We start from the raw sequence: 81,872 nt of genomic DNA on the forward strand, positions 1-81,872 counted from the left end.
GGGGGGGGGGGGGGGGGGGGGGGGGGCGGGCTGCGGGAATTGTGCGGCCGGGGTGGTGGCCGGCTGGACGACGGTGGGCGGTGCCACCGGGCCGGTGGGCTGGGGCATGGTCGGGATCTTCGGCCGGAACATGAGCGGGTCTCCTTCCTGGACTACTTGACGAGGGAGTCGATGACGGGGGTCAGCAGGCTGTCGGCGAGGAGGTAGCCGCCGAGGAGCAGGGCGGCGATGAGCCACCAGGGCGGGCGGATGAGCTTGACGCCCAGGACCCCGACGCAGAGCAGGGCGAGCCAGAGTGGAACGTCCATGGCGGTGGTCTCCCTGTCAGGCGGAGCAGCGGTGGGTTCGGGCGGCGAGTTCGGCGGCGGCGCGGCTGTCGTATTCGGCGGAGAAGTCGCAGCGGGGTGCGGTGCAGGCGGCCAGGTGCCGGTCTTTGCCGCGGTCGGTGTAGGTGGCGACGTTCACGGGGCCGGTACGGCGGACGTTGCGGAAGCGGCGGGGCATGGTGGTGCTCCTCTCAGAGGTGCGCGGCGATGGAGGGAGTCATGGACGGGGGCAGGCCGAGCCGGGCGCGTACGGCGTCGGGGTCGGCGGGTTGGCCGGTGGTCGAGCGGTGGTCGGCGGCCAGGGCTCGGACGCGTTCGACAAGGGCGGGCGGGAGCGCGACGGCCGGAACAGGCACCGGGGACGGGGCCGAGCCTGGAACCGCTTGCGGTTGCGGTTGCGCGGTGGGTTCGGGACCGGGATCAGGGGTGGCGTCGAGGGCGGGAGACGGTGTCGGGGGCGCGTCCCGTTCGGGCAGGTCACCGGGGGCCAGGGCGGAGTGCGATTCCGTGTCCTGACCCGTATCGCTCACCGTTGAGGCCGGCGCTTGCGTGCCACGCGGTGCGTGGGCGAGCAGAGTTCCGCCGAAGAAGGCGATGGCAGGCCAGCCCGCGACCACGACGCGGAGCGAGGCGGGGACGTGGTCCAAGTCGAGGAGCCCGGCGGTGGCGACGTTCGCGCCGAGGGACGCGGCCAGGGCGACCAGGAACCACAGTCGCGGTCCCCCAGCCGGTACTCCGGCGCGTTGCTGATCACGCATCCGGCGCCAGGCGGCGACCAGCAGCAGGTCGACGCTGACGGGGTAGGCCCACGCCTTCCATCCGCCCTGTCCGGCCGCTTCGGCGAGGTCGTGCAGGTGGGAGAAGGACAGGGCCCCGGCGATGACCGCCTGTACGAGTACGGCGTCGACGCGGACCAGGTGGGCACGCATGGGCACGGCGTTCCTTCCGGCGTGGTCGGTTGTGGGTTCTGGGCGTGGTCAGTTGCCGGGCTTGAGGGAGTCGGCGCGTTCACGGGCGAGGCGGGCCACCTCGGCGGCCTCGGCGTCGCCCGGAGCGTGGGCGGCGATGCGCTCCATCAGGTCGGCTTTGCGGTGCATGAGCGCGGTGTACTCGGCGGAGCAGGCGCCCCTCTCACGGAACGTCTGCAGGTCGGCGAGGAACGCGTTGACCTCGGAGATGGTGGGGCGTGACATGGGCTTCCTTCCGGTTTCAGGCATGGGGGGCTGGTTTCAGGCATGGGAGGGGTAGGGACGCGGCGCGAGGCGGTCACGCCGACCGTGGGAGGACAGAGCGCAGTTACTCGGTCACCGGGCGGGCGGCGGGCGCGGCGATGGGCGCGGCCGACCCGGCGGACTTCATGGCGACGGCGGGCCGGAAGGCGTCGAGGCGGGGCAGGTCGGGCACGAGGGCGGAGGTGTCTCGGCAGACGGCCGCCGCGTCGTCGAGGGTGAGGTGTGGCGAGCGGACACGGGACCAGCCGCCGGAGGAGTCGCCGACGACCGCGACGCCGGGCCGCTCCGCGGGAATGGAGGTGGCGGCCAGGGCCGCCTCAGGGGCGATGTCGGCGAGCGCCATGTTCGCCGAGGCTTCGTCGTTGACGCGGTGACAGATACGGCCGGTCAGCTGAGCGCGGAGCATGGTGGCGCCCTTGCCGAGTTCGGAGCCGAAGCGCTGTCCGCAGACCTCCAGGTGGATGCCGGCCGCGCGGCCGAGCTGGGCGAGGCGGATGAGTTTGGTGACCATGGCGTCCCGCCGCTTCTCGTCGTCCTTGTTCGCGGCAAGGAAGAGTTCCGCCACCTCGTCCACGACGACCACGACCGGCACCGGCCGCACCGCTTCGGGCAGCCCCCACACGTCCGAGGTGAGTACGGCGTCCGGACCGGCCCCGCTGCGGAGCCCGATGAGCCGGAACCGCGCCTCCATCTCTTCCAGCAGCGCGTCGAGGAGCTGGTCAGCCCGGTCCGGGTGGTCGGCGAGCGCGGACAGCCGGGGCGCGAACGGCGCCAGTTCGACGCCCCATTTGCAGTCGATGCCGACGAGCACAACCGGTTGCCGGGCCAGGCCGCACAGCAGGTTGCGCAGGTAGACGGACTTGCCGGACTGCGTGGCGCCGAGGATGAGTTCGTGCGGCACGGTCCTGAAGTCCCGTACGTGCCACTGCCCGTCTTCCCGCAGCGCCAGCGGCAGGCGGAGCGGACCGGCCGCCAGCTGCCGCCGGGCGGGGCGGACCTCGGCGAGCACGTCCCAGCCGACCAGCCGCAGTTCGAGCCGCCCCGGCCTGGTGGGGCGGACATGCACGGCGTGAGCGCCCCAGGCGTGCCGTAGCCGGTCGGCCGAGGCGGTGAAGTCCTCGGGCGCCTGTCCGGCCGCCATACGCAGCCGCATCGTGAGGCCGGACCCGTTCGGCCGGGGGAACGAGTGACGGGGCGGGACGGGGGCTGCCTGCCGCCCCACCATCCGGGCCGTGGCCCGGCGGATGGCCGAGGCCGGAACCGTCAGGCCGCAGGCGTCCATCGTCGCCCGGTACGAGACGAGCACGCGCAGTGTGACGGCCGGATAGCCGACCAGCCACCAGAACAGGACCGGTACCCGACGGCGCATCACCATCAGCACGACCAGGACCAGCAGGACGGGCAGCAGCACCCGTACGGTGTCCGCCACGGCGATCAGCCCCGCACCGGCGCGGGTGCGTTGACCATGACCGCGTCCGCCCGGTAGGCGATGCCGTGCCGGGCACGCCCGTTGAACTCGCTCTCCCACGGCCGGGCGATGAGGCCGGACAGGACGACCGGGGCACCCATCACCAGGCCCTCGCCGATGCCCTGTTCGGGCACGGTGACCTTGACCATGTCCGAACCGCCGGCCGCGATGAACACCAACTCCAGCACCATGAGCCGCTGATTGGTCACCGGGTCCACCGCGACCTCACCGGTCTGCCGGTCCCGCACCTTGACCTCGGGCAGCTTGGTGACCAGGAGCGTCGCGGCCGAGGTGTCCACAGGGATGACACGCATTTTCTGAACCTCACAGGGTCGGCGGCGTCCGTTGAACAGCACCGCGCCGGTTGAATACCCCCCTAGACAGCAGGGGAGTGACCCGCCCTATCTGTCTAGGGGGGTTGACGACAACCGTAACCCGACGCCCCGTCAACTGTCTAGGGGGGTATACGAGCGTGTCTCGGCGTCCGCGAGACGAACTACGGCAGGACCCAGTGAAGGACGGTCGCGTCGTCGTGCGCCTTGCCCCGTGGCCACCGCTTACCGTCCGGGTCGCCATCCTCCGCTTCCCGCACACGGCGAATCAGCTCATCGGGCCCGGAGTGATTGAGGACGGTCACCGTCTCCTGCCAGTCGGCGAGTTCGAAGCGGTCGACCAGGCGCGTCGCTCCGTCACTCAGCAGCGTCACGGATACCAACGAGTCCAGCGGCACAGTTCCCGCAAGGGCGTGTTCGGCCGCCCGCGGGTCAGGACCGGCGATCCAGAAGCCGCCCGACCGATTGCGCAGCCCCGTCAGAGCGTCGCGGTACTCAGCCAGCGCGGCAGCGTGCTCGGGTGAGCCGGTGGGCAGGACATCGACCGGCCCGCGCAGCCGTTTGCCGACCTCGTCCAGACGCCGGTCGGTGACGGCGGCGATTTTCCCGTCCTCATCGGTCAGGAGGAGAGTCGAGTCACCGAGTACGAGATACTCCAGACCTCCCGCACCGACCCGGACCGCGACCACCGTACTGGTCGGACTCGCCCGATAGGCCAGGTCGCAACTGTCCTCGTGCAAGGACCGGACGACCTGGGTCGCGTCGGCCAGGCAGTCGGCGAGCGGCCAGCCGGGATGCGTCGCGATGCGGCTCAGCAGCAGGCTGCCCAGCGTCGAGGAGAACCACGCGACGCCGTGTACGCATCCGGTCTCCGCTCCGGCCACGCCGGCACCGTCGAGGAGGACGGCCACACCAGGAGCGGCGGCCGCGAAATCCTCGTTCTCCTGCCCCCGCTCCGGGTCGGCAGGCAGAGAGCCGAGGGCGACCTTCACGCCGCCGTCTCCTCGTCGTGCAGGTAGAGAGGGCAGAGGAGTTCGACGGATTGCGGTTCGTCGGTCTCGGGGTCGTACTCCACGCTCACCAGAGTGGAGAAGTGGCGTTCCCCCACCTGCCCCCAGAGCGCGTTGAGGTCGGAGGCGAGCAGGTGCACGACGCCGAGGGAGCCCGCGGTGTGAATTCCGGCGATGGCGAGCACCGAGCCGTTGCCATCCGGCCGGGGCAGCCGGCCGAGGTAGCCGACGTCATGCGGACGGTACGGCTCGATGTCCGCTCCCGCGTGGTGAGCCGTGCCCGTGCGCCGGTCAACCAACGCCCACGGCTCACCCTCCGGGTGCTCCCAACTGAGTACCGGGTCCTGGGCATACAGGTCCCTCATGGCCTGGGACATGCCCGGTCCGCAGACGACGACCAGGCCGTCACGGTTGAGGTCGACGTCTCCGTTCACGAGTACATGACCTGAGCCGGCTGCGAGCCCGTACGACTTCGCCAGCTCTTCCAGACGCTTGCCGGAGTTCACGTCGTCCATGGCGACGACCGGGCGCTTCTTCTCGCCGTCCCATCGCAGCGGAGTCACGATGGTGACCCCGCCCGCACCGAGGAAGGCCCCCTCGGGCGCCGGGCCGGTGTGCCGGATCTGATGGATCCGCCCGCGACTCAGGCCGGCCTTCGTTGCGATCTGCGCATACGACAGCCCTTGCGCGTGGAGGTCCTGGACCACGCGACGACGAAGCCGGGCGAGTTCGGTCACTTCTTGCTGCGCGTCGGCCAACCGGTTCGTGACCTCCCGCAGAAGCAGGTACGGGTCATCGATCGCCGTGATCCGCCGCAACTCGTCCGACATTGCCTGGCCTCCCATCCTCGCCCGTAAGTCTAGGCCCCTAGACGATTCGGGCGGGATGCGGAGGCCCGTACACGCTCCGACGACATAGAAACCCGACCTTCGCCGGGGGACGCCACGAGGGCTCACCCGCGCTCTCCCGGCCTAGATATCCCACGGGCTTCCCCCGCCGCGCGACAGGGAGTCACACGTCCACCCGCGCGACATCGGCCCACACGGCGCAGCCCTTTTCCGCCTGCCGGGTGCCCCACGCCTGGGCGTATGCCGCTACCAGCAGCAGCCCGCGGCCACCCTCCGCCTGACTCATGGCGTTGTGCAGGCGCGGCATGTCGTCGCCGCCCTGGTCGGCCACCTCGATGCGCACGACATCACCGCCGAAGTCGACGCTCACCATGAACCAGCCACCGAGCGCACCGCTGCGGCTGTGCCGTACGGCGTTGGCAGCCAGCTCCCCCACCACCAGGACCGCGTCGTCGACACCGCCCCAGCCGTCGAGGATGGCGGCGACGAAGTGACGGGCACCCGCCACCTCTTGCGGCACGCCGGGGAAAGCCCGGCACCATTTCGTGAACACAGGAACACTCCTCGTCTAGAGGGCTAGACAGCACGAGAAGCAGAGTATTCCCAGACATCACAGCAACCTAGGCATACTAAGGAATTATTCCTCTATGGAGTGACGGCGTCCGCCAGTCCCCGGAACTCCTCCATGACCTGCAACAGCAGCTCGCGCACCTCACCACCGAAGACAGCGGCTGCTTCGAACCGGCTGAACTCCCCCTCGTACGCAGCGACTTCGCCCGCCTCCGCCAGGACCCGCTCCTCACGGAACGCCTCGACCACCACGGCCCGCCGGTCGCACAGGGTAAATCCGTGACGCGGCAGAACCGGCACAGGCCGCCGCCACGGAATGACACCCAGCCGCACGGTACTCAGGCTCTCGACCGCCAACAGCCGGTCCAACTGGGCCAGCATCAGAGACGGGGTCCCCGGCCAGGTCCGCAACACACCCTCCGTCAACACGAACACCGACTCACGCCCCGGCTCGTAGAGGACGCTCTGCCGCTCCACACGAGCAGCAACGGCCCTACCGATGTCGACGGGATCGGCATCCGGCGCACTACCGAAGACATGCCGGGCATACTCGGCGCTCTGCAACATGGCCGGCAGCACCACACACTGAAACGACCGAACCAGCCGGGCACCGCGGACCGCCTCATCCAGAGCCACACCGCCGAGGCCGTGGACAAGACCAGGGTCCGGACCGGTATCGGAGTCCGCAGCGACCTCCACCGCGGCGAGCAGATCACGCACTTCACGGGTGGCCGACTCATCCAGGCCCAGAGCACGGCTCAGCCGGTCCAGCACATCGCGACTGGGCACCATGCGCCCGTTCTCCACCTTGGACACCGTCGGCTGTCCGACACCGGCCCGCTCAGCCAACACCGCACCGGTTACGCCGACATCCGCCCGCAGAGCCCGAAGACGCACCCCGAGCGCCCTCATCCGCTCCTGCCGCTCACTCCCCATGCCCACGGTTCTACACCACACCGGACCAAGCCCAAGGAGTACGAGTTCCCAGCACCCCGAACCAAAGCCAGAGCCCGACCATGATTCAAACTTTCTCTACTGGTTCAAGGCGGCTCGCTCCGCTCCCCGCGCGCGGCCCGGCCCCCGGCCGGGCCTGCGCTCCTGTCTCCGCCCCGCTCCAGCCCGGCCGGCGCCCGTACCGCGCGCACAGCAATCAGCTTCCGGGCAGGACACCGGCCAAACCCTCTCCGCCGACCTTGCACGAGACGATTACAGGCCACCTGGCGGAAAAGCATCTTTATAGCAATGAGGTCATCAACCCACGTATGATCTGCATGCCAGAAAATGTGGTGCACCGCAAGGGGGCGGCGAGGACTATGAGTGACATGAAACAAGCAAGCATGCATGTGACGTCTCTGACCTTGGACGAGCTGAACCCTCGGCACGCACAGCCAACTAGCAGTCTCGAAGAATCGATCGCCGCCATCCTCGATAAGGATACGGACAAGATCCTGCGGCTGGCCAGGAGCATCGTCGAAAGAGGCCTCAACCCGACTGAACTGATCGTAGTCATGCCCGATGGTGACCTGAATATTGTCCTTGAGGGCAACCGCAGGATCGCAACGCTCAAGCTGCTCCACAAACCTAGCCTGGCTCCGACCGTTCAGCTGCAGCGGAAATTTTCCGCCATCGCCGCAAAGGCAGAAATCCCTCGGCGGGTTCAGTGTGTTATCGCAGAAAACCGGCAGCAAGCCGCGCCGTGGATCAAGCTCAGGCACACCGGAGAGAACAAGGGCGTCGGTGTCGTAAAGTGGGACTCCGCAGAGGTAAGCAGGTTTAGCGGCCGCTCGAATTCCACGGAGAAAGCTAGACTCCTCATGGAAGCCATGAATGCATGGTTCACAGACGACATCGACCTCATCGCCAATGTTGCAACCGTCCGGGAAAACAGGATCACCAACCTGGGTCGAATGATCGGAGACCCGGACATCCGGAAGAGACTGGGCATCTCGTTTAATGGAGATTCAGTCATTACCGAATTCCCCAAAGAGCGGATGCATCGAATCCTCTCTCGCCTGTTCCGTGATCTGGCCGGTTCCTATTCGGTGGATAAGATCAAAACGAAGGATCAGCGGACTAACTACCTGCAGAAAGTCGAGGAGGACTTGCCGCGGCTGGCAGATCGACTCGATAAACCAGAGAGGTTTTCAACCACCAACCCCGCTGGCAGCGCAGAGGCAGTCGAGGCCAACGAAACGCCGGAGCCGAAAACCCCGAAGCCTCCTAGGCGCAGACGGCCAGACTTCGAGAAGCGGCTATTTCAAAGCGTTTCGTTGCATAATGTAAGCATTCGCACTTCGGAGGTATTCCAGGAGGCGAAGCGGCTCAGTATCGACGAGATGCCAAACATCGCAGCTATCATGGTACGGATCGTAGTGGACATCGTAGTTCTCGACGCCGCGCATCAACTCGGCTGGAGCCGGGGCCAAGGCGACCTTAAGAGCCGGATCGGTGCCGCGCTCCATCAGGTTGATCCGGCACAGAACAACCCGGCGCTCAAGGATGCTTGGCGTTTCTCGCAGAAGGACGAAGGAGCACTTGTGCTGAGGACCCTCCACCAGTTTGTGCACAACTGGCAGTCCAGCCCACTCACATCCGAAGTCCGGAAACTTAGCTTGGCTTACGGCCCCCTGCTGACGCAGATTGATGAACTTATCGAGAAGAAGCGATGAGGTATATCAGTCCTCTGCGATATCCAGGAGGAAAGGCGCGCCTAGCGCCTTATATCGCGCACCTCCTTTCGCGACAACGCCCGCGTCCCCGATCGTACGCTGAAGCCTTTGCCGGGGGCGCGGGCGCCGCATTGCGTCTTCTTGTTGACAACGAAGTAGACCACATTCACATCAATGACCTAGATCCAGGCGTCGCAGCCCTGTGGCGCTGCATTTTTTTTGACTCCGACAGTCTTACCGAAGCAGTCGCCTCAGCAAAAGTAACCATCGACGAATGGCATCGCCACGCAGATATCTACAATAACCCTTCCGGTCGATCTGACATCGAACTCGGTTTCTCAACATTCTTTCTGAATAGGTGCAATCGATCCGGGATCCTGCGAGCGCGCCCGATCGGTGGGCTCGACCAAACCGGAAATTGGAAGATCGATGCCAGATTTAATCGAGACTCACTCATTGAGAGGATCAATCATCTGGCAAAATTGCGCGAACGCGTTACTATCTCACAAATGGATGCACGCTCCTTCATTCGACACCTTGAGCCGCAGAGCGACGAAACTTTGATGTATGTGGATCCGCCCTACATCATTCAGGGAGACAGACTCTACCTCGATTCACTAACAGGAGAAGACCACCAAGAGCTGGCGGAATTGCTGCGCCAAACTCCTCTGAGGTGGCTTCTCACTTACGACGCCAATAAACGCATCACCGAAGAATTGTATAAGGGTTTCCGGTGCGTGGAGTTTGACATTCTACACACAGCGCAGATACAGCGGACAGGCGTAGAGTATGCAATTTTTGGAAATAAATTGATTCTGCCAGAGGTCACCGGAATAATCGGCGATGGTAATTTTAGATGGATGACGTCCAAAAGGAAGCGCGAAACCTCACGGAGTGTAACGGAGAATCGCAGCACGCAGCTTAATAGCTAGGATCCGGAAGCGACGCAGGTCGTGCCAGATGCATGCCAGGGGCGTCGGCAAGGAGCGGTCAACCGCGGCGCCTTCCCAGGGGGCATAAGCCTCATCTCGCGATTAAGAGCTGATCAGAGCAGTACCAACGGGGAGGGTGCTTATGCTTCTCAAGCTAAGGGCTGCTTATGCTTCTCAAGCTAAGGGCTCCGGCCGTCGTCTCGAAGTCTGGCCGTCTGCGCCTAGGAGGCTTCGGGGTCTTCGGCTCCGGCGTTACGGGCTGGCCGTGACCGCTTGCTCTGGTTGACGACACACCCCTATAGCGTGGCTGAGGCTGGTGGGGGTGCAGCGAGGCACACGCGCGCGTGGTCGGTCGGCGCACCCGCCGTCGTGGCTGGCTGTCGTCGGCTGAGCTTCGTGCCACTGCCGTGCCAGATGCAGCGGTCAGCCACGGTTAACAAGGGTGCCTGGAGGTCGAGTTGCTGGGCAATTCGTCAGGCATCGAAGCTGCAGGTCACCGGCTCGACGCCCCAGCCTCTCTCCTAAAGCGGGTGTCGCAGGTTCGAATCCTGCCGGGGGCACAGTGCATTACGTCGCTGACCTGGGGCTTTCTCTCCAGGGAGGCGCCCTATTCGGCCTCGGACTCCTCGTCCGGGGCCGTTTGTGTGAGCGGTGCGTGAGCGGACGGAGAGTTGATCTCCCGAATGTCGCCCAACGGATCAGCATCATCCGGCACGGACTCCGGGCCGGGATCCTCCGTGTCGTCGGGCTCACCCTCCGCTTCGGAGGCGGCGTTTTCGGAGGTGGCGCGGGCGCGAGGTACGAACCGGGCTGCGGCCTCGGCGATCGCCAGATCCGCCTCGGGGAGCAGGCTCGTGTACGTGTCGGCCGTGATGGTGATCGAGGAGTGGCCACCGTCACCAGCATCTGGGCCCACGCCCTCCATGCCGTCCGCCTCAACCAGCAGACCCGCCACGTCGACAGCCTGCGCCTCGACGACGTCACCGTCGGTGTCTGTCGGCCATCGCTCCCCTCACCCTGGCCGGAGCCGTCCACCTCTATCTCGTGATCCAGCGCCACCCCACGCCGCCCGCGCGGCCAGCGGAAGCCACGCCGAGCCACAACCACGACGCCATCGCGCAGAAGCCACCCCAGCCTCTCGACAAGGTCGCCACCCCGGCGAACGCGGCTTCCGCTCACGCCGATGTGGCGGAGTCCTCTCGGACCGATGCCGCGCAAGCCGGAGCAGCTCCTCCAGCAGGCCGTCGACCAGCGTGCCCTGGCCAACGCCCGCCGTTCGCACGGGTACTGACCTGGCGTGTCGAGCGCCTCAGCGCAAGGCCGTTACCAAGCACACGAGCACGCACAGCACAGACCCGCAGCGCAGCACAGCGTTCCAACGCTCCGGTCCACACAGCAGCAGCCGCCCCAACCGTGCAACCGTCGCACACACGGCGGCGCTGCCCACGACCCTGCGGAAAGCCTGGGACTCCTGGCGGTCTGACCCCGTAGGCCACTCTCCATCCCCGCACCAGCGGACCCGGTCTCCCCTCCTCCAAAGACCCGGGGCCGCTGCCTTGTGCAAGGGCCCCGAACATCCGCCATGGGGAGAGCGGGCAACCGGGATCCGAGCGACAGGCGACGTCACTAGGGGTGGAGAAGGCGGCCGATCTACTGCCAGCCGTGTTTTGTGAGAGGGCCGCTGTCGTCGAGGTAGCCGCGCAGGCCGGCCTCCGGGTACTCGATGATGTCGTCGGGCAGGTCGTGCACGGTGAACCACTCAAGGGCGAGGCACTTCTCGGGCTCCTTGTTGACCGGCTGTCCTTCCCATGCGGTGGCCTCGAAGAAGAAACCGATCCGCTCCACATGCGCGTCCTGCCGGTGATGCACGGTCTGGACCAGGCGAAGGTGAACCGGGTCGACGGTGATGCCGGTCTCCTCGTACAACTCCCGGGCGGCGCCGTGGGGAAGGGGCTCGCCTTGGTCAAGCTTGCCCGACGGCATGTGCCATCGGCCGTGACCGTACGGGCCGCCACGCTGCGAGAAAAGGATTTTGTCGCCGTCGCGGAGGATGACGTGAGTGTCGATGACGGGCTGTGCCGGTTGTCCGCTCATGTTCCTTGGGGGGTCGGATGGATGGGTGGGGTGACCGACGCTATCGGCAGAGCCAGGATGGCGTCGGCGATTCGGCGTGCTACGTCCGATGGGGTGGCATTGCTGGTGTCGAGAAGCAGCACCTTCACCTCCTGCCTCATCAGCTGGGATGCGGCATCGGCGTAGAGCTCGACTTCTCTGCCGGGCGCCGAGGGGTCGAGATGGAAGCGATGGGTGACGCCGCGCGTTGCGATGCGTTCGGCGATGAGTCCCGGTTCCGCGGTGAGGATCACGGCGAGGTCCGGCAGCAGCGCGTGACGGTTGATGCCGAGCAGGAATTCCAAGGGCACACCGTCGAGCCGTTGCAGGACCAGCGTCGAGGGCAGGTAACGGTCACTGATGATCAGCTCGCCGGCCTGCAGCGCAGGTTGTATTTCGCTCTCGATGTGCTCGTAGCGGTTGGCCGCCACCAGGCAGGCGAGGGCCAGGCCGCGGATCTGGTTGGCGTGGCTGCGGATGAACTGGCCCAGGTCGCTGGTGGTCGGCTCGGCCGTCCGCCGTGCGGGACGCCCCTGGGTGGTGAGATGGTCGTGGAGCGCCTTCACCGTCGTGGACTTGCCAACCCCGCTGGGGCCGTCGATCGTCACGAACCATCCTGTGCGCTTGCCCGTCATACGGCGACCTCCTCGCCCCCCTGGTTTCGGTCGTGCTGCTCGCGCGTGAGCATCGCCAGCGTCGTCCGGATCCGCTGGAGCGGCACGTCACCGAACTGGATGCCGACGGAGAAGTTGAACTCGTCGCGCTGTCGCATCGACTCGTCGGCGCCGTCACCCGTGAGATCGACGTCGCCGTATGCGAGCAGGGCGTCCGGGTCGTGGCCGGTCTGGATGAGGGTCCGCCAGATGGGCGTGCCCGGATAGGGGCGGAACTCGAAGACACTGGCGCGCATGTCGCCCGGGTGCTGGTCGGAAATTTGCCACAGGTTGCGGATGTGGCGGACGGTTTCGTCGAGGTCTTCCTGGCTTTCACCGGGAAAGCCAAGGATAAAGTAGCCCTTGACGCCGATGCCGTGTTCGACCAGGCGGCGGGCGACGCGCTCGGTCATCTCGGCGTTGATCCGCTTGTCCATCGCCTTGAGGATGCGGTCGCTGCCTGATTCGATACCGAGGGCCACTTCGCGCAGCCCATTGGAGACGAGCCGTTCGAGCTCGCTGTCGGAGACCCGGTCAAGGACGTTGATACGGCCGGTGGCGTCCCACACGTACCGCTCGCCGATCCGGTGCTGGGCGAACGCTTTCATCTGCTCCTCGATGACGTTGCGCACGCCCAGGAACAGGTCGTCGACAAACCGGAATGCGGTCACACCGTACTTGTCGTGCAACTGGTCGAGCTCGCCGATGATGTTCTCCGGGCTGCGGACCCGGATCGTGACGTCGGAGTTGGCGCTCCAGGCGGCACCGCAGAAGGTGCAGTTGTAGGGGCAGCCACGGCTGCCGACGATGTTGGCCTCCATGTGCCCGCTGTCGGCGGCGGCCTGGATCCAGTCGGTGGGGCGGCGGGCAGCGAGGCGCCGGTCGGTTGCATTGGGCGCGGCCTGGTAGGGGTCCTGAGGGAGGAAGACGCGGTTGACGTACGGCAGGGCGTTGATGTCCGGGCCGAGCATCTGGGCGCTCGTATTCGAGTCGGCGATACCCGCGGCCCGGGTGCCGAGCAGCGGGTCACGCCAGAGCACGCCGGGCAGTTCCCGCCGACGCGTTCCGTCCTCCAGGAGCGCGGCGACGCGTAGCTCCCCTTCGCCGAGGACGAGCGCCCGCAGGTTGGCCAGGCGTGGGTCGGCCAGGACACGGTCCGGCATGGCCTTGGCGTGGTGCCCGCCGACCATGAGGGCGATGGCGGGGTCGAGTTGGGTGGCGATCCGGGCGGACATCTCGTAGGTGGGTGCGAGGAGGTTCATCGCGGCCCACCGGGGCTTGGCCCCGTTCACGATCTGCGCGGTCGCGTCGATGCCCAGACCGTGCGCCTCAGCGTCGAGGACGCCGACGTTGAAGCCAGCCTGCTGGGCGTAGGTGGCGATATAGGCCATGCCCAGCACGGGAAGCGTGTAGTCGTTGGTGCGCGGCCGCAGGGTGTAGTCGCGCAGCGGCGCGTTCACGAACAGCGCGTCGAGCTCGCGGTTGGTGTCGGCGCCCGTGACCAGCTCTAACTGCCGCATGGATCCTCCAGGTCATGGGGCATGTGAGCCCCAGGTGAGGGTGGAGAGAGTCAGGGTGTGCAGGGCAGTGCGGTCGGTTCCGGCCCATCCGGTCCACAGCGGGCCGAATGCCTTGTCTTTCTTGTCGGGCCACGGGTGATCGGGGGCGATCTGAGCAGCCCAGGTGCGCACGGCGAGGTCGTCGTGCGGGTAGATGCTGAAGTCGCCGGTGAAGTCGGCGCTGGCCGCCGCGGCGGTCCACGGACCGATGCGGGGGATACTCGTCAGCGCGGTGACCAGGTCGGCGGCGTCCAGGTGTTCCCACTCAGTGTGGTGCTGCTGGTAGTCGGCAGCCGCGGCCTGCAGGGCGGTGCGGTGGAACTTTGCTCCGACGCCGGCGAACTCTTCGTCGGCCAAGTTCAGGACGTCGGTGGGCGTGGGTGCCACGGCGAACTCACCGGACAAGCTCTGGACAGTCGTACCAAACGTGCGGCACCAGGCGCGGTACAGCTTGCGGGCCTGGTCGGCGCGTACCACCTGCCGCAGGATCGCGGTGCTGATCGCATCCCACAGCCATGGGTTCGCCACACGCTGGGTGATGCCGAGTTCGTCGAGTCCGGCCCGCAGGACAGCGGGGACTGTGGCCGGCAGGCAGGCGGGGTCCGTTGGGACAAACGTGGGCTTCACGTCTTCGGTGCCCTGCACACACTGCATGTGCAGGCCCTCCCTGTCGTGGGCCAAAACCCAGATACCGGAGGCCGTACGGACGGCACGCGCGAATGTGCCGTTCTCCTGTGAGTACCAGGCCGGGTGATCGCTCGTCAGGACACCGGTCATCGATTGCTCCTCGTGTTGTGCTTTGTTTCGCCGTAGCCTCTCGCGTTACGGGGCTCCGGGTGCCACAACCAGCACAGCCCTGGCTCTGCTGCTCGCCGGATCCGTTCTCGTCTGCCATGTGGCGTTCCCTTCGTCAGAGGAGGTCGGCTGCCGCCCCCTGAAGTAAGCGAGCGCCTGCAGCTTGAGGCGGTTGAGGCTCTGCTTGCACGAGTAGGGCGAGACGTGTTGCCCACCCCACTGCACCGGGCCAAGCCAGATCACCAAAACACCGGTACGCCCGCAGCCGAGCCAGCAATCACCGGTGATCCACGGCCACTCCGTGGAAGGCCGTCCCCTTTCTCAGCTGGTCGGGATAGTCGATCTGGTGGCCTGGCAGTTGGGAGCGCAGGCCCAGAGGTGGAACGGCAGGCCCGGGTGGCGTATCTCGCCCAGCCGTCGACCGCTCGCTCCCAGCGGCCGGGCGCAGAGGGCGCAATCGATGGCCATCTGCTGGCGAGGCCGGAGTCGGGCCAGATCCGGAAGGGGCGAGGGTGCTGTGGCCGAGATGCTCACTTGCCGCCCTCCGTGCGGAGTTCCGCCCAGACCTCTTTGCCCCAAGGACGTCTTTCCGAGCCGTGCAGGTCGTAGCCCCAGCGGTCGGCGACAGCATCGACAAGGAGCAGTCCGCGCCCCGACTCGTCGTCGTCGGTCACCTGACTGAGTACGGGCAGACGCGACGGTTCCCGGTCCACGACCCCGACACGCAGTCGAGTCGCGCTCGGCCGTCCAACCGTGAGGCGGATCTCGGGACACGGGGTGTGTCTGGAGGCATTCGCGATGAGCTCCGTGATGATCAGCGCGGCGAGGCCGTCGAGGCGCCACACCCCGAGGACGTCTCGGACGAGATCGCGGCCGAGCTCGGCCGTGGACGGCTCGCACGGGAAGGTCTGGCTGTACGTGGGGTGGCCGGCGGAGAGGGCCTCAACTGGGGTTCTCAGACTCGTCATCAGGGTGGAGCCTTCGTGTCGTCTCGGCGCCCGGCCCTCCCCCGCGGGGGAACCTCAGGGGAGGGCCGGGCCGTCAACAGCCGCTCGCACGGTGGGGCGCGGCGGGCGACCAGCACCCAGACAACTCCCTTTCACAGCGAGTTGGTTAGGACGTTCAGGCGTTCAGCCGACGCAGCCACCTAGGGTGTTTTGACCTTTCCTTTACCTGACGAGTGGGGATCGCGCGGACTACCGTGCCCGTATGGACACCACCCGCAACACCGTTCTTGAGGCGTGGATGACCGAACACGGCTACAGCTCCAACAGCCTAGCCGAGGCCGTGAACAGGGCCATTGAACGGTTGACCGGGCGCCCCGGAGGACTCGACGGCTCATCGGTCCGCGCGTGGAAAGCGGGCCGGGTCACCTGGCCAAAATCAGCTGCACGCAAGGCACTTGAGGACGTCACCGGATTACCCGCCGTCGCTTTAGGGTTCGTGCCACGGAGCCGGCCTTCGTCCACCCCGGCCCCACCGCAGCAGGAGGACCCCGACATGAAGCGCCGCACCCTCGTCGGCAGCATCGCGGCGGCTGCCGCAGCCGCCGCCGCACCCGGCACCACATCGCCGCGCCGTATCGGCATGAGCGACGTCAACCGCCTGAACAAGCGCTTCGCCGAGATCATCGCCAGCGACCACCGCCACGGCGGACAACTAGGCATCGAGCAGCGGGCCGCCGCCCTCGCCGACGAGGCGCTCAACCTCCAGAACGCAGGCAGCGCCACCCAGCGCGTACGCAGCAACCTCTACGCCTCCGCAGCCGCCTTCCGCTCCTCCGCAATGTGGGCCGCCATCGACGGCCGGCGCTACAACGTCGCCAAGGCGCACATGCGCGAAGCCCAGGCCCTCGCCGAGATGTCCGGCGATCAGACGATCAAGTTCCGCATCTGGAGCCACGCGGGCACCATGTACCGGCACATGGGCCGCCCGGCGGACGCGTTCGCCGCCAACGACGTCGCCCGCAACCTGCACCTCACACGCCGCGACCCCCTGTTCGCGTCCCTCGGCCTGGCCCGCCAGGGCGCCATCCACGGCGCAGCACAAGACCGCACCGGCACCCACCGAGCCTTCGAGCAGGCCCAGGACGCCATGCTCCGCGCCGACCCCGCCGACTACCGGCCGGTGTGGATGCTCGCCTTCTACGACCAGGCCGAACTGGACTCCCTGGCCCTCTCCGCGCACTTGGCGCTCGGCGACTACTCGACCGCCGAGTACCACGCCCATCGCTGCATGTCCACGCTCCGGCCCCACATGATCCGTTCCCGGGCCATCACCACCACCCGGCTCGCCCACGCCCAGCTCGCCCAGGGCGCCCCCGACGCCGCCACGGCCACCGCGATGAAGGTCCCCGTCGAGGCCGCCACCCAGCACGCCCGGGTCACGCGCATGCTGCAGGAGTTCGGAGCCGCACTGCGCGCCACCGCGCCGGGCAGCTCCACCGCACAAACCTGGACCGAGCACACCGCCACCTGGAGGATGGCCGCATGACCACGGCGCCCGCCATCGAACTGCGCACCTTCACCACCCTCGACACCGCCCGCGGCGACCTCCTCGACGTGTACGCCGACGTACGCGCCCCGCTCCTCCACCTGCCGAACTACGCGGTCACCGCGTTCGGCGAGCGTCTGGACCGGCACGGCACCGAGCCGGGGTTCACGGCCGTCCTCGCCTACGCAGACGGGTATCCGGTCGGCTACGCCTACGGCAACACCATCGAGCACGGCGACCGCTACTGGCAGCGCACCAGCCCGACACCGGCCGAGAAGTACACCGAGCGCCCGGCGGTGGCCCTGAAGGAGATCGGCGTCCGGCCGACCTGGCGAAAGACCGGCACCGCCCGCCGCATCCACGACGCCCTCCTCGCCACGCGCCGCGAGCCGTACGTGACGCTCATGGTCAACTCGGCCGCCGGGGACGGAAAGGTCCACGCGCTCTACAGATCATGGAGGTACGAGGACATCGGGCAAAGCCAGCCGTCACCGGCCTCACCGGTCCTCACCGTGATGATCCGCGGTACCCGCTGACCTTCGACGCCATCCGCTTTCAGAGCGTGGTCGGTTAGTTCGGGGTAGGCGGGCGTGAACTCTGGTCAGTGGCGGTAGTCGCGTACGAAGGGCGTCGCGTCCTCGCGCAGAGCGACCGGTATCTTCAGCGTCCCGGCCGGGGACTTGCGCGGCATGCGGACCTTGCGCAGCACGTCGAAGCCGACGAGCCGCAGTTCGACGACACCGGGCTTGACCGTCGTGACGTACACGGCGTGAACGCCCCAGGCGTGCCGGAGCCGTTCGGCCGAGGCGGCGACGTCGGCGGGTCCCTGCCCCGGGGCGAGCCGCAGTCGAAGCCGCAGCCCGGTCGAGGTGGGCCGGATGATGCCCCGACGAGGAGGAACAGGCCGCACCTCGCGCCGAGTGGTGGCCTTGACCGCCAGGACCCGCAGCCGGGAGGGGGGCGACGGTCAGGCCGCAGGCTTCCATGACGGTGCTGTACGAGCTGAGCAGCCGGGCGGTGGAGAGCGGCAGGCCGACCGTGGACCAGTAGACGCCGGGGTGTTGGGCCCGGGCGTAGGCGGCCCCACCGCCGAGTGCTGCGACGGGACCACCCACCTCCAGAAGCGTTGCCAGATCGGTCATCAGGCCGTGGCCCCCATGGCGGCCGGGAAGGCGGCCGGAGTGACGGCGGCGGCGCGGTAGGCGATGCCGTGACGCTGCTGCCCGTTGAACACGCTCTCCCACGGCCGGGCCACCAGACCGGGCAGCGAGACCGGAGCACCGAGCGCCAGTCCCTCGGAGACGCCGCTCTCCGGGATGGTGACCTTGATCAGAGCCGACTCCCCTTCCTCGATGTAGACGACGCCGATGGTCATCAGAGCCTCGCCGCTGTTGATGTCCTTGGCGATCTCGCCGGTCTGCCGGTCGCGGACCTTTGGGTTCGGGTGCCTCGGTCAGCAGGATCGTCGCGGCCGAGGTCTCCACACGGATGGTGCGCAAGGTTTCTTCCTATCTACTCGTCTAGATGAGTGGCAGTCTGTGAACCCGATGGATCCGGGAACGGTGGCCACTCTGACACACAGCTTGCCCACTCGTCTATACGAGTATGCGTGTCGGTGTGTACGAGTCCGAAGAAATGGCCTCGCGCACCGCCGGTTACGTCGCCGGAAGCTGGTACGACAACACGTATGCGTCTGCCGCCATGACGGTGTCGCAGACCTCCACGGGCCGCTTCTCGGTGTCGTACGCGGTGCGGATCAGGTGGATCACCGGGACGCCGGAGGCAAGGTGCAGCGTCTTGACCTCGGTCGGCGAGGGCATCCGGGCCCGGATCTCCTCTTCGAAGTGGTCGAGGTGGTGGCCCAGTTCCTCAAGACGGGCGTAGATACCGCCGGGGCCAGGGTTGGGTTCGGCGATCTGGGTACCGCGGGCGATGTCGAGGGGGAGGTAGGAGGTGGCGAACTCGACCGGACGGCCGTCGAGCAGATACCGGCGCCGCCGGGCAAGCACACGCCGCACCGACCCGAGGCGGGCAGAGATGTCTTGCGTGGCCTTCTCTTCCTTGACCTCCAGGCTGTCCACTTTTGGGTGACTGCCGGCGGCGTCCGCTTCGACGATGAACGCGGACTTTCCCTGCTCGCGGTGACGCCGGGCGAACCGGTCGGAGGCGAGTCGCCGCACGGGTGGTCGCGGCCTGACGAACACGCCCTTCCCGTGCTCTGCGTGCACCAGGCCCTCGCCCTGGAGGACGGAGAAGGAGTTGCGGACGGTCATCCGGGACACGCCGTAGTGGTCAACTAGCTCTGCTTCCGAAGGGAGCTTCTCGCCTTCCTTGAAGCGCCCACGGTCGATGGCCTCGCGCAGCTGGTCGGCGATCTGCCGGAAGACCGCACGATCGCTCGTGGGGTCCAGGCCGCCGAGCAGGGACGGGAGAGAGGTCACGAGTACTCCTTTAGGTATCTAGACGAGTGGGCGAGTGTTGTTGCTACGGTTGAGAGCCTAGCCATCCGAGAGGGCCGAGGAACGTGACCACTGACCGTCCGCACTCCGTGAGCGTTGCCGGAGTCATCGTCGACGACCAGGGCCGGGCCCTTTTGATCAAGCGTCGCGACAACGGCCACTGGGAACCACCGGGCGGCATAGTCGAGCGGGAGGAAACCCTCCCCGAGGCGCTTCAACGGGAAGTCCTCGAAGAGACCGGCATCAAGATCGCGCTTCCCGCCACCCTCACCGGCGTCTACAAGAACATGACGGGCCTGATCGTCTCCCTGGTCTTCCGCTGCGAGGCCGCCGACGGCACGCCCACAACCGGGGACGAGACCCGCGCACTGCGGTGGGCCACCCGCGAAGAAGTCACCGACCTTGCCGACGAGGCGTACGCGATCCGTGTCCTGGACGCTCTGGACGCGTTGTCTCCACCAGCCGTCCGCGCACACGACGGCGTGAAACTCGTCTAGCCCGAACCCGCTGCACATGGCGGCCTACCAGCATAAAGGAACTTGTATGCACGAGTATACGAGCACCGCGCGGGTCTGGGGACTCACTTGCCCAGGTTTCCCGGAAGAGGTCAGCAGGGCCCGCCGCTGGACCCGGGACATCCTCAGAGACTCGCCCCTGGCCGAGGACGCCGAACTGATCGTGAGCGAACTGAGCGCGAACGCGATCCTGCATACCGCCAGCGGCCGGCAGTCGGGCAGCTTCCATCTGGCCCTCGCAGTCGCACCGCAGATGGTCGCCCTGTCGGTCACGGATGACGGGGGCACCGGCCAAGCCCCGAAGGTCGAGCACCAGGACCAGGAGGCGGAACACGGCCGGGGCCTGAGCATGGTCAACACGATCGCCCACCGGGTTGTGGTCCACGACAGCGACGGCGGCCACACGGTCACCGCGGAACTCTTCACCGGGGCCCGCCGGGGAGGCCATCCATGCTGACGGGCGAACCTCAGTGGGGCTACTGGTGCGAGTGCTGGACACAGGACATCGCCGACGAGGGAGCGACGCCTGAACTCCGGGCGTCCTTCGACGCGCACTTGGCACCGCAGGCCGACAGATGGGTAGCGGTGGCGCTCCGCACCATCTCACCAGCACTGGACGCCGACGCATCCGACGGAGCTTGGAGGTGGCTGTACGAGGGACGCGCCCAGACCCGGCAAGCCCTCCTACGCAACGAGCCCTGCACAGTCTCAGTAACCCACGCCCACACCCGCATCACCTGGACGATCCGGCCAGTCCTCTTCCTACCGCTTGCACACCGACAGGGCATCGAACTGCCAGCCTGCGCATACGACTTCCAGCCCCAGCAGTCCGACTGAGTTACAACTTTCTCTACTGGTTCAAGGCGGCTCGCTCCGCTCACCGCGCGCGGCCCGGCACCCGGCCGGGCCTGCGCTCCTGTCTCCGCCCCGCTCCAGCCCGACCCGCGCGCACAGCATGCAGCCGCCTGATGCTGGAGAAGGGGCACATCGTGGCTGGGGCAGTCGGCTCCGCGGCTTTTCGCAGCCACTTCGGCGCAAGTCTCGAAGATCATGACCTCAACGTCGTGCTTTACCGGGCAGGTCCACATACCGCCCGAGCACCGCAAGCTTACGGGGCCATGATCACTCGCGCCAAAGTAGCGCCACCCGAACGCCGCTCCACCGACCTGGGCGAATCCCGCTGCATTCAGATACCGAGGCGACCCAGAATGAAGTTCGTGAACTGTTGACTCTTTGCCGCTTTTTCGAGCGTCGTGTTGCCGCTCTGCAAGTAGGACGCGGTCAGTCCTTTCAAAACATCAAGGCGACTCTCGAGAAATGCCGGGTCGAGCTCTACATCAGCACCTACCACGCGCTTCAACTGTTGAGGATCATGAATCCGGCCACCCGCAAGTTCAACCGCTACCAACATCGACAGGTGAAATTTCAGATTGTTTCGCTCACCTTGAGTGGCATTCGCAAGCTCTGAGTGCAGGAATACATCCAACTTTCGCTGCGTCTGAGCTGCCCAGAGAAACACACTGAGGTCAACCTTCGGATTGAATACCTGCAGATAATCGTCATCATTCTTCAGTAGCGAAGAGGGCTTTCCCCGCGCCTTGTCGGGTCGACACAACCCTACAGCCGTCAAAGCTTGCCCCAGCAAAGGGATTCCAATGATTTTTGCTGGATCCTTACCTTCATTCTTGTAGAAGTTCTTACGGCGGTCGTAATACCAGCCGTTAACGAGGAAGTAATCTTCGATATTTCGCTGAATCTCATCGGTGGCCCGAAGCGAGGCGTCATTGACAGGGGTCTGCCTGTTGGTAGCCCTAATTACCTGATCGCGCGTCTTTCGGTCGGTGGTAGAGATGATGCGGACCAGGAGCATACGATCTCCGATCGGAGCTTCCCCGTTCCCTCTTAAAACCTCGTAGATGGTGTGACTCGTCTGCAAGCCATTTACAATCTGAATGTCTGTCAGGGTATAGGTCTTCCCCCCGGTGGTCGCATCGCTACAAATGATAGTGACCCCGTTATTCAGCCACCAAAACTCAGGACTGTCAGGATTCTCAAGCGTTCGTCGAATTTCTTGATTTACGGTAACGGGCCCCTGATAATCCCTCACGTTCCAATCAAACAAGTACCGGCGTAGCTTGCCGTGTTCGTCCGTGATCAAGTCGAAGTAGTCGGCCAGACGCACTAGGGCTACGTGCGAGTTGCCACTAGTGGCGTTTTCCTGAAACTTCATCGGTAGAGCGTAAGAAGGCTTCTCATTGTAACGTGCGAGAAGCTCACGATCCCCAAGCAAGTCGCACTGTACAGCTGCCCCCGGCGGAAAAAGATCGAGCAGTGCTTGACGAAGCATGCCCTGCTTTACCAGAACCTGTGGAGCAACTCCCTGCACATCTCCCGGCGTGGCATACACAACATTAACGGAAATCTTGGGCCTGCGAACGAGAAGTTTCTCCCAAGCCCGCCGGAACAGATCCACCCGAGATAGCAGGCTCTCGTTATAAAGCCCTTGCAGCTCTTCAAGATCTTGATTCAGATCCAGGATTCGTCGAAGGGTATTTTCCAGCTTATCAAGCGCAGCTTCTTCGAAAGATGCACTGCGTTTGGCTTGAATAACCCACAGTTCAAGGAGTCGCTCTTGCGAGAAGTCACTCGGTCGGCGATGCTCTGAGAAAAGGTCAGAATCTTCATCCAAGAGATTGTCATCCCAGAAGGTGAAGATCGAGTCGATTCCACCATCTTGACCGGAACCCACAATTCCGTCCTGAATATTCTCCAGGCCGAGCCCATAAGGCCGCAGGGACAGCTCGGAGGCGAAGATCTCGAACGCCGTATCTCCCGAAGATCGCGGTACATTTTCCTGATGCCAGCTTTCAAAGATCCGCATGAGCAGAGTGCGGGCATTGGTTTGGGGAGCCGGCATATCGGAGTCTCCTAGCTAAGGGAGTGCCTGCGCAACCTAGCGCATCCTTCACGGTTAAAGAGTAGGGCAGGTCTGCCGGATTCTCTCTGAGTTTCGTTAACTCGTCCATCGGTGGCGGCGAGCGATCGGCACCAGCGTCCAGGAGGCACGGGTACCGCGGCAAACATGTGGCCGACCGTGCAGGGACCGGCTAGGAACAGCAGACACCAGTACGTCGGCCAAGCACGCTGAGCGCTGCGTCGAGCGTGCCAGAACCTTGCCAGGTCGTGCGAGGAGCACCGAGTGGGCACCAACTTGGCATTCAGGCATGCATCAACACCACGCACGTGCAGGTCAGCGCCACCCCCAAATCCATCTGAACTTCCCAAGCTGATAGCTCACGCTCCGTGGTGACGGTGCCGACCGTAGCGGGTTGGTCTGGTCGACGGCGCAAGCCGGTAGCGTGGCTGAGACAGGCGGGGGTACAGCGAGACACACGCGCGCCTGGTCGATCGGCGCGCCCGCCGTTGTGGCTGACTGTCGTCGGTTGAGGTTCGTGCCACAACCGTGCCAGATGCAGGGGGCAGTCACGGTCAACGCTGGTGTCCTGCGGTCGAGTAGCTGCCCGCTTCCCCGGCCGACGAAGACGCAGCTCAGGCCCGAGATCACCCAGCCTCTCTCCTAAAGTGGTTATTCAGCCTGCTCGCTGAGTCCGCGCGCTGGAGTTCCTCAGCCGGGATGGTCTCCATCGGGTCCCCTTTAGGGTCGATCGGCTGATCTGCCAGGAAGCCGTGCTTGATGACGGTCAACTCGCCACGGTCTGGACCGCCTCGAAGTACCACAGCCCGCCGTGACGGAAGGGGAGCCGCAAGCCGGCCCGATGAGTGGCAATCACCGTGCACGTGCGGTCGCGGTCAAAGCAGTGCCTCCGGCGGGGGCGCTCCGGCTCCGGGATGGTGGGGGCGCCGCTTGCGGGTGCCGGCCGAGTGGGGGCGCGCGTGGAGAGCTTCCATCCCGTCCACCGCCGACCCAGGCAGAGCCGAGCAGACGCGGCCCAGGGGCGTCAAGGTCGTTCGTACAGTGGCGCGCTCCACCTTGACGCCCCTGAACCACGCCTGCTCCACGGTGTGTGGGTCGACGGCGGACGGGATGGAAGCACGGGTGAGTGGTGGGTATAGATCCGTGGACGCGTCCCGGCCTTGGATCGAACTCTTCAATCAGCACGCGGGAAGAGCGATTTTCAGCCACAATTTCGCGCTCTCTTGCGCTAGTTCCGGCTAGTCAGCGCTAGTTAATGTACCCCTAGTATATCCACCCCTAGCTGCGGAGACACGTGCCAGCGACCCCCGCATGTCACGCTTATAGCGCCCTGATCAGGGCAGATTCTCTGGCCTGTTTTTCTATTGCGTGCGTAATGGAAAGTAGGGTCTTCGCGAACGGCGTTCCCAGCGCCTGAAGTCGTCCCTTTGGGTTCACTCACAAGGCACCATGCTCGTAACAGTCAGAAGCCCATCACGCGGCTCCGACCTAGAAGCAAGGGCTGCGTGATGGGCAATGAACCCGGAGGTTCTACGTTGAGTCTGGACCCAACCCCGAGGCATCTGTCAAACCGGCCTCGGTACCCGTGGGTGGTCGTGATCATCCTCGTGCTGATGATGGCATCGCCACCGGTTTCAGAAGCGGTCAGCACCTACGTTGATGCCGTCGCCGTTGCGGCCCTCTTCGCAGTCGGTTGCAGTACAGCACCGCAGTACAGCAACCCCACCAACCGTGCCTGTCTCGTAGTGTCCTTGTAGACCCGAATCGCAGCCTGTATGACCGTGCTTGACCGGTCTGTCTAGAGCTACGGATCAGAAAGGCTCTGACATCCACAGTTGACATCAACAACGGCGGACGGCGGCGCACATCAGCGTCTCTGTCCGGCCCCCACACCGGTCGAGGGCCGCAGTCGGATCGCGCCCGGATCGAACTCCTAAAGCGGGTGTCGCAGGTTCGAATCCTGCCCGGGGCACAGACAGAAGGGCGCCCACGGACTTTCGTGGGCGCCCTTCAGGATCCATGGCCGACGGCCCGCTTGCCAGAGGCTCAGGCGGCGTGCGGGGTGAAGGTGACATGCGAGTCGCCTTCGTCGATGGTCAGGTTCAGCGTGCCCTCCAGGGCCTTGGCCAAGCGCCGCAGCAGCGGGAGCGTCGGCACGGTGTCACCGCCCTCCATCCGGGAGACCTGGGGCTGCGTCATCCCGGCCCGCTCCGCCAGCTCCGCCTGGGACAGGTCGAGTTCGATTCGACGGTTGTAGACCGCCTGCCCGAGATCGCCGGCCAGCCGCGCGTCGACGTAGTCCTGGTCGTACTCCACCGCCTCACCCGCGAGCTGCCGGATCCGGCGCGTCCTCCACGTGCTGTGATCCATCAGCTCTCCTTGCGCCGCTCGTACGTGTGCTGGGCGTGGTCATGTTCGGCCTCGCAGACCTTCTGGGCCTGATGCGCACGCTCGACTTCTGCCGCCTCGCGCATCCTCGTCTTACGGAAGACCGTCAGCAGCACGATCCGTTGTCCTGGTGCGAGCCAGTACGGGATGCGTACGGCTTCGCCGTCCAACTCGAAGCGGAGCTCACGTAGCTTGCCACCCAGGTGCCGCGAGTACGGCTCGCCGAGGGTCGTCGGCTCGTCCAGCAGCCGGTCCGTCTTGTCCTCGACCCGCCGGTAGAAGCGGAACGGAAGCAGCTCCAGCCAATCCCGTACCTCGGGATCGATCTCGATCTCCTACCGCGCCGTCCGTCATGCAATCAACGGTATATACCTCGGAATGCATGTCGCAAGCCGCCACTGACTTCGGAGCCGCACCACCTCAGACCGCGCCGCCACCTCGACCCGCCCGAAAAGGTCGCTGCCTCCGGCCGACCCAGAACGGATTCGGCCCACATGAGGCCGGGAAGCCTGGTGAACACGTGAGAACTGCCGAGGAGAACTTTCCCAGGTCAAACAGCTATCAATAGACGTTTCCGCAGGTCACAGCCCCAAATAGGGAAAACTCCTGAAGCGGGTGTCGCAGGTTCGAATCCTGTCGGGGGCTCCTATTCGGCCTCGGGCTCCTCGTCCGAGGCCGTTGGCGTGAGCGGACGGGCAGTCGGCGTCCCGACCGGGCTCGACACCGTGATGCCACCGAGGCCCGCCCTCCCGGCGCCGGCCTCGGCGGCATGCTCACGTTCGTTTCTCAGGCCGCGTCCTTTGTCGTCCAATCGAGGCGTTTGACAACCAACCCAGCCGCCCGAGGATGCGAATGGGACGCAACTGCCTATGGCCGTTGACCCTCGCCTTTGGGGGCAGGGGCAGGACGTTGGGCGGGCCGGGGCGCGGTCATGTCGAGCAGGAGCAGGGCGTCGTGGTCGGGGCTGCCGGGTTCGGCGGTGTAGACGCCGATGCGCTGGCCGGGGGTGCCTTCGACGTGCAGGGACTGCGAGGTGAGGGTGAGGGTTCCGACCTGCGGGTGCTGGAACGTCTTGTGGGCGGGCTTGCGTCCGGTCACCTCGTAGCGCTCCCACAGGCCCGCGAAGTCCGGGCTTTTCAAAAGCAGCTCGCCGACCAGGTTGGTGAGGTCGGGGGCGTCGGGGGCGGTGCCGGCGATGGCGCGCAGGCGGGCGACGCATGCGGTGATCTGCCGGTCCCAGTCGGGGAAGAGATCGCGGGCGGCGGGGTGCAGAAAGAGGTAGCGGGCGAGGTTGCGGTGCTTGATGGGCCAGTCGTCCAGGCCCGCGTACAGGGCCAGCCCGCCGGGGTTGCAGGCCAGCATGTCCATGCTGCGGCTGATGACGTACGCGGGGTTCGGGCGCAGTGACTCAAGGAGCAGCTTGAGGTGGGGGCGCACGGTGCGGCTGGGCGCGGGCGGAGGGTCGGAGACGTAGCGGGCGGCGCGGGCGGCGAGCTCGCGCAGGTGCTGGTGTTCCTGTTCGTCCATGTGCAGGGCGCGGGCGAGTGAGTCTAGGACGGCGGGGCTGGGGCGGGTCTCCTTGCCGCGTTCCAGGCGCACGTAGTAGTCGATGCTGATGCCGGCCAGAGTGGCCAGCTCCTCGCGGCGCAGGCCGGGGGTGCGGCGGATGCCGGCGCCGACGGTGAGGCCGACGTGCCCGGGGCTGGTCTGGGTGCGGCGGGCGCGCAGGTAGCGGCCCAGTTCCGCGCCCTCGCTGTGCGCGCTCGTCGCAGCCATGGCCCCAGTCTCACCCGATGGGCACCGGGCCCGCAGGGGCGAGAGGGGCCCTGTCATTACCCCTGAAGAGCCCGCCCTGCCACATGGGCGCAATCCGGGCGAAGGTGAAGGAGCAAGACGCCGGTATCCCGATCTCTTCCTCGTCATCCCAGGCAGGTTCTGCTGGGCCGGGTGAGAGTGAGGGGGCCGGGTTCGCCACGGATGGAAAGAGGGCGAGATGCGGTACATCAAGCTGCGTGACCTGAGGGTTTCCAGGATCGGGCTGGGCGCGATGGGCATGTCCCACGGCTACACCGGCTCCGGCACCGACGACGCGGAATCGATCCGGGCCGTACACCGGGCCCTGGAGCTGGGCGTCACTCTCATCGACACCGCCGAGATCTACGGCCCCTACACCAACGAGGAGCTGCTGGGGAAGGCGCTCAGGGGGCGCCGGGACCAGGTGGTGCTGGCCACCAAGTTCGGCCTGGTCTCGCACGGCGGAGAGGGCGCCTGGAACCTGGACTCCAGCCCGGCCAACATCCGCACCGCTGTCGAGGGCTCGCTGCAGCGGCTCGGCACCGACCACATCGACCTGTACTACCAGCACCGCGTCGACCCGAACACGCCGATCGAGGAGACCGCCGGCGCCGTCGGCGAACTGATCGCCGAGGGCAAGGTGCGCGCCTTCGGCCTCTCCGAGGCGGGCCCGGACACGATCCGCCGCGCCCACGCCGTCCAGCCCGTCACCGCGGTGCAGTCCGAGTACTCCCTGTTCACCCGCGGCATCGAGGAGCAGGTGCTGCCGGTGCTGCGGGAGCTGAACATCGGCCTGGTGCCGTTCTCCCCACTGGGCCGCGGCTTCCTGACCGGCACGGTGCGCTCCACCGACCAGTTCGACGAGAACGACTTCCGGCGCGACAACCCCCGCTTCACCGGCGAGAACTTCCAGCACAACCTGGCGCTGGCCGACGAGGTCAGGGTCCTCGCCGACGAGGCCGGTGCCACGCCCGGCCAGGTGGCCCTGGCCTGGCTGCTCGCCCAGGGCGACGACATCGCCCCGATCCCTGGCACCAAGCGCGCGGCCCGCGTCGAGGAGAACACCGCCGCCGACGCCATCGTGCTGAGCGCCGAGCAGCTCGAGAAACTCTCCAGCCTGCCGCCCGCCGCCGGCGCCACCCACACCGAGGCCCAGGCCCAGATGCTCGAACGCTGACACCCGCATGCCCTTCAGCACCACCCCCGTTTGGAGTAGCCCCCTTATGCGTGCAGCAGTGATGTACGGAGCCGACGACGTCCGCGTCGAGAACCGGCCCGATCCCAAGATCGTCCAGTCGGCCGACGCCGTGGTCCGCACGCTCGCCTCGTGTGTGTGCGGCAGTGACCTGTGGCCGTACGCCTCGATGCCGGCCACCGACACCGGCCGCCCCATGGGGCACGAGTTCCTCGGTGTCGTCGAGGAGACCGGTGCCGACGTGACCGGCCTCAAAAGTGGTGACCTGGTCGTCGCCCCGTTCACGTACAGCGACAACACCTGCGACTACTGCGCCAGGGGCCTGCACATCTCCTGCCGCAACGGCGGCCGGTACGGCTTCGACGGTGTCGACGGCGGACAGGGTGAAGCCGTCCGCGTCCCCTACGCCGACGGCACCCTGGTCAAGTTGCCGGTGGCCGCGGACTCCACGCTGGTGCCGTCCTTGCTGGCGCTGTCGGACGTGATGACGACCGGCCATCACGGAGCCGTCACCGCCGGCGTCACCCGCGGTGACGCGGTCCTGGTCGTCGGGGACGGTGCGGTCGGCCTGTGCGCGGTGATCGCCGCGAAGCGTCTTGGCGCCGAGAGGATCGTGCTCGCCGGACGCCATGAAGCCCGCACCACCCTGGGTCGGCACTTCGGCGCCACCGACGTGGTCGCCGAACGCGGTGAGGAGGGCATCGCCCGCATCCGAGAACTGACCGGCGGCGTGGGCAAGGTCGTCGAGGCCGTCGGCACCCGCCAGGCCCTCGACACCGCGCTCGGCGCGGTCCTGGACGGCGGCACCATCAGCCGCCTCGGCGTCCCGCAGTACGAGCAGGGCCCGATCGGCCCGGCCGTCTTCATGCGGAACATCACCCTGACCGGCGGCGCCAGCCCCGCCCGCGCCTACATCGAGCAACTGCTGCCCGACGTCCTGGACGGGACGATCGCCCCGGGCCGCGTCTTCGACCAGGAATTCACGCTCGACCGCACGCCGGACGCGTACCGGGCCATGGCCGACCGCCAGGTCCTCAAGGCCCTCATCCGCCCCTGACCCTCAACTCGCCCGCACCACAAAGGACTTCGCTCATGCAGTACACAACCTTGAACAACGGCGTCGAGATGCCGCTCCTCGGCTTCGGCGTCTACCAGATCCCCGCCGAGGACACCGAACGTGCCGTCTCCGACGCGCTCGCCGCCGGCTACCGCCTGCTCGACACCGCCGCCGCCTACGGCAACGAAGAAGCCGTGGGCCGCGCCATCAAGTCCAGCGGCATCCCGCGCGAGGACCTGTTCGTCACCACCAAGCTGTGGGTCCAGGACGCCCCCGCCCAGGACAACACCCGGCGCGCCTTCGAGACGTCCCTGACCAGGCTCGGTCTGAACCACCTCGACCTGTAACTGATGCACCAGCCCTTCGGCGACGTCTACGGTCAGTGGCGCGCCATGGAGGACATCAACCGCGAGGGCCTCGCGAAGGCGATCGGCGTGGCCAACTTCTACCCCGACCGCCTGATCGACCTGATCGTCAACAACGACATCGTCCCCGCGGTCAACCAGATCGAGACCCACCCCTTCTTCCAGCGCGCCGACTACCAGGACCTCCTGCGCGAGCACGGGGTGCAGATCCAGTCCTGGGGCGGCTTCGCCGAAGGCAAGAACGACCTGTTCACCAACCCGCTGCTCGCCGAGATCGGCAAGGAGTACGGCAAGTCCGTGGCCCAGGTCGTGCTGCGCTGGCTCACCCAGCGCGGCGTCATCGCCATCCCCAAGTCCGTACGCGCCGAGCGCATGGCCGAGAACATCGACGTGTTCGACTTCCGGCTCACCGACGAGCAGATGGCTCAGATCGCCACCCTCGACACCGGCAGCTCCCTCTTCTTCGACCACCACGACCCCGAGATCGTCACCTGGCTCGCGGGGCGCCGCCTGGAAGCCTGACGCTCGCACGCTCCGGGGCGAGTCGTACGACGCTTGGTCGGCGACCGCTCGCCTCTTCTGCGTCCACCACCTGCGCGAAGGACCTTCTGTGCACCAGCAGAACCGCACATCGGCACGGCGCCGTACGATCCTGCGCGGCGCATTGCTGACCGGAGTCACTGCCATGACCGGCCCCCACCTCACCAGCTGCGCACCCGCCAACGACCAGCCGGCCTCCGGCCAGCCACGCTCCTCGACGAACGCGACCGCGAGCGGCTCGGCGAGGGGGCAAGGTGCTGCTGGCGTACTTCTCGCGGCCCGGCGAGAACTACTACTACGGCGACCGCACCACCTTGAAGGTCGGCAACACCGAGGTCCTGGCCCACACTGTCCGCTACCTCGTCGACTGCGACATCTACCGGTTCGAGCCTGTCGACCCCTATCCGGTGAGCTACGACGCGACCGTGAAGCGCAACGTCCGTGAACAGGAAGCCGACGCTCGCCCCGCGATCAAGGGCAAGCTGCCTGACCTCGACGGCTACGGCACCGTGCTGTTGGGCAGTCCCGTCTGGAACGTCCGCGCACCCATGATCATGACGACGTTCACGGAGCGCCTCGACTTCACCAGCAAGACCGTCGTGCCCTTCACCACCCACGCCATGAGCGGCCTGGGAACCACTGCGCGCGACTACGCGGCCTCCTGCCGCGGCGCCACTTTCGCCGACGGACTGGCGGTCCAAGGCGAAGAAGTCGATCAAGCCGACCGCGACGTCAGAACCTGGCTGCAACGCCTGGGCCTGGCAGGCTCCTGAACCGCTTGTACTGCCCGACCGGATTCAGCGTAGGAGATGCCTGAACGGCTGGGTTCGCTTGCCGGCCGTCCAGGAGAGCGAGGCCGCGGACCGTCGGGGTCGACTGCCGGGAGCCGGGTCCGGCCGCATCCTCAGTAGCCGGTCCCTGCGGTGCCCCGTTCGCCGTCGACGGCAGGGTCGTGCGGCTGCGGGGGTCGTGGGCTGTAGTCCCGCGTAATCCCGCGTAATCCAGGTGGGAAGGGTGACGCGCCGTACGTCCTTGGGCAGCATGGGCACACCTTGGGCAGCTCAAGGTGGCGGCAGGCGGTGGTGGGGCCGCCGAATCTGCGGCTGCCCCAGGTGGTCAGCCGAGACGCGCTGCGCGGGGTCGGTCGGGCCCGGTGCGGCAGCAGGGGCCCGGACCGCGGCGTGCGGTCCGGGCCCCTGTCCCGTGCGGTGCCGCCTCTACGGCGGCGGTGCGTCAGTTCTGTGCGGTGTCGTCGTCCGTCTGCTCGGCAGCCTCGGTCGCGCCTACCTTCTCGCGCATCTTGCGCACCAGCTCCGCCTTCTGGTCGGCGGCTCCCTGGCGGTCGAGGTTGCGGTACGGGCCGTTGTTCTGCCGTTCGGCGCGGGACAGCTTCTTGCGCTTGCCGCCGCCCATGCCCACGGGGTTGTTGATGTTCTTGCTCACGGTCACGGGTTCTCCCGGTAATGATGTGAAGTGATCTACGGATTCATCGGTGGGGGACGGGCGGCGACGTCGATGGACGTCAGCAGGGGCCCGTCACGCTCTCACTCGTAAATCGGCGTCTGGAAGAACATGACAAAGACGTTACCCGGTTCCGTCGGCCCCGCACACCAATTTTTTCCCCGCTCCGGTGTCGGCCGGGCCTTCGGTGAGCCGCCGGGTCCTATGCGGTGCCGGTGTCCGAGGCAGGCGCCTGGCCGGTGAGCTCCTTGCCGTACCAGATCTCCGTATAAGGGCCCGTGCAGTACGCAGGTATCTCGGCGTAGCCGTGGCGTGCGTACAGCGAGCGGGCCTCGATCAGGTCCAGGCGGGTGTTGAGGACCATCCGGCGGGCGCCGAGCCGGTGTGCCTCGTTCTCCAGGACGTCGAGCAGGAGGCCCGCGCCCCTGCGGCCGCGGAAGTCGGGCCGCACGTAGATCCGGGTGAGTTCGGCACGGTCCGCGTCGAGCATGACCACCCCACCGCAGGCGGCAGCCTCGCCGTCGTGGCGGCCGACGACGAACTGCCCCGTGGGCGGGACAAGGAACTCGGCTCCGTCTCCGGCCAACCCCTCGTCGGTCTCCTCGGAGGTCGCCGGCCGCCTCCAGTAGCGGCTCGCGACGTCGGCGTAGTACTCGCGCCGCAGGCTCGCCGCGTCGGGCGAGTCGAAGGGTTCGGAGGCCATGATCCAGGTCATGCCTCATGCATTACAGGGACCAGGTGAGCTCGGCAAACGGTTTCCGGCGGTTCGCCCTCGGCCCGCCCCTGTTCCGCCGACCCGCTCCCGTTCCGCCGACCCGCTCCCGTTCCACAAGGAGGCATCCCAGTGCCTCAAGCCCCCCTCCGGTGGTGCTGTGCCGCGTGGTCTGTGCCGTGCGGCGTGCACATCCTGACTCTGAGGCAACTGGGATGCCGTGTATCCACTGTCGCCCGCGCCGGCCCTCAGGTCTTTAGCGGAGCGCGCGGTCTTCCTTCGCATCCAGCGCATCCAGTGCGTTCGGCGCGTCCGGCGCGGCACCGGCCGCCGTGTCGTGCGCGCCCGCTCTCACCTCGCTCGGCGAGGCGCCGTAGGCGGTGCGGAAGGCGCGGCTGAGGTCCGCGGGGTGGCGGAAGCCCCAGCGCGCCGCGATCTCGCCGATCGGCAGCTGTCGTAGCCCCGGGGCGACCGGGGCGGTCAGGTCGGCTCGGCAGCGTTCCAGGCGGCGACGCCTGATCGTCGCCGCCACCGACTCCGGTTCGGTCAGGAAGAGCTGGTGGAGGGTGCGTACGGAGATGTGGTGGTGGGCCGCCACGGCCGCCGGGCGTAACTCCGCGTCGCCCAGGTTGTGCTCGATGAAGGCGTTGATACGGGCGAGCAACGTCGCACGTCGCGTCTCGACCGGCAGTCTGTCCGTGTCCCCGAGGTGCGCGGCCAGGAGGGAGGCGGCCAGGTCCACCCCGACCGCGCCGATCCTGGCCACCTCCGCCGGCCCGCAGTCGCGGACGGCCTGGGCCAGTCCCGTCAGGTACGGGACCAGCAGGGCGCCGGTTCCGGAACGGGTGACCAACGGCTCGGCCAACAACCGGTCCGCGCGCCCTGACGCCAGCGGAAGAGCGGTCCGTGGCAGCCGCATCTGCGTGGTCCGGCACAGTCCGCCCCTGTCGACGAACTCACAGGCCACCGGGCGAGACGTGGAGAACAGAGCCATGTCGCCGGCGTCGAGGCAGACAGTGCTGCGCTCCTGGTCGAGACGCATCGAACTGCCGCTCCACACCAGGATCAGGAAGTAGTACTCCGGGTCCTGGCGGCGGATCTGGGCCGGGGAGCGGCGAGCCGCCAACGGGGAGTACGTGAAGGTCGACACCTGGCTGTCGGGCAGTTGTACGGATTCCGCCCGTCCCTCGAAGCGGGGCGCATGCGGGCTGCGGACCGTGAGGGGCATGACCTCCTGGCCCACCATGTCCTTCCACCAGCCGAACCGGTCCGTGGCCGGCACGGAGTCGGTGTCCACCGTCAGCACCGGACCCGCCGTGACCGAGCTCTTCGTGACCGAACCCGCCGTACTGTTCCGCTCCGCCGTCTCCTTGAGGATGGACATACAACAATGATGCAGGGCAAGGGAGTTGGCGGAGAAGAGCGCCTTCTCGTCCGATCAGGGCGCCCCTTCGACGCGCGCCCTGATCGATGCCGGCCCCGCGCCACGAGGTTTCAGCCCCATGGCGCGGGGAGTCACCCCGTACGACGGGACAGTAGCCCGGCCCGGTCGCCGAGCGTGACGGTCGTTCGCCCCACACGGGCCCACAAGGGCCCACACGGGCTTACGAGGGCTTACGAGGACGAGGGCCCACAGAGACCCACGGGTCCCGCATGGCCGCACACGCCAGAAGCGCCCGTGCCGGACACGCCCGACCCGAAGAGGCCCTCTACCTTGATCGTGGTTCAACTACCCTTGCGCTCATGGGATATGGGGGACCCAGGGGGAGCGTGAACAGATCCCCTGAGCCGGTGAAGGAGCACGGCCCCGGATCCAGCGAGCGCCTGCTGGCCCTGACCGTCGAGCGGTACGGAGTATGGCTCCGGTCCGGCGTGGTCCTTCTGTGCGGTGCGCTGAGCCTCGTCCCGGCGGACGCGGCGGACGTTCCCCCGGCGCTGTCCCTGCTGGTGCCCGCCCTCCTCGCCTGTGCCGTACGCCTCTACTCGCTGCGCCGTCCGCTGCCGTACGCCCTGCTCCGGCCGTTGGACGCGGCCGTGGTGGTGCTGACGGGCCTGTCCCAGCCGGTACTCGGCGGCGACGGCGCGGAGTTGATGGTGGAGGCGGTGGTCGGCATCTGCGTCATCACCTTCCAGCACGAGTGGGCGACCCACCCGGTGACCGGGGCCGCCCTGGCCGCGCTGGGGGCCGTCTCCTGCGTGCTCGGCGACATCCTCTCCTCCCCCGGCCCCGGAGGTCTCTCCACCGGGAGCAGCCTGGAGCTGCTTCCCCTGGTACGCGTCCTCGTCCTGGCAGGCCTGTCGAGAGCCGCGTACCTCGTCGTTCGGGCGCGGGCCAGGGCGGCCGACCGGTCGGCCGCCCTCATCGCGGCGTCGCACCGCGAGGCCGCGGTCGCCGCCGCGCGGCGTGCGGCCGAACGCGAGTACCTGGCGACCCTGCACGACACGGCGAGCGCGACGCTGCTGATGGTCTCCCAGGGCGGCGACCGGGACTGGTCGTGGCTGCCCGCCCGTGCCGGACAGGATCTGGAGGCGCTGTCCGCCATGCCCGGGTTCGAGACGGAGAGTGTCGACCTCGCGACGCTGCTGAGTTGCGTACCCGCGGGTGAGGGACCGGTCGAGGTGCTGCTCAGGACGCGCGTCGAAGGGCCGCTCGTCGTTCCTTCCGGCCCGGGGCTCGCGATCTTCAACGGGGTCCGGGAGGCCGTCGCCAATGTGGCGCGCCATGCCGGGGTGCGGGAGGCGGAGCTGAGGGCGTGGGCGGAGGAGGACGGCGCCGCGGTCGTCGTCCAACTGTCCGACGCGGGGCGGGGTTTCGACCCGCGGTCCGTCTCCGCGCGGCGCCGGGGCATCTCCGGTTCCATCGTCGGGAGGATGGAGGCGGTCGGCGGCTCCGCCTCCGTCACCTCGCACCCGGGCGGCGGGACCCGTGTGCGGTGGCACTGGCGCCGGGACGGTGACGACCGGGTGTCACAGGGCGGAGCGGCGGCGCGGGCAGAGGCGGTGGGGCAGGCGCAGACGCAGGTGCAAGCACAAACGCAGGAGACAGCGCAGGCACAGGCACAGGCGCAGGCGCAGGCACAGGAAACGGCGACGGCCACCGCCACTGCCACTGCGACGGGCGGCTTGCCCCGGCCGCCCCGCGTCCGGGCACAGGCTGCCGCCGTACGCCTCATCCGCAGGCAGTTGCTGCACGGGGCCCAGCTGGCCGCTCTGCTGATCAGCCTGCTGTCGCAGTTCACCCTTTCGCTGCACCGACTCATCACCTACCAGGCCGTCTACCGCCCCGCGTGGGCACAGACGGCGGCCTTCGTCTGCCTCGCCGCCGTCGCGGCGACCGGGGCCGCCCATCTGCTGCGCGGCCGGCAGATTCCGCCGAGGGTGCGCTGGTGGAGCCTGGGCTCGGTGGTCGCCGTGTCGGCCACCTGCGCGTTCACGCTGCCGCCGGAGCGGTTGACGGGTGCCGAGGACTGGGCGTTCGGGCTGGTCGCGTGGCATGCCTTGGTCCTGCTGGCCGACTTACGGATCAGGCTGTTCGTGGCGTTCCTCGGGGTTCACCTGGGCCTCAACGCGATCGCGGTGTTCTCGTCGGGTACGCCCACCGCCGAGGAGGCGGCCGCCATCGGGATCACCACGATGTCCGTCTGCGGCTTCCAGCTCTCCGTCGGCGTACTGACCCGCCTGCTCCACGGCACGGCGACCGAGGCCGGGGACGAGGCCGCGCGGGAGGAGGAGCTGCGCACCCGGGAACGTATCCACGAGGACATGCAGCGTGACCACAAGGAGCGCTACCGCGCGCTGACGGCGACCACGGTGCCGCTGCTCGTGGGCCTCGGCCACGGTGTGCTGAGCCCGCACGACCAGGAGGTCAGGCTGCGGTGCGGCGTGGAGGCCGCCCGGATGCGGCGGCTGTTCGCGGAGAGCGACGCCGTCTCCGACCCGCTGCTCAACGAGTTACGGGCCTGCGTCGAGGTGGCCGAGCACCAGGGGGTGACGGTGAGCCTGGCCATACGGGGCCGGCGGGGTGAGGTGCCCGTGGAGGTGCGCAGGAAGTTGGTCGACCCGGTGGCGGTGATTCTGGGCCGTGCCCGCTCGACCGCGCGGGTGACTGTCGTGTGGACTCCCCTCGCGGTACGGGTGAGCGTGGTCAGCAAGGACGGCGCCGACGTCCGTGACATGGACCGCGACGACACCGAAGGCGCGGTCACCGTGGCCAGAACAACACGTGGTGAAAGCGTGTGGGTGGAGGCCGGCTGGAGGAGAATGGCGGTTTCCGGGAGTTGACCCTGCATGAGTAGCAACACACCAGTCACCGTGGTCGTCGTCGACGACCATCCGGCCATTCTCGCGGGCATAGAGGCGTGGTACGCCGCGTCGCAGCGCCCCGTCACCGTGGTCGCGGCCGGCGCCTCCGTACAGCTGGCCTGGAGCGAGCCCGGCAGCTCGGCCGACGTCGTCCTGCTGGATCTGCAACTGGGCGACGGCGCACCCGCCTTCGGGAGCCTTCGAAGACTCGTCGACGCCGGGCGGCAGGTGGTCGTCTATTCGATGCGGGACGACGAGAAGACGGCGCTCAGCTGTCTCGACCTGGGCGCGGCGACCTTCCTGACCAAGAGCGAGGGCCAGCAGCATCTGGTCGAGGCGACCCTGGCGGCGGCCGACGAGCGGCCCTACATGCCGCCCGCGCTGGCCGGCGCGCTGGGCACGAACGCCCGCGCCGACCGCCCCCAGCTCTCCGCGCGCGAGGAGGACGTGCTCATCGAGTGGTTCCAGTCGGAGTCCAAGGATCTGGTCGCCCAGCGGCTCGGCATCTCCGTGCGGACCGTCAACTCGTACCTGGACCGGGTACGCATCAAGTACGCCAACGTCGGCCGCCCCGCGAGCACCAAGGCCAGCCTGGTGGCCCGCGCGGTCCAGGACGGCCTGGTCGACGTGGACGACCTCTGACCGCCGCCGTGGCGGGCGGTCCGTCACCGGGCTGTCGCATCCTCACGACAGTCGGGGAACAGGAGGAGCAGGGCGTTGCCGCCCCTGGACCGCGGTGCGAGGATCTCGGGACTTCCCGTACCCGATGAGGGGTTTGTCATGGCTCTGTTCGGAAACGCCCATACCGTCGACCCGGCGAAGGCCCAGCACGACTACGCGCGGCTCCTGGGGCAGGACGAGCAGGTGTACGCCGCCTTTCAGCTGATCCGCGACACCATCCTCTTCACCGACCGCCGGCTCATCCTGGTCGACAAGCAGGGCATCACCGGCAAGAAGACGGAGTACCACTCCGTGCCGTACCGCAGCATCACGCACTTCGCCGTGGAGACCGCCGGAACGTTCGATCTCGACGCCGAGTTGAAGATCTGGATCTCCGGCACGTCCGTCCCCATCGAGAAGACCTTCACCAAGGGCGTCGACATCTACGAGGTCCAGGCGATCCTCACCCAGTTCGTGGCGCGATAGCCGCGGGGGCGTACCGTCACCGGACCGCCGCCGGACCGCCGCCGGTGACGTGCGCGTCGGGGCGCAGGGTGCCGGGGCCGGGGTGGTCGGGCGGAGTTAGCATCCGTCCATGACTACTGACACTGACAACGCAGGTACCTCCGAGCCCTCGGCTCTTGACGTCGACATCGACTCGCTGCAGGGCGGTTCCGCGGATCTCGGCCAGTACAAGGGCAAGGCCGTGCTCGTCGTCAACGTGGCGTCCAAGTGCGGGCTCACCCCTCAGTACGCGGGTCTGGAGCGGCTGCAGGAGCGGTACGCGGAGCGGGGGTTCACCGTGCTCGGGGTGCCCTGCAACCAGTTCATGGGCCAGGAGCCCGGTTCGTCCGAGGAGATCGCGGAGTTCTGCTCGGCGACGTACGGCGTGACCTTCCCGATGACCGAGAAGGTCGATGTCAACGGAGACGCACGCCACACCCTGTACGAGCGGCTCACCGGTTTCGCGGACGGCGAGGGGCACAGCGGCGACATCCGCTGGAACTTCGAGAAGTTCCTGATCGGCCCCGACGGCGCCGTGGTGGCGCGCTTCTCGCCGCAGACCGAGCCGGAGTCCGCCGAGGTCGTGTCGGCGGTCGAGGCCCACATCGGCTGAGGTCAGCGGCCGTCCCCGGGGGACGCACGCGGCCGGACCGCCCGGCGTTCGGGCGGGATCGGCTCGCCCGGACGGGTTCACTGCTCACGCGGGCTCGGGTTCAGCACCGAGCTGGGTTCTAGTCCCCGCTGCCGCTGCCGCTCCCGCTCTCGCTCGCGGGGTTCTCCGTCCGTAGTTCCTCGGGGCATCCGGTGCCCCGCGGGAACTGGTAGGGCGCCGCCAGGCGGTACGTGCCGGGCCGGGGTGCCAGCAGTTCCGTCCACTGGTCGCCCTGGGCGTCCTCCTCGGTCTCCAGCAGGCAGCCGTTGACGTTGTCGTACGTCTTCGGCGTCCCGTCGTCCCGCTTCTTGGACTCCTCGGTCTCCTGCGGCGGCTGCAGGCTCTTGCCCTCCGCGTCGACGAGCCCGAGCCACGGCGAGTACGGGATCCGGATGAGGACCCGGCCCGCCCGCTCGACCTCCAGCGTCAGCTCCCCCTGCTCGGCACGGTCGACGACCGCGGGCGGGTCCGCCATCGGCATGGGGTCGGTGACCTCGAAGAGCTGCCAGTTGGCGTCGCCCCACACCTGCTTCAGATACGGCATCCCGCGCTGGACCAGCTCGCGCTCGCGCTGACCGCCGTCGCCGTCGGGCTCCCCCTTGGGGACGACGACGTAGTGCACGGCCCAGCGCTGGAGCCACTCGTGGTAGTTCGCGGAGTTCAGCGTGTCGTCGTAGAAGAGGGGGTTGCGCTCCATGTCCGCCTGGCGGTTCCAGCCGCGCGCGAGGTTGACGTACGGGGCGAGCGCGGACGCCTCCCGGTGGGAGCGGGCCGGTACGACCTCGACGCGGCCCTTCTCGGCGCCGGCCACCTGGAGTTCGTTGACGAGGGGGGCCAGTTCACGGGCCCAGGACGCCGCCGGTGTCGTATGCACGATGTCGTCCACGGCCTTGAAGCCGATCCAGGCGTTCAGGCCCACGAAGGCCACGACGATCGCGTACCACTTGCGCGAACGCGGCACCGTGAAGGGCAGCGCGGCGATCAGCGCGACCCCGCCGGCCAGCATCGGCAGGCGGCTGATGTTGGAGCCGATCTGCGAGTTGATCAGCCAGACGAGCAGGACGGCCAGGCCGTACACCGCCGAGGTGATCCGGACCGTCTTCCACTCCTTGGGGACCAGGAAGAAGACGAACACCGCGTACGTGAACGGCAGCAGGACCGACGCGAACAGCATCGGCTGCGTACCGCTGAAGGGGAACAACCACGCCGAGACGCCCACCACGGCGGCGGGCGCCAGGCCCAGCGCCCACGCGCCCGGACGGCGTTTCTGCAGGAACAGCGCCACGGCGACGAAGCCCACGAAGAGGCCCGCCACGGGGGACGCGGCGGTCGCGATCGCCGCGAGGGGCGCGGCGCACAGGGCTTTGGCCCAGCGCTTGTAGCGCCAGCGGTACGGCCAGCAGAAGACGACGGCGGTCGCGCCGAGCGCGAAGACCACGCCGAGGCCGAAGGTGACCCGGCCCGAGGCCGCGTTGCACAGGAGCGCGAACACTCCGGCGAGGGAGGGCCACAACGGGTTCCGTACGGCCCTGCTGCGCATCAGCACCAGCGTGAGCAGCCCGGCGGAGATCGTCCCCGCGATCATCATCGTCGTCCGCACACCGAGCACGGCCATCAGGTACGGGGACACCACGCTGTACGACACCGGGTGCATGCCGCCGTACCACGCCAGGTTGTACGCGGACCCGGGGTTGCGCCCCACGAACTCGGCCCACGCGTCCTGCGCCGCGAGGTCGCCCCCGCTGTTCGCGAACGTGAAGAACCAGATGATGTGGAGGACGCCGGAGAGGGCTGTGACGAGGACCGCGGGGTGACGGACGAAGCGGCGGAAGCGGGTGTCGCTTCCACTGCTGTCGCCACTGCCGTCGCCATCGCCGTCGCCATGGCCATCGCTGCCACTGGCGGCGTCAGTGCCCCTGGGTGGCTCGTCGGGGTCAGGTCCGGGTTCGGCGTCCGGTGGCTCGGTGGTGTCCGGTGACTCGGCCGTTTCGGGTGGCCCGGCGGTGCCGGGGCTCTCGACGTACCGTGTACGCACACCTATTCGCGGGCCGGCCCCTCGGCTCGGCTCGGCGTCGTCGGCGTGCGTCGGCTCCGCTGTCGCCACGTGCTGGCACTCCCGTGTCCCGTTGTTCCACTGTCGGCCGGGCCCCGCGGCAGGCGGTCTGCCCCATCCTGGCGACGCTAGCACGCACCCCGCCGGAGAGCTCCCGGGTGGGTGCTCCGTCGACGGGGTGCAGTGCTGCCGTGTTCGCGGGGCGTGCGCCCCGGCGGGTCAGGCCACCCGGGTCAGCTTGGCGCCGAATCCCGGTTCGGCGAGGTCCGACTGGAGCGCGACCGGAACCTCGACCGCGTCGCCCGCCGTACCGTCACCGACGCTCAGCGAGCCGACCTCGGTTCCCGCCTTCGCCTCGTGCGGGATGGCCTCGTCGCCCTCGTTCAGCTTCAGCTTGACGGTCTGCCCCGCCCAGCCCACCGCGGAGACGTCCTTGGTGACGACCACCGGCGACTGACCGCCGAGCCCGTCGTCCACGTACCCGACGACGTCACCCTTCTTGAGGATCTTCTGCGAGGTCAGCGACTCCTGCGCGGCGACCATCGCCGTCTTGCTGACCGCGTTGACCGTGTCGATGATCGGCGGCGTGTGCTGGCCGAGGATCGCGCCGACGACGATGACGTTCTCGCCGCCGACCTCCTGGGTCGCGGCGAACAGCAGGTTGCCGCCGGCCTTGGTGGTGGAGCCGGTCTTGAGGCCGATGGCGTTGTTGTACGGCACGAGGCGGTTGTAGTTGTCCCACTTCTTGCCGGACGGGTCCACCCAGGTCGGCAGCTTGGTGATGTCGATCAGCGCCTTGATCCTCACCAGCTCGTTGCCGAGCTTCACCTGGTCCTCGGCGGTGGAGACCGTGCTCTCCTCAAGGCCCGAGGGGTCGGTGTACTTCGTGTCCTTCATGCCGAGGTCCTTGGCGGCGGCGTTCATCTTGGCGACGAACTTCGCCTCGGAACCCGCGTCCCAACGGGCCAGCAGCCGCGCGATGTTGTTCGCGGAGGGGATCATGATGGCCGCGATGGCGTCCTTCTCGGTGAGGGTGTCGCCCGCCTTGACCGTGTTGAGCGTCGACTCGCCCTGCGCGTCGTAGCCGCCCTCCTTCTCCGCCTTCGCGTCGACGGGGACCTTCGCGCCGTCCGCGCCGGCCTTCAGCGGGTGCTCCTTGAGGATCACGTACGCCGTCATGGCCTTGGCGACCGAGCCGATCGCTACGGGCTTCTGCTCCCCGAACGAGTCCACCGTGCCGATGCCGTTGACGTCCATCCAGCCCTGGCCCTCCTCGGGCCACGGCAGGGAGACCTTGTCCCCCTTGAAGGCGTACGACTCGGCGGCGGTCAGCGCGAGGCTGGGGGTCGGCAGCGGGCGTACGGCCTGCGCTACTGCAAACACCGCAGCCAGCAGGAGTACCAGCGGCGTCCAGATCTTGACCCGGCGCACGATCGTCCGCACGGGGGTCTGCCGGGGCGCCGGTGTGTTCGTCAGCTCCGCCAGGAGGTCCAGCGGGGGCTTCGGCGGGAGCGGCTGCTGGGTGGTCCGCTCGGGGCCGATCTGCGGGGTGACGGTGGTCTCGGCTGCCTTCGCCCACGAGGGCGGGCCGGACGGCGTCGCGGACGGGGCGGTGGGCCCGGCCTTCGGCTGCGCGGGCTCGTCGAGCGGCTTGAGCGCGACGAACTTGCTGGTGCGCTCGGCAGGCTCCGGCTGGGGCTGGGACTGGGGCTGCTCGGGCTTGGCCTTTGCCTTGGCCTTTGCGGCCTCGGACGCCTCGGATGCCTCGGTCGTCTTGCCCGGCCCGGCGTCCGGCTTGGCGCCGCCGCCCAGCTTGAGCATGGTCGTGGGCTGGTCCACCGACGGCGGCCGCTTGAAGATGGCGGTGGCCTGATCGACGGGCGGTTCGGGCTTCGCCTCGGGCTCGTCCGCCGGGCGCTCGGCATCGGCCTTCGCGTCGGCGGTGCTCGCACCGAAGGCGAGGGTTCCGTCCTTGGGCGCGGCGTCCGGGGTGGCGTCGGGCTTCGGGGGCGTGCCCTTGGCCGGCGCGTCGGTCGGCGCCTCGGCCGGAGATTCTGCCGACGCCTCCGTTGCGGGGGTGTCCCGCGGAGCGGAGTGCTCCGGTTCGGCGGCCTCCGGCTCGGATGCCGCTGCCTCCGGTGCCTTCGCCTCCGCCTCGTCCGCGGGCCCCGCCTCGGACTTCCGCCCGTCGTCGGGTTCCGCAGCGGTGCCACCGGAAACGGCGTCCTCGGCCGAAGCGTCCGCCGAGGCGGCGGCATCCCGCGGCTCGGAGTCCCGACCGGTGTCGCCGTCCCGCGTCGCGCCACCGGCAGCGATGCCATCGGAAACGGCGTCCCCGGCCGGGGTATCCGCCGAAGCGACGGTGTCCTGCGGCGGCTCAGAGTCCCGGTCCGTGTCCGCGTCCGCGTCCGTGGCGCCCCCGGTGGGGTCGGCAGAGCCGACGCCCGAGCCGGAACCCGGCGTCGAGCCGGAACCGCTCCCGGCCCCGGCCGCGTCCCCGGCCTCCGCCTCAACCTCAGCCTCCGCCGACCCGCCGTCCGGGACCGCGTCGGCGTCCGCATCAGCGCTCGCGTCCGCAGGAGCGCCCTCAGGCGCCTCGTCGTCCGCTGTGGCGGCCCCGGCCGCCTCGGCGCTCCGCGGTCGCCCGTCGCCGCCCCCGGTGCCCTTCCCGGCACCCTCGGCGGCACTCTCCGGCTCCGCAGAACCGTCACTTCCCCGGGAACTCCCGGCAGCCGGCCCCGCTGCCTCCTCCGCATCCGGTTCCGCATCCGTGGAACCAGCCGATGCGGAACCGGCCGCATCCACGGACTCCACGGAATCCGCAGAACCCGCGGAGCGCTTCGTCGAGAACACCGCGGTGGCCGTGTCCACCCGGGCAGCCGTCTTCACGGCCTCCCGCGCGACGGCCAGCCGCGGATCCGGAACCGGAGCCTTGCTCCCCGACGTCGGTTCTGCCGACGACTCGTGCTGCTTCGACCTGTCGGGGGACTCGCCCGCCACCGATGCCTCCTCCGTGCGCCACACACGTGCGCCCAACCGAACCATGAACCCGAAAAACAGTGCACACGCGGCCCGGACACTCGTGTCCGAACCATGTACCAGTGTCCTGTGTGAGGGATTGACCCCTGCGGTAGACGAGAACGACATATCTACCGGTTCCACTACGAACCGGTCACGTGCTCTCGACAGACCATTGTGAGAGGGGTCACCCTGTCATTCATCCACGCGGGGAGGCATGGATGGGCAGGAGCCGCAGAACACTTCCGGAGGAGCTTCTGCTGCTGGCGTTGGACCCGACCACGGGTACCACCGCACAGCCGCAGTCGCTCGACCTCGGTCTGGCCGGAGCACAGCTAGTGGAGCTGGCGCTGGCCGGACGGATAGCCCCAGACGGGGATCGTATCGCCGTGGTGGCACCACGGCCGACCGGAGATCCAACCTTGGACTGTGCGCTGGAACTACTCCGCAGGCGGGGTGCTCCAGTACGCGCTGTGAACTGGATCGGCGGACCCCGACTGGGGTTGCGCCAGACATACCTATCGCATCTGGAGCGGTGCGGCATGGTTCATGCCGTGGCGGGCCAGATGTGCGGGGTGCTTCCGACAACTCGCTACCAAGCGACGGACACGGAGATCAGCCGGGAGATCAGGGCCCGGCTGGACAGCGCGATCCGCACCGGCGTCCCGCCGGACCCGCGGACCGCCGCACTGGCCGCATTGGCGCATGCCGTCGGCCTGGGCAAGCACCTCTACCCAGGGAACGAAGGGCGTTCGTCGCGCTCCCGCCTCCGGGACCTGATCAGGCACGACCCCATGGGCGGCCTCGTGGCTCACGCCGTGATGGACGTCCAGAACGGAGTGGCCGCTCAGCCACGCCGCAGCCCGGCACCGACCGGCCGTCAGGCCGCCCCCGGAGCCAGGCCCGCACCGGAACCCGCCAATGGCGTTCCGATGCAACCGCGCCGCGGTTCGATGGCGCGCGCCGTGGCCCACTGAGTCACCGGTCCACGGCGACCACCGGTACGACAGCGACACCAGCAGTGCCAGCAGGACCCCGGCAACACCGTCGTACCGGAGCAGCACCGTCGTACCAGCAGCATCCGCAGAACCGCAGTAACTCCGCATCACGCACCGTGCGGCACGCCTGGCGTGTCCCGCACGTCAGCGCCGCACCGCCGTCCCCAGGGCCCGGTTCGGGAGCCGCTGGGCCGCGCGGGGCGACAGGCCGTACGTCCGGACGACGACACGGCCCGCCGCCCCGCGCGTCCGCATGCCCGCACGTCCGTATGTCCGCGATCCTTTTGTCGGTTGGTCGGCGACCCTTCGGCCGCCGCCCGCTCACCCGCCCGTCCATGGTCACTTGTCGTCGTACGGACGGCCAGGTGGCGTGAGGTGGCGACAAGTGGCGGATACGCACTGCATATCCGCTGTTTCCCAGCGGTAGTACGCACCTTGGTGGCAATCTGCTCAACAGCAGATACGCAAAGTACAGGCAGTACGCAGCCGGAGGTGCACGTCCCGTGGCGTCCAACGTCAATCCCACCGTCAGGCGACGCCGGTTGGGCCAGGAGCTGCGAAGGCTCCGGGAGCTCAAGGGCATGACAGCCGAAGAGGTGGCCGAGCGGCTGCTCGTCTCGCAGTCCAAGATCAGCCGCCTGGAGAACGGACGGCGCAGCATCAGCCAGCGCGACGTCCGCGATCTGTGCGGGGTGTACGAGGTCGAGGACGTCCGGATGGTCGACTCGCTGATGCAGATGGCCAAGGACTCGCGCCAGCAGGGCTGGTGGCACTCCTTCGGCGACATCCCGTACAGCGTCTACATCGGCCTGGAGACCGACGCGGCGAGCCTGCGCGTGTACGACCCGCTGGTCGTGCCGGGCCTGCTGCAGACCCGCGCGTACGCCGAGTCGCTGATCCAGGGCGCGCTCCCGGAGGCGGCCGCCGGCGACGTCGACAAGCGCGTGCAGGTACGGCTGCGGCGACAGGAACGTATCTCCGACCTGGAGAACCCGCTGCGGCTGTGGGCCGTCCTCGACGAGGCGGCACTGCGCAGGACCGTCGGCAACAAGCAGGTGATGATCGAGCAGTTGGAGCATCTCCTGGAGATGTCCCACGTGCCGCACGTGACGGTCCAGGTCATCCCGTTCGCGATGGGCGCCCATCCCGGGGTGAGCGGCCAGTACGCGATCCTGGAGTTCCCCGACGCGGCGGACTCCAGCGTGGTCTACATCGAGGGCGTCACCAGCGACCTGTACCTGGAGAAGGCGAACGACGTCCAGAAGTACAGCGTCATGTACGAGCATCTGCGGGCGCAGGCGCTCAACGCGGAGCAGTCCCGCGAGTTCATCGCGGACGTCGCGAAGGACTACGCGCACTAGGCCCACCGGACCCACCGGGCCCACCGCACACGCGCCGGAGACGGTCCCGCCCGAGGTGAGGCGGGGCCGGTTTCCACCACTCGGGCAAAAGAAGGCCGGACCATACACCATTGACCTATTGCAGCGTAAGACTCTGCTGGCATATGTCATCCGGTCGAGTGAATAGTCGCTTCGTACACTGAAGTTGGCGAGTAGCGTCGATCACGCCCAAGAGCAACAACCTTGGCGAAATCCGAGGCGTTGGTTCCGGATGGAACCCGCAACTCGGTGACAGCAACTCGTAACCGACTATCGGAGCGAACATGGCAATCAAGCAGGGTGCCACGGACACGTGGACGAAGTCTTCGTACTCCCAGGGGAACGGAGCGTGCGTCGAGGTCAAGTCCCCCGTCCTGGCGGCGATGGCCGTCCGCGACTCGAAGGTCGCCGAAGGCCCCACCCTGGCCTTCCCGGCGAAGTCCTGGAGCGCCTTCGTGGCAGAAGTGAGCCGGGGCACCGTCTGACGACGACGGATGCCTCGCACAGCCAGTACAGGCAGTACAGCAAGATCAGCAAGTACAGCAGGATCAGCACCATGAAAGAGCCCTCTCGACTGGCCCGCCGTCCCGGCCGAGGGGGCTCGGCCCTTTCCCCACCACCCGCACCGCCCACGCCGCCCGCCTCCACGCCTGCGCCCTCGCCCTCGCCCTCGCCCTCGCCACGAGGGGAATGTGCGCATGTTGCGCAGGTATCGCGTATGACAGTCGCCGTCGTTCGGGTGGACCGGGCTTTACCTACCGGTGTGCGCCGGTCGACGTAACCGGTGTACGCCGGTTGACGTACGGAAACACCTGACGAGGGGCGACAAAAAAGATCAGTCGCCCACTGTTCGCATACCGTTCGGGCCCTCTACCGACCGTTCCTGTTCGATTACAGTGCTGAGTTGTCGGCCGTACGAACGGAATCGGATCGGGAACTCAGGAGGCCTCGGTGGGTGCGACAGCCGGTGCCGTCTGGGGCCGCGCCGAACAGCAGGATTTCCGCAGCCGGGTGCGTGGCACGCTCCTCGGTTCGGCCGTGGGCGACTCGCTCGGTTCGCCCGTCGACGGGCTCTCGATCGAGCGGATCCGCGAGGCGCACGGCGCCGAGGGGCTCACCGATCTGGCACCCGGGCACGGCAGACGCGGGGCCGTCTCCCATCTCACCCAGCTGACCCTGTTCTCGATCGACGGCCTGATCCGGGCCCAGGTGCGCCGGGACACCGGTGCCTGGCATCCGCCGACGGACCTGCACCGCGCGTATCTGCGGTGGGCAGCCACCCAGCGCGACTGGGGCCCCGACGAACGCCGCAAGGAGGACGGGTGGCTGGCGCTGGAGGAGTGGCTGTACGCACGCCGTGAGCCCCCGCGCGCCTGTCTGCTCGGCCTCGGCGACGAGACGATGGGCACGCTGGAAGCGCCCAAGAACCCCGACGCGCGCGGCGTCGAGGCCGCGGCCCGCTCCGCGCCGTTCGGGCTCCTCGTCGGCTGGGAGCCGCAGCTCGTCATGCAGCTCGCGGTGGAGTGCGCGACGCAGACGCACGGCCACCCGCTCGCCTATCTGTCGGCGGGCGCGTTCGCCGTCGTCGTACACGGACTCGCCCGCGGGGAGAGCCTCGACACCGCTGTCCAGCGGGCGTTGCAGCTGCTGGCCGCGCGCCCGGGGCAGCAGCCCGTCACCGAGGCGCTGCAGCGGGCGCTGGGGGCCGTACGGCAGGGCATGCCGTCCCCGGCGCGGGTCGAGGACCTGGCCGGGAACGGCACGGCCGAGGGGCTGCTGTCGGTGGCGGTGTACTGCGCGCTGGTCGGCGAGGACACCCGGCACGGGCTGTGCCTCGCGGTGAACCACGGCGGCGCCTCGGGTGCCGCCGGTGCCCTCACCGGCGCGCTGCTCGGCGCCCTGCACGGCGAGACGGCTCTCCCGCCGTCCTGGCTGGCCGAGCTGGAGGGCCGCCCCACCATGCTCGTCCTCGCGGACGACTTCGCGATGGAGATGACCCAGGGCCCGGCCCTGCACGGCCCGGCGGGCTCCTCACCGGGCTGGCTGGCCCGCTACCCACGCGGGTACGCGGCCCTGTCGAGCGCGGCACCGGCCGCCCTGGCGGGCTGACCGACACCAGCACCCCGTACCCCGCACCCCTGCGACCCCCACCAGTCCCCGTACCCGTACCCGTACCCGTACCCGTACGTCGGTGAGGGTGGCCGCTCCCCGAGGAACGGCCACCCTCACCGACGTGGCTCACGGCCGGGCGCGTACAGCCGTACGCGTACAGCCGCGCGCGGTTCAGTCCTTGACCGGTGCTCCCACCACGTCCTCCTCCGCAGGTCCGGCCGGAGCCGGCACGGCCGCGGCGGCCGATCCGCCGTCGTCCGAGTTGATCTTCGCGATGAGCGCGTCGCGTTCCGGGGTGTCCTCCGGTTTCACGTATCCGATGAGGATGTAGAGGACGAGCGACACCGCGAGCGGGATCGACACCTGGTACTGGAGCGGGACGCCGCCGTCGACGTTCCAGCTGATCGGGTAGTTGACCAGCCAGAAGGCGACGAGGCCCAGGCCCCAGCTGATCAGCGCGGCCGTCGGACCGCTCTTGCGGAACCACGGGAGCAGGCCCAGCATCAGCGGGATCGCGATCGGGCCCATCAGCCCGGCGACCCACTTGATCACGACGGTGATGATGTCACCGAAGAACGACGAGTTGACCTGGGTCGCGATGGCCATCGACAGACCGAGGAAGAGCAGCGTGGACCAGCGCGCGGCCAGCAGCCCCATCCGGGAGTCCCACTCGCGCACCTTGCGGGAGACCGCGGGCATGATGTCGCGGGTGACGACGGCCGCGATGGCGTTGGCGTCGGAGGAGCACATCGCCATGGTGTGGGAGAAGAACCCGACGATGACCAGGCCCAACAGCCCGTGCGGCAGCAGGTGTTCGGCCATCAGGGCGTAGGAGTCCGCCGGCACGTCGGTCTTGACGATCAGCGGCGCGACCCACATCGGGAAGAACAGCACGGCCGGCCAGATGAGCCAGAGCGCGGCGGACAGGAAGCTCGACCGCGTGGCGGACTTCGCGGAGTCCGTGGCCATGTAACGCTGGGCCTGGTTCCACATGCCGCCGTTGTACTCGAAGGTCTTGATGAAGAGGTACGCGATCAGGAAGACCATCATGTACGGCCCGGCCAGCGGCTTGGTGTGCCCGTCGAGCGCCGGCTCGTCCCAGACGCTCCACAGGGTGCTGAAGCCGTTCAGCTCGGCCATCACGGCGACGAGCATCGCGATACCGGCGACGAACTGGATGATGAACTGGCCGAGTTCGGTCAGCGCGTCCGCCCAGAGCCCGCCGACCGTGCAGTAGATCGCCGTCACGAAGCCGGTGATGAGGATGCCCATGTTGAGCGAGACACCGGTGAAGACGGACAACAGGGTCGCGATGGCGGCCCACTTGGCGCCCACGTCCACGATCTTCAGCAGGACGCCGGACCAGGCGAGCGCCTGCTGGGTGGGCAGGTTGTAGCGGCTCTTCAGGTACTCCAGCGGCGAGGACACGTGCAGCCGTGAACGCACCCGGTTGAGCCGGGGCGCGAACGTCTTCGCACCGATCGCGACGCCGATGGCGATGGGGAAGGACCAGGTGACGTACGACGTGATGCCGTACGTGTAGGCGATGGCGGCGTAACCGGTGAACATGACCGCGCTGTAGCCGGACATGTGGTGCGAGATGCCCGACAGCCACCACGGCATCTTGCCGCCGGCGGTGAAGAAGTCGCTGACGTTGTCGACCCGTTTGTGGGACCAGACACCGATCGCGACCATCACGCCGAAGTAGCCGATGAGCACGGCCCAGTCGAGACTGTTCATATGCCCCCTCCCAGGGTCGTGGGTCGTGGAAGCGCCCGCTCATCGTGGGTTCGATGGCATGACTGCGACAACATCCCGTACAGCCAAGGGAAGGTAAAATAGTTCTACTTACTGACCTCGGTTCATGTCTCTGAACCTGTCGTGGCGGGTGCTATCGCATCAACTCCCCCGCGTTGACCAGCAAGGACTGTCCTGTGATCGCCCGCGCCCGGTCCGAGGCCAGGAACACCACGGCGTCCGCCACGTCCGAGTCCGTGGCCAGCTCGGGCAGCGCCACCCGTGACGTCAGCCGCTCCAGCACCTCGGCTTCCGGCACGCCCTCGGTGTACGCGGTGAACTGGACGTAGGCCTCCACCGGCGGACCCCACATCCAGCCCGGCAGCACGGTGTTCACCCGGATCCGGTGCGGGCCGAGCTCGTGGGCCAGGGAGTACATCGCGCTGGTCAGCGCGCCCTTGGAGGCCGCGTACGCCGCCTGTCGCACCTGGGAGGGGGCCGCGACGGACGACTGCGTCCCGATGACGACCACGGACCCGCCGCGCTCCTTCAGCGCGGGCAGGCAGGCGCGGGTCATGCGCAGCGTGCCGAGCAGGTTCACGTCGAGGACGGCCTGCCAGGTGGTGAAGTCGGCGTCCTCGAGGCCGCCGAAGTAGCTGTCCCAGGCGGCGACATGGACGACCGCGTCGAGCCGCCCGAACCGTTCGACGGCCAGCGCGGCGAGCGCCTCGCACTGGCTCTCGTCGGTGATGTCGGTCGCCCGGTGGGCCGTGTGGGCGCCGTCCGGGTCGAGTTCGGCGGCGGTCTTGGCGAGATTCGCCGCCGTGCGGGCGCCCAGGACGGCGTTCCCGCCGTCGCGCACCACGGCCGCCGCGACCTGGTGGCCGAGCCCGGCCCCGACCCCCGACACGACGACGGTCCTGCCCTGGAGCACTGACATTGCGGGCCTCCCGGATCTGGCGGTTGATCTGACGGTCCGTCAGAGTAGGTCCGTCCGAGGACGGATGGAAGAGGACGCAAACGCAAGAGGGCGGAAGCCGAAGAGGACTGAAGCGGGAGGAAGGGGAGCGCCATGCTCGACGACACACCGACCGACGCCGACACCGACACCGGCACCGGGGCTGATGCCGGTGCCGGCACACACAGCGAGGTGTACGCGGAACTGGCCGCCGTCGGCCCGTACGGTGTGCGTCCCGGCCACGCGCTGATCACGATGGTGGAGCCGCATCCGGGGCACGAGTTCGCGTACAACCGCTGGTACGAGGACGATCACTACTACGCCGGGGCGATGGCGATGCCCTGGATGTACGCGGGCCGCCGCTGGGTCGCGACCCGCGATCTGCAGCTCCTGCGCTACCCCGAGAAGTCCGCGGTCGCCCAGCCGGTGACCGCCGGCTGCTACCTCTCGACGTACTGGGTCACGGACGGCCGCTACGGCGACCACATGAAGTGGACCGTGGGCATCAACAAGCGCCTGAACCGGGACGGCCGGGTCTACCAGGACCGTACGCACGTCTTCACGGCGTTCCAGGACCACGAGGCGACGGTGTACCGGGACGGGGCGGCCGGGCCGCGCGACTTCCACGCGCTGGACCACCCGTACGCGGGCCTGGTGCTCCAGGTCGTCGACGCCGCATCACCGGACGCGCGCGCCGAGTTGCTGGAGTGGCTGCGCTCCCGCCACCTGCCCAGGATGCTCGCGGGCTCCCCCGCCGCCCTGGTCACGGTCTTCCGCCCGACCCCGCTCCCCGGCGACCGCATGACGTACGTGAAGCAGGTCGAGGGGGTCGACACACGGCTGACGTTGCTGTGGTTCCTGGAGGCGGATCCGCGGGAATGCTGGGAGGAGCACTTCACGGGACTGGACGTCCCGGTGACCGAATCGGGGCTGGGGAGGGTGGAGTTGGTGGCGCCGTTCATTCCGACGGTGCCGGGGACGGACCGGTACGTGGACCGGCTCCGCTGACCCCCGGAGGCCGTCAGACCGCGACGCGACCTCCGTCGGCGGGCAGCACGGCGCCGTAGATGAAGCTGGCCTCGTCGGAGGCGAGGAAACAGACGGCCGCGGCGATCTCGTCAGGGGTCGCCCCTCGCCGTGCGGGCACGGTTGCGGCCAGGGCGTCGAACATCTCACCCATCGCGGCACTCGCCGGCGTGCGCGTCGGCCCCGGGGACACGACGTTGACCCGTACGCCCTGCGGGCCGTACTCGGCGGTCCAGGACTTGGTCAGGGCCTCGACCGCCGCCTTGGAGGCTCCGTAGGCGGCCAGGCCGTCCATGCCGATGGTCGCCGCCATCGTCGAGATGCTGATGATCGCGCCGCCGCCCCGGGCGGCCATCCGCGGCGCGATTGTCGCGGTCAGGAAATACGGCGCCTTCACGTTGACGTCGAAGACGAGGTCGAGGCTCTCCCGCGTGGTCTGCTCGGTCGGGCCGCCCGGGAAGACACCGGCGTTGTTCACGAGCACGTCGACATCCGCCGCGGCCTCGGCCAGGCGCCGTACGTCGTCGTGGTCCGCGAGATCGGCGGCGACGAACCGGGCCTCGCCCCCCTCCGCCACGATCCCGGCGACGACCTCGTCACCGCGCTGCTTGTCGCGACCGGTCACGATCACCTGCGCGCCCTGGCGCGCCAAGCGTTGCGCCACGGCACGGCCGATACCCGAGGTCCCACCCGTCACGAGTGCGGTCTTCCCTTGAAGCGTCATGGTCCTGTCTCCTTGTTGTCTCGGCTTGTCGTCTCGGCTTCTTCGCTCGGCGTGTGCCGTCTATACGAATGAGGCGGCGTGGTCGGCGGCGAACTGCTCGAACGAGCGCGCCTGACGGCCCAGCAGGGTCGGCACGTCCTGGGTGACCCACTCGGCATCGCCTTCGGCGGTCAGGCTGAACGCCTGGGCGTTCATGTGGGCGATCCGCTCGGGGACTCCGGCGCGGATCATCGCGTCCTTGTGCTCCTCGAAGCTGAGTCCCCGGTAGGTGACGGTCCGGGCCAGCAGCCTGGAGAGCACGGCGGCCACGTCGTCGTTGGAGATCGACTGCGGGCCGGAGAGCCAGTAGGTCTTGCCGACGTGCGCAGTGGGCGTGGCCGCGATCTCGGCGGCCACCGCCGCCACGTCCCGGGCATCCAGCAGACCCGTCCGCCCGTTGCCGGCCGCGGAGCCGAAGCCACCGGTCTTGGCGATCTCGGGCGCCCACGCGAGGGCGTTCTGCATGTAGGCGTTTGCGCGCAGCAAGGTGTGGGGCACTCCGGAGGCGGCCAGTCCGGCCTCGATCTCGCTCTGCCCGCGCCGCCGGGCGATCGGCGAATCGGGCGAAGCCTTGCTGGTGACCTTGACGATGTGCCGGACCCCGGCCCGCGCGGCACTGGCGACGACGTTCAGTTCCTGTGCGGGCACGGCGGGGCTGACCAGCACCACCGCGGTCACGCCCGCCATCGCCGCATCGATGCTCGCCGGCGCCTCCAGGTCGCCGACGACGACTTGTGCGCCCGCGCCCGCGTCCACCAGCGCCTTCGCCTTCGTCTTCGTCTTCGCCGGATCCCGGACCAGCACCCGGACCGGCAGCTGCCGCTCGGCGAGCAGCCGCACCGCTTCGGTGCCGACCTTCCCGGCCGTGGTGACAAGGATCATGAGAGGCCTCTCTCCACTCGATGAAAACGAGTTAGGCGAAATGGGTTGCTCAACCCACTCTCTGCCATCAGAGAATGGGTTGTCAAACCCAGAAAATGTTATGGTGAGTGTCATGAGCACCGAGACGCGGAACCTGCCGAAGCTGACCGCCAAGGGAGCGCGCACCCGGGCGCGAATCGTGGATGCCGCCGCCCGGCTGATCCACGACCGGGGCGTCGCGGCCACCACGCTCGATGACGTACGGGCGGCGGCGGAGGTCGGCGGATCACAGCTCTACCACTACTTCGCCGACAAGGACGAGCTGGTCCAGGCGGTCATCGACCACCAGGCCGACACCATCCTGGGCAACCAGCGCCAGGCCGATCTCGGCAGTGTCGAAGGGCTCGGAGCCTGGCGGGACATGGTGATCGCCCAGGCCAAGAGCACCGAAGCCAAGGGAGGCTGCCCCCTCGGATCGCTCAGCGGCCAGCTCGCCGAGGCCGATCCCGAGGCCCGCGCCCTGATCGCGTCCGGATTCGACAGGTGGTCGGCCACCATCGGCGACGGGCTGCGAACCCTGCACGCCGCCGGGCATCTCGCGAGCGAGACCGATCCGGACGACCTCGCCGTCACCTTCCTCGCCACGCTCCAAGGGGGCCTGCTGCTGGCGCAGGTCCACCGCGACCACCGCGTCCTCGAAACCGCGCTCGACACCCTCATCGCCCTCGCCTCCGGCGGATCAGTCGCGCCGCACGGCAGGAGCGCAGCGCACACCGAGGCGAACCGCCTGCACTGATGCGAACGCCGCGCCACCGATCACGGTGACCGTGATGGCCGACGGCCGACGGCATTGATCCCATTCGTGATCGAGCCGGCGTTCGGGCAGCCGGGGGAGTCGGAGCAGGCGGCTGACTACGCCAGTTGCGTTCTCCGAACCTGGTTCGGGACCGGACGCGCCCGTGGCCGAAACGGGCCTGGGACGGGTGGAGTTGGTGGCCCCGTTCATGGCGACGGCTCCTAGGACGGACCGATAGGTGGACCGGTACCGGCGGCCCCGCCGACCCCGGGGTCGCCGGAAGCGGCGGCCTGGCCCCTGCCCCGGATCTCCACGGCGCGGGACAGCAGAGGCGTCAGCCGGGAGTCGTCGGGCTCGGGGGTTCGGTGGCGCAGGTCGTTGACCAGGTCGATCAGCCGGGCGAGGTCGGAGGTGTCGGTGCCGTGGTACGGGCCCAGGTCCACGAAGCGTTCGTAGTCGTCGATCGACTCGCGGTACAGCCCGAGCTCGAAGAGGACCTCACCGCGCAGGACGAGTGCTCCCGCGTACCGGGGATCGAGTTCGAGGGCGCGGTCCAGGTCCCGGCGCGCCTCCTCGAACCTGCGCAGCCCGGTCAGCGCCCGGCCCCGGGACGTACGGATCCACGCGTCGTCGGGGCGCAGTTCCACCGCCCGGTCGGCGTCGGCCAACGCGCTTTCATGCTCGCCGAGTTGCCAGTTGAGCACGGCGCGCTGGCACAGGGCCCATGGGTAGTCGGGGTTGAGTTCGAGCGCCCGGTCGAGGTCGGCGAGGGCGTCGTCCAGGCGCAGCAGCCGCCACCGGGACACGCCCCGGCTCGCGTACGCGGAGGCGTACTCCGCGTCCAGGGCGAGGGCCCGGTCGTAGTCGGCGCAGGCCTCCCCGTGGCGCCCCGCGCCGCGCAGGGCGTCGCCCCGTTCGCAGGCCATCCAGGCCGACTCGGGCCGCAGCTCGACGGCCCGGTCCAGGTCGGCGAGCTGCCGCTCGAAGTCACGCAGCGAACGGTGTACGCGCGCTCTGCGGGCCAGCGCCCACGCGTAGTCCGGGTTCAGCTCCAGCGCCCGGTCGAGATCGGCGAGCGCCTGCTCGTACCGGCCGAGGCTGTTGTGGGTCGCGCCGCGTGACGCCCACGCGAAGTCGCGGGCCGGGGCGAGGGCGATGGCCCGGTCCAGATCGCCGAGCGCCTCCTCGTGGTGGCCGAGGACGCGGTGGTACTCGCCGCGCACGGAGAGGGTCCTGGCGTCGTCGGGGTCGAGTTCGTGGGCCCGGTCGAGGTCCCGCAGGGCGGCCGGGTGGTCGCCGGACTCGCCGTGGGTCATGCCCCGGCTGCGGTGGGCGCGGGCCAGCAGCGGATCGAGGGCGAGGGCCTGGTCGAGTTCGGCGAGGGCGCGCCGGTAGTCGCCGCTGTCCCGCAGCGCGCTGCCGCGCACCGCCCGCGCGACGGCCTGTCCCGCCGTGTCGAGCCCGGCGCGGGCGAGGAGCAGGCCCAGGGCGTCGACGACTCCCCCGGCGGCGAGGGCCGCCAGCAGCTCGCGCCCCCAGGTCGCGAGGTCGGGCGCGTCCGTGTCCTCGCCGGCCTCGGCGAGCAGCTGCGCCCAGCGCTGGGCGGGGGTGTCACCCCAGTTGCAGGCGTCTACGGCGTCGCGCAGCACGGACGGCAGCGCGGTACGGGGCCGCGCGCACAGCAGGTGGTACGACTCGGCGAGCCGCAGGGCCCGCCACCCGGAGTCGCCCCACAGCTCATCTGCCGTTGCGGCGAGGGGGACTTCGGCCTCGGTGCGCCAGTGCCCGAACGTCTCGGCGAGCCGGGCGTGCCGCTGGGCCCAGTCGCGCGGGGAGTTCCGGCGCTGCAGCCGCAGCATCGGGGCCCGTACGACGTCGTGGTACTGGACGCTGTCGCCGCGGTCGCTGACGAACGGGAGCCCGCGCAGCCACCCGAAGAGCGCGGCGGCCTCCTGCTCGCCGCAGTCCACCGCCGCCCGGAAGACGTCCGCGTCCAGGCGCCGGGGCAGGGCGCAGGCCAGGGCGGTGGCCCGCCGTAAGGGGTCGGGCTCCCACTTCAGGAACCGTTCGACGGCGGTGGCGCTCGGGTCGCCGATGTCGGCCGGGTCGGCGGGGCGGCTCCCGGCGAGCGTCGACACGAGCACCGGCAGGCCGCCGGTGAGCCGCAGCACCTCCTCCACCACCGGCTCGGCGACGACGCCCCGCCCGGCGAGCAGCCCGCGGGCCTCGCTCTCCGTGAAGGGGGCGAGGGGCAGGTCGGTCACGAAGTCCGCGAGGCCGCCCCAGCGGGAGAGGTCGAACGGGCGCTGTCCCGCGGTCACCACGACGACGTTGCCGGGCAGCCCGGCGCCGTAACGGTCGCCGGTCATCACGTCGCGCAGCCAGTCGTCGAGGAAGGGGGCGGTGCGCTCGTAGGTGTCGAAGAAGAACACGAGCCACGGGACGTCGGCGGCGGCGTCGGCGAGTTCGCGCAGCAGCACGGGGGTGAGGACGCTCTCCGGGGAGAGGACCAGCTGCACGTCGTCCTGGCTGCGCAGCCGCGCGCTCAGCCCGGCCCGCAACCGGTCGGTGCCCTCGGCGAGTTGGTGGGCGTCGAGGATCTGGGCGAGGGGTCCGGCACCGGGTACGAGTCCGATGCCGGCGATCCCGGCGCGGGCCAGCAGCATGCTCGCCGTGGTGGGCCCGTCGGGCTCGGGCTCCAGCGTCGCCACGGACGCGGCCTCCGCCTCGTGGCGGCGCTCGCGGTGGGTGACGAGGAGCCGCTCCAGCTCCTTGAACCGGTGCCCCTGCCGCCCGAGTTGCGCGACGAGGGCGTCCATCGCCTCCGGTACGCTCCCGGCGGCCTCGTCCAGATACACGGTGTGGGCCCCGCACTCCCGGGCGACCTGCTCCAACTCCTTGACGAGGAAGGTCTTCCCGACCCCCGCGTCACCGTGGACGTGGAAGAGGAACCGATGCCGCTCGTCACGCGGCGACAGCTCGAAGTTCCCCCGGAACGCGGCGCGCTCCGCACCCCGTCCGACGAACCCGGCGCGCCGGCGCTGCCGAATGATCTCCGCCATGGACGGCACACCTTCGACACGCCCCATCGACCCCGCCCTCCACCCTCCGCACTCCGCACTCCGCCTGCGTCCCGTGGGCCCCGGCCCGGGATCAGCCCTGGGGCCGGCCCCGGGATCGGCCCACACCATTGTGGGGCAGGGGCGTGGGAGCGCGGGGGTGATCCGTTCCTCGCCGACCCCGAACTCACCGCGCAGCTCACCCGTCGACTGCCGGACGAAGACCACGGCGAGGTGACCGCGCCGTGAGCCCGAAGCGGGGCGACGACGTCGCCCCACCGCCGGTGGGCCAGGAACGGCACGTGCGATTCGCGACGAACGAGGCGGCGAAGGGATGGGGAGAGCTGGGCGCCGAGGCGCCGGGGACCACCCGGCGCTGCTTCGAGGCACTGCGCGGCGACCCCGTGTCCCGAGCGGATCCGGACCGTCAGCACCGACTGCGCGGCCGTCTGGCCGCAGGCAACCTCGGCGGGCGGGAGTACCCCCAATGGAAGTTCGAAGTGACAGCAGGAGGCCGTGCCACTCAGCCGGCCGCCGAACCGAGCGGTCCCGCCTCACAATGCCGAGGGCCATCTCGTCATAGAGGTATGAACACGAAAATCCGGTACGCCAATCTCGGTTTTCTTGGTGTGACCGCGGTGTACACCGGCGTCTGGGCCTATTTCGCGCCCGAGCAGTGGCATGCCAGTTTTCCCGGGTTCGGGATGAGGTGGCTGCCTCAGTTGGGGCCGTACAACGAGCATCTCGCCAAGGACGCCGGGGCCATGTTCCTGGCGTTGGCCGCGCTGACCGTCATCGCTCTGTGCTCCGTGCGGAACAACCGGCTCGTGCAGACCGTCGGGGCGGCCTGGCTCGTCTTCAACGTGCTGCACCTCGTCTACCACATGCAGCATCTCGGCATGTACGGCACTCGCGACCAGGTGCTCAACGTCGTCGTGCTGTCGCTGCTCGTGCTGTCGTCGGCCTCTCTGCTGGTGCCGGCCCGCATTCCTCGGGGTGACACGGGATGACGTACACGCGCGGAGTTCGTTCTGCAGGGAACTACTGGGACACGGCTCGCGTACGGCGCGCGGGAGAAGGAGGTTCGCCATGCGGATCGCGGTAGCGGGCGGGACCGGGCTGGTCGGGCGGTACGTCGTCGAGGAGCTGACCGCGGGCGGGCACGAGCCCGTGGTGCTCGCCAGGTCCCGAGGGGTGGACCTGGTCTCCGGGGCCGGGCTCGACCCGGCCATGGCGGGGGTCGACGCCGTCGTCGACGTCAGCAATCTGCAGACCACCAGCGGCAAGAAGTCGATCGCCTTCTTCGAGAGCGTCAGCCGCAATCTCGTGGCAGCCGGTGCCCGCGTCGGGGTCCGGCATCACGTCGTCCTGTCCATCGTCGGCCTCGAACGCGTCGGCCTCGGCTACTACCAGGGCAAGCTGCGGCAGGAAGAGGTCGTGACCGAGGGGGGCTCCGAGGTTCCCTGGAGCGTGTTGCGGGCCACCCAGTTCCATGAGTTCCCGCTCCAGGTCCTCGATCAGGTCCCCGGACCGATCGCCGTGGTCCCCCGTATGCGTACGCAGCCCGTCGCCGCCCGCGAAGTCGCCCAGCACCTCGTGGGACTCGTCCTCGGGCCGCCGCAGGGCATGGCACCCGAGCTCGCCGGGCCGCGGGTCGAGGAGCTCGTCGACATGGCTCGGCGGCTCGTGCGGGCCCGGGGGCAGCGCCGGATGCTGCTGCCGGTGACCATGCCCGGGGCCGTCGGGAAGGCCATGGCCCGAGGGGGCAATCTGCCGGCCGGGCCCGGTGCCCGGGGCAGCCAGACCTACGACCAGTGGCTCACCGAGAACGTCGTCCACGTCGCGAAGGGCGGGTGAGCGCGGGTGCCGGAAGCCGCGAGCGGTCGCGACCCCGACAGCCTCAACAGCAGCCTCGGCTCCCTCATGGCCGAGCGGCGGCGGCTGCTCGACCTCGGGTACCGCATGCTCGGCTCCGTGCAGGACGCCGAGGACGTCGTGCAGGAGACGTACGCCCGCTGGTACGCCCTGTCCGAGGCCGAGCAGGAGGCGATCCGTACGCCGCTGGCCTGGCTGACCCGGGTCGCCTCGCGGATCTGCCTCGACCAGCTGGCCTCGGCGCGCGTCCGCCGTGAGCGCTACACCGGCGAGTGGCTGCCCGAGCCGGTCAGGGACGGCAGCACCGCCTGGACCAGTACGGGCGGCGAAGGCGTCGAGGCCGGCGGCGACCCCGCCGACCGGATCACCCTCGACGAGTCGGTGAGCATGGGCATGCTCGTCGTGCTGGACTCGGTCACGCCCGCCGAACGCGTGGCGTTCGTCCTCCACGACGTCTTCGGGGTGCCGTTCGCCGAGATCGCCGAGACGGTCGGCCGTTCCCCTGCCGCCTGCCGTCAGCTCGCCTCCTCCGCCCGGCGCCGGCTCGCCGAGCGGCGGCCCGTCGGCGGTACGACGACGGAGCACCGGCGGGTCGTCTCCGCGTTCCTCGACGCGTGCGGGACCGGCGACCTCGACGCGCTGGTCGCGCTGCTCGACCCCGCGGTCGAGGCGCGCAGCGACGGCGGCGGCCGGGTGCGTGCCGCGCTCCGTCCGGTCCTCGGCCCGGACAAGGTGGCCCGTTTCCTCCTCGGTCTGCTGAGGAAGGAGCCCGAGCTGGAGATCGTGGCGGACGACGTCAACGGCTCCCCGGGCGTCATAGTGCGCATCGCCGGGGCGACCGTCGCCGTCGTCGGGGTGGACGTGGACGTGAGTGCGGGCCGGATCAGCAATCTGTGGCTCGTGGTCAACCCGGACAAGCTCCACGCCTGGACCGACACGGACCGCCGCAGCCACCCCGGCACCGACGCCCGCACGTGACGGGGCCGACCGCCCCGCCGGCTACTTCACGACTGCGACCGACGTCCCCGCCGTGCCGAACTTCCACACCGCGTCCCCGTCGGCCGCGGCCATCCTGACCCCGCCCGTCCTGGCCCCCGAGGCGGGCGGTGGCGGGGAGGAGCCGTCGACGGCGTTGGAGAAGGCGACGCTGACGCCGCCGGACGCGACGGCGAAGTAGACGATGTTCTCGATCTGCACACCGTCGCTGCCGGTGGTGGCCTCGTTCCGGGCGCCGATCGTGTACGTGCCGGGGTCGGGGCCGACCGTCCCCGGCCACACCTTGAAGGTGCGCCGGGACGCGTCGCTCGCGTCGACCAGCCACACCCGCTTCTGCGTGAGGGAGTAGACGATGCGCCGTCCCGTGCCGGAGCCCTCCGGTACGGCCACCGGCTTGGGGTCGTCGGGTTCGGCGGAGGGCTTGCCGCTCGCCGAGGCGCTCGGCTTCGGGCGCGCCGACGCGGTCGGCTGGGGCCCCTGTTCGGCCTTGACGGCCAGCGTGGCGACCAGCACCAGAGCGGCCACGGTCAGACCGGTGACCCAGGCCCACGAGGGAAGCCGTCGGGCAGGCACGGGCACGCATCTCCTCAGCTCTGACTCACCCCGTCGGAGGGTCCGATCATCCTACTCCGACGGGCGCTCGTCACTTCACTCCACTCACTCCACTCACTTCGGCCACTCGGGCCACTCCCGTCACTCCAGAACCGGCAGCAGCTCCGGCAGATGCCCGTCCGAGTCCGCCGCGACCCGCTGCCGCTCCTCGGGCACCTCGCCGTACAGCGTCGTACGCGGCTTCGCCGGGCGGCCCGCCGCCTCCGCCACCGCGACCAGGTCCTTCACCGACTTGTACGAGCCGTAACTCGACCCCGCCATCCGGGAGATGGTCTCCTCCATCAGCGTGCCGCCGAGGTCGTTCGCGCCGGAGCGGAGCATCTCGGCCGCCCCCTCCGTGCCCAGCTTCACCCAGCTGGTCTGGATGTTGGGGATGTGCGGGTGCAGCAGGAGCCTGGCCATCGCCATCACCGCGCGGTTGTCGCGGGTCGTCGGCCCCGGCCGGGCGATCCCCGCCAGGTACACCGGCGCGTTCGTGTGGATGAAGGGCAGGGTCACGAACTCCGTGAAACCGCCGGTCTGCTGCTGGATGCGGGAGAGCGTGCGGAAGTGGCCCAGCCAGTGGCGGGGCTGGTCCACGTGCCCGTACATCATCGTCGAGGACGAGCGGATGCCCAGCTCGTGCGCCGTCGTCACGACCTCGATCCAGGTCGCCGCCGGCAGCTTGCCCTTGGTGAGGACCCAGCGGACCTCGTCGTCCAGGATCTCCGCGGCCGTGCCGGGAATGGTGTCCAGGCCCGCCTCCTTCGCGGCCGTCAGCCACTCGCGGATCGACAGGCCCGTACGGGTCGCGCCGTTCACCACCTCCATCGGGGAGAAGGCGTGGACGTGCATCCCGGGCACCCGCTCCTTCACCGCGCGCGCGATGTCGAAGTAGGCCGTCCCCGGCAGGTCCGGGTGGATACCGCCCTGCATGCAGACCTCGACGGCCCCCACGTCCCACGCCTGCGCGGCACGGTCGGCGACCTGGTCCAGGGAGAGCGTGTACGCGTCCGCGTCGGTCCGGCGCTGCGCGAAGGCGCAGAAACGGCAGCCCGTGTAGCAGACGTTGGTGAAGTTGATGTTCCGCGTGACGATGTACGTGACGTCGTCGCCGACCGCCGACCTGCGCACGTCGTCGGCGATCCGGCAGAGCGCGTCGAGCGCGGGGCCGTCCGCGTGGAGCAGCGCGAGGGCCTCGTCGTCGGTGAGGCGGGTCGGGTCGTCGGCGGCCGTCGCCAGCGCCCCGCGGACGTCAGTGTCGATGCGCGAGGGGACCATCCCGGGCGCCGCGGCCTCCCGCAGCGCCTCCCAGTCGCCGTACACGTGGTCGTAGTCCTCGCGGCGGTCGCCGGTGCGCCCCTCCGTGTCGATGGACGCGTGCAGATCCGTACGCCCCGACGAGGTGAACGCCTCCTCGGGCTCCTGCCACGGGTGGCCCGCCACGACCGCGTCGGGCACCGCGAGCCCGGTCTCCGGGTCCGCGAGCGCCCGTACGTGCGGCAGCAGCCGCGGGTCCAGCCACGGCTCGCCCCGCTGGACGAACTCCGGGTAGACGCACAGCCGTTCGCGGAGCGTGAAGCCCGCTTCCGCCGACTGCTCGCGCAGCAGGTCGATCTGCGGCCAGGGGCGCTCGGGGTTGACGTGGTCGATGGTCAGCGGCGAGACCCCGCCCCAGTCGTCGATGCCGGCGCCGATCAGCCGCGTGTACTCGGAGTCGACCAGGTTGGGCGGCGCCTGGAGGCAGGCGGCGGGGCCCATGATGTGCCGGGCCACGGCGACCGTCGCGATCAGCTCGTCCAGCTCGGCGTCCGGCATCCCGCGCATCGCCGTGTCCGGCTTGGCGCGGAAGTTCTGGATGATCAGCTCCTGGATGCCGTGGTAGGCCCGCGCCACCTTGCGCAGCGCGAAGAGCGAGTCGGCGCGCTCCTCGTACGTCTCGCCGATGCCGATCAGCAGACCGCTGGTGAAGGGCACGGAGGAGCGGCCCGCGTCCTCCAGGACCCGCAGCCGGACCGCCGGCTCCTTGTCCGGGGAGCCGTGGTGGGGGCCGCCGGGCTCGGACCACAGCCGGGTCGCGGTCGTCTCCAGCATCATGCCCATGCTCGGCGCGACGGGCTTGAGCCGCTGGAAGTCGGTCCACGACATGACGCCCGGGTTGAGGTGGGGCAGCAGGCCCGTCTCCTCCAGGATGCGGATCGAGATGGCCCGTACGTACGCGATCGTGTCGTCGTAGCCGTTCGCGTCGAGCCACTCGCGGGCCTCGGGCCAGCGGTCCTCGGGCTTGTCGCCGAGGGTGATCAGCGCTTCCTTGCAGCCCAGTTCGGCACCCTTGCGGGCGATGTCCAGCACCTCGTCCGGGGACATGAACATGCCGTGCCCGGCCCGGCGCAGCTTGCCGGGGACGGTGACGAACGTGCAGTAGTGGCACTTGTCCCGGCACAGCCGGGTGAGCGGGACGAAGACGCTCTTCGAGTACGTGATCACGCCGGGCCGGCCGGCCGCCGCCAGGCCCGCGTCACGCACCCGGGCGGCGGACGTGGTCAGGTCGTCCAGGTCGGTGCCGCGTGCCTGGAGCAGCACGGCGGCCTCGGTGACGTCGAGGGCGACGCCGTCGCGGGCGCGTTTGAGGGCGCGACGCATGGCGTTCGGGGTGGGCCCGGTTCCGGAGGTCGCGGAAGTCGTCATCCTTCGAGCATACGATCGCGGTGATCAGGCACGACCGGTGTGCCGCGTCACAAGTGCCCCACCGGCCACGCCCTGCGGCACGTACCTCACGGGTGGCACCCGTGCGTCACGCGGGATGTATCTGTGCGTCCCGCGTGAGGCACGTGCCGCGTGTCACACGTACGGCGCGAATTCGTCCAGTACCCGCAATACGTCCCTCTCGCCCGCCGGCGGCAGTTGCAGGACGACCTCCTCGATGCCCAGGTCCGCGTAGTGCGCGAGCTTGCCGGTGCTGGGCAGGACGGCGAAGGGCACGACCTGGAGGGCCCCGGGGTCGCGGCCCGCCTCGGCCCAGGCGGTGCGCAGCACGGGCAGCGACTCCGTCAGGCCCCGGCCGCCGATCGGCATCCAGCCGTCCGCGTACTCGGCGACGTGCGAGAAGAGCTTGGGACCGGCCGCCCCGCCCAAGAGGGTGCGCGGCCCGACGAGTGGCCCGCGCGGCTTCTGCACGGGCTTGGGGTAGGCGTGGCTGGCCCGTACGGAGCCGAACGTGCCCTCGTACGCGGTCGGTTCGGGCGACCACAGGGCCCGCATCAGCGCGATACGGTCCCGGCCGAGGTCCCGTCGCGTACGCCACTCGACGCCGTGGTCGGCGGCCTCCTCGACGTTCCAGCCGAAGCCGACGCCGAGCGTGAAGCGGCCGCCGGAGAGGTGGTCGAGGGTCGCGACCTGCTTGGCGAGGTCGATCGGGTCGTGCTGGGCGACCAGGGTGATGCCGGTGCCGAGCGTGAGGGCCTCGGTGACGGCCGCCGCCTGGCCGAGGGCGACGAAGGGGGCGAGGGTGCGGCCGTACTCGGGCGGCAGGTCGCCGCCCGCGGGATACGGAGTGGTCCGCTCCACCGGTATGTGCGTGTGTTCCGGCAGATAGAGCCCGGCGAAGCCGCGTTGCTCCAGCTCACGGGCGAGCCGGGTCGGAGTGATCGTCTCATCGGTGAGGAAGATCGTCACGGAGATGCGCATGCCCCATCTCTACCGGCGAGAGGCTCACGTGTCGATACCGACCGGTCGGCACATTTCGGCACCTGCCGCGTCGTACGAGTGGTCCGTGCCCGAAAACTGGCGCTCCCCTTCCCTTGTCCCACAGTTCACGGCTGAATACGAGGCTGGTGTCCACGACATCCCGCGCCACCGGTGCCACCCGCGCCATGTGACTCACGACGACCTGGGGAGCAGCAGCATGTGCGAGGACGACCACAACAGCGACCACAGCGGTGTTCACAGCGGTGTTCATGGCAGTGCTCACGGCGTCGGCAGACGTGCGCTGTTCGTGACGGGAGCCGCCGCCGCGCTTACGTTGGGAAGCGTGAGCTTTCCGAGTCAGGCGGCCGACGCGGCCCGCTCGTCCGAGACGCGGACCGTCCGCGGCACGCTGCCCACCGGCGCGCCGGACTTCGTGTACCTGCCCGTCGAAGTCCCGTCCGGCGTACGGGAGATCAAGGTCGCGTACACCTACGAGCGGCCCGCCGTCCCGGCGGGCACCGCGGGCAACGCGCTCGACATCGGCATCTTCGACCAGCACGGCACCGAGCTGGGCGGCAAGGGCTTCCGGGGCTGGTCGGGCGGCGCGCGCACCGAGTTCTTCATCCGCGCGGACGACGCGACACCGGGCTACCTCCCGGGCCCGGTCCACGAGGGCACCTGGTACATCGCGCTCGGCCCGTACACGGTGGCGCCGGACGGGCTTCCGTACGAGGTCACCGTCACGCTGACGTACGGCGAGCCGGGCGAGGCGGTGAAACCGGTCTACCCGCCGTCGCGGGCCAAGGGCCGTGGCCGGGCCTGGTACCGGGGCGACTGCCATCTGCACTCGTGGTACTCGGACGGCCGGCGCACCCCGGCCGAGATCGCGGCGCTCGCGCGGGCCGCGGGTCTGGACTTCATCAACACGTCCGAGCACAACACGCACTCCGCGCACGCCCACTGGGCCGACCAGGCGGGACCCCACCCCGACGGTGAACTGCTGATCCTGCTGGGCGAGGAGGTGACGACGAGGAACGGTCACGTCGTCGCGCTCGGCACCGACCCGGGCACGTTCGTCGACTGGCGCTACCGGGCGCGCGACAACCGCTTCGGCAAGTACGCGCGCCGGATCCGCCAGGCCGGCGGTCTGGTCGTACCGGCCCATCCGCACGCCACCTGCATCGGCTGCAACTGGAAGTTCGGCTTCGGCGAGGCGGACGCGGTCGAGGTGTGGAACGGCGCGTACGGGCCCGACGACGAGGTGTCGCTGGCCGACTGGGACGGCATGCTCGTCGCCTCCGTACGCCGGAGCCGCGAGGGCCGAGAGGGGCAAGAGGGGCGGGAAGGCCGCGACGGTCTCGACGGGCTCGACTGGATCCCGGCGATGGGCAACAGCGACGCCCACCGCGATCCCGACCCGGTCGGCACCCCGCAGACGGTCGTCCTCGCCGACGACCTGACCCGGGAGGCGATCCAGGAGGGCATCCGGGCCGGCCGCAGCTACGTGGCGGAGTCGAAGACGGTGTCGCTGTCGTTCTCGGCGACCGGCCCGAAGGGCGAACACGCGGGGATCGGCGGCCGGTTGAAGGTGGACCGCGACGACCCGGTCACGGTCCGCCTGGAGGTCTCGGGCGCCCCCCGCTGCACGGTCCGCTTCGTCACGGACCAGGGCGTCCTGCACACGAGCCCCGCCCTGCCCGTGTCGGGCGCCGGCTCGGTGGAGTGGCGTACGACGGCCCAGTACGCGGCGTACGTACGCGCGGAGGTACGGCACGAGGTGGCGGCGGGCCCGCTGCCGGGGGCGCTGGCGGCGTTCACCAACCCGGTGTTCCTGGGGCGGTAGGCGGCGGCCGCAGCCGGCAGGCGGCGGTACCGGGCCCGGCGCGCCGCTCGCCCCCGTCCTGTCGCGCGCCGAGCCGCTGCTTCATGAGTGCATGGGCGTCATGAGCGTCACGGGCCTCATGGGCGTACGGTGCGCCGTGTCTCCTCGAAGCGGGCCTGCTGGTGGGAGCTGAGCCGCCGGACGACGAGGACGGCCAACGCCGTGCACAGGATGCCGGTGCAGCAGGCCCCCAGCGACTTCTGGGCGCTGCTCATGACGTCGTCCGCGCTGCCGCCGCTGAACCAGTTGCGGATGAACCAGTCCTGCGCGTACCCCACGATGAAGAGGTTCCAGCTCCACCACCAGCCGCCGAGGAGCAACCGCTCGGCGCCCTTGAGCCGGCCCGTGGTCGCCGTCCAGACGTCGTTGCTGATCTGCTTCGGCATGTAGAGGCAGACGACCGGGATGAACCAGGAGCCGGCCGCCATCCCGAACGAGTGGCGGATGCGCCCCGGCGCGAAGGCCTCGGCGTTGCTCCGGGTGCGCCGGAACCAGACCACCCACACGACCGCCAGTGCCGTGAACAGCAGCACTTCGAGGTCCGTGGCCGCCGACGCCGCGGACTGCAGGACCCAGCCGGCGTCGGTGTCCGCCGAACTGTCCTGGGCGAGCCGGAACAGGACCTGCCCGGCGGCGGCTGCGCGGACCAGCAGGGACAGGCTGAGCAGTCCGAGCAGGCCGACCAGGGCCCAGCCGAGTTCCCGGACCGAGCCGACGGCCGGAATGGGGGTGAAGGACGCGACGTGGGACGGCGGCCGGAGGCTGCCCGGCGCGGGACTGTGCCACACCGGCTGGGACGGGTTGTACGCGACGGGCGGGCCGAAGCCGGGCATCGGGGCGGCGTACTGCCCCGGCGTTCCGCCCGGTGCGACGGAAGCGGGTGCCGCGGCGTGCGCCACGGCCGGTGCGCCGGCCTGTGCCGGGACCTGCGCCTGGCCGGGCAGCAGCCCTTGCGCGGCACCCGGAACGGAACCCGATCCGGAGTCGGATCCGGAGTCGGATCCCGATCTCAGCGACCCCCGTCCTGAAGCCGGTTCCGAAGCCGGGCCTGAAACCGGTCCGGTGTCCGGCGCCAGTCCGGCGAGCAGCCCGCTCTGCGGGTCCTCGCGGTTCAGGAGCTGTACGGCGTGCCTGCCGAGCTCCGCGAGCACCTCGCCCGGCAGCCACGCGCCGCCGGGGTCCTCCATGCCCTCGATGTACTCCAACAGCTGTTCCAGCGTGGGCCGTTGCTCCGGGTCCTTCGCGAGACACCACGCGACCGGCCGCTCCCAGACCTCGGGGAGCCCCGTGAGGTCGGGCTCCTCGGCCACGATCCGGTAGAGCAGCGAGTGGATCCCGCCCTCGCTGGCGCCGAACGGCAGCCGGCCCGTCGCGGTGTACGCCAGCACGGTCCCGAGGCAGAAGACGTCACTCGCGTACGTCACCCGCACCCCGCGCACCTGCTCGGGCGACATGAAGCCGGGCGAACCCACCACGACGCCCGTCATGGTGAGCCCATCGGCGGACTGCATGGCCGGGTCGAGGGCGCGGGCGATGCCGAAGTCGATGACGCGGGGTCCGTCGATCGTCACCAGGATGTTGGACGGCTTGAGGTCGCGGTGCACGAGCCCGGCGCCGTGGATGGCCTGGAGGGCGCGGACGAGTCCGATCGCCAGCGCTCGCACGGTCTGCTGGGGCAGTGCGCCGTACTGCTCGTCGACCACCGTGGCGAGCGAGGGTCCGGCGACATAGCCGGTGGCGACCCAGGGTGTCGCCGCGTCCGTGTCGGCGTCCAGGACGGGTGCCGTCCAGTCGCCGCCGACCCGCTGGGCCGCCTTCACCTCCTGCGCGAAGCGCCGTCTGAAGTCGGACTTGCGCGCCAGTTCCTCCTTGACGACCTTGACCGCGACCGTGCGGCCCCGGTCGGAACGGGCCAGGTAGACCCGTCCCATTCCCCCCTCACCGAGTCTGCCGAGCAGTCGGTAGTTCCCTATCCAACCCGGATCATCCGGGGTCAACCCATCCATGCGTGTTTCCTTTGTCCCCGGCGGCGCCCTCGCAGCGAGGATAGGAGATGGGGAGGGGGTGACGTGTGCGAACCCTGTGTCGATCGACGTCAATCGGGCTAGGACGGCGGGACTTTGGGCAACGGCTGCCCCGGTGCTCGCCGCTCCGCCTCCGTGCCCGCCGGCCTTCTTCGGCCTTCTTCGGCCGTCTTCGGCCTACTTCGCCGAGGTGAGGATCTCGGCCCCGTCCTCGGTGATCGCGATCGTGTGCTCGCTGTGCGCCGTCCGGCAGCCGGTCGCGCTGCGCAGCGTCCACCCGTCGGCGTCGGTGACGAGCTGGGCGGTGTCCGCCATGACCCAGGGCTCCAGTGCCAGCAGCAGCCCGGGGCGCAGCTTGTAGCCCCGGCCGGGCCGCCCGGTGTTCGAGATGTGCGGGTCCTGGTGCATCGTCGATCCGATGCCGTGGCCGCCGAACTCGGTGTTGATCGGATACCCCGCCCCGCTGAGGACCGTACCGATCGCATGGGAGATGTCGCCGATGCGGGCGCCGGGCCCGGCGGCGGCGATCCCCGCGGCCAGCGCGCGCTCGGTCGCGTCGATCATCGCGACGCTCTCCGCGGGCTTGGTGTCGCCCACGATGAAGCTGATGGCGGAGTCCGCCGCGACGCCGCCCTTGGAGACGGCGAGGTCGAGGGTGAGCAGATCGCCGTCGGCGAGCGCGTAGTCGTGCGGCAGCCCGTGCAGCACGGCGTCGTTGACGGCCGTGCAGATGTAGTGGCCGAACGGGCCGCGCCCGAAGGACGGCGCGTAGTCCACGTAGCAGGACACCGCTCCGGCCTCGATGATCATGGCCTTGGCCCACCGGTCGATGTCCAGCAGGGTCGTGCCGACCGTGCTGCGGCCCTTCAGCGTCTGCAGGATGTCGGCGACCAGGGCGCCGGTGCCTTTCGCTCGGGCCAACAGGGTGGGGTTCAGGATCTCGATCATGCGGCGCCCTTCTCATGCAACCAACTCGTGCAACCAATAACTATACCGGCACTACTGTACCGGTACTAGAATCGGATTCATGGTCAGGTTGCCGCTCACCCCCGCAGAGGTCGCACGCGGACAGCGCCTCGGCGCCCTCCTCCGGCGGGCGCGGGGAGAACGCTCGATGCTCGACATCGCCCTCGACGCCCGTGTCTCACCGGAGACCCTCCGGAAGATCGAGACGGGCCGCGTGGCCACGCCCGCCTTCCCGACCATCGCGGCGATCGCCGACGTCCTCGGCCTCTCCCTCGACGCGGTGTGGGCCGAGATCAGCCGGCCCGAGGACGGCGCCGAGCCGGCCGGCTCCGGCTCCGGGCTCCGTTCGGGTCTCCGCTCCGGTCTCGACGCCCGTGAACAGCTGACGTTGTCCCGACACCCGTGAACAGCTGACGCTGCAGGGGCCATATCCGGGAGTCGCCATGTCTCGTCGCCAGGAGTTCAAGTTCCGCACCGTCACGGCGCTCCAGCGGCGGGTGATCAATCCGCTGTCCCGACGGCTGCCGTTCCAGACGCTGCTGGAGACGACCGGGCGGACGTCCGGACTCCCCCGGCGGACGCCGGTCGGCGGGCGCCGGGTCGGGCAGGAGTTCTGGATCGTCTCCGAGTACGGCGACAAGTCGCAGTACGTGCGGAACATCCGGGCGGACCCGAAGGTCCGGGTCCGGGTCGGCGGTCGATGGCACCACGGCACCGCCCACCTGCTGCACCAGGACGACCCGCGCGTCCGGCTCAGGTCCCTGCACCGGATGAACAGCGCGGCGGTCCGCGCCGTCGGGACGAACCTGCTGACCGTACGGGTCGACCTGACCGGGCCCGACGAGGCGCAGCCGCGGTAGCCGTCAGGCCGCGGCGCGCTCGGCGGCCGGGCGGCGGCGGAGGTCCGGCCGCTGGAGGGCCGGGGGCACATAGGCCTGGTCGAGCGTGCCGACGTCCGTGCCGGGCGGCACGATCTCGTCGATCCGGTCGAGGAGGTCGTCGGTGAGCACCACGTCGAGCCCGGCGAGCAGGTCGTCGAGGTGGCTCATCGTGCGCAGCCCGGCGAGCGCGCTGGTCACCCCGGGGTGGGCGATCGCGAACGCCATCGCGAGGTGTGTCAGCGGCAGGCCCGCCTCCTCGGCGAGCGCGACGAACCGCTCGACGACGTCGATACGGCGCTCGTCGTTGAGGTGCTTGAAGTAGGCGGCGCGGCGCAGTTCGTTCCGCTCGCCCTTGCGGACGCGGCCGGTGAGCAGCCCCTGCCCGAGCGGGCCCCACACCAGCGTGCCCATCCCGTGACGCCTGGCGACCGGCAGCACCTCGCGTTCGATACCGCGGTTGAGCAGCGAGTACGGCGGCTGCTCGGTGTGGAAGCGGGCCAGTCCGCGGCGCTCGGCGACCCACCGGGCCTCGACGAGGTCGGACACCGGCATCGCGGACGTCCCGATCGCCCGGACCTTCCCGCTGTGGATCAGGTCGGAGAGTACGGACAGGGTCTCCTCGATGTCCGTCGTGGGGTCCGGCACATGGATCTGGTAGAGGTCGATGTGGTCGGTCCGCAGCCGGCGCAGCGAGTTCTCCACGGCGGTCGTGATCCAGCGCCGTGAGGCACCCTGCTGATTGGGGTCGTCGCCCATGGGGCGGCTCACCTTCGTCGCGAGGACGACGTGGTCACGGCGCCCCTCGATCGCCTTGCCGACGACCTCCTCGGAGTCGCCGTAGGCGTCGGAGGTGTCGATGAGGTTGATCCCCGAGTCCAGCGCCTTGTGGATGACGCGGACCGAGTCGTCGGGGTCGGGGTTGCCGACGGACGTGGCGAACATCAACGCGCCGAGCCCGTAGGGGCTGACCTTGATACCGGTCCGGCCGAGCGTGCGGTACCGCATACGGATCACGCCTTTCTTCGCGGGGCTTCCCCAGGGGAAGCAGGAGGAGAAGAGGAGAGGTGGGCGGAGGTGCGCCCGGGACCAGCGTGCGGCGGCGCGCGGCCCGGCGGGAGAGACGGCCTTGTCCGGGGACGGGCGGTCCCTGGCTGGGCCCCGCGTTCCGGGGCATGGTGGGGAGGTGGACAGAACCGAACTGGGCGACTTCCTGCGCCACTGCCGTACCCGGCTCGCCCCCGCCGACGTGGGGCTGTCGCGGGGCCCGCGGCGCCGTACCCCGGGACTGCGCCGCGAGGAGGTGGCGCAGCTGGCCGGTATGTCCACCGACCACTACACGCGGATGGAGCAGGCAAGGGGTTCGCGCCCGTCACGCCAGATGCTCGCCGCCGCGGCCCGCGCGCTGCGGCTGACCGGCGACGAACGGGACCACCTCTTCCACCTGGCGGGCGAGGAGCCCCCGCGCGACCGGGCCGCCACGGACCACGTACGCCCCGGTCTGCTCCTGGTGCTCGACCGGCTGACGGACACTCCCGCCCGGGTGGTGAACGACCGCGGCGACGTCCTCGCGCAGAACGCCATGGACCAGGCGCTGCACGGCGACGCGTCCGCCCTCCCCGAGGCGGAGCGCAACGTCGTCTGGCGGTACTTCACGGATCCCGGCGCGCGGGAGCTCTTCCCGGCCGAGGACCGTGACCGCGCCGCCCGTACGGCGGTGGCGGACCTGCGCGCCGCACTCGGCAGGCGCCCGGACGACACACGGCTGGCGGGGCTCGTACGCCGGCTCCGCGCCCGGAGCGAGGAGTTCTCGGCGCTGTGGGACACCCACGAGGTCGCCGTGCGCCGCTCCGACGTCAAGCGGTTCCTGCATCCGGTGGTCGGCCTGCTGGAGCTGGACTGCGAGGCGATGCTGAACCCGGAGCACGACCAGCGGCTGGTCCTCTACACCGCCCGGCCCGGCAGCGAGTCCGCGGAGCGGCTGGAGCTGCTGCGCGTGGTCGGCCTCCAGAACCTGACCCACGGCTGAGTCGCTCCGGCGCGCTTCTCCGGCCCGCTGCGCCCGCTCCCGTTCCGCTAGGGCGTGTTCGAGAGGCGGTCCAGCCACTCCGCGAGCAGGGTGCTCTCGGCCCGGGTGAGGGCCGGGGGCGGGGACTGGCCGAGCAGGGCGTTGAGGCGGGCCGCCGCGGAGGGGACACCGGGCTCGGCAGTCCCGGCCGTCCCGGTCGCCTCGGCCGTCCCGGTGGGGGCGTCGGCCGGTTCGCGGGGCCGCAGCACGTCCGGTGTGAACACCGTCGCGTGGACCGCGTCCCGGACCCGGCGGGCCACCGAGCGGTCGGTGAAGGTCGCCGGGCGGGAGACCAGCATCAGGGCCACGCCGACGTTCGCCGACATGATCATCTGGGCCGCCAGTTCGGGGGCCACGCACAACTTGCCCTGCGCTGCCGCCCTTCGCAGGTCCGAGGTGAGGATCTGGTGGGCCTCCAGGGCCGCCGCCGGGGGCGTACGCATCGCCGGGGAGTGCATCAGCCGGAACAGGTTCGGGTTGCCCAGGGCGAACTCGACGTGGGTGTCCCAGCCGTCCCGAAGGTCCTGGACCGGGTCGGTGCCGGGGGCGCGGTGGCGCTTGGTCGCGAGGTACTGGTCCCAGCCGTGGTCGACGACCGCCGACAGGAGGCCCTCCTTGTCCCCGAAGTGGCGGTAGAGGGCGGGGGCGCCGACCCCGGCGCCCTCGCACACGGCCCTGGTCGACACGTCCCCGTCGGAGGACTCGGCGACCAGGGCCGCCGCCACTTGGAGAATGCGCGCTTTCGTACTCACGGCCGCGACGCCGTCCGAGCTCATGCGGCGGGCCGCGAGGCGGTCGTCGGCCGCGCGGCGAGCGCGCCGAACCCGGAACCCGCACCCGTGATGACGATCGTGCTGCCCATGACGGGCCTCCTGAACTGAGGGGAGAGAGAAGGGAGTCGGTGAGCGTTACGCGATGCCGCCGTTGGCGCGGACCACCTGGCCGTTGACCCAGCGGCCGCCCGGACCGGCCAGGAAGGACACGACCTCGGCGATGTCACGGGGTGTGCCGAGGCGCTCGAGCGGCGGCTGCGCGGCCATCCGCGCGACGGTCTCCTCGTCCTTGCCGTCCAGGAACAGGGCGGTGGCGGTCGGCCCCGGGGCCACCGCGTTGACGGTGACGTCCCGGCCGCGCAGCTCGCGGGCCAGGATCAGGGTCATGGCCTCGACGGCGCCCTTGGTGGCCGCGTATCCGGCGTAACCGGGGAGGGCGAGGGCCAGTACGGAGGTGGAGAAGTTGAGGATCGCGCCGCCCGCGCGCAGCCGGCGGGCGGCCTGCTGGTCGACGACGAAGGTGCCGCGGATGTTGGTGCGGTGCATCCGGTCCAGGGCGTCGAGGTCGGTGTCGACGACCGGGGCCAGCGTCATGACACCGGCCGCGTGGACGACGACGTCGACCCCGCCGTACGTCGACTCGGCGGTGTCGAAGAGCGCCGCGACCTCGGTCTCCTCGGCCACGTCGGCGCGGAAGGCGATCGCCCGGCCGCCCGCCTCGGTGATCGCGCCGACGGCCTTCTCGGCCTCCGCCCGGTTGCCCGCGTAGTTCACGACGACGGCGAAGCCGTCGGCCGCCAGCCGCTCCGCGGTCTCCCGCCCGATCCCCCGGGACCCGCCGGTGACGATCGCCACGCGGTCGGCCGCGGCGGTGGGGGTTCCGGTTCCCGTACCGGTCTGTTCCGTCATGACGGTGCTCCTCGTCTCGGCGGTTAGCGCTGTTCGCCTTCCGACGAGAACAACGCTAACACCGAAACGGTAGCGACGCTAACGGCACGCGTAGCGTCGCTACCCGCATCGGCCTCAGATCTGGTTCTCACCGCCGTCGACGTAGAAGTTGGCGCCGAGGACGAAGCTGCTCTGCTCGGAGGCGAGGAACGCCACCAGGGCGGCGACCTCCTCCGGGCGGCCCATCCGGCCGATCGCGGTGTCGCCCGCGAGCTTCACCCGGACCTCGGGCGCGTTCTCCTCACCGAAGAGGGCCGGGATGGCGGGGGTGTCGACCGGGCCCGGCGAGATGGCGTTGACCCGGACACCGCGACTCTTGAGCTCGTTGGCCCAGCCGCGCGCGAAGGACCGGACGGCCGCCTTGGAGGCCGCGTACACACTGAACGCCTCGGCGCCGTTGTCCGCGGCGGTCGAGGCGTTCAGGATCACCGAGGCGCCCTCGTTGAGCAGCGGCAGCGCCTTCTGCACGGTGAACAGCGTGCCCCGCACATTGACACCGAAGGCCGCGTCGAACTGCTCCTCGGTGATCTGCTCCAGCGGTGCGAGCGAGGCGGTCGCCGCGTTCGCGAAGACCACGTCGAGCCCCCGGCCCCGGGCGCGGACCGCGCCGTACAGCCGGTCCAGGTCGGCCGGGTTCGCGATGTCGCCCGCCACGGCGGTGGCACTCGCCGCGCCGATGACCTCCACCGCCGCGTCCAGCTCGGTCTTGCGCCGGCCGGTGACGAACACGTGCGCACCCTCGGCCGCCAGCCGCACCGCGCTGGCCAGGCCGATCCCGGTGCCGCCGCCGGTGACGACCGCCGTCTTGCCCTCTAGCTGTCCCATGTCGATGACCTCCACAAAGTTCGGTACCGATCAGTACCGAATGAGACCGTAACACCTTCCGCACCGACCGGTACAGAAGAGGTAGGCTGGGTGCATGGAGATCCAGCGGAAGGCGGCGATCGGCCGCCCCAGAGGCTTCGACGCCGACGAGGCGCTCGAACGCGCCGTGCGGGTCTTCTGGGAGCAGGGCTACGAGGGCGCCAGCCTCACCGACCTGACCGACGCCATGGGCATCACCCGCACCAGCATGTACGCGGCCTTCGGCAACAAGGAGGAGCTGTTCCGCAAGGCCCTGGAGCGCTACACCGAGGGGCCCGCCTCGTACGTGGCCCGCGCCCTGCGGGAACCGACCGCCCTGGAGGTGGCCACCGCGTTCCTGGGCGGCTCGGTGCGGGCCACCACCCGCCCCGGTCACCCCACCGGATGTCTCGGCGTGCAGGCCGCTCTCGCCGCCGGCGACCCGGGGCGCACCATCCGCGACCTGCTGGTCGCCTGGCGCGACGAGGCCGTCGACCAGCTGCGCGACCGGTTCCGACAGGCCGTCGAGGAGGGCGACCTGCCCGCGGGCACCGACGCCCAGGCGCTCGCCCGCTACCTCATGACCGTGGGGAACGGCATCGCCGTGCAGGCCGCCGGCGGCACCGCCCGCGAGGACCTCCAGCGGGTGGCGGACACGGCCCTGCGCAACTGGCCGCCGGTCTGAACCACCGCCTGAACCCGACGACCACCGGCCCGCCCTCAGCCGGGGGCCCTCAGCCCGGCCAGACCAGCGACTGGAGTTCGGAGTACGCGTGCAGGGCGTACGAGCCGACGTCCCGGCCCACCCCGCTCTGCTTGAAGCCGCCGAACGGCGCCTCCATGTTGCGGCCGACCGTGTTGACGCCGACGCCCCCGGACCGCAGCCGCCCCGCGACCCGGAAGGCGCGGGCCACGTCGCCCGACCAGACGTAGTCGATCAGGCCGTACTCGCTGTCGTCGGCCAGCGCGACGGCCTCCTCCTCGTCGTCGAAGGGCAGCACCACGACGACCGGGCCGAAGATCTCCTCGCGGACCACCCGCATGTCGCGGGTGCAGTCGGCGAGCAGCGCGGGCGCCACGTAGAAACCCCGGTCGAGAGGCGGGCGTTCGCCGCCCGCGACCACCCGCGCGCCCTCCTTGCGGCCCAGTTCGACGTACGACTCGACGCGGTCCCGGTGGGCCGCCGAGATCACCGGTCCGACGACCGTGCCCTCGGCCCGCGGGTCCCCCACCTTCAAATGGCTGATGTAGGTGGCAAGTTGGGCCACGAGTCGCTCGTACACCGGGCGCTGCGCGAGGACCCGCGTCGGGGCCGTGCAGATCTGGCCGCTGTAGAACGAGAACGTCGTGCCGATCCCCCGGACCGCCGAGCTCAGGTCGGCGTCCTCGAAGACGATCGCCGCGCCCTTCCCGCCCAGCTCCATCAACTGCCGTTTCATCCCGCGCCCGCACACCTCGGCGATGCGCCGGCCCACCGCGGTCGAGCCGGTGAAGCTGACCATGTCGACGTCGGGCGCGTCGACGGCCGCCTCCCCGACCTCGGGGCGCGCACCGCTGACGACGTTCACGACACCGGGCGGCACGCCCGCCGCCTCCAGGGCCTCGGCCATCCGGTACACGGAGAGCGGGTCCTGCGGGGCGGGCTTGACGACGACCGTGTTGCCCATCGCAAGGGCGGGCGCGATCTTGCCGGCCGGGTTCGCCCAGGGGTTGTTGTACGAGGTGATGCAGGTGACCACGCCGACCGGCCGGCGCACGGCGAGGGCACCGAGGACGGCCGCCCCGCCGAACGGGCCCGCCTCGTTGATCTGCGGGGGCAGCGGCTGCTCGACGGGCTCCACGCGCGCGTACCGCTCGAAGCGGGCCGCCCCGACCCCCACCTGCATCCCGCGCGCGGTCCCGGTGGTGGCCCCGGTCTCCGCCTGGGCCAGCTCGGCGTACGGGACGAGGTTGCGCCGGATCTCCCGGGCCGCCCGGCGCAGGACGGCGGCCCGCTCCTCGGGGGCCGTGCGCGACCACGACCGGAAGGCCTCGCGGGCGGCACCCGCCGCCGCGTGCACCTGGTCCCGTGAGGCCTCCGGAGCCGCCCCGACGGTCTCCTCGGTCGCCGGGTCGATCACCGCGTAGTGGCCGCCGTCCGGCTCCACCCACGAACCACCGATGAACAGCCGCTGCCCGTCGCTCATGTGGTGCTCACCGTGCGCGTGTCCCGGCCCGACCTGAGCACCGTGCCGGGGACGGCGCCGGTCACCACGTCGTCGCGTATCGACTCGACGCCGTTGACCCACACGGCCGTGACGCCGATCGCCTTCGAGTCCAGGCGCGGGCTGTCTCCCGGCAGGTCGTGCACCAGGGTGGCCTTGCCGGCGTCGATCCGCTCCGGGTCGAAGAGCACGAGGTCGGCATGGAAGCCCTCCGTGATCCGTCCGCGCCCACGGAGCCCGAAGAGCCGCGCCGGGTCGTCCGTGAGCATCTTCACCGCCTGCTCCAGCGTGACCAGTCTCCGCCCGCGCAGACAGTCCCCGAGGAACCGGGTCGTGTACGGCGCCCCGCACATCCGGTCCAGATGGGCGCCCGCGTCGGAGCCGCCGAGCAGCACGTCCTCGTGCCGCCACGTCTCCTGGCGGAGGAGCCACGAGTCGGGGTCGTTGTCGGTCGGCATGGGCCACAGGACCGTACGCATCTCGTCGTTGGCACAGATCCCGACGATGCACTCGAAGGGCTCCTGGCCGCGCTCGGCCGCGATGTCCCGCACGACCCGGCCGGTGAGCCCCTCGTTCTCGGCGCTGTACGTGTCCCCGATGACGTACCGCCCGAAGTCGGCGAGGCGCCGGAAGACGCCGGCCTCCTTGGAGTCGGCCCGCCGCAGCATCTCGGCCCGGACCACCGGGTCCCGCAGTTTCGCGATCCGCTCGGGCACGGGCAGGCCGAGGACCTCGCCCCAGCCGGGGATGAGGTTGAGGGCGCAGAAGGTGCCGAGGGACATGTTCATCGGGGTGAGGATCGGCATCGTGAGGGCGACGATCCGCCCACCGGCCTTACGGGCCCGCTCACTTGCCGCCAGCTGCCGGGGCACGCGCTCGGGGACGGCCGCGTCGATCGTCAGGACGTTCCAGTTCAGGGGCCGGCCGGCCGCCGCGCTCATCTCCACGAACAGATCGATCTCGGCGTCGCTGAACTGGTCGAGGCAGCCCGCCACGATCGCCTCGATCTGCGTGCCCTCGCGCTCGCCCACGGCCCGGGAGAGCGCGAGCAGTTCGGCGGGGCGCGCGTGCCGGGACGCGACGGGTTTGCCGTCGCCGTCGGAGTGGGTGGACGACTGGGTGGTGGACAGGCCCCAGGCACCGGCCGCCATCGCCTCGTCGAGCAGCGCGACCATCGCCGCCAGCTGCTCCGGCGTCGGCTGCCCGCCCACGGCGTCCGGCCCCATCACGTACCGCCGCAGCGCGCAGTGCCCCACCATGAAACCGGCGTTGACGGCGATCCGCCCCTCCAGGGCGTCGAGGTAGTCCCCGAAGGAGTGCCAGCTCCAGGGCGCGCCCTCCTCAAGGGCGACCAGCGACATCCCCTCGACCTTGGACATCATCCGCCGGGTGTAGTCGGCGTCCTCGGGCCGCGCCGGGTTCAGGGGCGCGAGGGTGAACCCGCAGTTGCCCCCCGCCACGGTCGTCACCCCGTGGTTGAGCGAGGGCGTGGCGTACGGGTCCCAGAAGAGCTGGGCGTCGTAGTGGGTGTGGGGGTCGACGAACCCGGGCGCGAGGACGAGCCCGGCGGCGTCCTCCCGCGTCCGGGCCTCCTCCGTGACCTGGCCGACCGCGGCGATCCGCCCGTCCCGTATCCCCACGTCCCCGACGAAGGCGGGCCCACCCGACCCGTCGACGATGGTCACACCCGCGATCAGATGGTCAAGCACGACAGCCCCTTCTCTCCCTGAATCCTCTGGCTTGCTACGGGTGCACTCACCTGGGGGCGCGGGGAACTGCGCGACCAGCCCCCACGCGGCCGCACCCTCCGACGACCCTCAGCCTGCCGCCCGGAACCGAGTGGTCCGGTGGACAGGATCCGTGTCGATCTTCGGAACCACGTGCTCCCCGATCAGCCTGATCGTCTGGAGCGTCTCCTCCTTGGGCACCCCGACCGGCAGCCCGAAGCTGAGCTGGTCGGCCCCCGCCTGCTCCCACCGCTTGCACTGCGTGAGCACCTCGTCCGGATCCCCGCAGATCAACAGCTCCTCCGCGATGAGCAGTTCGATGAGCTCCTCGTTGTACTCGGGCAGCGTCTCCGGCCACACCGGGAACCCCTCGGGACGAGGAAACGTGTCGTGGTAGCGGAAGACGAGCGAGGGCAGATAGTGCAGCCCGCCGTTCACGGCGACCCGTATCGCCTCGTCGTGGGTGGGCGCGCAGATCGCCGTCGTCGTCACCATCACGTTGTCGTTGACGAAGTCCCCGACCGGCTCCGCCTCGACGACGGCCGTCTTGTACTGCTCCAGGACCCACTCCATGTCGGAGACCTTCTGCACGCTGAAGCCGAGCACCCCGAGCCCCTTGCGGGCCGCCATGGCGTACGAGGGCGGCGACCCGGCGGCGTACCACATCGCGGGGTGCGACTTCCCGTACGGCTTCGGCAAGATCTTGCGGGGCGGGAGCTGCCAGTGCTTGCCCTTGAACCCGACGTACTCGTCCTGGAGCCACATCTTCGGGAACTCGGCGATGGTCTCTTCCCAGATCTCCTTGGTGTAGTTCATGTCGGTGATGCCGGGGAGGAAGCCGAGGATCTCGTGCGAGCCGGCGCCGCGCCCGCTGCCGAACTCGAAGCGGCCCTCGGTGAGATGGTCGAGCATGGCGACCTTCTCGGCGACCTTCACGGGGTGGTTGACCTGGGCGAGCGGGTTGAAGATGCCCGAGCCCAGGTGGATCCGCTCGGTCGCGTGTGCCAGATAGCCGAGGAAGACGTCGTTGGCGGAGAGGTGAGAGTACTCCTCCAGGAAGTGGTGCTCGGACGCCCAGGCGTACTTGAAGCCGGACTTGTCCGCCTGGATGACGTACTCGGTCTCCTCCATCAGCGCCTTGTGCTCCGCGAGCGGATCGGTCTCGGCCCGCTTGCCCACGTATCCCTGTACAAAGAGCCCGAATTCCAAGGAGGTTCACCGTCCCCTGTCCGTCAGCCGTGTCTCACCCGTAGCCGTACCTGACGTACCGTCAGATTCATTGCCGCCGACTGTGGCACCGAGCCCGCGAGGCGTCAATACCTGACGGCCCGTCACATCGCGCTCACGCCGGCCAGCCAGCCCCCGTCGATCACGAACGGCTGACCCGTGATGTAGGAGGAGTCCTCGCAGGACAGGAAGAGGGCCAGCCTGGCCACCTCCTCGGCGCCGCCGATCCGGCCCATCGGGATGATCTTGCGATACAGCGAGGCGACGGACGCCAGGGCCGCCTCGGCGTCCGTGGTCGGATCGAGCAGGACCGGATTGCTCATGGCCGTGTTGACCGCGCCGGGGCAGACGGCGTTGACGCGGATCCCCTTGCCCGCCAGCTCCAGCGCGGCCACGCGGGTGAGGCCGACGATGGCGTGCTTGGTCGCGCTGTACGCGCCGACGTACGCCATGCCGGTGAGCCCGACATACGAGGAGGTGTTGACGACGGTCCCACCGCCGGCCGCCTCGATCTCGGGGGCGAGCGCCTTGATGCCGAGGAAGACACCGACCTGGTTGACCCGCACGATCTGCATGAACTCGTCGAGCGGGGTGTCGACGAGGGCGTTGAAGCGCAGGATCCCGGCGTTGTTGACGAGCCCGTCGACCTTCCCGTACGCCGCCTTCGCCGCGGCCACCGCGTCCGCCCAGTCGTCCTCCTGACTCACGTCCAGGTGAACGTACCGGGCACGGTCGCCCAGCTCCTTGGCGAGCGCCTCCCCTTGCTCGTCGAGCACGTCGGCGACGACGACTTCGGCGCCCTCGCTAACAAAGAGCCGCACTTCCTGCTCACCCTGCCCACGGGCACCTCCGGTGACGAGAACGACCCGGCCGTCGAGCTTGCCCATGGATTTCTCCTTCAGAGACGCGAACACGGACACACCCATGCTCGTATCTGACGGTCCGTCAGACAAGGGAGTGGGGAGAGTAAATGACGGACGGACGCCTCGGAAATCAACAAGCTGGTTTGATCTTTGCGCTGTCCGGATCGCAGTACCTGGCGATTCCCTCTGGCTGGTCTATGGAATCGAGCTGCGGAGGCGAAAGTCACGGCCGGGTGCGCAGCAGCTCGGGGACGCGGCTGGTCTGCCCGAGCCAGGTGGCGACGTCCTTGTCGATGTACTCGGCCAGGAGCAGGACCTCGGTGTGGGCGTCGGACAGAGTGAGCCGACGGGTCCGGCCGCGGCGGTCGGTCTGACCCGGGAGAGGAACGCCGTCGATCAGCGGTTCGTGATGGGCGACGCGATTGCGCAGCGACCGGACATGGCTGGCGGTGGTAAACACAGTGGTCCGCTTGCCGCCGCTGTTCGGGAACGCCTTATGCAGGGCCTTGCGCCACAGGGTGGAGTCGTAGTCGACGTTCTTGCGGTGCGGGCCGTCGCCCCGGGTGCCGCCCTTGTCGAGCAGGTTCACCCAGCAGCCGAAGGTGGACTCCGCCACGATCTTCCCGGCCGGGACCTCCCGGAGGGTCTTCTGCGCCGGCTTCCCGGTCGCCGGATCGGCGGGCATGGTGATGTTGCGCCAGGTGGTCTTGAAGCCGCTCATGGTGCGGTCGTCGAACAGCTCAGCGCGCGCGTACCAGGTCGCTCCGTAGGCGGCGGCGAGCTGTTCCGCCATGGCGTTGCGCAGGATGACCTCGGCAAGGGCGATCACCTCGCCGAAGGCGGCGGACAGGCGCACGTTCCACAGGTACAGCTCCATCGCTCTCGCCTGTGTGCCCGTGACGGCGAGGAACGGAGCAAGGCGGGGCCGGGAGATCAGCGGTTCCAGGAGCTTGAGCTGCGCCGCCGGGCCTTGTCCCCGCGGAGTGGACACCTGTTCGTGTTGTTATGCAGCGAGTGTCAGG

The 81,872-nt window shown here is 69.5% G+C and carries 73 protein-coding genes and 3 pseudogenes; 29 read left to right on the forward strand and 47 right to left on the reverse strand.

What is annotated here, in order from left to right:
- Positions 1-152: 152 nt before the first annotated feature.
- The 10 genes from ACLVWQ_RS37290 to ACLVWQ_RS37335 form a co-directional block, all read right to left on the reverse strand.
- Positions 153-308, reverse strand: a complete 156-nt coding sequence (locus ACLVWQ_RS37290; RefSeq protein ID WP_414113731.1) for a hypothetical protein — start codon at positions 306-308, stop codon at positions 153-155.
- A gap of 16 nt (positions 309-324) precedes the next feature.
- Positions 325-504 (reverse strand): mobile element transfer protein, encoded by a 180-nt coding sequence (locus tag ACLVWQ_RS37295; protein WP_414113732.1) that lies wholly within the window; start codon positions 502-504, stop codon positions 325-327.
- A 13-nt stretch (positions 505-517) separates the two neighbouring features.
- Positions 518-1,255: a DUF2637 domain-containing protein gene (locus tag ACLVWQ_RS37300; protein ID WP_414113733.1), complete on the reverse strand. Its 738-nt coding sequence runs from the start codon at positions 1,253-1,255 to the stop codon at positions 518-520.
- Positions 1,256-1,303: 48 nt separating this feature from the next.
- A complete protein-coding gene (locus ACLVWQ_RS37305) occupies positions 1,304-1,519 on the reverse strand; it encodes a hypothetical protein (protein WP_414113734.1) in 216 nt (71 codons plus the stop codon).
- A gap of 103 nt (positions 1,520-1,622) precedes the next feature.
- The gene (locus ACLVWQ_RS37310; protein WP_414113799.1) at positions 1,623-2,933 is read right to left on the reverse strand and encodes an FtsK/SpoIIIE domain-containing protein; all 1,311 of its coding nucleotides are present in this window, start codon (positions 2,931-2,933) and stop codon (positions 1,623-1,625) included.
- Between the two features lie 59 nt (positions 2,934-2,992).
- Positions 2,993-3,340, reverse strand: a complete 348-nt coding sequence (locus ACLVWQ_RS37315; RefSeq protein ID WP_414113735.1) for a hypothetical protein — start codon at positions 3,338-3,340, stop codon at positions 2,993-2,995.
- 182 nt (positions 3,341-3,522) lie between these two features.
- Positions 3,523-4,350 carry a protein phosphatase 2C domain-containing protein gene (locus ACLVWQ_RS37320; RefSeq protein WP_414113736.1) on the reverse strand — a complete coding sequence of 276 codons (828 nt, stop codon included), beginning with the start codon at positions 4,348-4,350 and terminating at the stop codon, positions 3,523-3,525.
- Positions 4,347-5,198 carry a sigma-70 family RNA polymerase sigma factor gene (locus ACLVWQ_RS37325; protein ID WP_414113800.1) on the reverse strand — a complete coding sequence of 284 codons (852 nt, stop codon included), beginning with the start codon at positions 5,196-5,198 and terminating at the stop codon, positions 4,347-4,349. The genes ACLVWQ_RS37320 and ACLVWQ_RS37325 overlap by 4 nt, the downstream gene beginning before the upstream one ends.
- Positions 5,199-5,379: 181 nt before the next feature.
- Positions 5,380-5,769 carry an ATP-binding protein gene (locus ACLVWQ_RS37330; protein WP_414113737.1) on the reverse strand — a complete coding sequence of 130 codons (390 nt, stop codon included), beginning with the start codon at positions 5,767-5,769 and terminating at the stop codon, positions 5,380-5,382.
- Positions 5,770-5,861: 92 nt separating this feature from the next.
- On the reverse strand, positions 5,862-6,722 hold the full coding sequence (locus tag ACLVWQ_RS37335) for a helix-turn-helix domain-containing protein (RefSeq protein ID WP_414113738.1): 861 nt from the start codon (positions 6,720-6,722) through the stop codon (positions 5,862-5,864).
- Positions 6,723-7,108: 386 nt separating this feature from the next.
- On the opposite strand from ACLVWQ_RS37335, the gene ACLVWQ_RS37340 reads away from it, so the two are divergent.
- Together ACLVWQ_RS37340 and ACLVWQ_RS37345 are read left to right on the forward strand one after the other, a co-directional pair.
- On the forward strand, positions 7,109-8,455 hold the full coding sequence (locus ACLVWQ_RS37340; RefSeq protein WP_414113739.1) for a hypothetical protein: 1,347 nt from the start codon (positions 7,109-7,111) through the stop codon (positions 8,453-8,455).
- The gene (locus ACLVWQ_RS37345) at positions 8,452-9,387 is read left to right on the forward strand and encodes a DNA adenine methylase (RefSeq protein ID WP_414113740.1); all 936 of its coding nucleotides are present in this window, start codon (positions 8,452-8,454) and stop codon (positions 9,385-9,387) included. The genes ACLVWQ_RS37340 and ACLVWQ_RS37345 overlap by 4 nt, the downstream gene beginning before the upstream one ends.
- A gap of 607 nt (positions 9,388-9,994) precedes the next feature.
- Here the strand turns inward: ACLVWQ_RS37345 and ACLVWQ_RS37350 are convergent.
- The 6 genes from ACLVWQ_RS37350 to ACLVWQ_RS37375 form a co-directional block, all read right to left on the reverse strand.
- Positions 9,995-10,342 (reverse strand): hypothetical protein, encoded by a 348-nt coding sequence (locus ACLVWQ_RS37350; protein WP_414113741.1) that lies wholly within the window; start codon positions 10,340-10,342, stop codon positions 9,995-9,997.
- Positions 10,343-11,037: 695 nt separating this feature from the next.
- A complete protein-coding gene (locus ACLVWQ_RS37355; RefSeq protein ID WP_414113742.1) occupies positions 11,038-11,481 on the reverse strand; it encodes an NUDIX hydrolase in 444 nt (147 codons plus the stop codon).
- Positions 11,478-12,134 (reverse strand): dTMP kinase, encoded by a 657-nt coding sequence (gene tmk / locus ACLVWQ_RS37360; RefSeq protein ID WP_414113743.1) that lies wholly within the window; start codon positions 12,132-12,134, stop codon positions 11,478-11,480. Before tmk ends, ACLVWQ_RS37355 begins: the two co-directional genes overlap by 4 nt.
- A complete protein-coding gene (locus ACLVWQ_RS37365; protein WP_414113744.1) occupies positions 12,131-13,672 on the reverse strand; it encodes a B12-binding domain-containing radical SAM protein in 1,542 nt (513 codons plus the stop codon). The genes tmk and ACLVWQ_RS37365 overlap by 4 nt, the downstream gene beginning before the upstream one ends.
- A 12-nt stretch (positions 13,673-13,684) precedes the next feature.
- Positions 13,685-14,488 (reverse strand): hypothetical protein, encoded by an 804-nt coding sequence (locus ACLVWQ_RS37370; protein ID WP_414113745.1) that lies wholly within the window; start codon positions 14,486-14,488, stop codon positions 13,685-13,687.
- 548 nt (positions 14,489-15,036) lie between these two features.
- Complete coding sequence (locus ACLVWQ_RS37375; protein ID WP_414113746.1) at positions 15,037-15,474, reverse strand: ATP-binding protein; 438 nt, start codon at positions 15,472-15,474, stop codon at positions 15,037-15,039.
- 241 nt (positions 15,475-15,715) lie between these two features.
- Here ACLVWQ_RS37375 and ACLVWQ_RS37380 point away from each other — a divergent pair, with 241 nt between their 5' ends.
- Entirely contained in the window at positions 15,716-16,999 is a 1,284-nt protein-coding gene (locus tag ACLVWQ_RS37380) for an XRE family transcriptional regulator (RefSeq protein WP_414113747.1), read from the forward strand.
- A complete protein-coding gene (locus ACLVWQ_RS37385) occupies positions 16,996-17,535 on the forward strand; it encodes a GNAT family N-acetyltransferase (RefSeq protein WP_414113748.1) in 540 nt (179 codons plus the stop codon). The genes ACLVWQ_RS37380 and ACLVWQ_RS37385 overlap by 4 nt, the downstream gene beginning before the upstream one ends.
- A 71-nt stretch (positions 17,536-17,606) precedes the next feature.
- On the opposite strand, the pseudogene ACLVWQ_RS37390 reads toward ACLVWQ_RS37385, so the two are convergent.
- From ACLVWQ_RS37390 to ACLVWQ_RS37400, 3 genes and pseudogenes are all read right to left on the reverse strand, one after another.
- Positions 17,607-18,141: pseudogene (locus tag ACLVWQ_RS37390) on the reverse strand (conjugal transfer protein TraS); the annotation flags it as partial.
- Positions 18,141-18,498: pseudogene (locus ACLVWQ_RS37395) on the reverse strand (hypothetical protein). The pseudogenes ACLVWQ_RS37395 and ACLVWQ_RS37390, both read right to left, overlap by 1 nt.
- A gap of 156 nt (positions 18,499-18,654) precedes the next feature.
- Positions 18,655-19,440 (reverse strand): GntR family transcriptional regulator, encoded by a 786-nt coding sequence (locus ACLVWQ_RS37400; protein WP_414113749.1) that lies wholly within the window; start codon positions 19,438-19,440, stop codon positions 18,655-18,657.
- A gap of 107 nt (positions 19,441-19,547) precedes the next feature.
- Here ACLVWQ_RS37400 and ACLVWQ_RS37405 point away from each other — a divergent pair, with 107 nt between their 5' ends.
- From ACLVWQ_RS37405 to ACLVWQ_RS37415, 3 genes are read left to right on the forward strand one after another with little or no spacing between them, the layout of a single operon-like run.
- Positions 19,548-19,955, forward strand: a complete 408-nt coding sequence (locus ACLVWQ_RS37405; RefSeq protein ID WP_328499280.1) for an NUDIX hydrolase — start codon at positions 19,548-19,550, stop codon at positions 19,953-19,955.
- Between the two features lie 46 nt (positions 19,956-20,001).
- Complete coding sequence (locus ACLVWQ_RS37410; RefSeq protein WP_414113750.1) at positions 20,002-20,430, forward strand: ATP-binding protein; 429 nt, start codon at positions 20,002-20,004, stop codon at positions 20,428-20,430.
- Positions 20,424-20,810 carry a hypothetical protein gene (locus tag ACLVWQ_RS37415; protein ID WP_414113751.1) on the forward strand — a complete coding sequence of 129 codons (387 nt, stop codon included), beginning with the start codon at positions 20,424-20,426 and terminating at the stop codon, positions 20,808-20,810. Before ACLVWQ_RS37410 ends, ACLVWQ_RS37415 begins: the two co-directional genes overlap by 7 nt.
- Before the next feature lie 349 nt (positions 20,811-21,159).
- On the opposite strand, the gene ACLVWQ_RS37420 is transcribed toward ACLVWQ_RS37415, so the two are convergent.
- The 4 genes from ACLVWQ_RS37420 to ACLVWQ_RS37435 form a co-directional block, all read right to left on the reverse strand.
- Entirely contained in the window at positions 21,160-22,890 is a 1,731-nt protein-coding gene (locus ACLVWQ_RS37420) for an AIPR family protein (RefSeq protein WP_414113752.1), read from the reverse strand.
- A 2,064-nt stretch (positions 22,891-24,954) separates the two neighbouring features.
- Positions 24,955-25,278, reverse strand: a complete 324-nt coding sequence (locus ACLVWQ_RS37425; RefSeq protein ID WP_414113753.1) for a helix-turn-helix domain-containing protein — start codon at positions 25,276-25,278, stop codon at positions 24,955-24,957.
- Complete coding sequence (locus ACLVWQ_RS37430; RefSeq protein ID WP_414113801.1) at positions 25,278-25,628, reverse strand: type II toxin-antitoxin system RelE/ParE family toxin; 351 nt, start codon at positions 25,626-25,628, stop codon at positions 25,278-25,280. Before ACLVWQ_RS37430 ends, ACLVWQ_RS37425 begins: the two co-directional genes overlap by 1 nt.
- Positions 25,629-26,163: 535 nt before the next feature.
- Positions 26,164-27,072 (reverse strand): helix-turn-helix transcriptional regulator, encoded by a 909-nt coding sequence (locus ACLVWQ_RS37435; RefSeq protein ID WP_414113754.1) that lies wholly within the window; start codon positions 27,070-27,072, stop codon positions 26,164-26,166.
- Between the two features lie 217 nt (positions 27,073-27,289).
- Between ACLVWQ_RS37435 and ACLVWQ_RS37440 the strand changes: the two genes are divergently transcribed.
- The 4 genes and pseudogenes from ACLVWQ_RS37440 (at position 27,290) to ACLVWQ_RS37455 (ending at position 31,020) form a co-directional block, all read left to right on the forward strand.
- Positions 27,290-28,267: an aldo/keto reductase gene (locus ACLVWQ_RS37440; RefSeq protein ID WP_414113755.1), complete on the forward strand. Its 978-nt coding sequence runs from the start codon at positions 27,290-27,292 to the stop codon at positions 28,265-28,267.
- A gap of 46 nt (positions 28,268-28,313) precedes the next feature.
- Complete coding sequence (locus ACLVWQ_RS37445) at positions 28,314-29,342, forward strand: zinc-binding dehydrogenase (RefSeq protein WP_414113756.1); 1,029 nt, start codon at positions 28,314-28,316, stop codon at positions 29,340-29,342.
- Positions 29,343-29,377: 35 nt separating this feature from the next.
- Positions 29,378-30,229, forward strand: a pseudogene (locus ACLVWQ_RS37450) (aldo/keto reductase).
- A gap of 272 nt (positions 30,230-30,501) precedes the next feature.
- Positions 30,502-31,020 carry a flavodoxin gene (locus ACLVWQ_RS37455; protein ID WP_414113757.1) on the forward strand — a complete coding sequence of 173 codons (519 nt, stop codon included), beginning with the start codon at positions 30,502-30,504 and terminating at the stop codon, positions 31,018-31,020.
- 460 nt (positions 31,021-31,480) lie between these two features.
- On the opposite strand, the gene ACLVWQ_RS37460 is transcribed toward ACLVWQ_RS37455, so the two are convergent.
- From ACLVWQ_RS37460 to ACLVWQ_RS37470, 3 genes are all read right to left on the reverse strand, one after another.
- Entirely contained in the window at positions 31,481-31,696 is a 216-nt protein-coding gene (locus tag ACLVWQ_RS37460; protein ID WP_414113758.1) for a DUF6243 family protein, read from the reverse strand.
- Between the two features lie 214 nt (positions 31,697-31,910).
- Positions 31,911-32,423, reverse strand: coding sequence for a GNAT family N-acetyltransferase (locus ACLVWQ_RS37465; RefSeq protein WP_414113759.1), 513 nt, complete (start codon positions 32,421-32,423; stop codon positions 31,911-31,913).
- A 253-nt stretch (positions 32,424-32,676) separates the two neighbouring features.
- Positions 32,677-33,804: a helix-turn-helix domain-containing protein gene (locus ACLVWQ_RS37470; RefSeq protein WP_414113760.1), complete on the reverse strand. Its 1,128-nt coding sequence runs from the start codon at positions 33,802-33,804 to the stop codon at positions 32,677-32,679.
- 386 nt (positions 33,805-34,190) lie between these two features.
- Here ACLVWQ_RS37470 and ACLVWQ_RS37475 point away from each other — a divergent pair, with 386 nt between their 5' ends.
- From ACLVWQ_RS37475 to ACLVWQ_RS37490, 4 genes are all read left to right on the forward strand, one after another.
- Positions 34,191-36,701, forward strand: a complete 2,511-nt coding sequence (locus tag ACLVWQ_RS37475) for a sensor histidine kinase (RefSeq protein ID WP_414113761.1) — start codon at positions 34,191-34,193, stop codon at positions 36,699-36,701.
- 6 nt (positions 36,702-36,707) lie between these two features.
- Positions 36,708-37,364 (forward strand): response regulator, encoded by a 657-nt coding sequence (locus ACLVWQ_RS37480; RefSeq protein WP_414113762.1) that lies wholly within the window; start codon positions 36,708-36,710, stop codon positions 37,362-37,364.
- A gap of 138 nt (positions 37,365-37,502) precedes the next feature.
- A complete protein-coding gene (locus ACLVWQ_RS37485) occupies positions 37,503-37,868 on the forward strand; it encodes a PH domain-containing protein (RefSeq protein WP_414113763.1) in 366 nt (121 codons plus the stop codon).
- A gap of 109 nt (positions 37,869-37,977) precedes the next feature.
- The gene (locus tag ACLVWQ_RS37490) at positions 37,978-38,499 is read left to right on the forward strand and encodes a glutathione peroxidase (RefSeq protein ID WP_414113764.1); all 522 of its coding nucleotides are present in this window, start codon (positions 37,978-37,980) and stop codon (positions 38,497-38,499) included.
- Between the two features lie 118 nt (positions 38,500-38,617).
- Here ACLVWQ_RS37490 and ACLVWQ_RS37495 read toward each other — a convergent pair whose 3' ends face one another.
- Together ACLVWQ_RS37495 and ACLVWQ_RS37500 are read right to left on the reverse strand one after the other, a co-directional pair.
- The gene (locus ACLVWQ_RS37495; protein WP_414113765.1) at positions 38,618-40,642 is read right to left on the reverse strand and encodes an MFS transporter; all 2,025 of its coding nucleotides are present in this window, start codon (positions 40,640-40,642) and stop codon (positions 38,618-38,620) included.
- A 168-nt stretch (positions 40,643-40,810) separates the two neighbouring features.
- A complete protein-coding gene (locus ACLVWQ_RS37500; RefSeq protein ID WP_414113766.1) occupies positions 40,811-43,591 on the reverse strand; it encodes a D-alanyl-D-alanine carboxypeptidase in 2,781 nt (926 codons plus the stop codon).
- A gap of 239 nt (positions 43,592-43,830) precedes the next feature.
- On the opposite strand from ACLVWQ_RS37500, the gene ACLVWQ_RS37505 reads away from it, so the two are divergent.
- The 4 genes from ACLVWQ_RS37505 to ACLVWQ_RS37520 all read left to right on the forward strand — a co-directional run bounded on the left by ACLVWQ_RS37505 (position 43,831) and on the right by ACLVWQ_RS37520 (position 48,095).
- On the forward strand, positions 43,831-44,586 hold the full coding sequence (locus ACLVWQ_RS37505; protein ID WP_414113767.1) for a GOLPH3/VPS74 family protein: 756 nt from the start codon (positions 43,831-43,833) through the stop codon (positions 44,584-44,586).
- Between the two features lie 524 nt (positions 44,587-45,110).
- Positions 45,111-45,968, forward strand: a complete 858-nt coding sequence (locus ACLVWQ_RS37510; protein ID WP_414113768.1) for a helix-turn-helix domain-containing protein — start codon at positions 45,111-45,113, stop codon at positions 45,966-45,968.
- A gap of 302 nt (positions 45,969-46,270) precedes the next feature.
- On the forward strand, positions 46,271-46,471 hold the full coding sequence (locus tag ACLVWQ_RS37515) for a DUF397 domain-containing protein (RefSeq protein WP_414113769.1): 201 nt from the start codon (positions 46,271-46,273) through the stop codon (positions 46,469-46,471).
- A 466-nt stretch (positions 46,472-46,937) separates the two neighbouring features.
- Entirely contained in the window at positions 46,938-48,095 is a 1,158-nt protein-coding gene (locus ACLVWQ_RS37520) for an ADP-ribosylglycohydrolase family protein (protein ID WP_414113770.1), read from the forward strand.
- Between the two features lie 174 nt (positions 48,096-48,269).
- Here ACLVWQ_RS37520 and ACLVWQ_RS37525 read toward each other — a convergent pair whose 3' ends face one another.
- Complete coding sequence (locus tag ACLVWQ_RS37525) at positions 48,270-49,838, reverse strand: sodium:solute symporter family protein (RefSeq protein ID WP_414113771.1); 1,569 nt, start codon at positions 49,836-49,838, stop codon at positions 48,270-48,272.
- Between the two features lie 151 nt (positions 49,839-49,989).
- Positions 49,990-50,775: an SDR family oxidoreductase gene (locus tag ACLVWQ_RS37530; RefSeq protein ID WP_414113772.1), complete on the reverse strand. Its 786-nt coding sequence runs from the start codon at positions 50,773-50,775 to the stop codon at positions 49,990-49,992.
- Positions 50,776-50,907: 132 nt separating this feature from the next.
- On the opposite strand from ACLVWQ_RS37530, the gene ACLVWQ_RS37535 reads away from it, so the two are divergent.
- Positions 50,908-51,801 carry a hypothetical protein gene (locus tag ACLVWQ_RS37535; protein WP_414113773.1) on the forward strand — a complete coding sequence of 298 codons (894 nt, stop codon included), beginning with the start codon at positions 50,908-50,910 and terminating at the stop codon, positions 51,799-51,801.
- Positions 51,802-51,814: 13 nt separating this feature from the next.
- On the opposite strand, the gene ACLVWQ_RS37540 is transcribed toward ACLVWQ_RS37535, so the two are convergent.
- Both ACLVWQ_RS37540 and ACLVWQ_RS37545 read right to left on the reverse strand, forming a co-directional pair.
- On the reverse strand, positions 51,815-52,543 hold the full coding sequence (locus ACLVWQ_RS37540) for an SDR family NAD(P)-dependent oxidoreductase (protein ID WP_414113774.1): 729 nt from the start codon (positions 52,541-52,543) through the stop codon (positions 51,815-51,817).
- A gap of 60 nt (positions 52,544-52,603) precedes the next feature.
- Positions 52,604-53,464 (reverse strand): NmrA family NAD(P)-binding protein, encoded by an 861-nt coding sequence (locus ACLVWQ_RS37545; RefSeq protein WP_414113775.1) that lies wholly within the window; start codon positions 53,462-53,464, stop codon positions 52,604-52,606.
- Between the two features lie 112 nt (positions 53,465-53,576).
- Between ACLVWQ_RS37545 and ACLVWQ_RS37550 the strand changes: the two genes are divergently transcribed.
- Positions 53,577-54,239, forward strand: coding sequence for a TetR/AcrR family transcriptional regulator (locus ACLVWQ_RS37550; RefSeq protein WP_414113776.1), 663 nt, complete (start codon positions 53,577-53,579; stop codon positions 54,237-54,239).
- Positions 54,240-54,460: 221 nt separating this feature from the next.
- On the opposite strand, the gene ACLVWQ_RS37555 is transcribed toward ACLVWQ_RS37550, so the two are convergent.
- Positions 54,461-57,301, reverse strand: coding sequence for a tetratricopeptide repeat protein (locus tag ACLVWQ_RS37555; RefSeq protein ID WP_414113777.1), 2,841 nt, complete (start codon positions 57,299-57,301; stop codon positions 54,461-54,463).
- Positions 57,302-57,543: 242 nt separating this feature from the next.
- On the opposite strand from ACLVWQ_RS37555, the gene ACLVWQ_RS37560 reads away from it, so the two are divergent.
- From ACLVWQ_RS37560 to sigJ, 3 genes are all read left to right on the forward strand, one after another.
- Positions 57,544-58,308, forward strand: a complete 765-nt coding sequence (locus ACLVWQ_RS37560) for a hypothetical protein (protein WP_414113778.1) — start codon at positions 57,544-57,546, stop codon at positions 58,306-58,308.
- A 79-nt stretch (positions 58,309-58,387) separates the two neighbouring features.
- The gene (locus ACLVWQ_RS37565; protein WP_414113779.1) at positions 58,388-59,155 is read left to right on the forward strand and encodes an SDR family oxidoreductase; all 768 of its coding nucleotides are present in this window, start codon (positions 58,388-58,390) and stop codon (positions 59,153-59,155) included.
- A gap of 66 nt (positions 59,156-59,221) precedes the next feature.
- On the forward strand, positions 59,222-60,151 hold the full coding sequence (gene sigJ / locus ACLVWQ_RS37570; protein ID WP_414113802.1) for an RNA polymerase sigma factor SigJ: 930 nt from the start codon (positions 59,222-59,224) through the stop codon (positions 60,149-60,151).
- Positions 60,152-60,172: 21 nt separating this feature from the next.
- On the opposite strand, the gene ACLVWQ_RS37575 is transcribed toward sigJ, so the two are convergent.
- The 3 genes from ACLVWQ_RS37575 to ACLVWQ_RS37585 all read right to left on the reverse strand — a co-directional run bounded on the left by ACLVWQ_RS37575 (position 60,173) and on the right by ACLVWQ_RS37585 (position 64,447).
- Positions 60,173-60,748 (reverse strand): hypothetical protein, encoded by a 576-nt coding sequence (locus tag ACLVWQ_RS37575; RefSeq protein WP_414113780.1) that lies wholly within the window; start codon positions 60,746-60,748, stop codon positions 60,173-60,175.
- A gap of 114 nt (positions 60,749-60,862) precedes the next feature.
- A complete protein-coding gene (locus ACLVWQ_RS37580; RefSeq protein ID WP_414113781.1) occupies positions 60,863-63,448 on the reverse strand; it encodes a bifunctional FO biosynthesis protein CofGH in 2,586 nt (861 codons plus the stop codon).
- A 153-nt stretch (positions 63,449-63,601) separates the two neighbouring features.
- Positions 63,602-64,447: an LLM class F420-dependent oxidoreductase gene (locus ACLVWQ_RS37585; protein WP_414113782.1), complete on the reverse strand. Its 846-nt coding sequence runs from the start codon at positions 64,445-64,447 to the stop codon at positions 63,602-63,604.
- A gap of 217 nt (positions 64,448-64,664) precedes the next feature.
- On the opposite strand from ACLVWQ_RS37585, the gene ACLVWQ_RS37590 reads away from it, so the two are divergent.
- A complete protein-coding gene (locus tag ACLVWQ_RS37590) occupies positions 64,665-66,290 on the forward strand; it encodes a CehA/McbA family metallohydrolase (protein WP_414113783.1) in 1,626 nt (541 codons plus the stop codon).
- Between the two features lie 116 nt (positions 66,291-66,406).
- Here ACLVWQ_RS37590 and ACLVWQ_RS37595 read toward each other — a convergent pair whose 3' ends face one another.
- Together ACLVWQ_RS37595 and map are read right to left on the reverse strand one after the other, a co-directional pair.
- Complete coding sequence (locus ACLVWQ_RS37595; RefSeq protein ID WP_414113784.1) at positions 66,407-68,335, reverse strand: protein kinase domain-containing protein; 1,929 nt, start codon at positions 68,333-68,335, stop codon at positions 66,407-66,409.
- A gap of 195 nt (positions 68,336-68,530) precedes the next feature.
- A complete protein-coding gene (gene map / locus ACLVWQ_RS37600; RefSeq protein WP_414113785.1) occupies positions 68,531-69,301 on the reverse strand; it encodes a type I methionyl aminopeptidase in 771 nt (256 codons plus the stop codon).
- Positions 69,302-69,380: 79 nt separating this feature from the next.
- On the opposite strand from map, the gene ACLVWQ_RS37605 reads away from it, so the two are divergent.
- Together ACLVWQ_RS37605 and ACLVWQ_RS37610 are read left to right on the forward strand one after the other, a co-directional pair.
- The gene (locus ACLVWQ_RS37605) at positions 69,381-69,725 is read left to right on the forward strand and encodes a helix-turn-helix domain-containing protein (protein ID WP_414113786.1); all 345 of its coding nucleotides are present in this window, start codon (positions 69,381-69,383) and stop codon (positions 69,723-69,725) included.
- Positions 69,726-69,762: 37 nt separating this feature from the next.
- Positions 69,763-70,179 (forward strand): nitroreductase/quinone reductase family protein, encoded by a 417-nt coding sequence (locus tag ACLVWQ_RS37610; protein WP_414113787.1) that lies wholly within the window; start codon positions 69,763-69,765, stop codon positions 70,177-70,179.
- Positions 70,180-70,182: 3 nt separating this feature from the next.
- On the opposite strand, the gene ACLVWQ_RS37615 is transcribed toward ACLVWQ_RS37610, so the two are convergent.
- On the reverse strand, positions 70,183-71,205 hold the full coding sequence (locus ACLVWQ_RS37615) for an aldo/keto reductase (RefSeq protein WP_414113788.1): 1,023 nt from the start codon (positions 71,203-71,205) through the stop codon (positions 70,183-70,185).
- A 178-nt stretch (positions 71,206-71,383) separates the two neighbouring features.
- Here ACLVWQ_RS37615 and ACLVWQ_RS37620 point away from each other — a divergent pair, with 178 nt between their 5' ends.
- Positions 71,384-72,226, forward strand: a complete 843-nt coding sequence (locus ACLVWQ_RS37620; protein WP_414113789.1) for a helix-turn-helix transcriptional regulator — start codon at positions 71,384-71,386, stop codon at positions 72,224-72,226.
- Between the two features lie 47 nt (positions 72,227-72,273).
- On the opposite strand, the gene ACLVWQ_RS37625 is transcribed toward ACLVWQ_RS37620, so the two are convergent.
- The 3 genes from ACLVWQ_RS37625 to ACLVWQ_RS37635 form a co-directional block, all read right to left on the reverse strand.
- Positions 72,274-73,041 (reverse strand): TetR/AcrR family transcriptional regulator, encoded by a 768-nt coding sequence (locus ACLVWQ_RS37625; RefSeq protein WP_414113790.1) that lies wholly within the window; start codon positions 73,039-73,041, stop codon positions 72,274-72,276.
- Positions 73,042-73,173: 132 nt separating this feature from the next.
- Positions 73,174-73,947 (reverse strand): SDR family oxidoreductase, encoded by a 774-nt coding sequence (locus ACLVWQ_RS37630; protein ID WP_414113791.1) that lies wholly within the window; start codon positions 73,945-73,947, stop codon positions 73,174-73,176.
- 114 nt (positions 73,948-74,061) lie between these two features.
- On the reverse strand, positions 74,062-74,811 hold the full coding sequence (locus ACLVWQ_RS37635; RefSeq protein WP_414113792.1) for an SDR family NAD(P)-dependent oxidoreductase: 750 nt from the start codon (positions 74,809-74,811) through the stop codon (positions 74,062-74,064).
- A gap of 94 nt (positions 74,812-74,905) precedes the next feature.
- On the opposite strand from ACLVWQ_RS37635, the gene ACLVWQ_RS37640 reads away from it, so the two are divergent.
- Positions 74,906-75,514: a TetR/AcrR family transcriptional regulator gene (locus ACLVWQ_RS37640; protein ID WP_414113793.1), complete on the forward strand. Its 609-nt coding sequence runs from the start codon at positions 74,906-74,908 to the stop codon at positions 75,512-75,514.
- 49 nt (positions 75,515-75,563) lie between these two features.
- Here ACLVWQ_RS37640 and ACLVWQ_RS37645 read toward each other — a convergent pair whose 3' ends face one another.
- The 5 genes from ACLVWQ_RS37645 to ACLVWQ_RS37665 all read right to left on the reverse strand — a co-directional run bounded on the left by ACLVWQ_RS37645 (position 75,564) and on the right by ACLVWQ_RS37665 (position 81,841).
- Positions 75,564-77,015, reverse strand: coding sequence for an aldehyde dehydrogenase family protein (locus tag ACLVWQ_RS37645; RefSeq protein WP_414113794.1), 1,452 nt, complete (start codon positions 77,013-77,015; stop codon positions 75,564-75,566).
- Positions 77,012-78,742 (reverse strand): N-acyl-D-amino-acid deacylase family protein, encoded by a 1,731-nt coding sequence (locus tag ACLVWQ_RS37650; protein ID WP_414113795.1) that lies wholly within the window; start codon positions 78,740-78,742, stop codon positions 77,012-77,014. The genes ACLVWQ_RS37645 and ACLVWQ_RS37650 overlap by 4 nt, the downstream gene beginning before the upstream one ends.
- Before the next feature lie 108 nt (positions 78,743-78,850).
- Complete coding sequence (locus tag ACLVWQ_RS37655) at positions 78,851-79,969, reverse strand: LLM class flavin-dependent oxidoreductase (RefSeq protein WP_414113796.1); 1,119 nt, start codon at positions 79,967-79,969, stop codon at positions 78,851-78,853.
- Between the two features lie 122 nt (positions 79,970-80,091).
- Positions 80,092-80,874 carry an SDR family NAD(P)-dependent oxidoreductase gene (locus ACLVWQ_RS37660; RefSeq protein ID WP_414113797.1) on the reverse strand — a complete coding sequence of 261 codons (783 nt, stop codon included), beginning with the start codon at positions 80,872-80,874 and terminating at the stop codon, positions 80,092-80,094.
- A 199-nt stretch (positions 80,875-81,073) separates the two neighbouring features.
- Complete coding sequence (locus tag ACLVWQ_RS37665) at positions 81,074-81,841, reverse strand: Abi family protein (RefSeq protein WP_414113798.1); 768 nt, start codon at positions 81,839-81,841, stop codon at positions 81,074-81,076.
- Positions 81,842-81,872 lie beyond the last annotated feature (31 nt).

The sequence above is a fragment of the Streptomyces sp. CWNU-52B genome (assembly GCF_047444975.1).
Classification (GTDB): Bacteria; Actinomycetota; Actinomycetes; order Streptomycetales; family Streptomycetaceae; genus Streptomyces.

Excerpts from the sequence above, each read along its gene's own strand:
- ACLVWQ_RS37290 (WP_414113731.1), bottom strand. The coding sequence starts at position 308 with ATGGACGTTCCACTCTGGCTCGCCCTGCTCTGCGTCGGGGTCCTGGGC.
- ACLVWQ_RS37295 (WP_414113732.1), bottom strand. The coding sequence starts at position 504 with ATGCCCCGCCGCTTCCGCAACGTCCGCCGTACCGGCCCCGTGAACGTC.
- ACLVWQ_RS37300 (WP_414113733.1), bottom strand. The coding sequence starts at position 1,255 with ATGCGTGCCCACCTGGTCCGCGTCGACGCCGTACTCGTACAGGCGGTC.
- ACLVWQ_RS37305 (WP_414113734.1), bottom strand. The coding sequence starts at position 1,519 with ATGTCACGCCCCACCATCTCCGAGGTCAACGCGTTCCTCGCCGACCTG.
- ACLVWQ_RS37310 (WP_414113799.1), bottom strand. The coding sequence starts at position 2,933 with ATGGTGATGCGCCGTCGGGTACCGGTCCTGTTCTGGTGGCTGGTCGGC.
- ACLVWQ_RS37315 (WP_414113735.1), bottom strand. The coding sequence starts at position 3,340 with ATGCGTGTCATCCCTGTGGACACCTCGGCCGCGACGCTCCTGGTCACC.
- ACLVWQ_RS37325 (WP_414113800.1), bottom strand. The coding sequence starts at position 5,198 with ATGTCGGACGAGTTGCGGCGGATCACGGCGATCGATGACCCGTACCTG.
- ACLVWQ_RS37335 (WP_414113738.1), bottom strand. The coding sequence starts at position 6,722 with ATGGGGAGTGAGCGGCAGGAGCGGATGAGGGCGCTCGGGGTGCGTCTT.
- ACLVWQ_RS37340 (WP_414113739.1), top strand. The coding sequence starts at position 7,109 with ATGAAACAAGCAAGCATGCATGTGACGTCTCTGACCTTGGACGAGCTG.
- ACLVWQ_RS37345 (WP_414113740.1), top strand. The coding sequence starts at position 8,452 with ATGAGGTATATCAGTCCTCTGCGATATCCAGGAGGAAAGGCGCGCCTA.
- ACLVWQ_RS37355 (WP_414113742.1), bottom strand. The coding sequence starts at position 11,481 with ATGAGCGGACAACCGGCACAGCCCGTCATCGACACTCACGTCATCCTC.
- tmk (WP_414113743.1), bottom strand. The coding sequence starts at position 12,134 with ATGACGGGCAAGCGCACAGGATGGTTCGTGACGATCGACGGCCCCAGC.
- ACLVWQ_RS37365 (WP_414113744.1), bottom strand. The coding sequence starts at position 13,672 with ATGCGGCAGTTAGAGCTGGTCACGGGCGCCGACACCAACCGCGAGCTC.
- ACLVWQ_RS37370 (WP_414113745.1), bottom strand. The coding sequence starts at position 14,488 with ATGACCGGTGTCCTGACGAGCGATCACCCGGCCTGGTACTCACAGGAG.
- ACLVWQ_RS37375 (WP_414113746.1), bottom strand. The coding sequence starts at position 15,474 with ATGACGAGTCTGAGAACCCCAGTTGAGGCCCTCTCCGCCGGCCACCCC.
- ACLVWQ_RS37380 (WP_414113747.1), top strand. The coding sequence starts at position 15,716 with ATGGACACCACCCGCAACACCGTTCTTGAGGCGTGGATGACCGAACAC.
- ACLVWQ_RS37385 (WP_414113748.1), top strand. The coding sequence starts at position 16,996 with ATGACCACGGCGCCCGCCATCGAACTGCGCACCTTCACCACCCTCGAC.
- ACLVWQ_RS37410 (WP_414113750.1), top strand. The coding sequence starts at position 20,002 with ATGCACGAGTATACGAGCACCGCGCGGGTCTGGGGACTCACTTGCCCA.
- ACLVWQ_RS37415 (WP_414113751.1), top strand. The coding sequence starts at position 20,424 with ATGCTGACGGGCGAACCTCAGTGGGGCTACTGGTGCGAGTGCTGGACA.
- ACLVWQ_RS37420 (WP_414113752.1), bottom strand. The coding sequence starts at position 22,890 with ATGCCGGCTCCCCAAACCAATGCCCGCACTCTGCTCATGCGGATCTTT.
- ACLVWQ_RS37425 (WP_414113753.1), bottom strand. The coding sequence starts at position 25,278 with ATGGATCACAGCACGTGGAGGACGCGCCGGATCCGGCAGCTCGCGGGT.
- ACLVWQ_RS37435 (WP_414113754.1), bottom strand. The coding sequence starts at position 27,072 with ATGGCTGCGACGAGCGCGCACAGCGAGGGCGCGGAACTGGGCCGCTAC.
- ACLVWQ_RS37440 (WP_414113755.1), top strand. The coding sequence starts at position 27,290 with ATGCGGTACATCAAGCTGCGTGACCTGAGGGTTTCCAGGATCGGGCTG.
- ACLVWQ_RS37445 (WP_414113756.1), top strand. The coding sequence starts at position 28,314 with ATGCGTGCAGCAGTGATGTACGGAGCCGACGACGTCCGCGTCGAGAAC.
- ACLVWQ_RS37465 (WP_414113759.1), bottom strand. The coding sequence starts at position 32,423 with ATGACCTGGATCATGGCCTCCGAACCCTTCGACTCGCCCGACGCGGCG.
- ACLVWQ_RS37470 (WP_414113760.1), bottom strand. The coding sequence starts at position 33,804 with ATGTCCATCCTCAAGGAGACGGCGGAGCGGAACAGTACGGCGGGTTCG.
- ACLVWQ_RS37480 (WP_414113762.1), top strand. The coding sequence starts at position 36,708 with ATGAGTAGCAACACACCAGTCACCGTGGTCGTCGTCGACGACCATCCG.
- ACLVWQ_RS37485 (WP_414113763.1), top strand. The coding sequence starts at position 37,503 with ATGGCTCTGTTCGGAAACGCCCATACCGTCGACCCGGCGAAGGCCCAG.
- ACLVWQ_RS37490 (WP_414113764.1), top strand. The coding sequence starts at position 37,978 with ATGACTACTGACACTGACAACGCAGGTACCTCCGAGCCCTCGGCTCTT.
- ACLVWQ_RS37505 (WP_414113767.1), top strand. The coding sequence starts at position 43,831 with ATGGGCAGGAGCCGCAGAACACTTCCGGAGGAGCTTCTGCTGCTGGCG.
- ACLVWQ_RS37515 (WP_414113769.1), top strand. The coding sequence starts at position 46,271 with ATGGCAATCAAGCAGGGTGCCACGGACACGTGGACGAAGTCTTCGTAC.
- ACLVWQ_RS37525 (WP_414113771.1), bottom strand. The coding sequence starts at position 49,838 with ATGAACAGTCTCGACTGGGCCGTGCTCATCGGCTACTTCGGCGTGATG.
- ACLVWQ_RS37530 (WP_414113772.1), bottom strand. The coding sequence starts at position 50,775 with ATGTCAGTGCTCCAGGGCAGGACCGTCGTCGTGTCGGGGGTCGGGGCC.
- ACLVWQ_RS37535 (WP_414113773.1), top strand. The coding sequence starts at position 50,908 with ATGCTCGACGACACACCGACCGACGCCGACACCGACACCGGCACCGGG.
- ACLVWQ_RS37540 (WP_414113774.1), bottom strand. The coding sequence starts at position 52,543 with ATGACGCTTCAAGGGAAGACCGCACTCGTGACGGGTGGGACCTCGGGT.
- ACLVWQ_RS37545 (WP_414113775.1), bottom strand. The coding sequence starts at position 53,464 with ATGATCCTTGTCACCACGGCCGGGAAGGTCGGCACCGAAGCGGTGCGG.
- ACLVWQ_RS37550 (WP_414113776.1), top strand. The coding sequence starts at position 53,577 with ATGAGCACCGAGACGCGGAACCTGCCGAAGCTGACCGCCAAGGGAGCG.
- ACLVWQ_RS37555 (WP_414113777.1), bottom strand. The coding sequence starts at position 57,301 with ATGGCGGAGATCATTCGGCAGCGCCGGCGCGCCGGGTTCGTCGGACGG.
- ACLVWQ_RS37565 (WP_414113779.1), top strand. The coding sequence starts at position 58,388 with ATGCGGATCGCGGTAGCGGGCGGGACCGGGCTGGTCGGGCGGTACGTC.
- sigJ (WP_414113802.1), top strand. The coding sequence starts at position 59,222 with ATGGCCGAGCGGCGGCGGCTGCTCGACCTCGGGTACCGCATGCTCGGC.
- ACLVWQ_RS37580 (WP_414113781.1), bottom strand. The coding sequence starts at position 63,448 with ATGACGACTTCCGCGACCTCCGGAACCGGGCCCACCCCGAACGCCATG.
- ACLVWQ_RS37585 (WP_414113782.1), bottom strand. The coding sequence starts at position 64,447 with ATGCGCATCTCCGTGACGATCTTCCTCACCGATGAGACGATCACTCCG.
- ACLVWQ_RS37590 (WP_414113783.1), top strand. The coding sequence starts at position 64,665 with ATGTGCGAGGACGACCACAACAGCGACCACAGCGGTGTTCACAGCGGT.
- ACLVWQ_RS37595 (WP_414113784.1), bottom strand. The coding sequence starts at position 68,335 with ATGGATGGGTTGACCCCGGATGATCCGGGTTGGATAGGGAACTACCGA.
- map (WP_414113785.1), bottom strand. The coding sequence starts at position 69,301 with ATGATCGAGATCCTGAACCCCACCCTGTTGGCCCGAGCGAAAGGCACC.
- ACLVWQ_RS37605 (WP_414113786.1), top strand. The coding sequence starts at position 69,381 with ATGGTCAGGTTGCCGCTCACCCCCGCAGAGGTCGCACGCGGACAGCGC.
- ACLVWQ_RS37610 (WP_414113787.1), top strand. The coding sequence starts at position 69,763 with ATGTCTCGTCGCCAGGAGTTCAAGTTCCGCACCGTCACGGCGCTCCAG.
- ACLVWQ_RS37615 (WP_414113788.1), bottom strand. The coding sequence starts at position 71,205 with ATGCGGTACCGCACGCTCGGCCGGACCGGTATCAAGGTCAGCCCCTAC.
- ACLVWQ_RS37625 (WP_414113790.1), bottom strand. The coding sequence starts at position 73,041 with ATGAGCTCGGACGGCGTCGCGGCCGTGAGTACGAAAGCGCGCATTCTC.
- ACLVWQ_RS37630 (WP_414113791.1), bottom strand. The coding sequence starts at position 73,947 with ATGACGGAACAGACCGGTACGGGAACCGGAACCCCCACCGCCGCGGCC.
- ACLVWQ_RS37635 (WP_414113792.1), bottom strand. The coding sequence starts at position 74,811 with ATGGGACAGCTAGAGGGCAAGACGGCGGTCGTCACCGGCGGCGGCACC.
- ACLVWQ_RS37640 (WP_414113793.1), top strand. The coding sequence starts at position 74,906 with ATGGAGATCCAGCGGAAGGCGGCGATCGGCCGCCCCAGAGGCTTCGAC.
- ACLVWQ_RS37645 (WP_414113794.1), bottom strand. The coding sequence starts at position 77,015 with ATGAGCGACGGGCAGCGGCTGTTCATCGGTGGTTCGTGGGTGGAGCCG.
- ACLVWQ_RS37660 (WP_414113797.1), bottom strand. The coding sequence starts at position 80,874 with ATGGGCAAGCTCGACGGCCGGGTCGTTCTCGTCACCGGAGGTGCCCGT.